Below are 115,343 nucleotides of genomic sequence, written 5' to 3'. Positions count from 1 at the left end.
GCTGGCGTAAGTATGTCAAACTCTACCGCATATTTGGGGTATACGGTCGCCATTGCCACATTCATACTGGCAATGATTGGTCCGCTGTTAGGAACGATTGCCGATTATGAAGGTTTAAAGAAAAAATTCTTCTTGTTCTTTTTCATGATGGGGACGGTAGCAACGGCTTCATTGGCGTTCGTTCCGGGCGATAACTGGCTATGGTTATTAATTATTTACACCATCACCGCCGTCGGTTTTCACGGGTCGAATATATTTTACGATGCATTTTTAGTAGACGTTACGCCGGAAGAACGAATGAACAAAGTATCTTCACGTGGTTTTGGACTCGGGTATATTGGGAGCACGATTCCGTTCATACTTAGTATTGCAATTATAATTCTGGCTCAACAAGAGCTAATCCCGCTGGCAACAGGCACGGCAAGTCGAATTGCTTTCGTTATTACGGCAATTTGGTGGGCTGTATTCACGATTCCTATGGTTAAAAATGTCCATCAAATTCACGGCATTAAACGTGAACCAAATCTAGTGGCGAGCGGTTTTAGGCGTCTTGGTGGCACATTCAAAGAAATACGCAAATACCGAACCGTTTTTTTATTTTTGTTGGCTTATTTCTTCTATATAGATGGGGTTGGGACGATTATTGCGATGTCGACGGCGTACGGAAGTGATTTGGGAATTAGTGCGACGAATCTGCTTATTATCCTGTTTGTCACACAAGTCGTTGCGGCGCCGTTTGCAATTCTCTACGGAAAACTGGCACAGAAATTCACCGGAAAAAAGATGTTATACGTAGGAATCTGTGTTTATATCATCGTATGTATTTATGCGTTTTTCATGAAAACAACGATGGATTTCTGGATATTGGCAATGCTCGTTGCGACTTCACAGGGCGGTATTCAAGCGCTAAGTCGTTCGTACTTTGCAAGGCTTGTTCCGAAAGAAAAATCCAACGAGTTTTTCGGCTTCTATAATATTTTCGGCAAGTTTGCATCAGTTATGGGGCCTTTACTTGTAGGGGTGACTGCGCAGCTAACTGGAAGTTCTGCATACGGAGTGTTCAGTCTTGTTATTCTGTTCATCATTGGTTTGGCAATTCTATCACGTGTTCCAGAACCGGATTTAAAAGCCGTATAAAATAAATGAAAAACGACGTTCACTTTATAGAATGTGAACGTCGTTTTAAAATAGTGTACTTAGTTGGCTTTTTCAATTTTATCGACTTGTAGAATTCGGAAGCCTTCTTTTTCAAGCTTTCCTTTTAACTTTTCGATTTCAGCATCCGTTTTGCCATTTTCAATCGTAATGACAACTCGTCTAGCAAGGACAGAGCCGTTATCTAGTGTAAACATGCCTTCAATCAGTTCACCACGTAGTGTTTTCGTGAGTTTTTCAATCATACCCTTCGCTTCTGTCGAAGAAATTGTAAGATTGATCCCCCCTGTTTTTAAACCGAAAGCATCACCGAGGACACTTTCCACTTTATTATGCGTTAAAATACCGACAAGTTTCCCGTGTTCAACAACACTTAGAAAAGGCAATGCTTTAATTTGAATGAGTGCGTTTAAGAAGGAAGAGCGTTCAGTTATGAATGTATCTTGGTGCTTCAGCAAGTGATTAATCTTTTCGCTTTTATCACCATTTTCTTCATATAGATATTCAATCAAGTGTACCTTATAAATCATACCTTTATAGTTGTCATCCTGGTCGACAACAGGGATGCATCTGTAGCCGCTTGCGTTAATCGCATCCAGTGCTTCCCCCACAGTTTGATTGATATTCACCGTAGATACTCCAAGTCTCTCCATCAGTAAGTCTCTAACGTGCATGTTTAATCCCCTCATTCTTTAGGTTTTTCTATTATCACAATTTTTAGTTTATGATAAATTTCATTATAATAGAGATATATAAAGTTGTACAATTAATTATACAGCAAAACCTATAGGGCATGATATACATTGACCACAAAAGCGGTATCAACCTACTTTACTAGACAAATCCGGTATAATAAAAGGAAGGAATCGTTATATGTGAATAAAGGGAGCTATGGAAATGGAGAAGTTAAGTCTTGGTGGACTACTAGATGTTATTGGTGAATTATTTTCTGATGAAATCTCGATTGCGGTGTCGAACACGGAAAAGTACCTGTACTATCTGCCCAGCAAACGAGTGGATTTAAAAATTAGACCGGGTGATCTATTGAAAGAAGGAACGATTGCATATAAGGCAATCTCTCTAAAACAGAAAGTATCTGAGTTTATCAACCGTGATGTGTTCGGCGTTCCTTATCATGGGATGGCTGTCCCGTTTTATAATGGTGAGGTGCTCGAAGGGTGTGTGACCGCAATTTATCCGGCTTACACGGACGGGAAATCTGTGGTTACGGTGAAAACGCATGATGGATGGATTCCTGTGCCTTTTACAGATGTGAAATACGTTGAAGTGAAAGATCGAAAAACGTATGTAGTGGCAGAAGGTTTTTTAGGCACTCATAAAAATACATTGCAAGAATTTGAATATTTATTGCCGCGTGATTCCTTTGTACGCTGTCATCGCTCATTTATCGTCAATGTCCATCATATTAGAGGGATTTACCCTGACATGCACTCAACTTTTGTATTAGAAATGGATAACGGCACCAAGATTCCAGTCAGTCAAACCTATTCCAGTTACTTCCGCAAACTATTAGGGTTTTAACAAGGAAGAATGAAGGTCAATTCAGTATCTTGACGCAAACACGCCGTGGCATGTTTGATTGATGCTGTTTCAGTCGAATATTTGAATGCCTTAACCAATTATTCTCTTTCCAAACCATAAATGCTCGCTCGTGTTGGCGTGTAAGCTAGAATTAACAAAAGGTTATGAAAAGGGGCAGTTGAAGATGGGCAGTCAGATGGATCGAATTAGGAATGTTCAATTGAGGGACGTTGTTGTCTCACCAGAAGAAGCAGCATCTTGGATTGAAGATGGTATGACCCTCGGATTGAGTGGTTTTACACGTGCGGGTGACGCCAAAGCAGTTCCGTTGGCATTGATCAAGCGTGCAGAAACAGAACAATTTAAAGTTAATATATATACAGGAGCTTCTTTGGGTTCGGATATTGATAAATTGCTTGCGGAATCAGGTATCGTCAATAAACGTGGACCATTCCAGGCAGACCCTGTAATGAGAAAAAAGATTAATGATGGTGAGCATTTGTTCGTAGATCATCATCTATCACATACAGCGGAACTCGTTCGCTCAGAAATAATAGGGCCAATTGACTTTGCGATTTTGGAAGCGGTTTCAATAACGGAGGACGGAATGATTATCCCAACGACATCTGTTGGAAACTCTTTATCGTTTGCAAACCATGCAAAATCAATCATTATCGAGATTAATACGGCGCACTCTTTACAGTTAGAAGGGTTACATGATTTATACGACCCCGGTATGCAGGACGAAAGGGCTCCAATTCAGTTAACGAAAGTCGATGACCGTATCGGTACAATGGGTATCCCAATTGACATGAGTAAAGTAAAAGGCATCGTATTCACGCATCAGCTGGACTTTCCTTCAACAATCGATGCACCTGATGATGAAACGGAAATTATGGCGGAGCATTTACTGACATTCTTGCGCAGTGAAGTTCAAGCAGGCCGTCTGACAGAACGTCTTGCGCCTTTACAATCAGGAATTGGATCGGTGGCAAATGCGGTTCTGCACGGCATGATTAACTCTGAATTTAAGGACTTAGTGGTGTATTCAGAAGTGTTGCAGGACGCAGTCTTCGAATTAATTGATGCGGGAAAAGTACGTTTTGCTTCTTGCGCCTCGATTACATTGTCTGAAGAAAAGATGAAGCATGTCTATAGTAACTTCGAACAGTATCGGGATAAATTGATCATGCGTCCACAGGAAATCTCCAATCACCCAGAAATTATCCGCCGTCTCGGCTTGATCTCTATTAATACTGCACTTGAATTGGATATATACGGGAACGTCAATTCAACGCATGTTTCGGGGACAAGGATGATGAACGGCATCGGTGGATCAGGTGATTTTGCCCGCAATGCACGCCTTGCTATTTTTGTTACGAAATCGGTGGCAAAAGGCGGCAAGATATCAAGTATCGTTCCGTTTGTATCGCACGTGGATCATACTGAACACGATGTTGATATTATTGTGACTGAACAAGGATATGCCGATTTACGCGGTCTTGCACCGAGGGAACGTGTCGGACTCATTATCGAAAATTGCGTACATCCACTGTATCGTGAACAGCTACGTGCGTATTATAGTGAAGCGCTTGAAAGAGGCGGACAAACGCCACATATTCTTGAAAAGGCATTCTCTTGGCATACGAATTTTGCGAAGAACGGCACAATGCTTGAGCTAGTTGAAGAGCTAGTTTAATGAAACAAAAAGAGGGTTACCCAATTAGGGGTAATCCTCTTTTTGTTTTTAGAGCGCGGTAGACTGGCCATGTAACAAGTGAACACGTGAACAAGTGAATGAGTGAGTAATCAAACAGTGGGGAGTTATAAGAGAAGTATTTGAAGAACGTGAAATGTTTCCAAGTTCTATAGTCTGAAATATAACCGTATACAAGATTCTGGTATACTGAAGGTGAAATGATGAAGGAATGAGTATTCTTTATAGTAATAAAAAAACTATCTAACAAAATGTTAATGAGGTGGTTGTGATGAAAATAGCACTATTTGGTGCCACAGGGCGTATAGGCGGAGATGTACTAAAACGCGCTCTTGCGGATGGTCATGATGTAGTGGCACTTGTTCGTTCGCCAGAGAAATTGGCATCGTCAGACCAGTTAACGGTCATTCAAGGGGATGTCTGTGATGCTGAAGCAGTGTCGCGTGCCGTTACAGGCGTCGACGTGGTATTTAGTTCTCTAGGTACGGATAGAACGACAACGTTGACTGAGGCGGTTCCACATATGATTAAAGCGATGGAAGAGAATGGCGTCAGTCGAATTGTCACAATCGGGACGGCGGGTATCTTACAAAGCAGAGACAATCCTGAAAAGTTACGCTATGAAGCGGGAGATTCGAATCGAAAACTGACTTTCGCTGCTCAAGAGCATCATAAAGTATATGACATGCTTCGGCAGTCTGGGCTAACGTGGACGATTGTTTGCCCTACTTATTTGCCGGATGGTGCCGAGGCGGGAAATTACAGAACTGAGCGCGATTTGTTGCCGTTGGAGGGTAAAAAGATTTCGGTTGGTGACGCGGCTGCTTTTGCCTACAATGAACTACTGGAGAATGAAAACAGCGGATTTCGTGTTGGGATTTCATATTGATTTGCAAAGTAGTACTGTCATTGGCGGTACTATTTTTGTACGGAAAATAATTTGAGGAGGTCTTGTATGACTAACTTTGGAAATATATTAATCGAAATTAACGAAATATTATAATTGTTGCAACTGTCTTATTGGTAGCGATTATCCATATCTCGTGAAAAGGGGGAAGATTGTAGTGGAGTATCAATTTCCGGAATTTGTTTTCTTTAGGCCTGTATTTACTGCTTTTATATTAATTCTATTTATTGTGTTGCTTGTCGTTATATTTCAGAAGGGAAGGTTGCTAAATCTCTTCTCTGTTGTGAGTATTTTACTAGTTTGTACGTACATTCCAGCAATGCTTCTAGTTGCTGAAGGGCATATTGTCGATGAGTACAACCTGGGTGGGGATGCTATTATTATGTATCAATTTTTGGGGATTGTAGGGCTTGCTACAATCACTATTTTTGTTTTCTTGGGTAGGAGGAAAAGGTAAATTAACTGGATAGAATCAGAGATCCTGTTAATACCGCTTTGCCGCTTTGTGGATGCCTCCCGCGATAAGCGAGGGCACTGAAAAAGTCCGATTTCCTCCAATCCTGTTGATTTCCGTTCCGAGCGGACGCTTTCCGCGGGCACGGCTTCAATCTCCTCGTCACTACGTTCCTGCGGGGCTTTCAGCTCGCGCTTTTCCCGCTGGAGTCGCCGCTCTTCACTACAATCAACTAGTTCTAACTATAAAAAAGAACTTTTTCAGTGCCCTCCGATAAACCGGAAAGAAGAGCAAGGAGGGATTGAACTACATCCCTCCATCAGTCTTATCGCTCCGGCTACCACGTAGACGCGCCTTCGCTGGATGGTCTCTTTTAGAAAGCAAATTTCGTTATTGGGAATTAGACTTGCAATCTATAGTGCGTTTTTCTTCAATGAAATTAGTATCAAATAGTAATCACATTATAATCTCAGTCCATTCATCTCAAAATCTCTCTCAACAATGGAAAACTCCAGCGCAAGCGCGGCAAAGGGGTAGCCGAAGCCGTGAGACTAGATGCGAAGCGTTAATCTAGGCTCGTGGCCAGAGGCATCCCCAGAGCGCCAAGCGGTCTAAAATCCACACTCCGAATCACAAATCTCCTGATAATGAACACACCAGCGCATTATTTAAATCTACTTTCGTCCAAGTTCAAAAGAAAAATCACACCTCAAACTCACTCATCAGTCCATGTGTATTACCTTCAGTATCGTTGAAAAATACCATCCAGGTCTCCATAGTGCCCATTTTTGCGATAAAATGTGGTTTATCAGTGAAAGGAACGCCTTTTTCACTAAGTTCTTTGTAGCTCGCATGAATGTCGTCTACTTGGAAATAAAGGACGGAACTTGCGTTTGTGAATTGTTCCGTTTCGGGCAGACTAAGGAGCAGTCTCACACCGTTACAATCAATAAAAGCCATCGTTTCGGTATTGAATAAGAGTGTTAACCCAAGTACATCTTGATAAAATGACACTGCACGATTGATATCTTTTACGGGTACTGCAATTTGGCCAATACTTTTTAAAATAGTTGTCAAGAGTAATCCCTCAATTCAGTCATTTTTCAATAATAGTATACCATATTGACATTTTAATCCAATTATAATGAAAGTGGAGGCGCTTAAAATATGGAGGTTCTTTATAGTGGTTTATTAAAAGATGGGCATCCTTTTTTCATACGTGCATTACATTTGGAAGACCTTAAGGCCATTTATCATGTACAAAAAGAAGTATTACAAGTACTTGATCATCCAGATTCATTATCTTCGCTGTCAGAAAAAGAGTATGAATATATTTTGACTGGCGGCGGTAAGATGGTAGGGGTGTTTGCGGATGGGTGGCTTGTCGCATTTCGTGCATTACTGGTACCGGGTGACGACGAAGAGCATCTTGGTTCTGATGTCGGTCTTGATCGAAACGAGTTAGAGTTCGTTATTTACCAGGAGATTTCGAATGTCTCACCGCGCTATCGCGGCTATCAATTACAAAAAATAATGGCAATTGTTTTGATGGAACAATTGAAAAAAGATGAATATAAATATGTCTGTGCAACCGTTGCACCGTTCAATATCGCTAGTCTAAAGGACAAGTTTTCGCAACAGATGGAAATTGCAGCGCTTAAGCAAAAGTATGGTGGGTTGTTGCGCTATGTTTTCGTGAAACACCTCCACGAAAAAGCTAGTGAATGGAAAGCGGAGCAAGACGTTCCGATGCAAGACACAAAAATGCAACAAAAACTTCTTGAGGAAGGATGGCGCGGCACGAATATTTCATGTGGTCCTGATGGATGGCTTGTCCGGTATTGCAAATAAAATACCTACATGCACGCATTGTATAAACTACTAAATGTACTGGAGGTGAAGAGGGGTTGACAAAGAGCCAGACATTAAAATTAATAGGCCTTTTAGTTGTGATTGTTACCGTTTTAACGCTATTTAACAGTAAGAGTGACAAAGGTACCGAGAACACTACTGTTGCCTTGGAAAATACCACAGCCCCCGTCGTTAAGGTTCATGAGTCTAATGGATTTCCGAAGCTGGATGAAATCCTGAATGATCCTCGGTTAAAAGGTGCGACAACTGGAATCAGTATCCGAAACGCATCGACGGGCGAAATTGTCTATTCTCATCTCGGTGATACACGGGTTCATCCTGCATCCGTCATGAAGTTACTGACCGGTGCAACAGCGCTTGATACACTCGGTGAAGATCACATATTCAAAACAGAACTATATACGGATGGACGGATTTCGAACGGTCTATTGTACGGGAATCTCTATTTAAAAGGGAAAGGTGATCCAACGCTGACAAAGGATGGTTTAAATAAGTTTGCATCTGAGTTAAAAGCAAAAGGGATTCGCTCCATCAAAGGGAATTTATATGCAGACGATACTTGGTTCGACACCGACCGCCTATCTCAAGACCTAAATTGGTCCGATGAACCGTACTATACAGGTTCACAAATATCGGCATTGACGCTATCCCCAAATAATGATTATGACGCCGGAACAGTGATTATCGAAGTAAATCCTACAACTAAGTCGGGACAAGCAGGAAAAGTGCGCATGGTTCCTGCAAATACTTATCTTACCGTCATTAACAATACGCAAACAGTGAAAAAAAGCGGTAAGAAAAACATCCGAGTTGAACGGCGGCATGGCACGAACACAATCGTCGTTTCAGGAACGATTCCAGTAGGAGCAAAAAAAACAAGAACCTGGTCATCCGTTTGGGAACCTTCAAACTATACTATTAACGTTTTTCAAACTGTACTTGAAGAACAAGGCATCACGTTCTCTGAAGCACCTAAACTGGATAGAAAAAAAGCTCCTGCGGGAGCCACTTTAGTAGCATCAAGACAATCAATACCACTGAAAGAGTTACTCATCCCCTTCTTGAAATTGAGTAATAACGGTCATGCTGAAGTACTGGTAAAAGAAATGGGTCGTGTGATTGGCGCCAAAGGTAGCTGGGAGAAAGGGCTTGCAGTCATGCACAGCACTCTTGCGGATATGGGAATCGATTCGAGTAATATGTTGCTTCGCGACGGTTCCGGCATGTCACATAAAAACCTCGTCACTGCAAATGAAGTATCCGAGCTTCTCCACACAGTACAATCCAAATCTTGGTATCCGACATTTCTGAACGCGCTTCCTGTAGCGGGGAATAAGGATCGTTTTATTGGCGGTACATTGCGAAACCGTATGATAGGAACAGCTGCAGAGGGCAATGTACGAGCAAAAACAGGTGCTTTGAATGGGGTTACAGCTTTATCGGGGTTTGTCACAGCGTCAGACGGAGAAAAGTTGGTTTTTTCAATTATGATAAATAACTATTTAAGCGAGAGTACTTACGAAGTTCTGGATGCAATTGCAGTCGCATTGTCAAACATTAAAATGAACTAACATGCACTCATTCCTTGTGATTACATCTCAATAGTGCTTATAACGAACTATTTTTGAATAGTTCGTTTTTTTGTAATATTTTATGTTTACCAGGGAAACAGTAGGGTAAGGGATATAGAGACTATAAATAAATACTGGTACACTACCAGGGAGATAAAAAGGGGAGATTTTATACTATGGGGAAGTTTAAATCACTATTTCTATTGATGACTGTGTTGGTTTTGATTTTAGCTGCATGTGCACCAAAAGAGGATGCAACAGATGAAGTGAGTGAAGGCGACGGAAGTTATGAACTTGTGAAAAAAGGGAGTTTGACCTTTGCGGCAAGTGGACTCTATAAGCCATTCAACTTTGAGGAAAAAGGTGAGCTGACAGGATTTGATATTGAAATTGGAAATGCAATATCGGAAAAGTTGGGCTTGAAGCCGAACCCGGTGACAAATCCATTTGAAACAATTCTGCAAGGTTTAATCGGCAATAAATACGACGCAATTATTGGATCAATGGCCTATACGAAAGAGCGCGCTAAACAGGCGAACTTTACTGAACCTTACTATTACTCGGGTGGAATGATTTTTGTATCCGCAGATAATACCGATATTAAATCTGGAGATGATTTGAAGGGCAAAAAGATTGGCGTCGTGGCTCAATCCACATATGAAAAACCCGCGCAAACCCTTTCGGACAATATTCAGTATTACAGTAGTGACGTAGTTGCATTGAAAGATTTGACGATACCGGGTCGCCTCGATGCGGTAATCACAGCTGATATTGTCGGCTTTGAAGCCATTAAAAATGATTTTAAAATTAAAGAAGTAGGGAAGCCGCTATGGGTAGAACAGCCATCCATCGCTGTGCGACCAGAAAATGATGCATTAAGAGAAGCAATTGATGAAGCACTTAAAGAAATAATTGAAGACGGCACATATGATGAAATCTCACAGAAATGGTTCGATCGAAACCTGTTAGACCTTGATCTGGAGGGCGTGGAGCTTTTAGAATGAATGATTCCACAAACTTAATCAAGGAAAGAGGGTATAACTAGTGCCAGAGGTATTTATAACAATCTATGAAGTATTCATGCGAACGTACCCGGGCTTTTTGAAAGCAGCCCTTATCACATTAGAAATTACAGCAATTGCCCTAGTACTGGGTACTGCGTTAGGTATTGTTTTTGCTTTAATGAAAATATCTAAGTCAAAAATTTTACAGACAATCGCAAACCTGTATATTACTTTAATACGAGGGACTCCGCTGATTGTTCAAATCATGTTTCTCTATTATGGAATCACAAACATCGTTGTACTCTCAAACTTCTGGGCTGGTGCAATCGCGCTGGGTATTCATAATGGTGCCTATATCGCGGAGATTTTCCGTGGCGCTATACAGGGCATTGACAGAGGGCAGGAGGAAGCCAGTCTCGCAGTCGGCATGAATCGTCGTCAAGCCATGCGCAGAATCATTTTTCCACAAGCGCTGCGCCGTGCCATTCCGCCACTCGGCAACCAATTTATCATTACGATGAAAGATTCATCACTTGTATATGTTATCGGTGTTTCAGAAATGTTTGGTCTGGCGAACAGAGAAGCGGCTGCATCATTCCAGCCATTCGAAACATTTATGGTTGTTGGATTGTACTATCTCGTACTCGTATTGATCTTCACTGCACTACTGAAATGGTATGAGAAAAAGCTGGATGTTGACATTATATGAGGAGGACATTAAATGATTAACACGAAAAACCTCCACAAGTCATTTGGCAATCTTGAAGTGCTGAAAGGAATTGACCTTGACGTGGAAGCCGGGGAAGTGGTCGTACTTATTGGAGTCAGCGGCTCTGGTAAAAGTACGTTGCTTCGCTGTTTGAACTTTCTTGAAATACCCAACGAAGGTGAAATTGCAATTGATGGGCGTCACGTCAATCTAAAGAAAGATGATTTATCAAACGTGCGTGCTGAAATAGGAATGGTATTCCAGCATTTTAATCTCTTTCCACATAAAACAGTGCTTGAAAACATTACGGAGGCACCAATCATTGTTAAAAAGATGAAGAAGGAACAGGCAGAAAAAAAGGCCCGTATCATATTAAAAAAAGTTGGATTGTTGGATAAAGCAGACGTCTATCCAAGCAAATTGTCAGGCGGTCAAAAGCAACGTGTAGCTATTGCACGAGCACTTGCAATGGAACCCAAAGCACTTTTGTTTGACGAACCGACTTCAGCACTTGACCCTGAACTCGTAGGAGAGGTTCTTCAAGTAATGAAAGACTTGGCAAACGAAGGGATGACAATGGTCGTAGTCACTCATGAAATGAAGTTTGCCAAGGAAGTGGCAGACCGCATTATTATGCTAGATGAAGGTTGTATCATTGAAAATGCTGATCCAGATACCTTTTTCAACCATTCCACCAACGAACGGACACGCCAGTTTTTAGAAATGGTTGACGTTTAAAGTTGTAGAGAAAAAGCTGTCCCTCGCCTAGGTATATCAGGCGGTGAACAGCTTTTTTTCACGTTATCTTTTCGGTTCGTAGTTCAGCATCTTAAACATTTCTGACAGTTCGTCCTCAGTCAAGTCACGCCAATGTCCATTCGGCAAGTCACCAAGGTGAATGTTCATAATGCGTGTCCGCTGTAACTTGCGTACATTGTATCCAAGTGCGGAACACATACGGCGGATTTGGCGATTCATTCCTTGCGTTAAAGTCATGTTGAATTTACGCGGACCCAGTTGCTTCACTTTACACGGTTTAGTAACCGTATCTAAAATGGCAACGCCTGACTGCATCTGGTGAATGAAGTCTTTCGTAATCGGTAGATCCACAGTGACGATATATTCTTTTTCATGGCCATTCTCTTCACGCAAGATTTCATTGACGATATCACCGTCATTAGTCAAAAGGAGAAGTCCATCTGAATCTTTATCGAGCCGTCCGATATGGAAAACACGGAGTGGATGATTGACGAAATCAACAACATTTCCTTTAATATGACGTTCTGTGGTACTTGTAATGCCGATGGGTTTGTTGAGTGCAAGATAGACGAGCTGTTGTTCCGTCTTCACAATTTTTCCGTCTGCCCGGACTTCATCGCTATCTCCGACTTTACTGCCGAGCTCGGCGAGTTGCCCGTTGATTGTGATACGCCCATCCTCTATCCATTTATCTGCGCCTCGTCGGGATACGATTCCCGCTTCACTCAAATATTTATTAATTCTCATTGGAATCACCTGCTTTGTTTATTAGAACTAGTATACCGCATTGGGAATCAAACAACTAAATGAACCATATCGTGAATAAAGAAATAGAATAGGACGTTTGTTGTTTAACTAAAATAACCAGTAAATAAGATTACACACTGGGCACTACTTGTATAGTTGCTATTGGATTGCTTTGAATCAAACAATTTCCATGCCATTATCGTGATGTCTTACTAAGTAGGGATGCGATTTCATCGCATCCCTACTTATTTTTTTCGATAATCGTATGGTAGTTGTTCATCCGTCGCTCTCCAAAGACATAGCCACAAGTAGTGCTGAAGCTTTTCTGAACGATAGAATAGCTCGCTTCTCGCATGGTGAGAAGCGGCCATAGATGAAATTTTGACCGCTTAAACCCTCTACCATAGTTTCTCTATTTTAATTTTAAGGAAGTGTCACTTTCTTATAAGTAATGCAGAGAACACTATCTACAACGTGCAAGAGTGCCCGAAATTACATCTTCGGGCACTTACATCCCTATAGAAGCTCATCTATTCTTTTCTTTCAAAGCAACAGCATTTTTCAATTGAGTATTGTAGGAACGCGACAGGTGATTATTCATAACAGGATTATCCCGAAGAGTATGGCAATAAGTGACGGAGTCACTTATTGCCATACTTGCCTATCGGTTAAAGTGTCATGATTAATCCGCCGAAAGCGGGCCGGAAATAGTCCAGTGAAAATACCGATTTTCAATCTTTTTTCTCTAGCGCTTTATGCCAATAATTTCTTAATCAACAAATCTAACAAAATATATTACTTTACTGAAAAGGTTGACAATTAGGTGAATCCATAATACGATTGGATTAACATTTTTTTTAAGAGACGGGCAGAAGGTTCCGATAGCGGTGCCGCCCACGACAGACGAGACGAGAATAGCTGAGAAATTGATGAATAAGAAGAGTAGCACGGGTACGCGATTATAGAGAGTCAGTGGGTGGTGAAAACTGATTCGCGGCCAGTGTGAATGGACTTATGAGAGCCTAGTTGAACCGCTTTTTCAACTAGGACGTGAGATCCCACGTTACGGGATGTGTCTATTAGACACGCTAAGTGGAAGTAGAAATACTTCAATTAGAGGTGGCAACGCGGTAAATTCCGTCCTCTGCAATCGGACTAATCTGTCCTTTTGCAGGGGACTTTTTTATTTTCAAAAAAGAGGAGAGATGAGTAGAGATGAGTAGAGAACAGACGAGTTTAAGGACAACAATGAAAACATTAAATGGGGATTCGTTAACGCCGATATCCATTTTCAGAAGAATGCAGGGGCAGCGGAAATTTTTACTGGAAAGCTCTTCGAAGCACGAGGGGTCCGGGCGCTATTCTTTTCTAGGGATGGATCCGCTGAAGTCTTATAGCGGAAGAGATGGCAAGCTGAACGAGCACGTTTACAAGACGGGTAAGAAATATGTGCACGAGGGTGATTTGTTTGTTCTGTTGAAACGATTGATGCCGAGAATTACGGATGATTTCGATTTCCCTTTCACGGGTGGCGCAGTTGGCTACGTTGGTTACGGTGCAGGTTCCGATAGTGCGACGCGTTCCCATGACGATATGGGATTCCCGGATGTCAATTTCAATATTTATGAAACGATTATTATCTTCGACCATGTATCGAATGAAGTGACATTGTTGCATACGGAAATTAATCCGGAACAAAGTGCCCCCGATTTGGACGCACTGGCGAACAGTATGTTGAAGGGTCCTGAAAAGGAAGAGTCTACCTTTTCAATATCCGACTATAACTGTAGCGTAACGCAGCAACAGTTTGAAGATATGGTACGCGACGCAAAAGGGTATATCGAAGCGGGCGAAGTGGAACAAGTTGTACTGTCAAGGCGATTAGTAGCTGATTTCAATGGCGATCCGTTTTCACTTTATCGAAAGCTTAGAAAGCGCAATCCTTCGCCTTATATGTATTACATGGAATTTGATGATCATGTCGTCGTGGGGACGTCACCGGAAAGTTTGGTTCGCGTGGCAAACGGTCAAGTAACGACAAATCCAATTGCCGGAACACGTCGACGCGGTGTAGATAAAGCAGAAGATAAGGCACTTGAAAAAGAATTGTTGGCGGATCCGAAAGAACTTGCAGAACACGATATGCTTGTCGAACTTGGAAAGAATGATTTGGAGAAAGTATGCCTAGCGGATTCTGTTAAAGTCACAAGTTATCAGGAAATCGTCCGTTACGAACATGTCATGCACATTGTATCGGAAGCGGAAGGGACATTGTCGCCGGTGCTTCATTCGCTGGATGCATTAACGGCTTGTCTTCCAGCGGGTACAGTAACGGGTACACCGAAAAAAAGGGCGATGGAATTGATTGATGAATTGGAGAAGATGGACCGGGGCATTTACGGTGGGGCAATCGGCTACATTGGATTTAATGGAAATATGGACTTTGCATTGACGATTCGAACGATGGTGGTCAAGGATGGAAAAGCATATGTCCAGGCGGGCGCAGGAATTGTGCAAGCATCAGAACCGACAACTGAATTTATGGAAACAGCCAATAAAGCCAAATCATTATTAGATGTCGTAAAATAGGCCGCTAGTGAATTGTGTGTGAGAAAGAGCTTAGCAGAGTAGAGGAGAGATTGAGATGAGAAGTTTTGTTAAAAGAGTAGAAATGGGCGAGCATTTGATGTACGAAGAAATGCTAGAGGCTTCGAAGTTGATGTTTAATGAGCAAACGGATTCACAGGACGTCATTGATTTCCTTGTAGCATTGTCACTTAAAGAGGAAACAGCACATGAATTGGCGGCTCTTGCCGAGGTCATGAGTTCGTTCGCGCTTCAAGTAAATGTTCCACGGGAAACATTTATGGATAACTGCGGAACTGGCGGAGATGGCTCAAACAGTTTCAATATCAGTACAGCATCTGCCTTTGTACTAGCGGGCGCAGGCGTTTCAATCGCCAAACATGGCAATCGGAAAATTTCAAGTGCGGCAGGAAGCTCTGATGTATTGGAAGCACTTGGCGTTCATACGAAATTTAGCATAGATGAGACCATTGAATTGCTTCGACAAGAAAGAATTACGTTCTTATATGCACCAAACGTTCATCCGAAAATGAAACGAATCGGTGAAATTCGACAAAAAATAGGCAAGCCGACCATCTTCAATCTTGTAGGGCCTCTGACAAATCCAATCCCGTTGAAAACACAGTTCACGGGCATTAACAGACCGGACTTCACGATGGAATATGCATCCGTTTTGCGCATGCTGGGCAGAGAGCGGTCCATCGTTGTATCGGGAGCGGGCGGCATGGACGAAGCATCACTTGCGGGGCAAAATACGTTTGTACTGCTCGATAAAGGCGACCTAATTCCATTTTCACTGACAGCGGAGGATGTGGGTCTCACCCCTGCACCGATTTCCGCAATACGCGGAGGGGATGCAAAGGAAAATGCAGCAACGATTCGAGCGATATTCAATGGACGACGCGGTCCTCACTTCGATACGGTCGTGTTCAACGCTGGCATCGGATTATTCGCAAACGGGCAAGCAGAAACAATTCAAGAGGGCGTTAACCAGGCGACGGATAGTATTTTATCCGGAAAGGCACTGGAGAAACTAGAGGCTGTTGTAACATTTAGCGAAAAAATAGGCGCAAAGGCGGTGGCGAGATGACAATTCTGGACACGATTCTACTCGAGAAAAGGCGTGAAGTGCTAAGCATGTTAGCAGAGCAAGAGGTGGTGCAAGAAGCGCGACCATCACGACCTTCGTTATTCGATAAGTTATATAAATCTGAGCATCTGCAGATTATGGCAGAGATGAAACGAGCTTCTCCATCGAAAGGGCTTATCGCGGAAGGTGCAGATCCCGTTGCACAAGCAATTGCCTATTACAATGCAGGTGCAGCATGCATTTCAGTTTTGACAGATAGTCACTTTTTCAAAGGTTCGTTTGAAGACTTAACAGCAGTCGCGGACAATGTTCCTATTCCCTTGTTATGCAAGGATTTCATCGTAGATCCGGTGCAGATTGACCGTGCAAAAAATGCCGGAGCATCTGTTATCCTGCTAATTGTTGCGGCCCTTACTAACGAAGAACTTACTAACTTCCATGCTTATGCGCTGGCATCTGGCTTGGAAGTACTGGTAGAAGTACATGATGAAGCGGAGTTGAAACGTGCGCTTGCGGTAAATGCAAAACTGATAGGCGTTAATAATAGAGATCTCCGAACATTTACTGTAGATCTCAAGAGAACGGAAGAAATTGCAGCTATTTTTCCTTTTGAAGAAGAGCGTGTCTTAATCAGCGAAAGCGGGATTTGGGAACCGGAAGATGCACTTTTCGTTGCGGGAACTGGTGCAAGTGCAGTTCTCGTTGGTGAGTCGCTTATGCGTAGCGGTGAAGTTGCTGTAGCTCTGAAGTCACTTCAAGTGGCATTGCCAAAGGTAGTCAGATGACAAAAGTTAAGATTTGCGGATTAATGGAACAAGTACATGTAAAGACAGCGGTTGACGCTGGAGCAGATGCAATCGGCTTTGTCTTTGCACCCAGTAGCCGTCAAGTGACAATCGAAAAAGCGCAAGAGTTGGCAAAGGATATTCCGCCAGGGGTATTGAAAATTGGCGTGTTCGTCAATGCATCTCGAGAAGAAGTTGAACGAACATACAGGGAAGTACCGCTAGATTATGTACAGTTTCATGGAAATGAAGACACTGCATTTATAGATTCGGTTCGACTTCCTTCCATTAAAGTATTAGCAGTCCACAGTAGTGAAGACGTGAAGCAAAGTGGACAGTATGACACGGACTATTTTTTGTTTGATACACCTGGCACTGATTTTAAAGGCGGCAGCGGAATAACGTTCGACTGGCAACTTATGAAAGACGTAGGTGTACCGCAGGATAAAGTTATACTGGCTGGGGGATTGAACGTAGACAATGTTGCACAAGCGATTGAATTGGTGAAGCCATATATGGTGGACGTTTCGAGCGGGGTAGAAAGTGCAGGCAGAAAAGATGAGAACTTGATTCGCGCATTCATTAAAGCGGTTAAATAGAGGAGAGATGAACAATGGTAAAAGAAATGGATACAGCACAAACCGAAAACGCGGGGCGGTATGGCAGGTTCGGCGGGCAGTTCGTCCCCGAAACACTAATGACAGCATTAATTGAGTTGGAAAAAGCCTATGATGAAGCAGTTGCAGATCCTGCTTTCGCCAACGAAGTAAATTATTACTTAAAAGACTTCGTGGGACGCGAGACGCCGCTCTATTTTGCAGAGAGGCTCACAAAAGTGGCAGGCGGCGCGAAGATTTATCTCAAACGCGAAGATTTAAACCATACAGGAGCACATAAAATTAATAATTCAGTTGGGCAGGCACTTCTCGCAATGCGCATGGGTAAAAAGAAGATTGTAGCAGAAACTGGGGCAGGTCAACACGGAGTAGCCACGGCGACAGTATGCGCTTTGTTTGGTCTAGAATGTATTATTTTCATGGGAAAAGAAGATATCAGAAGGCAGGAGTTAAATGTCTTTCGCATGGAATTACTTGGAGCAACAGTTGTATCGGTCGATCAAGGATCAGGTACACTGAAAGATGCGGTTAACGAGGCGCTTCGTTATTGGGTAGCGAACGTAGAGGATACGCATTACATTTTAGGTTCAGCTCTAGGTCCACATCCTTTCCCGAGAATTGTTCGTGATTTCCAGCGTGTTATTGGAGTGGAGACGAGGCAACAAATTGTGGAGAAAGAAGGGCGACTACCAGACGCAATTGTTGCATGCATCGGCGGTGGGAGCAATTCAATTGGCATATTCCATCCATTTATTGACGATGAAGAAGTTGCTTTGTACGGAGTAGAAGCGGCGGGAAGCGGTATAGAAACGGGACTTCACGCGGCTGCAATTGCGGATGGAAAAGAAGGCGTGCTACACGGAGCATATATGTATGTGTTGCAAGATGATGATGGAATTATCCAGGAAGCGCATTCCATTTCAGCGGGTCTCGATTATCCAGCTGTTGGTCCGGAACATAGCCATTTACACGATATTGGACGCGTAACTTACACATCCGTGACAGACGCAGGTGCACTGGAAGGGTTACAGCTATTGGCGAAAGTGGAAGGTATTATTCCGGCGCTTGAAAGTGCACATGCGGTTCAATACGCAGTTGAGCTAGCGGGCAGTATGAGCGGAGAAGAGATACTTGTCGTTTGTCTTTCAGGCCGTGGCGATAAAGACGTCCAAACGGTACGCGATGTTTTAGGAGGTGGCCTGAATGACTAAGCACGATTTAACAAATGCGATTACTGATTGTATAAGTCACGGCGATAAAGCGTTCGTACCCTACATCATGGCGGGCGACGACGGGCTTGAAACACTAAAGAAAACGATTTTATTTCTACAAGAAACGGGCGTGACCGCAATTGAACTTGGTATTCCATTTTCAGATCCTGTCGCAGATGGCCCCGTCATACAAGAAGCGGGTAAACGTGCCCTTGCTAAAGGGGTAACGCTTCGTAAGGTATTGAAAGAACTTCTTTCATTCAAAGATGAGGTTACAGTACCACTCGTTTTTATGACTTATTTGAACCCGGTTTTAAGCTATGGCGTTGCTCAATTTGCGAAGGATTGCCGAGATAGCGGCATCAGTGGACTTATTATACCTGACTTACCTTATGAGGAAAGTGGGTTGTTGCGCCAAGAACTGACAGATTGTGAAATTGCACTCGTTCCACTCGTTTCATTAACGAGTCCGCCTGAACGCATTCAAAAAATAACAGCGGTTGCTGAAGGTTTCGTTTATGCAGTGACGATAAATGGAACTACAGGGGTACGCAATGGATTTAGTGAAGACCTTGCGATGCATATAGAACAATTGAAAGCAGTAAGTCCAGTACCTGTACTTGCAGGTTTCGGTATTTCAACACCTGAACAAGTTCAAAAAATTGGTGCATTGGCCGATGGCGTTATTGTCGGAAGCGCTATTGTGGATGCAATGCATCGCAATGATTTTGCAGCAGTGGAGGCGTTGGTGAAAGCGTCGAAAAAAGAAATATTTAGCTGAAAAAATGCCCTTCTCAACGCGGAGTACTGCGTAGAGAAGGGCATTTATGACTATTAAAATTTGCTCTTTTATACGCATACCCCTCCGGACTTTCTTCTATCTGTTACCCATTCAGTCCCGAAATCGATGAGTGGTTTCATGTTGATGATTTTGCAAGAGGCTTGCCCTAAATATCCGTCTAGCACGGCATCGGGATTCATCTCCTCAAATGCACGACCCAATTCAGGGAAAAGGTCGGAATCGACATCCGCCATATCGAAAGTTGCCCAAATTCGTTCTCCATTTTGAATGATGGCAGCGCCTTGTGGGAAAGCTGTAAGGCCGGGAGCCAAATACTCGGACAGGTGAAGAGCTGTACAAGATTCGTAACTTACACCAATCATGACGACTTTTACATCTGTGTCCAGCATAGTGCCGAGGGGAGAACTCATCCCGAATGAATCACCAATCGGGTGTTCATTCATCCATTCCATTGCGTTTTTCCCCCATGCTATGAACGAATGAGCGGGATGAGGGCTACGGATAGTTTCCGGATGACGATGTAAGCAGTCTGCAATTTTCCCCATTTCACGCAAAGGAGTTAGATGCTTGTCGAAAGCGGGAATGGATTGACGAATGGGCTCGTGCCAGGCTTGAGGAACAGGAGGCAGCATCCAGTAAGACGGATCGGAATTATCGCCTGACTGTGCGGGCATGACAATCGTTCCGGAACGAGTTACAGTTTCTATCAGTGCCTCAACCACAGCTTGTGCACCTCCCGCAATCCAACCCATCGATTTTAGTGATGAGTGGACTATGAGGTGATCACCTGATATGATGCCTAAGGCGTTGAGTTGCACTTTTAATGATTCTTTTGATTGGAATGAATGTGTTTGTTGAATAGCTTCGAACTCTGCCATTGATACCACCCGATTCTATAGATATTAAAAAAAGCATAGCAACTTGTAATGGATTTGCCAAGTTTTGTGAAACCTTTCGGAGGGACAAGCGTACATATATAAAAGGAGATGTGTTTAATGGATGCGTTTGTGATTAGAGAAGAAGTCGAAACGACATATGAAAAAGTGAAGTCGTTGGCAGGTTGGACGGTGGATAAAAACGTCGTACTGACAATTACATCGTATTACGTTACATCTGAGAGGGAATTTGATGCCGCAAGTTTAAGCCGTGTGATGGATACACTTAAGAGTAGAGCCGGCTGGCTATCACCGCTGCGTGGCAATCTCCTTCCGATGATGGCCGCATTTCTGGATCAGCCTGGTGCAGATATCGATAAAGAAGCCGATCGGTTATTTGCGAAACAGCAAGCCTTAAAAGGCCTAGGTTTTCGCAATACGATCCATTCTTATCTGGCTGCACTTCTTTTGACGGACAATCCTGAACTTTATGAAAATGAAGCTCGCCAAGCAAAACGACTTTATGATGCTATAAAAAAACAACATTTCTTTCTAACATCGGATGACGACTATGCGTATGCGGTCTTACTTGGAAAAAGGGGTGCTGATCCAACTGAGCACGCCAAGTCAATGCGCGTATATTATGATGCCTTGAAAACGGAAGGTTTCCGTTCTGGGAATGAACTGCAATGGCTATCCCAGGTTATGACATATATACAAATTGAATACGATCCAAAACTGGTAGCCAGAGCTGCGGAAGTACTCTCACTTTTTAAACGGAATACGAAAGTGCGGCCAGTTCATTATCCGATGATTGGTTTCCTGACAGTCTTTGAGGTGGATGATCCCGAATTGATGAATATCGTCGAACTGACGCATACATTAGAGGAATCAAAACCGTTCAAATGGAATCGAGAGATGGCACTATCCATCGCTATTGGATATGGTATGCATAAGTTAACTGAGAGTGCAGAAGAAGCATGTATTAGGCTTGCAACATCTGTCGAATTGATAATACAGGCACAGCAAGCAGTGATGGCTGCTACGATTGCGGCAATGGTTGCATCTACTGCGTCCAATTCAACAAACAGTTGAATTGGAAACGATTAGAAGAATGGAAGACCACTATTTATATAGTAGGAACTTGAATTTGCGACATTTATTATTATTGTAAAATGTGTATATATATAAGTATTTATCCGCAATCGACATAAAAAGCATAGTACTCTTCTAGGGGATAAATGAATAATTACTTGATGAAATATTATTCTCAAATGAATAAATTATGCGTGAACTAGTGAGTTCTGCTAGAGAGAATTGTCGATTGTTGGGATGCCTCCCGCGCTAAGCCGGAAAGAAGAGCAGGGACGGATTGAACTGCATCCCTCCATCAGTCTTATCGCTTCGGCTACCACGAAGTCGTACCTGCGCTGGAGAGTCTATTTTTAGTTTAAGGAAGTGTCACTTTCTTATAGATTAAAGCAGAGAATACAATGTACGACGTGCTTATGTGCCCGAAAATTCATCTTCTAGCACTTACAATCTCTATAGAAAGTCATCTATTCTTTACTTTCAGAGCAACTGCATTTTTCACTTGAATATTGTAGGAACGTGGCAGGTAATTATTTACCACACTTGCCCCTCGGTGAAAGTTCCGGTTTTCAAGCCCGACTGTCCAGCATTTTAGGCAAGCAAATGGTTGATCAATAGACATGCAAAATCACTAACACTATATGTTTACCAAAAAAGGATTTCACCCAAAAGGGATGGAATCCTTTTTGTATTTTAGACAGAAAAAGAATATAAATCCAAAAAAAACTTAAAAAGTATTTCGGACTTGGAAACGCTTTCATATCGGCGTTTGTAATATATTTGTCACATGTGAAATATTTCGTGTATTTAGTATTCTAATAAAATAGTATTGTCAACTAGATTTTTCTGTAGTATATTGGGGCAAGCAATTAAATATCAGAAAATTTACTATTCATTTTTCATTTTTCATAAGTTTACGTTATGTAAGGAGGAAGTTTTCTTGGGAAATCCAGTATTGGAAATTGAACATCTCCGCACCTCGTTTAAAATTAAGGGTGATTACTATGCAGCGGTTGATGATGTTTCCTTAACAGTCCATGAGAATGAAGTGGTCGCAATTGTAGGAGAGTCGGGTTGCGGAAAAAGTGCATTAGCCCTTTCCATTATGGGTCTTCATAATAAGAAAACGACGAAACTTGAGGGGCAAGTTAACTTCAAAGATCAGAATCTTTTGAATCTGACAGCGCGCAAGTTGAACAAAGTCCGAGGCAAAGACATAGGAATGATTTTCCAAGATCCGATGACTGCACTCAATCCGTTGGCGACAATTGGCAGACAGATTGAAGAACCTATGGATTATCACATGAATCTTTCGTCTGCGGCTAAAAAGAAACGTGTTCTTGATCTTCTGAACCGTGTAGGTATTAAGAATGAACAACGCGTTTATAAGCAATACCCACATGAATTGTCTGGTGGTATGAGACAACGTGTCGTCATTGCGATTGCGTTAGCTTGTGATCCAGTTGTTCTAATTGCGGATGAGCCTACGACTGCTTTGGACGTAACGATTCAAGCGCAAATCATGGATCTCATGAAGGAACTTCAAAACCAAATCAAATCAGGCATTATCCTAATTACGCATGACCTGGGTGTCGTAGCTGAAATGGCTGACCGTGTAGCGGTTATGTATGCCGGAGAAATAGTGGAAATTGCGGAGGTTCGTGAGCTATTCGCTAATCCGTTGCATCCCTATACACGCTCACTGCTAAATTCAATTCCTGCGAATATGGAAGCGAAGGCGAAACTTCACGTTATCGAAGGAATCGTGCCTTCTATACAAAATTTGGACCGTGAAGGTTGCAGGTTTGCCCCAAGAATTCAATGGGTGGCTAAGGAAGAGCATGAAGTGAATCCCAAACTAAATGAAGCACTGCCAGGACATTTCGTTCGTTGCAGTTGCTACAAAAACTTCCACTTCCCAGAGGAGAGATTAGGAGAAGTGAATTATGTCATTACTTAGAGTCAATAACTTAAAAGTACATTATCCAATTCGTGGTGGTTTTCTCCGTCGTGTCGTCGATCAAGTAAGAGCAGTTGACGGTGTAAGTTTTGACTTGCAACCAGGTGAAACATACGGTCTTGTGGGTGAGTCTGGTTGTGGTAAGACGACAACTGGACGAGCAATTATAGGACTAAATAATGCAACAAGCGGGGAAATTTTGTTCGAAGGAAATGACCTTGCAAAACTGAGACGTTCAGAAAAAAGAATACATACAAAAGATATTCAAATGATTTTCCAGGATCCGTATTCATCACTGAATGGACGGAAGAATGTCTTGAGTATAATTGCTGAACCGCTACGGAATTATGAACGCATGTCACCTGGTGAAGAATTGAAAAAGGTTCAAGCGCTAATTGAACGAGTTGGATTGAATCCGGAGTCGATTTACAAATACCCCCACCAATTTTCCGGTGGGCAAAGGCAGCGTATTGGTATCGCGCGAGCACTGACATTGAATCCGAAATTGATTATTGCAGATGAACCTGTTTCAGCACTGGATGTATCGGTTCAGGCACAGGTTTTGAACTTCATGCAGGAAATCCAAAAAGAATTTAATCTGACGTACTTGTTCATATCGCATGACTTGGGCATCATACAGCATATGTGTGACCGTATCGGAATCATGTATAAAGGTCGTTTTGTTGAAGAAGGTACGGCGGCTGATGTCTACAATAATCCTCAGCACTTATACACGAAAAGACTAATTGCAGCAATTCCGGAAATGAACCCGGAAAAGCGATTTGAGAAAACGAATCTTCGTAAGTCCATTAACGAAGAATACCGGGCAAACTATGATAGTTATTTCGATAAAGATGGACGGATGTTCGATCTGAAGAGGGTTTCCGATACGCATTCCGTTGCATTGCAGTAAAGGAGATTATGAAAAGATGCTGACATTTATTCTTAGAAGAACGTTAATCATGATTCCGCAACTAATCCTTCTCAGCTTAATAATCTTTTTGCTTGCAAAAGCAATGCCGGGCGATGCGGTAACGAGTGCCTTTCAGGGCAACCCGGATGCAACGCCAGAACAAATAGAGAAGATTCGTGAAAAACTTGGTCTTAATGATCCTTGGTATGTTCAATATGGAACATGGATTGGAAATGCGGTTCAGGGTGACCTAGGTCAGTCATATACGCACAAACAACCGGTCACGACATTACTTGCCGGGAGAGTTGCCAATACACTGCTGTTAGCAATAGGTACATTAATTGTCACGTATATAATTGCTATTCCACTTGGCATTATTGCTGGGAGATGGACAGATACGTGGGCGGATAAAATCATTGTCACGTATAATTACTTCGCATTTGCAACACCGCTATTCGTTTTTGCGTTATTAATGCTGTTTTTATTCAGCTTCATATTAGGTTGGTTTCCAATCGGTGGCAGTGTCGACATACGGGCTGAGGCAGGATCGTGGGAATATATCGTCAGTAAAGTGGAGCACCTCGTTTTACCCGTCATGTCAGGTGCATTACTTATGACGTTCGGGACCATCCAATACTTACGTAACGATATTATCGATACAAAGTTGAAAGATTTCGTCAAGACTGCCCGTGCTAAAGGGGTTCCGGAAGGTAAAGTGTATACGCGTCATATCTTACGCAACTCTTTGCTACCGATTGCGGCATTTCTGGGCTATGAAATTACTGGTCTTATTGCCGGTTCAATCTTCATCGAAATGATTTTCAGTTATCCCGGACTCGGAAAACTTTTCATAGAGTCGGTCTTGGGACGTGACTTTACGGTGGTTACAGCTCTTGTCATGATTTCAGGCGCAGCTGCAATTGTCGGGACGATGCTATCGGATATTATCCTCAGCATTGTCGATCCACGTATCCGTATTGACTGATGAAAATGAAGAGAAAAGATGAGGAGGGGAAACGAGTGGTAGTCTTAAATGAAAAAGAACTAATGGCAAAAGAAAAATTGAATAATCCTTCATTTTTGAAAACAATCTGGCGTGAAATAAAGAACGACAAGATGGCCTTGGGTTCACTAATCTTACTAACGATCATTCTGTTGGCCGCCTATACATCTCCATTATTCATTGACCAAGTAGCGATGACTCGCGTTAACTTCTTTAACAACTGGAAAGCACCATCTGCAGCCAATTGGCTTGGGACGGATGATGGCGGACGAGATGTGCTCAGCCAGCTACTGCTAGGGACAAGGAACTCTTTTACAATTGGTTTAAGTGTAACTTTAATAGCAGGTGTTTTTGGATTGACGGTTGGTCTGATTTCAGGCTTCTACGGAGGGCTCGTCGACAATATCATTATGCGTATCATTGACTTCCTAATGGTATTGCCGTCACTTATGATCATCATTGTTTTCGTAGTTATTGTTCCAAAATATACGATTTTCAATTTCATCTTAATCATGAGCGCATTCGCTTGGTTTGGTAAAGCACGTCTAATTCGCTCTAGAGGACTTGCTGAAAGGGAACTTGATTATATCAATGCTTCTAAGACATTAGGTACCCCGAGTTGGAGAATTATGTTTTTCGAGCTTTTTCCCAACCTGAGTTCACTTGTCATAGTTAATATGACACTGACACTTGCGGGGAATATCGGATTAGAGACAGGTCTTACATTCCTAGGATTTGGACTGCCGGCAGGAACGCCTTCTCTCGGCTCTCTAATCAGCTATGCGGTAAATCCGGATGTTGTGCAAAATAAGTGGTGGATATGGTTACCCGCAGCATTACTGATTTTAGTAATGATGCTGTGTATAAATTATGTTGGGCAAGCGGTTAAACGTGCGTCCGACGCAAGGCAAAGATTAGCTTAAAAAAAGGGGAGGTAATACAATTGGTAAAAAAGAAACTTATGCTACTCGTTGGTCTGATGCTTGTTCTCAGCATGTTTTTAGCTGCATGTGCAGGTGAAAAAAGCACAGATGGCGACAAAGGTAAAGACGAAGGCAAAGAAGGAACAAAAACAGAGGACGGAAAAGAAGAAGAGCCTGCTGATGAAAGCGGAGAACTCGTATTCCCACTTGATGTTTCAAACACTGGGACAGTTGTAGAAGACGGTGAAGTAACATTTGGTCTTGTATCCGATACGCCATTTGAAGGTACATTGAACCGCGTATTCTACTCTGGAGCTCCAGACTTTGATATAATCGAATTCTTTGACGAAGATCTTTTAGACGTTGACGGTGACTATTTGATCACGAACAACGGTGCAGCAGACTATACAATCTCTGATGACAACAAAACAATTACCGTTACTATCAAAGATGGCGTTAAATGGCATGATGGTGAGCCTGTAAAAGCAGATGACCTTCTATACTCATATGAACTTCTTGGTCATCCTGATTACACAGGAGAACGCTACACGTTCATGATTGAAAACGTAGCAGGTATGCCTGAGTATCATGAAGGTAAAACTGACAAAATTTCTGGTATTGAAGTAAAAGACGATAAAACAATTGCGGTTACATTCACAGAAGCTACACCATCACTTCTCTCAGGTTTCTGGTCTTCGCCAACACCTAGACACTATCTAGGCGATATCGCTTCACTTGACGAAATCGTAGCATCTGAAAAAATCCGAACGAAGCCGATTGGTTTCGGACCATACAAAGTTACAAAAGTTATTCCGGGCGAATCAGTTCTTTTCGAACGCTATGATGAGTACTGGAGAGGTAAACCAGCACTAAAATCAATCGATCTTAAAGTAGTAAGCTCTGCATCAGTAATTGAGTCACTTAAAAAAGGTGAAATCGATTATGCAGAGATTCCGGTTGATCAATACGAGGTGGCAAAAGGACTCGATAACATCGAACTTCTTGCAAAAGTTGACACTGCATACACATATATCGGTTTCAAACTTGGTAAATGGGATGCAGCTAAGAAAGAAAACATCACTGATCCTAACGCAAAACTATCTAACAAACTAGTACGTCAAGCAATGTGGCATGCAATGGATAACGAAACAATTGGTAAAGAACTTTACCACGGTCTTCGTTTCCCTGCAACAAGCCTGATTATACCTGTATTCGCAAGCTTCCACGATGCGAGCATCGAAGGACGCTCATATGATCCTGAAAAAGCAAAAGCACTTCTTGACGAAGCTGGATACGTTGACACTGACAGCGACGGTTTCCGTGAAGATCCAGAAGGTAAAGAATTCGTTCTTAACTTCGCTTCAATGGAAGGCGGAGAAACGGCAGAACCAATTGCACAATTCTATATTCAAAACTGGGGTGACGTAGGTATTAAGGTACAACTTCTAGACGGTCGTCTACATGAATTCAACTCATTCTACGATATGGTAGAACTTGATGATCCTAAAATTGATATTTATCAAGCTGCATGGGGAACTGGAACAGATCCGGATCCTGAAGGTCTATACGGCAGAACTGCAGCGTTCAACTACACGCGTTATACGAGCGAAAAGAACGACGAGCTTCTTGCAGCTGGTACATCAGAAAAGTCATTTGACACTGAGTTCCGTAAAGACATCTACAATCAATGGCAAGCGCTTATGGTTGAAGACGTTCCTGTAGCACCAACTGTTTACCGTTACTCTCTAATGGGTGTTAACAAGCGCATTGTTAACTACTCTATCGATCCGGCATCTGAAATTCGCCTGTTCGAAATGGGTGTAAGCGAATAATTGCAAATCAAAAACCGTTACCTGGATTATTCCAGGTAGCGGTTTTTATTTTGGAGAGTTATTGCAATTAAACCAAAAAATGTTACAATTACAGGTAACTAATTAATAGAATATTTAGATTTGATAGATAAGTAGGGTGGGGGGATAACGCATGGCGGTGTACATAGTAAAACGCTTCTTCATGATGATTGCTACGATACTTATCATTGCAACATTGACCTTTTTCCTCATGCATGCGATACCTGGATCGCCATTCGATGAAGAAAGGACGTCGAATCCAACAATCCAGGAAAATCTTGAAAAATTCTATAAGCTTGATCAGCCAGTTGGCGTTCAATATGTGTATTATTTAAAGTCAATTGCGACATTTGATTTTGGGCCGTCCATAAAGAAACCGAATGAGTCCGTTAACAGCTTACTAGCAAGGGGATTCCCAATATCATTTGAGCTTGGGATGATCACCATTTTGGTCGCGGTTGTATCGGGCATCATTCTTGGTACATTTGCTGCTCTGCGGCATAACGGGTTTATTGATTATATGGCTATGACGTTTGCTGTTATAGGAATATCCGTTCCGAACTTCGTACTTGCTACACTATTAATCCAGCAAGTCGCCGTCACATGGCAATTGTTGCCGCCGGCGACGTGGAGTAGCCCTCTTCATATGATATTGCCAACATTGGCACTGGCAACAGGCCCGACTGCAATCATCGCAAGGCTAACTAGGGCAAGCATGCTAGAAGTTCTGACGCAAGACTATATGAAGATGGCACGCGCGAAGGGACTTTCAACGTTTCGCATCGTTGTGCGTCACGCACTGCGTAATGCACTTTTACCAGTTGTCACGATAATGGGAACGATGCTTGCAGGTATATTAACAGGGACATTTGTCATTGAGAAAATTTTTGCGATACCGGGAATGGGTAAATATTTCGTTGAAAGTATTAATAATCGAGATTACCCAGTTATTATGGGATCTACCGTTTTCTACAGCGCATTTCTCGTCTTTATGCTGTTCCTCGTTGACATCGTTTACGGCTTCCTAGATCCGCGCATTAAACTTCACAGGAAGGATGGTGATGTGTAATGGTGCAGCGAGAAGAAAGGGTAGTCGTTCCGGATGAGTGGTTCAGACCAAAGGAGAAGGACGCGGGTAAACAAGAATCAGTCATAAGACCATCATTATCCTATTGGAAAGATGCCTGGCACCGCTTGCGAAAAAACAAACTAGCGATGGCGGGACTTATTTTTCTTATCGTCTTAACGTTGTGTGCACTATTTGGGCCGTTACTCTCACCACATTCTGTGACGGGAACAGATTATCCGAATCAGAATAAAGCACCTTCTGCTGAACATTGGTTTGGAACAGATGAAGCGGGGCGTGATGTCTTTACCCGTACATGGTATGGCGCACGTATTTCGCTATTCGTAGGAGTCATGGCAGCCTTAATCGATTTCTTCATAGGCATTATCTATGGAGGCATTAGTGGGTATAAAGGCGGGCGAACCGACACACTTATGATGCGCATTATTGAAATACTTTATGGGTTGCCGCATTTGCTTGTTGTTATCTTATTGATGGTTGTGATGGGTGCGAGTTTGACGACAATCATCATTGCACTAACCATCACAGGCTGGGTCGGAATGGCCCGTATCGTGAGGGGACAAGTCCTCCAAATTAAAAATTATGAATTTGTTACTGCTTCGAAATCGTTTGGGGCGAAGACTCCGAGGATCATTCGGAAAAATTTATTGCCAAATACAATGGGTCCAATTATCGTCCAGATGACACTTACTGTACCAAGTGCCATATTTGCGGAGGCTTTCCTAAGCTTCCTCGGACTCGGCATTCAAGTTCCATTTGCAAGTTGGGGCGTCATGGCGAACGATGCACTTCCAGTTATTTTGTCGGGTCACTGGTGGCGTTTGTTCTTCCCGGCATTTTTCATTTCAATGACGATGTTTGCATTTAACGTCCTAGGTGACGGTATGCAAGACGCGCTCGATCCGAAGTTGAGGGGGTGATGGGTTTTGAATGAACATCAATTGGATAATGCGAAAGCACTGGTCTGTAATAGGCAGGAGGACGTGCTCCTTTTTGACAGGCAAGTAGATTCTGAGAAACAGCATGGCAAAAAAAGAAGGCGTAAAGCAGTTTCAACTGAAAAAGTGCTTTCTGTGGAAAATATACACGTATCTTTCAAAACGTTTGGTGGAGAAGTCCAGGCGCTACGTGGCGTGTCGTTCGAACTGTACAAAGGGGAGATGCTCGCAATTGTAGGAGAATCAGGATGCGGGAAGAGTGTCACAGCAAATACAATCATGGGGTTAATCCCACAGCCGCCAGGGCGAATAAAGGATGGCAAGGTCTTATTCAAAGGGAAAGACCTGACCAAACTGAACAAAGCAGGCCTTCGGAAGATTCAAGGCGTTGATATTTCTATGATTTTTCAAGATCCGATGACAGCGCTTAATCCGACACTCCAAATTGGCGAACAGTTAACTGAAGGCTATCGGACGCATCACAAAGTAAGTAAAGGAGATGCACGGAAGAAAGCGATTGAAATGCTGGAACTCGTCGGTATTCCAAATCCACAAGAGCGGCTGAAACAATACCCGCATCAGTTTTCAGGAGGAATGAGGCAACGTATTGTCATTGCGATTGCACTTATCTGTGAACCGGAGCTGTTAATTGCAGATGAGCCGACAACCGCGCTTGACGTTACAATTCAAGCACAAATTCTTGAGTTATTCGATGAAATCCAAGAGAAGACGGGTGTCTCAATCATTCTGATTACGCATGATCTCGGTGTCGTTGCCAAGATCGCAGACCGCATCGCAGTCATGTATGCAGGAAGAGTAATTGAAATTGGGGAGAAACGAGAAATTTTCTACACACCAAAACACCCGTATACACAAGGACTGCTGAAATCTGTACCGAGGCTTGACTTGAAAGAGGAAGAGTTACAACCGATTGAGGGAACACCGCCGGATTTATTCTCACCGCCGAAAGGATGTCCATTTACGGCAAGATGTCCGTTCGCGATGGATGTCTGCGACCGCGTTTATCCAGAAACAACACAACTCTCTAAAGACCATGCAGTGGATTGTTGGCTGCAGGATGAACGCGCGAAACAGGTTTTCGCTTAAACGTTGGGTACACGCACGAAAGTGCTTCCATATTCATGACAAACAAAGGGGGATTTTGAATGAAGAAGTGGTTAACGTTTCTAATGGTAGCGTTGCTCGCGCTAGTGCTTGCAGCTTGTACAGCTACAGAAGATGCAGGAAAAGAACCAGAGAAAGAGAAGGATGACGGTAAAAAAGAGGAACCGGTCGCAGCGGAAAAGATCCTTTACTTGAACAATGGTGAGGAACCAACATCATTCGATCCATCTGTCGGGTTCAATGCGGTTTCATGGGGTGCATTGAACAACTTGATGGAAGGATTGACGCGTCTGTCAGAAGATCACCTCGCTGTAGAGGCGACAGCAGAAAAGATTGATGTTTCTGAAGATGGCCTGACATATACATTTTCCATCCGTGATACTGCGAAATGGTCAAATGGGGATCCTGTTGTAGCGGGGGACTTTGTCTATGCTTGGCGCCATATGCTTAACCCAGAGACAGCTTCACCTGCTTCGTTCCTGGCGTATTTCATCGAAGGAGCGGAAGCCTATAATACTGGGGAAGGTGCTGCTGAGGATGTAGCGGTAGAAGCACCAGACGAGAAAACATTTGTCGTAACATTAACGGCTCCAAATGAGGCGTTCTTAAATATTATTACAAATCCAAGTTTCTTCCCAATTAATGAAAAAGTGGCGACTGCTGATTCAAAATGGTTTACAGAAGCGGCATCGTTTGTTGGGAATGGTCCATTCAAATTAGCTTCATGGGACCATGATGTGAGTTTCATATTCGAGAAGAATGAAAATTATTGGGATGCAGACGCTGTCAAGCTCGATAAAGTGAATTGGGCTATGGTCAATGATCCAACAACTGAATATCAAATGTACGAATCGAATGAGCTGGACCAATCAGGTGTACCGCCTGAACTAGCGGAAAAGTTGAAAGATAGTGATGAACTACGCATTGACGACCAAGCGGGACTTTACTTCTACCGTTTTAATACGTCAATGGAACCTTTCACAAATAAGAAAATTCGAAAAGCATTCGGACTCGCAGTTAATCAGGAAGAAATCGTTGAGTATGTAACAAAAAATGGAGAGAAACCTGCGCACGGTTTCGTCACATACGGATTCATCGGTCCGGATGGCAAAGAATTCCGTGATTCTGTCGGTAAACTAGTTGAATTCAATAAGGATGAGGCGAAAAAGCTTCTAGAAGAAGGTATGAAAGAAGAGGGCTATACAGAATTACCAGCGGTGGACTTAACGTATTCAACGAGTCCATCTCATCAAAATATCGCGGTAGCGCTACAAGCGACGTTCAAGGAAGTTCTTGGCGTTGACGTAGGATTGAAAACCGTTGAGAGCGCAGTTTTTGCTTCTGAACAAAAGGAGTTTAAATACCAGCTGTCCCGCTCATCTTTCTTGCATGACTATGCGGATCCAGTAAACGCACTTGAAAGTTTTATCACGGACTCTTCCATGAACCGAACAACATGGTCGAATGCAGAATATGATAAGCTTATTACGGACGTTAAAAATGAAACAGATGCAAATAAGCGCTGGGAATTGTTAAAACAGGCGGACCAGCTTCTAATGGAAGAAATGCCTGTCTTCCCGATTTATTATTACAACCAGACAACGCTTGAGAAGCCTGGCGTTACTGGGATCCTGCGTCATCCTGTTGGCTATATCGACTTGAAGTATGCGGATAAGAACTAATTGAAAGTCTCGGCGTCCGTTGTGGCGCCGTTTTTTTTTCTCCTAAGGAAATACGACAACGTACTTTAACGCCCAAAAGTGTTATGAATGAAAGGAAGTTTTACTTATGAAAATACGACCACAACGCCTACAAAAAGGGGACACAATTGGTATCATCGCCCCGTCAAGCCCACCCAATCAGGAAAGTTTGGAAAAGTCACTTGCGTTTCTTGAACAACTCGGATTGAAATGGAAGTTTGGAAAAAATATGAACAATGTCAACGGCTATCTTGCAGGAACAGACGACGAACGGCTTAATGACTTACACGACATGTTTGCAGATTCGGAAGTGAAAGGAATCATTTGTGCAGGCGGCGGATTTGGTTCGGCCCGCTATGCCGATAAAATCGATTTACAGTTGATGAAAGAGAAGCCTAAAATATTTTGGGGTTTCAGTGACATTACATTCCTGCACACGGCGATGGGTCTGTATTCTAATCTCGTCACTTTTCACGGTCCTATGCTTGCGTCTTGTGTCGGAAAAGACACGTTTCACGAATTATCAGCGAAAATGTTCCAACAGTTATTTGAACCAATGGAACTTCATTATACGGAAGCGATTTCACCACTTGAAACCATTACAGCTGGAGCAGCCCAGGGAGAACTCGTTGGCGGGAATTTATCCTTGCTTGCCAGTGGAATTGGGACTAAGTTCGAAGTGGATACAAAAGGAAAGTTACTATTTATCGAAGATGTCGGTGAAGAGCCTTACAAAGTTGACGGGCTCCTCAATCAGTTGCGCCTTTCGGGTAAATTGAAGGAAGCTGCAGGAATTATCATCGGTGATTTCTCAAAAGCTGAACCGAAAAAACGGAAAGAATCGCTGACGCTTGATGAAGTGTTCGATCATTACACAGCGAATCTCGGCATACCTGTCGTGAAGGGATTTAAAATCGGACACTGCGAACCTCATTTCGCGATACCACTCGGCATCGGCGCAAAACTCGACGCGGATAACAAGACACTGACGATATTGCCTGGAGTGGAATAATCGATTTTGAATGCAATGCCCGGCTGATGAAGTAAAACCAGTTTGGCACATGCCTGAAATTGACCTTGAATTCGAATGACTGTGACACCTACGAAAAGGAGTGGTTTGGTCGATGGGTACGAACTTGAACACGTGGTATTGTTCCGTTTCAGTTGCAACCGTGTGGACATCACCGGAATCTGCCAGGGAAATTGACGAGCCAGGAATTGTAAACCCAGTCAGGTTAACGAAATGGCTCGAAAACTTAGCTTTCGAAGAGCGCCTCGATTTATGTAATGGGAACCGGATTCAGACCCAGTTGCTTTACGGTGAACCGGTCATCGTGGAAGAGGTACAAGATGCGTGGGCGAAAGTGATTGCTGTCTGGCAGCCTTCAACTAAAGACGAGCGCGGTTATCCTGGATGGGTCCCACTCGCGCAACTAAAAGAAGCGGAACCGATTCACGCGATTGGATTTAGTAGAGTGACTGCTGGGAAAGCACAATTGTGGAACGCGGGCGGTACTCCGTCAATTGTCATTCCATTTAATTCAATACTGCCCTATATTGGTGAATCAGGTGACTATTTACGAGTATGCACTCCGGATGGAGAAGCATTGTTATTGAAGGAGAACGTAGAACTTGCGCCTTCCGTCCATCAATTTGAGAAAAATCCTGTTTCAGATGCTGTCGACAAAGGTCTTGCGTTTCTTGACTTACCTTACTTATGGGGAGGTATGTCAACGTATGGCTACGATTGTTCTGGTTTTACATACAGTATGCTGAAAGCCTGCGGACACTCCATTCCGCGGGACGGCGGAGATCAGGCACGCGGTGGTAAAGAAATTCCAATAGATAATCAATCGCTCTGGGCAAAAGGGGACCTCCTCTTCTTTGCTGATAATGAAGGAAAAGCAAGTGTCCGTCACGTCGGGTTTTATTTTGGAGAGGGCATGCTTCTCCATTCCCATTCAACAGGAAAGTCAATTGAAGTGATGAAACTTGCAGGTACAAAACTAGCGCGTGAGCTATGCGCCGTCCGACGTTATGGCATTATAGAAGGAGGCGTACGAGCATGACAAATCGGGTTTTATTGTCCGTAAAAGATTTGAAACGTTATTTTGACGTGGGGCGCGGAGAGAAGTTAAAAGCGGTCGACGGAATTAGTTTCGATATTTACAAAGGGGAAACGTTTGGGCTTGTTGGAGAGTCCGGTTGCGGTAAATCAACGGCAGGCCGTACGATTCTTGGATTGTACAATAAAACAGACGGCGAAGTGCTGTATAACGGGCAAAGCATTCACGATATGACGACTAAAGAAAGGGAACGTTTCCTAAAGAAAATGCAAATGATCTTTCAAGACCCCTATGCGTCGTTGAATCCGCGTTCTACGGTCTATGAAATCATTGCTGAGCCAATGCAAGTGCATGGGTTGTACAAGTCAAAGGCGGAAATGCGTAATCGGGTTTTTGAGTTATTGGAGGACGTCGGGCTAAGTCGGGATCATGCAAATCGCTATCCACATGAATTTTCCGGCGGGCAGCGTCAGCGAATCGGCATTGCCCGCTCACTCGCACTCGATCCAGAATTCATCATTGCGGATGAACCCATTTCGGCACTTGATGTTTCTGTACAAGCACAAGTTGTTAAGTTATTACAGCGACTACAGCGTGAAAAAGGCTTAACGTACCTGTTTATCGCCCATGATTTGTCGATGGTGAAATACATTTCTGACCGCATAGGCGTCATGTACCTCGGTCATATGGTGGAATTGACGACAAGTGTACAACTGTACGATAAACCTCTCCATCCATATACGGAAGCACTGTTATCAGCCATTCCGATTCCGGATCCGGACATCGAAGAATCGCGCGAACGCATTTTACTGCAAGGCGAACTGCCAAGCCCCATCAATCCGCCGTCAGGTTGCGTCTTCCGTACACGGTGTCCCTATGCAATGGACGTCTGTGCAGCACTAAAGCCAAAGTGGCTTGAGAAGGAATCAGATCACTTCGTCGCCTGTCACTTGTACGATGAACAAGTAATGGCACGACCTGATGCAGTTGCAGTACTCGAGCTATCCCGCTAAACTGGGACAGCTTTTTTCATTTTCATTTGAACGAAGTATTAACTCTTGCGAAAGACCTGGTATTACTACTTCGCTCAGCGTGATGCTATCTAGCTCTGAAAGGCACGAGTAGCTTAAACCACGAGAAGTAGAATATACTAGAGTGAGGAAAATCAATTATGAAAGTTATTTGATGGAGGACATTATGTTAAATAAGAAGCTAAAGATTTTACTCGTTTTTTCCCTGCTGGTACTCGTTGCCTCCGGTTGTGCGAAAAAAGCGGATACTGATACTAAACCAAAAGAAAATCGCCTCGTATACGCTTCCGAGTCCGAATTTGAAGGACTAAATCCGATTCTTGAAGAGACAAACCTAGATTCATTACTATTCCGGGGTCTAATGAGGTTCGATGAAAAGAATGAGGCTATTACAGACATTGCAAAATCATATACTATTTCTCCAGACTACTTAACGTATACATTCATTTTAGAAGAGGGCATCAAGTTCCATGATGGCAAAGCCCTGACGGCTGAAGATGTCATTTTCACAATTGAAAGCATCTTGGATGATAAAAATGCTTCCTTTTTAAAAGCAGATTTCACTGAAGTTGATTCTTTGACGAAAGTGGACGAGCTATCATTTGAATTGAAGTTAAAACATCCATTTGTACCGATACTCGATAAATTGACAGTACCAATCTTGCCAAAGCATGCATTTGAAAATGTCGAAATGCGTACGGCTGAGTTCAATAGCCACCCCATCGGTGCAGGCCCTTATATGTTTGATGAATGGGATCGGGGAAACAATTTGACATTGAAAGCATACAACGATTTTCATGGCACAACTCCATCTATCGAAAAAGTGATTTTTAAATTCATCCCAGATAGTAATGTCCGGGCGCTGCAATTAAAATCAGGTGAAGTCGATATTGCGTTACTTGACCCGGTGCAGGCGATAAGTTTGAAAGGTGAAAAGAATATTGACATACATGATATAGAATCAGCAGATTATCGCGGTATTCTTTATAATATGAACAAAGAATTATGGACTGATGTCAATGTGAGACGTGCTTTTAACTACGCAACGGATCGTACAGCAATCGTCAAAGGCATTTTAAAAGGGTACGGAACGGAAGCGTATTCGCCGCTTCAAAAACACGCCTTTAACAATGCTGAAGTTGAGAAATATGAGTATGACGTTAAAAAAGCGCAAACACTTCTGGATGAAGCGGGTTGGAAAGAAGGAAAAGAGGGCTTCCGTTATAAAAACGGTGAAAGATTAGCATTTACGATTACAGTTCCTGCAACCGATACAGTTCGTGTGAATATAGCAAACTTCACGGCTGAAGGTTTTAAAGCAATCGGTGCTTATGTAAAAGTAGCTGCACTCGACTGGAGTGCAATTACCATTGAAGATACTGATGCGTTCGTAATCGCTTGGGGAAGCCCATACGACGCGGATCATCACACGCACATTTTGTTCAGAACAGATCAATCGAGTAGAACAAGTTCAGGATACAACTTCGGTGATTACTCTAATGCAGAAGTGGATACTTTGCTAGAGAAAGGCCGTTTATTAACAGATACAGATGAGAGAAAAGCAGTCTATATGGAGTTTCAGAAGGAACTAGCACTGGATCCGCCGTATGATTTTATTGCCTATGCAAATGCAATTTATGGCATCAATAAAAATCTGGAAGGTGTAAAAGAGCGAACACTCGGTCATCATGGATCTGGTTTTCTTTGGAACGTCGAGGAGTGGAAGTGGAATGAACGTTAAATGGATTGTGAAGCGAATGATGGCGGGAGTAAGTGTCCTTTTTATCATTAGCTTCCTCTCTTTTTTCATCATGCACTTGGCTCCCGGGGATCCGGCGACGGCTTTCTATGGAGGCAATGCACAAACATTAAACGCGGCTGAAAAAGAACGAATCAGCCGTGCTTTTTCGCTTGATCGTCCTGTGATCGTGCAATATGGCACATGGCTAAAGGAAACAATGCAAGGGAATTTAGGTTATTCGTCTAGGGAAGGCCGTCCTGTTAATACCATTCTTCTAGAACGTTTGCCAAATACGTTATTACTTTCAAGTGTAACCTTACTATTCATTATTATTGGTTCGCAATGGATTGGTACCGTCGCAGGTATGAAAGCCGGCTCATTGTGGGATAAAGGGCTATCGACAATTAGTATTGCGACATCTTCCATACCATCATTTTGGCTAGGGATTTTATTCATCTCATTCTTTTCGGTGAAACTCGGAATTCTTCCGTCCTCGGGTACGGGGGATATCGGAGGTGATGGAGGTCTCTTAGACAAACTTCGCCATCTCATTTTGCCAGCAGCCGTTATTATTCTAACCCATATAGGTATCTATGCGCGCTTCCTTCAAGAAAGTATAAAAGCAGAAAGCAGTAAATATTATGTAATGGTTGCGAGGGCAAATGGAGTTGTGGAAAGTGAAATCAGAAAAGGGATTTTGCGCAACGCATCCATTCCGTATTTGAATTACATCGGTATGACAATCCCTTCGTTTTTTGGTGGATCAATTATCGTTGAATCTCTATTTTCGTGGGCAGGGCTCGGACAGCTAATGGTAAAAGCGGTGATGATGAAAGACTTCCCGCTGATTATGGGTGGCATCCTTTTTATCGGGCTGCTCGTTGTCTTAAGTTTATTCGTCATCGACCTCATCATGTATGCAGTGGATCCCAAATTACGGAAGGGGGCATACAGTAGATGAAACTTCGAAAAACAATTCTATTCTGGTCTATGGTCCTTGGGGTGATTGTCATCATGACGGTTTTCGCGGGACTTTTTTCAACACATCCGCCAAACGAAATGGATATGGATGAAATATATGTACCACCAGGAGAAGGCCATTTGCTAGGAACGGATCATCTTGGGCGCGACGTGTTTTCCCGTCTACTGGAAGGCGGAAAAGTAACGCTCACTGTTGCGGGTACTTCTGTAATTCTATCCCTCATTATCGGTGTACTTTACGGCGGAATTAGCGGCTACGTGGGGGGCTATGTAGATGCGGTAATGATGCGGTTTCTCGAAGCGCTAATTACAATCCCATCTCTAATCCTGATTTTGGCGTTTCAAGCATTTATGCAAGGCGGCATGTGGAGTATGGCGCTAGTCATCGGAGTTACTGGATGGCTAGTTACTGCACGTATCGTTAGATCGGAATTCATTCGCCTTAGAGAAACTGAATTTGTGAAAATGGCTAAAATGTTCGGGACACCACTGTGGCAAATCATTTTTGGCCATTTGCTACGTAATAGTGTGCCTGCTATTTTTGTTGTTACATTGTTCAACTTTGCGGGTGCGGTGTTCATCGAAGTATCGCTTAGTTTTCTCGGCATCGGTGTACCGCCGGCGATACCTTCATGGGGAAATATGTTGTACTACGCACAAAATGATATTTTGATTGGTGCATGGTGGATTGGTTTATTCCCAGGAATCATGATTTTCATAACGATTCTATCCGTTAACTTTATAGGTGAAGCATTGAAAAATTCAAAACGGAGGCGGTCAAATGCTTAAGGTAGACGGATTATCAATAGTTGTCGATGAACAGTACATTGTAGAGAATAATTCGTTTTCGATTCCACGCGGGAAGATTACGTCAATTATCGGTGAAAGCGGCAGTGGGAAAAGTATGACCGTCGCAGCATTGCTCGGGATCTTGCCAGTGGGTATGAAGGCGACTGGACAGGCCTTGTTTAATGGCAGGAACTTAATTAACAGCTCAACCGAGGAAATTATGGAAATTAGGAAATCACATATCTTCACGATTTTCCAGGATGCAGCAAACAGTTTTAATCCGTCTGTGAAAATGAAGTATCAACTTTATGCCTTTTCCGGAGAACGGATAGGGGATACTGTTGAACAGTTTTGTGTGAAAATGGCCGGTGCTTTAAGTAGTCTCGGTCTTTCGAATGAAGTTTTCCATCAGTATCCGTTCGAACTATCAGGTGGAATGTTACAGCGTTGTATGATTGCATGTGCCTTGTACGTGAAGCCGGAACTCTTAATTGCAGATGAACCTACAACCGCACTTGATAGAGTGTTGCAGCGGGACTTTATTGCTTTACTAAAAAAGTTGAATGAAGAGCAAGGGACGACGATTTTATTAATCACGCATGACTTGGATGTCGTAGCTGATGCGGCACATGAAATGGTCGTCATGCAAGCTGGTAAAGTGATTGAGACGGGAAGTGTTAAAGAACTATTTAGACGGCCAGAGCATTCCTATACAAAACGACTTCTGGAAAGTCGGTTTTAACAGGGAGAAATTAAGTTCCATTTCTCCCTGTTAAAGCCTCCGGCGGATGTCACAGATTTTGAAAGGTGTTAAGAGGAAGGCAGTCTAAGTTCGCGACGTCCTGTCGCAACAAGGAAGGATTGAACTACATCCTTCCCCACTGCATGACCCACAAGGAAGGATGCAGTTCAATCCTTCCCCCCTGTAGGCCTCAAGCTCAATTCAAAATCTTGACGCAATCACGCCGAGGCGTGATTGATGTGTTGGAAAGGTTGGAAAGAGCATGCTATTAACTGTGGAGAATATATCGAAAAGTTACCGCAAAGAGAAGAAAGTACTTCGTGGAATTGATATGGCTATTGGGGAAGGTGAAATCGTAGGTCTTGTTGGAGAAAGTGGTAGTGGGAAAAGTACTTTGTCACGTCTAATTATGCAGCTTGAAACCCCCGAAACGGGTGTTGTTTCCTTTCATGGAGCACCCATAACGAGGAATACGAAAAAAGTATTCTACAAAAAATGCCAGCTGATTTTTCAAAATGCATCGGCGGCTCTTAATCCAACTTGGACTGTCAAAGAAATTCTGAGGGAACCGTTACGCAATAGAAGTGGTGACCGAGATACGTATATTCGTCATATGCTCGGGAATGTAAAACTGACCGAAGCGCATTTGAATCGACGTCCATCTGAATTGAGCGGTGGTGAAAGGCAACGTGTCAACTTACTGAGGTCCATCCTCATTCAGCCGGAATTGTTAGTATGCGACGAAATTGTCTCTAGTCTCGATCGATTAATACAAAAAGAGATTATAGACTTACTCATCAAACTGAATCGGGAGACCGGTATGGCGATTCTTTTTATTTCTCATGATTTACAGGTTGTCGAATATATGTGCAACCGTATTTATGTTATGAAAGAGGGAGAGATTGTCGATAAAAGTGTTAAACAGGAAGGGGAATTCAAGTTTTCCCATCTCTATTCGAAAAAGTTATTTGGCGAAAAATGAAGAGCGTTTTACTTACTTGTTCGAACTTTTCCTATTCCGCAGATTTATTAAAAAAGCCATAAACCAGACATAAAAGAACATGGAACCAACCAGTACAATAGCTACATAAATATACTGAAAAATACCAGGAATGTTATATTCCTTAATGAAACCTGCCGAAAATAGCATAATGGCCGTAAGCGCAGCAATGAGTAAAATCATTCCGATTGCATAAATGATCATCGCGCTGATAGGGGTATTTCGAAGGGTTTTACGGATGGCATCCCGGGACTTAACAGCTCTAACAAGTAGGTATGAAAACAAAATAAGTGATAAATAGTCTTTAGCTGTAAAGATTATGAAGAATCCAAGTAATACGATCAACCAAGTGATCTTTTGATAATGTGTATCAATAAAATTCAGCATGAATAGACCCCCAATATGTGTATACTCTATATACGGAAGATATAGGGGAAAGGTTCCCTTAATTCATAAAAGCGAAGGAGAGATTTTCATGGTACAAAAAAGACCAATGAGCCATTCACGTACCATTCAATCCAAAATTGTCTTGCCGCCAGACACGAATCATTTACAAACAATTTTTGGCGGTCGTGTCCTGGCATACATAGATGAAATCGCTGCAATCGCAGCGATGAAGCATTCTCATTGTTCGGTTGTCACGGCATCTATCGATTCAGTCGATTTCCTCTCATCCGCACGCGTTGGTGACGTACTGGAACTCGAAGCAATCGTCACTTTTACCGGACGCACGTCAATGGAGGTGTTCGTATCGGTCCATTCCATGAACCTTTTGACTGGAGTAACGAAGCTGACGACTGAATCATTCCTCACAATGGTGGCCATGGATGAAAACAACAAACCCATTCCTGTACCCGGGGTATACCCGGAAACGGATGTGGAGAAGAGGTTGTATGAGACAGGTCCAGGACGCCAGGCCCACCGAAAATTACGGAGTGAGATGAAACACTGAATAAGTCCCGATACAATGGATAGAGTTGGAAATCCCGCTAATACCGCTTCTGCGCTTTGTGGATGCCTCCCGCGATAAGTCGGAAAGAAGAGCAAGGAGGGATTGAACTGCATCCCTCCATCAGTCTTATCGCTCCGGCTACCACGAAGACGCGCCTTCGCTGGATGGTCTCTTTAAGAAAGCACATTTCGTTATTGGGGATTAGACTTGCAATCTATAGTGCGTCTTTCTTCAATGAAATTAGTATTAAATAGTAATCACATTATAATCTCAGTCTATACATCTCAAAATCACTATCAATAATGTACACTCCGGCGCAGGTGCGGCAAAGGGGTAGCCGAAGCCGTGAGACTGGATGCGAAGCGCTAATCCAGGCTCAGGGCGAGAGGCATCCCCAGAGCACCTAGTGGTCTACGATGTACACTCTGAATTAAATACTCTCTCAATAATGTACACTCCAGCGCAAGTGCGGCAAAGGGGTAGCCGAAGCCATGAGACTGGATGCGAAGCGCTAATCCCAGTACGTATAGGCATCGGTGGACCGGTTGGATCGGGCAAAACGTCGCTCGTTGACCAACTGACACGTGCAATGCATAAAGATTATAATATGGCTGTCATTACGAACGATATTTACACACGTGAAGATGCACAGTTTTTAATTAAAAGCGGAGTACTTGAAGAAGACCGTATTTTGGGCGTTGAAACAGGAGGTTGCCCACATACGGCAATCCGTGAAGATGCTTATATGAACTTTGCGGCAATCGATGAGTTGAAAACTCGTTTTGATGATCTTGATATTATTTTTGTGGAAAGTGGCGGCGATAACCTATCTGCTACTTTTAGTCCGGAACTTGTCGACGGCTATATCTATGTAATTGACGTCGCAGAAGGCCAGGATATTCCGAGAAAAGGCGGACCTGCTTTGACGCGTTCTGATCTTTTGTTGATCAATAAAACGGATCTTGCTCCGTACGTCGGTGTCGATCTTGACCTGATGGATAGCGATACGAAAAAAATGCGCAACGGACGTCCATATATTTTCACGGATGTAAGAACACAGAAAAATGTAGACAAGGTTATTGCTTGGATTAAGCACAATATGCTGTTGGAAGGCGCGGAATCTGCTGGTTCAAATGCATAATCCGTCCCGCTCCATCCATCACGGAAAACTAAATCTAGAGTTCGAATTTAGAAGGGGCTATACACGGATGCCTCATGTTTACCAGCAGCCCCCTTTGAAGGCAAGCCGCGAACTATACGAAGGGAAAGACCCGACAGCGACGGTTTACATAATGGAATCGTCTGGTGGGATGGTTGCAGGGGATCGAAATGACATTACAGTGAAAATTGCACCAGACAGCAGCGCGAGGCTGATTCAGCAGTCAGCTTTGAAAATCTATCCGTCCCATACAGGAGATACTTGTGTGTTGACAATCGATGTCTGGCTCGCCGAACGAGCGCGTCTGGAATGGATGCCTGTAGTCATTATTCCATTCGCTGATGCGAAGTTCCAAGTCGACACGACACTTAGGCTAGCCGCTGATTCAACGGTATTATGGGGAGAAATCCTCGCCCCGGGTCGCGAAAAGCGCGGTGAAATTTTTGACTATGAATCATTGAAATCAAACTTTAAGATTTTCGTTGAAGACGAACTGATCGCCTTCGATTCACTGCATTTTTCACCGAAAGAAGTTGACTTAACTGGTATTGGTTTACTGGGAGACGCAATGTATGTCGGTTCGATCTGGCTAGTATCTCCTAAAGCTAAGGACATCGATATCCGTTCATTACAGGAAACACTACGGGTAGAAGAAGGCTTGAAAGCCGGTATGACAAGGCTCGAAGGAAATGCAATCCATTGCAGATGGCTCGCGGTTGATCAGTGGATGATGCAAGAAGAGATGAAACGGGTTTATGCGCTTTTGGCGTCAATGGTTTGAGGGGACACTCCGGTTGGGAGGTATCCAATTGGACTGTGGGTTTCATTGAAGAATTGTGCGAGGCAGGGAAAGAGTTGCCCAGTTTTCTGTTAGTGTTGTCAATTTTCACATTTACGTAGATTACTCACAATTTCCTTCAAAGAAAGCCGGAAATACCGGTCATCGATCTCTGAAAGGGATATATTTACCATATACTTATACATTGTAAATGGAAGTGTAGGAAAAAAGGCTCATTTACCAGTCCCACACAATACAATCGAAACTGGTATTGCCGCCGCATACAAATACATCTACGGCTGTTCCGAAAATATATCCTGAAACAGAAGATGAAAAGAGCCTATCTGAAACAGGTCCCGCACGCCGTGAACACCGGAAATTACGGAGTGAGATTCAACACTGAATAATAATTGTAGAATTAGTTTAAAAGGTGAATCCTTATTTAATGGGGTTCATCTTTTTTTGGTTTGTCCGACATGCGGTGATATAGGGTGTGACACCTGAGCGGTAGATCTCTAATTTAAGGAACATAACCACATAGAAGGCAAGTTGAGTAGGTTTTCCGAACATAATGAGGTCCAATTTTGCCGAAGGTTGTATGTAATAAATGAAGTAGCTAGGCGGGAAGGGAATGATTACTCTCTTGCGGGGGAGGTTCGATTGATACACAAAGTCCAATTGGTTACCCAATATAAGTAGTTATTTAGTGGTGTTTTTGATAAAATTCTTAATACGCCCAATTTGGAATTGACTAACTATTATTATTGTCTTACAATAATACATACAAGCAAAAAGTAATAGATTACCATTTTTAAAAAGGGAGGTATTGATTCAGTAGTGCAGTGGAAATTTTTAAAGCTTTATGCATAAAGTGTAAGCGGTTTCATCGAGCTGGCTATCTGTAGTTAGATTATTTAGTTGAATAACTTTTCTTCCTTTATAAAAGTGAAGCCCTATTTTATTTGTATATGGATGTTAAGGGTGGTTTGAAGATAGGGTTATCAGTGGTTTCAAGTCTAACGATAAAATATGAATTTAGGGGAAGTGAGCACATGGTAAGCGTTCAAGAGAAGGTTCAAGAAAAGGTTCAAGGGGAAGCTCCAAATATGTCAATTAACAATAACGAAATTAAGCCACCGATTATTAATAAACAAAAAAAGACAAACGTTCGTTGGTTTACGGTTATGATACTCTTTTTAGTCACAGCTATAAATTATGCGGATCGAGCTACCTTGTCTATTGCAGGAACAGATATGTCGCGAGACCTGGGACTAAATTCAGTTATGATGGGTTTAATATTTTCAGCATTTGCGTGGTCATATGTGGCTGGTCAAATTCCAGGAGGGTGGCTGCTTGACCGCTTTGGATCGAAGAAAGTATATTTCTGGAGTATTTTCTTATGGTCAGGATTTACATTGTTGCAAGGATTTCTTGGCACATTCGGATCCGCAGGTACCGCTGTCATTATTTTATTTGGACTACGTTTTTTAGTCGGGTTGGCAGAGGCACCTTCTTTTCCGGCCAACAGCCGAATTGTTGCTTCCTGGTTTCCAAGTCATGAACGTGGAACCGCTGCTGCCACATTCAATTCAGCGCAATATTTTGCAACTGTCCTTTTTGCCCCGATAATGGGCTACATTACGTACACATTTGGCTGGGAATATGTTTTCTACTTTATGGGGGCACTGGGTATTCTCGCCGCCTTCGGATGGTTGAAGGTATTTTATAATCCGAAAGATCATCCGCGAGTTAATCAAGCCGAGCTTGATTATATCGAACAGGGCGGCGGTTTAACTAGTATGGATCAACAAGTAACGAAGAAAGAGAAAGTAAAAGGTGAAGGTTGGAATAATGTTAAGCAGCTTTTAGGTAACCGTATGTTACTTGGTATATATCTCGGACAGTATTGTATTACAACTTTGACCTACTTTTTCCTAACTTGGTTTCCTATTTATCTGGTACAAGAAAGAGGCATGACAATCCTTCAAGTTGGTTTTGTCGCTTCGCTTCCGGCAATTTGCGGTTTTATTGGCGGTTTGTTAGGAGGGATTTTCTCGGATTTCTTGCTGAAAAAAGGATTCTCGCTAACGGTTGCCCGTAAAACACCTATAATTTTAGGGATGATTATGTCAATGAGCTTAATAGCAGCAAATTTTGTGGATGCACAATGGGTAGTTATTTTCGTCATGTCTCTTGCATTTTTCGGTAAAGGATTTGGAGCACTTGGCTGGGCGGTCATGGCAGACACATCACCAAAAGAGATGTCGGGCATAAGCGGTGGCTTATTCAACACATTTGGAAATGTTGCTGGAATTACGACACCTATTATTATCGGTATAATTATTGCTACAACTGGATCATTTAATGGAGCACTTCTATTTGTTGCTGCCAATGCACTTGTTGCAATACTTAGCTATCTATTCCTTGTAGGTGAAATCAAGCGCGTAGAATTGAAGGCATAAGCATTTAAACTATTGATCGAACGATTGAAGAAGTTGGTTGGGAAATTTTCAATGACATTCTTAAAGTTGCTAGCGGAACGAAAAAAACATGGGCAGATAAATGGGGAGTTCATAATGACTTGGCTTTGTTCAATCCTTCGCCAGTAACATAATCACTGTTTTCAGAACAAATAAAAATATCGTTTGACAGATTAGTTTAATTGTCTTACAATAAGACATATAGAAACTAATTAACTATTATTGAAGGGTGGAATTCACATGACAACAAAGAAGAGGCAAGCGCCGAAAGGGATTTTAGGATTCCCAGTCGCTCCAATGGATGCCGAAGGGAAATTGGATTTAAATGGATTAGGAAAGAATATCGAGTTTTTAATCGAAGGAGGTTTGTCTTCCATTTTTGTGGCATGCGGAGCAGGTGAATTTCATGCTATCAGTAACGAAGAATACAGATCGATGGTAGAAGTTGCCGTAGAAAAGACAAAAGGCAGAGTTCCACTATATACAGGTGTTGGTGGAAACATTACGCACGCGTTGGAGCAAGCGAAGATTTCTGAAGAGCTTGGCGCGGAAGGGTACTTGATTTTACCGCCGTATCTAATCGAGCCTTCACAGGATGGTATATACAATTATTTAAGCGAGATCATAGATAGCACGGAGTTGAATGCAATCGTTTATCAGCGTGATAATTGCATTTTTGAAGCCGAAACCCTTCAAAAGTTATGCAAACTGCCACAACTGGTAGGGTATAAAGATGGTATTGGAAATATGGAAAAGAATGTCGAGTTTACACATCTAATCGGGGACCGTCTTGAGTGGGTCAACGGTATGCCTCTAGCAGAAGTAACGATGGCTGCCTATGTGAACCTTGGATTCACTTCGTACTCATCAGCGATTTCAAACTATATTCCACATATTTCAGCGAAATATTATGAAGCGCTTCTAAGTGGAAACAAAGAAGTGTTGAATGAAATATATGAAAACGTGATATTCCCAATTCATCGTATCCGTAAACAGAAGAAAGGATACGCGGTTTCTTTAATCAAAGCAGGCATGCAAATTGTTGGTCTTCCTATTACAACGAATGTCAGGGCACCAATCGCTCCTGTTGAAGAAGGGCATTATGAAGAACTCAAAGTAATTATTGAAAATGCATTGAAGAAATATCCTGCTCATGCAGAGACAGTACAATAGGAGGCAATTATGACTACTACAACTGAAGTAACAACAAAAACGTATTTAAATTATATTAACGGCGAATGGGTCGCATCAGAAACAGGGAAGACAGGGGTGAGTAAAAATCCGGCTAGTAAGGATGAAGTTGTAGGATCTTATCAACTATCCTCAAGTAATGATTTCGACAATGCCGCGACTTCCGCACGGCAAGCTCAAAAAGCGTGGCGCAAACTTACTGGAAACGTTCGAGGCGACTACTTGTTGAAAGCTGCTTCTATTATGGAAGAGCGCATTGACGATATCGCGACTGCGATGACACAAGAAATGGGTAAGACATTCCCAGAAGCAAAAGGTGAGACTGCACGCGGCGTAGCCATTTTACGTTACTACGCCGGTGAAGGGATGAGACCGGTTGGTGACGTAATTCCATCGACAGACAGCGAAGCACTAATGTTTACAACGAGAGTACCGCTTGGCGTTGTTGGAGTGATTACTCCTTGGAACTTCCCGGTAGCAATCCCTCTTTGGAAAATGTCTCCGGCCTTAATTTATGGAAATGCAGTTGTTATTAAACCCGCGAGTGAAACGGCTATTACATGTGCAAAAGTGATTGAGTGTTTGCATGATGCAGGAATTCCTGCAGGGGTTGTCAATATGGTAACAGGTTCCGGTTCACTTCTCGGGCCAGAAATGGCAAGTAACAAAAACATTGACGCAATCACGTTTACAGGGTCAAATACGGTTGGGAAATCACTGGCTCAGACAGCTGTTGATAGAGGCATTAAATACCAACTGGAAATGGGTGGGAAAAACCCTGTAATCGTTGCCAACGATGCAGATCTTGATTTGGCAGTCGAAGCAACGATAAGTGGTGGATTAAAATCATCTGGCCAAAAATGTACAGCGACGAGCCGAGTCATCGTTCAGCAAGACGTCTATGAAACGTTTAAAGGGAAACTGCTTGAAAAAGTGGCTGAAATCACTGTCGGGGACGGCATGGATGCAGGAACATGGATGGGGCCTAGTGCAAGTCAAGGTCAGTTGGATACAGTTCTATCTGCGATTGAAAAAGGAAAAGCAGAAGGGGCTACATTGCTCCTAGGTGGAAACGAAGTTAAGAAAGATGGTTTGAATGGTTACTTTGTTGAGCCGACTGTATTCGAACATGTATCGCCTGACATGGCGCTTGCGCGAGAAGAAATTTTTGGCCCAGTTCTTGCACTTATGAAAGTAGAGACAATCGAAGACGCACTTGAATTGGCAAATGACTCGGAATATGGACTAAGTGCATCCATTTTCACGACGAAAATTAGTAATATGCTTTCATTCATCAATGAAATGGATGCTGGTCTAGTCCGCATCAACGCGGAAAGCGCAGGGGTTGAACTGCAAGCTCCTTTCGGCGGCATGAAGCAATCTAGCTCCCATTCACGTGAACAAGGGCAAGCAGCTAAAGAATTCTATACGTCTATCAAAACAGTATTTATAAAATAAGATGAATCAGGAGGAGTTATGCGATAAAAAGCTTAACTCCTTCCTTTTCAAAAGAAGGATTAGCATGAGGGGTAGGAAAAATAGTAGTCGGGGGGAATTATGAATGTTAATTGGTGAAAAAAAGGAAAGTACAGTTACTTTTAATGCGGATGGGGAAAAAGCAAGTACTCCGCGAGTTATGAAAATGACTGTCATTCCTGTTGCAGGCCACGACAGTATGTTGTTGAATCTGAGTGGAGCACATAGCCCATACTTTACAAGGAATATTGTCATTCTTGAAGATAATCATGGGAATAAAGGGATAGGAGAAGTACCAGGTGGAGAGGCGATTCGCCAGACGTTAGAAGATTCAAAGCCATTCGTAATTGGTGAATCCATCGGTATATATAACTCAACTTTAAATAAAGTTCGACAGCAATTCGCAGTTAGGGATGCAGGCGGACGCGGTTCGCAAACATTTGATCTGCGAACGACAATTCATGTTGTTACGGCTATTGAAGCAGCTTTACTAGATTTACTAGGGAAGTTCCTAGATGTACCTGTCGCTGAATTGCTTGGTGAGGGTCAGCAACGCGATAGTGTAGAAATACTTGGGTACCTTTTTTATCTAGGTGATCGAAACAAAACGGATTTACCTTATCTAAGTGATACGGAATCGAAAGATGATTGGTTTAGACTACGTCATGAAGAAGCTTTGACGCCTGAATCGATTGTTGCACTTGCGGAGGCGGCCTATGAACGCTATGGCTTTAATGACTTTAAACTAAAAGGCGGAGTGCTTTCCGGAGATGAAGAGATGGCAGCGGTGACAGCGCTTGCAAAACGTTTCCCTGAAGCAAGAATTACACTGGATCCAAACGGTGCCTGGTCTTTAGAGGAAGCAATTCGACTTTGTAAAAACCAACATGATGTACTTGCCTATGCTGAAGATCCATGTGGAGCGGAGGCTGGTTATTCGGCTCGTGAAGCAATGGCTGAGTTCCGCCGTGCTACAGGACTTCCAACAGCTACCAATATGATTGCAACGGACTGGAGACAGATGGGCCACGCAATTCAGCTTAATGCTGTTGATATTCCATTAGCAGATCCACATTTCTGGACGATGCAAGGTTCAGTTCGAGTCGCGCAAATGTGTAATGACTGGGGATTGACGTGGGGCTCGCACTCAAATAACCATTTCGATATCTCTCTTGCAATGTTCACACATGTTGCAGCAGCTGCACCTGGAAAAATCACGGCGATTGATACGCATTGGATTTGGCAAGATGGTCAACATTTAACGAAGGAACCGCTTCAAATTAAAAATGGGAAAATTGAAGTTCCCTCTGCGCCTGGCTTAGGTGTTGAAATTGATATGGAACAGATTGAAAAGGCGAATAAACTCTATATCGATCAAAAACTTGGAGCTCGTGATGATTCTATAGGTATGCAGTATTTAATTCCAGAATGGCAATTCGATAATAAACGACCTTGCTTAGTAAGGTGATTTCAAATCGACAGAGTTTTACTATATAAAAAAATGTAGGATAGACCAGCGGAAAACGTTGGTCTCTATTCTCGTTTGAGGGGGATAAACATGCATTTTATTGACGAGCAAGAAATTAGAAGTCTTATCTCGATGAAAGAGATAATCGATACTATCGAAGACTATTATGTGAATGACGGGGAGAAGAAATCATTTGTTCCAGAACGATTATTCATCAATGATGCCGAGAACTCGGCTCTATTGATGCCTTCCTTTTACGAAGATTATTACGGGGCGAAGCTGATTGGTATTGCTCCAGGCAATGCTGCAATCGGTGAAGCAACGTTGAGGGGTATCTTCCTGTTGAATGAAAGGAAGACGATGAAACCACTTGTGATCATGGATGCACGAACGATAACTGCTATGCGGACTGGTGCTGTAAGTGGATTGGGTATGAAATACTTGGCATCCAATGAAACGGAGACCATTGGTATTATAGGTACTGGCGATCAAGGGTGGAGTCATTTGCAGGCGGCTTGTGCTGTAAGGTTAGTACAGAGGGTTTTAGTGTATAATCGTAGTAAGGAAAGACTCGATAACTTTATAGAGAAAGCGAAGAAGGAATTTCCAACTATTCGATTTGATAGTTCAGATCCTGCGACCATTGTAAAAGAGGCGCAAATTATTATTACAACGACAACATCAACAAGTCCGGTTATTCCTTACGATGCGCAAATTGATTTAACTGGAAAGCATTTCGCAGGTTCAGGTGCATTCAAATCATTCATGCAAGAGATTCCCGACTCAATTATCAAAGAAGCAGATCATCTATTTGTAGATACGCACGCAGCGTTTTCCGAATGCGGTGAAATGATTAACGCAAGAAAGTTTGGCCATAGCGAAGAGACAATCCCTGAACTGGGGACCTTGGTTCAACAAGGTGAAAATGAAGAGACGAAGCAAAAAGTAACCGTTTTTAAATCGGTAGGTGTATCTATTTTTGACATCCTAACAGCAAAACTAATCTACGAGAGATATCAAAGTCGGGTTGAAGTATAAAGTGTACTTGAAAACCTGAGAAAAGGAGGGATGAAATGAAAGAATATAAAGTGGACAATGTCCGTAGAAGCACCCTCTCGCAACAGGTGTTAGAACAAATTGTTCAGCTATTAATGAGCGGACAGCTAAACCCGGGTGATAAATTGCCATCGGAAATGAATTTGATGGAACAATTTGATGTTAGCCGACCTGTTCTGCGGGAAGCGCTTAGTTCTTTGGAGACCTTGGAAATCATTACAAGAAGGCCGCGCGGAGGTACGTTTGTAAATGATAGGGTCGGAAGTAATCCGTTTAAGGTAATGCTCGCCTTATCTATTAACAATGTTCCTGCAATCATCGAAGCGCGCATGGCGTTAGAGTTGGGGCTCGTTACGATTGCTGCCGAAAAGATATCGGATGAGCAACTTGAAAAGATCAAAGAAACAATTGATAGTATTCAAGAAAATACAGATAGTAATTATGGTCGTTTGGATAAGGAATTCCACAGATTGATTGCACAAAGCGCCGATAATCCAGTTGTCGAAGGAATGATAGATTCACTGCTCATCACGCACGAGAAAACAGATAGCTTAATCACCTATCGAGAGCCTGATATTACGATTGAGCATCACTTAGCAATCTATGAAGCGTTGAAAAAAAGGGATCCTTTTGAGTCATTCAAGCAGATGTATACACATTTAAGTTATGTGAGAAAGAAAATAATGGCAGACTATGAGGGGAAACAGTAGCTAGGAAAAGTTGTACACCCTAGCTTTTTTGTTTGCCTAACTTGTCTAAGGAAAAAGACATAATTAAAATCTTTTGTATATTCTGTATTGACATTCTATTTAAAGGCCTGTATTGTACTGGTTAACAACTAAATACGTAACTTTCTTATCCAGAGAGGTGTAGGGACTGGCCCGATGATACCTCAGCAACAGACTTTTTAAGTACTGTGCTAATTCCAGAAGCGTAAGTGTAATGCTTACTGCTTGGAGATGAGAAGAGCAAATAGCGAATTCGCCAAAACCTCTTCTATAAATTTAGAAGGGGTTTTTTGTTCTTTCTGGAGACCAAAGTTACCTTCAAAAAATGAAGGGAGAATTATTATGTTTTTGAAAAATTCATCAATTAAATTGAGTTATCAACAAACTTAGATAAAGTGCCCTCAAAAGACTCAGTCGTTTTTAACATCGTTCCGAAGCCAGAAAAAGCATCCGGATTTCCAGTCCGCTCATACGCGCGACTGCCGAAAGAGAAGGGAAATAACCCGCTCATACGCGGTACTGTCGTTAGAAAATAAATAAAGCCCGCTCATACGCGGAACTGTCGTAAGAAAAGGAAAATAACCCGCTCATACGCGATACTGCCGTAAGAAAAGAAAAAAGAGCCCGCTCATACGCGATACTGCCGAAAGAATAGAAAAAGAGTTCGCCCATTCGCGTCCTGTTCGGATAAAATCAAAATCCACTAAAAAACAGAAAGAAGGAATTTACTATGACAAATCAAGCGACAACACTAACGAAAGCACCATTCAGAGCGGACCACGTTGGAAGTTTACTACGACCGGATAACTTGCATAAAGCGCGCAAAGACTTTAAAGAAGGCACAGTTACTGCACAACAATTACGAGAAGTAGAAACACAGGAAATTAAACGGGTGGTTGATAAGCAAATTGAAGTTGGTTTGGAACTTGTAACAGATGGTGAATTTAGACGTACATGGTGGCATTTGGACTTCTTGGAGCATTTGAATGGAATTGAAGGATATGTGCCTGAGAAAGGTTACACATTTGACGGGATTGAAACTGAAAAATACGACGTTCGAAACACGGGTAAGATTTCATTTAACCCTAATCATCCATTCATTCAAGACTTTGTTGAATTCAATGAAATCGTTGGCGGACGTGCCGTTGCGAAACAAACAATCCCGAGCCCAAATCAACTCTTTAATATTGGAATCCGTGATGAAACGATTTACCCTGACATTGAAGAATTTGCAAACGATGTTATTCAAGCATACAAAGATGCTTTGAAAGCATTTTACGAAGCCGGTGTACGTTACTTGCAGTTGGATGATGTCTATATTGCCGGGCTATCTGCACCAAATATCCCGTTCAGTGACGGAGCTTATTCAAGAGAACAATTAATCGACTTGGCACTACGCGTCATTAATGGTGTGCTGGAAGATAAACCGGAAGATTTAGTCGTAACAACACACTTATGTCGTGGGAACTACCAATCGACGTGGGCATTTGAAGGAAGCTACGCACTGATTGCGCCAACGCTCCTTGCAAAAGAAAAAGTAGATGGCTTCTTCTTGGAATATGATGATGAACGTTCAGGAGACTTTAAACCATTGGATCATGTTCCAAATGGTGGAGCAAAAGTCGTGCTTGGTGTTGTTACATCGAAAAATGGACAAGTAGAAGACAAAGATGCGGTTATCGCGCGCATTCAAGAAGCGGCGCAATACGTGCCACTCGAACAGCTATGCTTGAGCCCGCAATGCGGATTTGCTTCAACGCATCACGGCAACAAATTGACAGAAGAACAGCAATGGGAGAAATTGAAATTCATTGTAGACGTAGCGAAGGAAGTCTGGAACTAAATTAAGTAAACCTGAACAAAGCTCATTTGCTTTGTTCAGGTTTTTTTTCATTCCACAGTAAATGGTACAGAAACAGATAACTCGTACAACGGCTCACCAAGCGGTAAAAATGTTTTCACAAGACGGTATTCGCCTGGAATCAGTGTCGCGCCGAGCGCGTCGACCGAAAAGTCTGGCGTGCTTTACTGCCGGCTGACAATACATTTCCATAGTCTTTGGAGGACGGATCCTTTAAGAACACAGCATCTGAATACTTAATGATAAATCAATGACCATCTTTATTTTTCTATATGTCAAAACTCACCCAATTGATAGTCGGATGAACTGGTATTTTGTACGACTGTCTTGATAATAGATGGTGATCCCAGGAAAGCATCTTCTTCAAGCGTAAGTGATAACCCTTCTTCGGATGCATGCATCTCTTGGTCAGGAACTGGGTAAGACAATGTAGAAATGGTAGATTCATTTCCGCAGGCGGTGAGAAGAGATATAAGGATAAGTACAATTGTTAGTTGTTTTTTCATAAAAGGGTACACCTCCACTTCTATCAAATCCCTTTGATTGTGGATAAACATTGATTGAAATCAAGTACTTGGTTGTGGATAAGTTGTAATAGTGAAAAAATACTATTTATGCACATGTGGATAGTTTATTACGTGAGAATGAAACTTCCCCCTCAGATTTCCGTATAACAAAGAAATGGGTGGTTTTGGTGAGAACAGATCTACGTGAACGGCAATTGGAACTGGCAATGAGACGGACGCAACGCAATCGGATCAAACGGCGGTTGGAAGGGGCTGAGTTGCAATTACCAGAAGCAATTGGAATGCGTGATAAATTCCACAAACAGCTGACAAAAGAACAACAGGATGTTGTGAAACTCGGAAAGTTTTCTTTCATGAATAAGATTAGTGAGTGGACGGGCACATGGGATGAAAAAATGGACAAGGAAATTTCAGAAGCTGCTGAGGCTGAATTGCAATACAATGAGGCTGAAAAAGTAGTGATAGATTTAGAGGCGGAAGCCAAACAACTGCGTGAAGACATGAAAAATCCAACTTTCTCTTATATAGATGAAGACTGGGCAGATTTTATGAAGGAAAAGGAGACATGGATTCGGCACAATGATTCCGTTGCACACAGTACACTGCAAAAAATTGCAGATGACCGGGTAAGGGTGCGTTCGCTGTGCCGCGAAATCAACGAAGCAAGCGACGCTGGTCAAAAAGCTAGCCTTGCACTTGATGCAGCACTGGATAAGCTTGGATCGGCGGAAGGTATGTCGGTTTGGGACACGTTTCTTGGCGGCGGTTTGATTGTATCAGCGCTCAAGTATTCCGAAATTAACAGTTCCGACGACCTCGTCCACCGCGCGCAACGTGCACTTCGCCATTATGAAACAGAATTGATGGACGTTCAGAATGCTGCGACTGAATCATTCATAGTAAATAAAAAGGATATTTTCACATTCACCGATCTGTTTTTTGATAATATATTTTCGGACTGGATGGTTCATTCACGCATTACGGATGCGAAAAGTAAGTTGAATGATGTGCTTCAAGAAGTGCGCAAAGTACAGGATCGGCTTGCGAGAAAATATGATGAATTGAATCATGAATTGGAACGATTGGATGTGCAGGAAACAGAAATTATCGAAGCTTGATAGATAATCCATGGTTGTTGAGGTAATTCGACAGACAATCATGGCAAACAAAAAATCCGTGAGAAAATCTCCTGATTCTTGAAGCAACGGGATGCAGGTAATGCATCCCACCACATAATGGAGCAAAATTCGAACACTCAATAGGTTTCATTCAAATGCCAAAAATTCAAGCCGATTGCCAAAAGGATCATGTGTGAAAAAGCGAGAACGGTCTTCGATTGGGGGCTCTTCGTTAATGATGTAACTAGCTTCTTCCAATCGCGATTTTAACTGATCAAGTGCATTCACTGTAAAACCGGGGTGCGCTTTTTTGGCTGGGATGAAGTCCTGCTGAATGCCGATGTGCACTTCGTGTGAACCAAACTGGAACCAGCAACCGCCGCGTGCCTTTAAGTTTTCCGGTTTTGGGATTTCCTGCATGCCAAGAAGGTGCCCATAAAACGTCCGAGCTGCATCCTCAGAACCGGGTGGCGCTGCAATTTGGATATGATCAATGCCTGTTAGAAACGAACTCATGATTCATCACTCCTTTGAACGTTGTACCTTCAGTATAGCCCTCATTCAACCGCGGCGCCATTCCTCATTTTGGACTACCAAGCATAAGTAATTCCTATTGACTTTATTGAAACCATTCAATTTTTCTTATCAGGATTAATTTCATAATTGCTTATTTACATTAAACACCGGTGACTAGGGCTTGAAAATCGTCATTTTCACTGGACTAATTTCGGCACTCTTTTCGGTTTCCTGTTGTGATTAATCGCCTGTCGCGTTCTTACACTATTCGAGTGAAAAAAGCAGTAGCTTTGAAAGAGAAGAATAGATGAGCTTCTATATAGAGTGTGAGTCCCCGAAGATGCAATTTCGGGCGCTCTAGCAAGATCATATTGAATTCGCTGCTTTACTCTATAAGAAAGTGACACTTCCTTAAAGTTAAAATAGAGACTTAATAATAGAAGTTTGAGCGGCCAAAATTGTATCTTTGGCCGCTACTCTCCAGGTAAGAAGCGATCTATTCTTTCGTACCGAAAAGCTTCAGCACTTCTTGTATCCGTGCCTTTGGAGAGCGACGGATGAACAAACACCATACGATTACCGAAAATAGTAATTAGGGATGCGACAAAGTCGCATCCCTAATTATCAAGACATTTCGATAATAGTGTAGAAGTTGTTCAATCCAAAGCGATCCAAAAGCATTTCTATAAATAGTGCCCAGTATTTGTTCAAGTTATTTACTGGTTATTTTTAGTTAATCAATAGACGTGATAAAATTTTTGATTATCAAATTATCTCATTAATCAAACGAATATCTTTACACCATATTGCATATAGTGTACTATGTAACTAATACACCGATACATTAAGGAGGAAAGCTTATGAAGCAGTGGAATGGGTTAGTGAAAAAAGAGTGGATAACGATGAAGTGGGCGTTACTCGTTAGTGCATTGTTCGGAACCCTTGTCATGTCCTTTTTTCCGTTATTGATAACCAGATTTTTGGGATTAGAAGTACATATTTTTGAAGTTGCGCTTGTTATCTGTTTTCTATGGGCGATTACAAGTGCGTTAGCTCCGGTAACTGCATTGTTAACGATGCTGGAAAGGGACATGAAGCGTCCGGATGTATGGCTTCATTCGACAGCATCTATTTATAAACTGGTTGGAGCAAAAGCATTGTTGGCATCCTTTATTGGGGCAGTAGGACTGCTAATTCCTACAGTCGTTCTTGCTATACAATACGCATTATTCAAATCTGCAACAATTACATTCAACGATTTGTTTTTCTTCGGAAGTATTTTCATCGTACTGGTTTTTGTGGTTTCAATCATTTTCATGAGTGTCGGATTTTTCTTCTGGGTCATTGATCGTCTGATGAAACCTTTCTTAAAGGGATATTCAATAGTGGCTACTATCATTTTGTTCTTCGTTTCAACCCGAATCTATAGTCTAATCACCCTTTCGGAATTTTATCAGAAGCTGGTGTCGATTGGACCTATTGATGTCATGAAACTCAAAAATCCGTCACTTAATGTGGAGTTCATTTACATTGAGCATATGGAGACACTATTTTACTCAGGTGAAATTCTATTCAATGTTTTCTGTACAGTCGCTTTGTTCATCGTAGCAGCTGTTCTGTTCGAGAAGAAAGTGAGGTTGTAAAGCTTATGAAAAGATGGAGAGGGTTAGTGCAAAAAGAATGGGCACAGATGAAATGGAGACTTGTTTTCTATATTTTTATCAATAGTCTAATCCTATTTTGGGGAGTAGATCACCTGGTTTTTGGATTGCCAGAGGACCTTTTCGCTTCTCTCCAACCGATGATTGGACTTTGTTTCATCCTCCACTTGGTTATGGCGGTAACTTTGCTGTTTGATAGTCTTGGAAAGGAAATGGGACATCTGGCTATTTGGCTTCATTCTCCGGCATCGATATGGCAGCTGGTGGGTGCAAAGTTTTTACTGATTAGCTTGACGGTAGGCTGTTCGCTCGTACTATGCGGAATGATTGCTGGAATTACTTATTACGCGGACGGCGGAACAGTGTCCGTTGTAGACAATCTGCTTTTATCGCTTAGTGTGGGCGCTGTCATTATGTTGAACGCCATCTATGGCATGGCACTCGTGTTTTTCTTCTGGTCGATTTACCAGGTGTTTCGTTCACGGATAGGCTTGTTCTCGATTGTTGTCATCATTATCTTGGTCAACATTTGGATTATTGGATGGGGATTTGTCTGGTTCACGGAGGCGTTCCAAACGGTCAAGAATATGGGGCCAATGTATGGCTCGATTCAGGAGATGAATCTACTAATGTTTAACAATTACATTGTCCCAAGTGGAACGATTTTAACAATCGGCAGTATTGTATTATACGTTTTGCTGACGGTATTCTATTTCGTTTTCGGGTCCATGTTATTCGAAAAGAAAGTGAGGTTGTAACAATGGGCATTAATTTTCTTCCAGACAAACCGATTTACCAACAGCTCATCGACCTGATTACGGGAGATATCATCCGAAGAACGTTGAAGCCAGGGGAGAAATTGCCGTCTGTTCGTGAGTATGCCATTGAAGCCGGTGTGAATGCCAATACGATGCAGCGCGTCTATAAGGAGCTGGAGCAAATGGAAATCACGGAAACGAAGAGAGGGCAAGGATCTTTCGTCACGGAAGATGAAGTGAAAATAGCCATGCTTCGTAATGAAATGAAGGAACAGCTTGTGGCGTCATTCATTCAAAATGTTGAAGCACTTGGTTTTACGACTTCAGAAATGCTGCAGCACCTACAGGAAAGGGGTGGAAAAGATGATTGAGCTTAGAAATATATCGAAAAAGTATGGCAGACGAAAAGCGCTTGACGGTCTTACACTTTCCCTGCCGCAAGGAAAAATAATCGGGCTTGTTGGAGAGAATGGAAGCGGCAAAACAACGCTGTTGAAACTGATTGCCGGATTAGTGACACCTGATTCTGGAAGTGCTGTGTTAAACGGAAGTCACATTAAGCGAAGGATGGCATCGACTATCGCTTATATGCCGGACACGGACCTGTTCTATCCGTATTTCACTGTGGGTCAACTCATCGAATATTACGAGTCGCAGTTTACCGATTTTAACTTGGTGAAAGCGAAGGAGATTGCGCAATTTTTAAATCTTTCACTCGATTCTAAAATAAAACATTTGTCCAAAGGGAACCGGGGACGTGTCAAAATTGCGGTGACGCTTGGACGTGAAGCGGATTACTATTTGTTGGATGAACCCTTCTCCGGCCTCGATCCGATGGTGCGTGATGACATCGCGAAAGGCCTGATCCGTTTCACTGATACTGAGCGCCAAACCATTTTAATGTCGACACATGAAATAAAAGAAGTGGAACCATTGCTCGATGAAATCGTAGTACTAAGAGGGGGACGTATAATCGCGCATGAAGCGGTTGACGAAATCCGGAATACTTACGGGAAAGATGCCACCTCATGGATGGTGTCACTGTTCAAAAAGAAAGGGTGATGTGGGGATGAAACCAGTAGTAGAATTAAAGAATTTATCGAAAACAATCGGTAGAAAAAAGATTATCGACAACTTGAGTCTATCGTTGTATCCTGGACAAATTACAGGGTTCCTCGGACCAAACGGAGCTGGGAAAACGACGACAATTCGTATGATGGTTGGTCTCATGAAGCCATCGGGCGGGGATATCGTCATTGACGGTAAATTACTAGCCGATGATTTTGAAGAAGGCCTATCGAAGGTCGGAGTCATCGTAGAGAATCCGGAAATGTACAAATTCATGTCGGGTTACAAAAACTTAGTGCACTTTGCGCGTATGCATGACGGTGTGACAAAAGAGCGGATTAATGAAGTCGTTAATAAGGTAGGTATGCAAAATCGAATTCATGAAAAAGTATCAACCTATTCACTTGGAATGAGGCAGCGACTCGGATTGGCACAGGCACTTTTACACAATCCGAAGTTTCTGATTCTTGATGAGCCGACAAATGGACTCGATCCCGCAGGAATTCGCGAGTTCCGGACGCATCTAAAAGTAATTGCGGAAACAGAAGGCGTTTCTGTTTTTGTTTCAAGCCATATGCTATCGGAAATCGAACTTATGTGTGATCGGATTGCAGTCATTCAGAACGGGAAACTGGTTGATATCCGAGATGTGTCGAATGAGCAGGAATCTCATTACTATATTGAAGCGTACCCGGCAGAGACGGCAGAAGCCTTGCTAATTGCGGGCGGATTTACGATTGAACCACTGAATGAAGGATTTATCATTAGTGCCGAAAAGACGCAGATACCAGGACTGATCAAGCAGATGATGGCGCAGGAAATCCAATTGTTTGCAGTCCAGCCGCACCGTAAAACACTGGAAGACCAATTCCTAGAAATGACTGGAGGTGGCCAGATTGCTGAAGCTCATACAAAATGAATGGATGAAATTATGGAGTAAAAAAGCGACTTGGATGATGACTGGCCTACTTGTGTTGGCGATTTTGGGTATGTTCGGTCTGACGAAATGGATCGATTCGGTGAATGATTACGAGGAGCAAGATTGGAAAACAAATGCGCAGAGCGAACTAACCTATGCAGAACAAGATCTAAGCAGTCCGGGTCTTTCAGAAAGCGACCGGAAGCGAATTGAAAAGAATAAGAAGGTTCTTGAATACCGCTTGGCAAATTCAATCGAACCGCTAGACGTCAATAGTCGAGAAAGTATGATTATGAATTCAAGTACTATCGTCGGAGCCATAGTTGTTTTACTGACGGTTATTGTTGCAGCAGGAATTGTTGCATCTGAATTTACGCAAGGAACGATTAAAATGCTGTTATCTCGTCCCGTCAAAAGATGGAAAATCTTAACGTCCAAATACATGACGGTCATATTATTCGGCATTTTTCTAATGCTACTCGGATTTATCATTTCCATACTTGGCGCGTTTCTCTTATACCAATCAGGAAATGGTGCGGAACTTGTCTGGAATGGGAAGGAAGTTGTAGAAGTATCAGTTTGGGGTAAAGGGCTTTATATGTTGTTACTATCATTCGGGAATGTTTTCGTAACGGCAACATTTGCGTTCATGATTGGTAGCGTATTCCGTTCTAGCTCACTCGCAATCGGACTATCGCTGTTCATCTACTTCATGGGCTCGACATTAGTCGTACTTTTAGCAAAATATGAAGTCGTGAAATACATCGTCTTCACACATATGGATTTGACGATTCATGAAACAGACTTTCAAATTGTAGAAGGCATTACGATGCAATTTTCACTCGCCGTTCTTGCGGTGTATGTTGTAATATTCCTGTTTATCAGCTATACGACGTTCATTAAACGGGATATCACAGCTTAATCGCTCTTCTTTTAACGAGATAGTCAGAGACTTGCCCGAATGTTCTTTCGTGGAAATGCTAAATTACCAAACAGAAAGCCCTCCATCATCGGAGGGCTTTTGCATGTAATTAATTATGGTTGCTGAATGTACGAACGAGACCAGCGATATTCCCTACGATTACAAATGTAAACAGTGCGATTAGAATGTATACGAAAAACATTGGCTATCACTCCTTTTATACAATAAATCCTACCTCTATTATACCACTGGGTTGATGGGTGGGCAATGATATCCCAATTGAACTGCTACTAATTGTGACGAGGTTGTTGAGCAAGAGGGATTGAATCAGAAGTTCTTATTGTCTTGTGACAATGAAAAGTCCACAAATTTACTAAATTACCAATGAAAACATTACCATTCCGTAGAGTATTCGATATAATCAGATAGTAAAGGGGGAATGGGAATATGATCAAGCAGTCAACGATTGAAAATGTGTTAGAAGCCGCACTTTCTACAGGCGGCGACTTTTCGGAAGTGTTCATAGAAGACAAATTGTCCAATGTAATGGAGTTGCAGGGAGGAAAGATAGAAAAAAGTATATCTGGCCGAGACTTCGGTATTGGAATTCGTATCTTTTCAGGTCTGCAGAGCATCTATACGTACACGACCGATTTCTCAGAAGAAGGATTAATTAATGCTGCGAAACGGGCAGCACTTGCCATTAAAGGTGGGGGCAGTGGAACAATTCACCCGCTTCAGAAAGAGACGTTTGAAGCGATCCATAAAATTGCCCAAATGCCGCAAACAGTGGAGCATGCACGGAAAGCGGCGGTCATGAAAAAAGCCAATGAAATTGCTAGAAATTACGATGAACGCATTAAGCAGGTAGAACTTCGATATATTGACGAGCAACAGAACGTTCTCATTGCAAACTCGGAAGGGAAATTTGTTGAAGACACACGTGTCTATAGCAGGCTTGCTATTCAGGCAACTGCATCAGACGGTATTGAATTGCAAACTGGTTTCTACGGGCCGGGTGCACATGCCGGTTTTGACTTTATCGAAAACCTTGACCTTACTCATTACGCGGGTGAAGCTGCGCGCATTGCGGTGACGATGCTTGAAGCGGATGAATGTCCGAGCGGAAAGTTTCCTGTCATCATTGACAATGAATTCGGCGGGGTCATTTTTCACGAAGCATGTGGGCATGGACTTGAAGCGACAGCCGTTGCGAAAAACAATTCCGTTTTTGCAAATCGAATTGGTGAAAAAGTCGCTCCGGATATCGTAACGTACATCGATGACGGAACACTGCCAAATGAGTGGGGGTCGCTCAATATTGACGATGAGGGTGAAAAGACACAAAAGAATGTCTTAATTGAAGACGGTATTCTCAAAGGCTATCTCGTCGATAAATTCAATGCGCATCGCATGAATACCGAAGCAACAGGTTCTTCACGTCGTCAATCATACCGCTTTAGTCCGACATCCCGTATGACGAATACCTATATTGCTTCAGGTAAATCGACTCCCGAAGAAATTATAGCATCGACCGAACACGGTATTTATGCAAAATATATGGGCGGTGGCCAAGTGAACCCAGCTACTGGTGACTATAATTTTGCCGTGGCCGAGGCTTATCTAGTGAAGAATGGAAAAATTGACCGACCAGTACGTGGCGCAACATTAATTGGAAACGGCGCAAAAACACTGCAGCTCGTTGACATGGTTGGTAATAATCTTGCACATGGCGCAGGAATGTGTGGGTCGATAAGTGGAAGTTTGCCGGTCAACGTTGGCCAGCCCATGATTCGTATCAGTGAAATTACCGTCGGCGGGACAAAGGGGGAGTAATTGATGACGATTAACGAATTTCAAAAGAAACTGTTAGCTGAAGCTATGAACGCAGGTTTTAAAGAAGCTGAAGTTTATTACGAGAAGTCCGAGTCGTTTCAGGTCATGATTTTCAAAGGGGAAATTGACAGTTACGAGACGTCTGAAGAAGGCGGCCTTGGTTTACGTGGACTCTATAATGGTAAAATGGGATACGCTTATACAGAAAAAATTGAAGAAGCGTCAATCGGATTTTTGATAAACAGCGCCAAAGCCAATGCGGATGTTCTTGATGAAGACGACGGAACAGACATATTCGAAGGCAGTGAAACGTATGCAGCGCATGATTTCTATAGTGAAGCGCTCGCACAGGTTCCTACCCTTGAAAAGATTGAACTCATCAAGTCAATCGAAAAGAAAGTTTTTGCATTTGATTCACGAATTGTCACGCTCAACTACTGTGCGTTGCAAGAGTTTTCGGCGGAGCGCGTAATGGCGAACAACAAAGGCCTAATGTTGAATGAAAAGCAGAATGGACTCATTATCTTCATTTCCGCAGTCGTTAAAGAAGGGGAAGAAATGAAAACGGGAAGCTTTAGTAAAATGACGCGTGATTTCAATGAACTTGACGCCGACGCAATTGCGAAAGAAGTGGCGGAAGAAGCACTATCAAATCTGGGTGAACAATCAATTCCAGCCAAGAAGTACAAGGTTATCCTGCGCCACGATGCATCTGCATCGCTACTCGCCGCGTTCACACCAATCTTTTCGGCTGAGAACACACAGATGGGTCAGTCATTATTAAACGGGAAAGTTGGGGAACAGATTGCGTCTGCTCATTTCACTTTACTAGATGATCCAACACATCCAGACGCGATTGCCGGTTCGAACTTTGACGGAGAAGGCGTTGCGACTAAAAAACGTGCAATCGTCACGAATGGGACACTAGAAACATTGCTTCATAACCGGAAAACGGCGAAAAAAGATGGTGTCGAAACGACCGGACATGCACGTAAATCATCCTACAAAAGTACACTGACAGTCGCTCCACAAAATTTGTATATTGCACCAGGTACGAAGAGCAAGGAAGAAATGATTGCATCTACACAAGAAGGCGTTATGATTACAGGCTTGTCAGGCCTTCATTCCGGAGCGAGTACAGTCTCAGGCGACTTCTCCCTCGCTGCAACAGGCTTCTATATTAAAGATGGGCATATTGCATCCGCTGTTAAACAGATGACAATTGCCGGAAACTTCTTCGATTATATGAAAGACATCGAAGAGACAGGTTCAGACTTGGAATTCAAGCCAGGCGGCTACGGTTCGCCATCTGTAGTGGTCAACAGTCTTTCCGTTACGGTTGATTAAATCGAGTTGATGACAGATGTAGCAACTAAGCTACTTATCTCGGAATCAAAAAAGGGGCAATCCCATCGTTCGGATTGCCCTCTTTTTAGTTGAATATTAAAGTGTTTTTCCTTCTTTTAGCAAGTCACGAATTTCCTCTAGAAGTGCTTCTTTAGTGTCGATTGGTGCATCATTAACGATTGGCTCTTCTTTACGCTTGAATTTCATAAGTAAACGAATGACCATAAAGATTGCAAATGCAACAATAAGGAAATCAATGACGGTTTGAATGAACATTCCGTACATAATATTAGTATCGAGGAAAGTATAGCTTAATCCAGAGAAGTCAATGCCGCCTGAAATTAGTCCGATTACTGGTGTAATAATATGTTCTACGAGTGAGGATACGATTTTTCCGAATGCAGCACCAATTACAACTGCGATGGCAAGGTCGAACACATTGCCTTTAAATGCAAATTCTTTGAAGTCTTTTAACATTTCTTTCAATCCCTTGTCCCTTCTTAACTTTATTGTAGAGGTAAACTATTGTAATGACTTTACCCTCTGTCAATAGATTATAAACCGAGAGAATATGATTAACAACAGTCGCAATACATAGGGAATGGATTAGAAATCCTGCTAATACCGCTTTTACGCTTTGTGAATGCCTCCCGCGATAAGCCGGAAAGAAGAACGCTTTCCGTCTTATCGCTTCGGCTACCACGAAGTTGCACCTTCGTTAGATGGTCCATGTTAGAAATGGAGAGAATTAGAAGTTCTGCTAATACCGCTTCAGCGCTTTGTGGATGCCTCCCGCGATAAGCCGGAAAGGAGAGCGCTTTCCGTCTTATCGCTTCGGCTACCACGAAGTCGCGCCTTCGCTAGATAGTCTCTATGTAGGAAAGCACATTTCGTTATCAGGGATAAGACCTGTAGCCCGTAATGCGTCATTCTTCAATGAAATTAGTATCAAATAGTAATCACATTATAATCTAAGTGCATACATCTCAGAATTACTATCAATCATGGGATACTCCAGCGCAGGCGCGTCAAGGGGTAGCCGAAGCCATGAGACTGGATGCGAAGCGCCAATCCAGGCTCATGGCGAGAGGCATCCCCAAAGCGCCAAGCGATCTAAAATGTGCACTCTGAATTAAAACTCTATCGATATTGGACACACCGAACCGCACTCTCTCAATATTGCTATTCAGCCGTCCTCTGCGTCATCAGGAAACCAGCGGTAAACAGTCAAATCAACTTTACCGTCCGCACTAAATGTAATGCCTTCCATTTCAAGCAACTCGCGTTGGTGAAGACCCTTGCTTTCCACGTCGGCAGGTGCAGAAATACCGCCTTGTGCATTGATGATTCGGTGCCAAGGTAGCTCATACTTTGCACTCATCGAGTGGAGTACCCGGACAACTTGCCTTGCGCCACGCGGACTTCCGGCAGCCGCGGCAACTTGTCCATAAGTCATGACGTGCCCGACGGGGATACCTTGGATAATTCCTATGACTCGTTCGGTAAAAAAATTCATAAACAACACTCCCATTTTGCGTTACTTCCATTATATCAAAGCTTCATATGAAACTTTTAACGACTCAGTTCGTATAGTTAATAGAATAGTTTGGATAGGGAAAGGGTTGATGAAATGCAAGAGTTATTTGTCAGGCGCACACTCATCGGTTTTGTGTTGAAAGTCGTCGGATTGATTGCGATAAGTTGGGGTATTCTTCAAGGATTCCTCCTATTGGTTCAACTATCTTATTCCTTTCCAAATGGAATGGGGTTTATTAGTTTAGGAAGTGTGGTTGTACCCTCTGCTATTTACGGGGTGGTATTCATAGGACTTGGCGAAGTAATTGATTTGCTGCAAAAGATTCATGACCAGAATGACCCGAAAGTTCAAGCATTACAAGCAGTGGAAAAAGAGTTGCGTGCTTCAGCCATTGCACCAGTCCCTTTATATGCCGAAAAGGAAATAAAGGAATTCTATTCCAATCAAAACAGTTGGGTGGACCATATCCTACCTACGAAGGCGAAGGACATTTTTATTGTAATAGCGAATGGTCGTACAACGTATATTGAACTTGGCGGACTTGTACCAAAAACGCTCAGTGAGGATGAAGCACTGAAGCGCTTGTAATACATGGGCAAAGAATATTCACATACAAATCAAAACAAGAGCGTTTCCCATCACTCATCGACGCGAAAAACGCTTATTTTTTTCTCATGTTTGTGTTGGAAATAGGCATAAACTGAGATTGCGACTGTAACCCATAAAGCACTCGCCGCAATTCCGCCGACGACATCGCTTGGATAATGGACACCGAGATAGATTCGACTTATCCCAATCATACTAATCATGAAGGCGGCGAATAAGAACAGCAGCACACGAGTCCATGCGGTTTGCATATTGCGACTGATGCTATACGCAACGATCGCATAGGCACTAAATGCCATCATCGTATGCCCACTTGGAAAGCTGAAACCATTCGCGTCCATGATGCGGTAGATTTCAGGGCGCTCTCGTTTGAAATAAACTTTTAGTAGAAAATTCAAGATAGGTGTCAGAAAAATAACGACTATGAACAAGGTTGCTTGGTGTTTATGGTGTTTCACAAAGTAAAAATAGAAAAACGCAATGAGCGCAAGTGGCATGACGAAAAAAGCGGATCCGCCCCACGTGAACACGATCATGATCGTTGTCAGCCAAGGAGCTTCCAGTCCTTGAACGTATTCAATAATAGAAGTGTCGAAGTTTACTATCGATTTGTTGCTGATAGCGGTTGCGATATATCCAAAAGCGATACCGAAACCGATAACTAGGATGAATGCTGAAAATAATCGGAGTTGGAGTTCGCGCATTACATGCACTCCTTTCGTTTTCCCAATTATATACCATGCTGAAGTAGAAAATATAGCTAATCTCGTTTTGAAGACTATATCATTAATGGGGAAAGATGCTACACTAGAAAAAACTATCATTTCCAAAAAGGATGTATTATGACACTACTTCTTTTATTTGTTGGTTCATACTTGCTAGGCAATGTGTTGACAGGCTCCATCATAAGTCGTTTCCTTTATAAGAAAAACATTAGAACAGAAGGCAGTGGGAATCCCGGAGCTCGCAATGCAGGGCGGATTTTAGGTAAGAAAGCTTTCATTGCGACCTTTATTGGAGATGCATTAAAAGGTGCACTGGCTGTTATCGTTGCTAAATCGCTCGGTTTTGATGCGTTCATAGCACTACTAGTGCTTTTCGCCGTAACTTTAGGGCATGTGTTTCCAGTCATCCTTAAGTTTCGTGGCGGGATGGGCGTGTCTACTTACATTGGCGGTATGCTGGCCTTCGACGTGTTTCTATTTTCGGCTTTCGTGGGAATTTTCTTTGTCTTGTATCCTTTATTGAAAAGCTTCACACTTGCAGGAATGGGTGGAGTCTTACTCATGCCTGTTTTAGTGCTATTATTTCCATATACAATGCCTGTTTTCATCGCCGCCTGTTTGCTGTCCACACTTCTTTTATTCACACATCGGGATGACTTGAAACAGAAACTTATGCCGGAAAAGAGTTGAGAGAATGACTTTCATCTACAAAGTTGCGGAAACACATTCGGAATTTGAACAGATTCACGATTTGAATTATCGGACATTTGCAGAGGAAATCCCTCAGCATGAACGAAATGAAAAACATCAACTGATTGATAAGTTTCATGATGAGAATACATATATTATTTGTAAGAAAAAAACACAAGTTATCGGGATGATTGCGGTGCGCAGTAAGCGGCCTTTCTCGCTTGACGGAAAAATCGGGATAGTGGAAGATCATTTACCGTTTGAAGCAAATAATCCTGTTGAAATCAGACTTCTTGCGATTGAGCGTAACTATCGGAATGGTCGAGCTTTCCTTGGTCTTACGCAAGCGCTTGTTCAATATTGCCTTAAAGCAGGTTATGACGCCGCACTTATATCGGGGACAGTGCGGGAACAGAAGCTCTATGGTCAACTAGGGTTTTTGCCGTTTGCTCAATTGACAGGGACAAGGGAAGCTGCTTTTCAGCCGATGTACTTAACAAAAGAAACATTCGACGCTGGGATTGCAGGAAGAATTTTGAAACCGCTCATCAATTTACTACCAGGTCCAGCGACCATTTCTGAAGATGTGAGAAAAGCAATGATGACTGAACCCTTTTCGCATCGTTCTACGGCGTTTGAAATGATATTGAACCGCGTGAAAGAGAGACTGACAACTTTGACAGGCGCAAAGTATGTCCAGCTCTTTCAAGGAACAGGTACACTTGCGAATGATGTAGTGGCGGCACAGTTAAGTATGCACGACGGTAAGGGCCTTATACTGGTTAATGGAGAGTTTGGCTCAAGGTTATCAGATCATGCAAAGCGCTTTGGTATGGCGTTTGACACAATCGAAACCGAGTGGGGCTGTTCTTTTGATGGGGATGAAATCGACCATGCATTGCAATCCGGTCAATACAGTTGGTTATGGCTTGTGCATTGTGAAACGTCCACGGGTGTGCTGAACGATTTGGATTTAATGAAAAAATATTGTTCACTTTACAACATCACACTTGCAGTCGACTGTGTGAGTTCAATTGGGACAACACCTGTCGATTTATCAGGAGTCACATATGCAACAGGTGTCAGCGGAAAAGGACTATTGAGTTATACGGGTCTGTCGTTCGTTTTCCATAACGAGATAATCATCAAGAGGGATAGCTTGCCGCGTTACCTTGATTTGGGCGCATACGCAGATGCATCTGGAATTCCTTATTCCCAGTCATCTAATCTGGTCTCCGCACTGGATGTAGCTTTACGGAAATTTCAGCTCCCGGAGGAAGTTTTCACGGCAATTTCAAACCGTGCACAAAAAGTTAGAAGAGCGGTTGAAGGAGCTGGATTCACAATCCTGTCGTCGGAGGAATCTGCAGCTGCTGCAATTGTTACGATTGTATTGCCGAAAGGTTTATCGGCAATACGGCTTGGAGATAATCTGTTTTTGAACGGCTTTAACGTGCATTATGAAAGTGAATATTTACGCCAACGAAATTGGCTTCAGATTTCATGTATGAACGACGTGAAGGAAAAAGAGCTCGACAGATTACTTCACTTGCTCCCGTTCTTAACATTTGCAGACGAACAAGTGTTTAAGGTAGACTCCATAGGGAAAACAAATGATAGAGAAGGAGTGGTTAGTCATGAAGGAATTAACAACAGTAGGTGAGTGGAACGACGTATTGGAACAATCAAAAGAAGGGCCTTTACTCGTTTTAAAACACAGTACGACATGTCCAATCAGTGCTGCTGCCTACAGTCAGTTTGAAACTGTTACAACAGACGCACCGAAATACTTTCTGAAAGTTAGTGAAAGTCGTCCTGTTTCCAATGAAATTGAAAGTAATCTCGGAGTGGCACACGCATCGCCGCAACTGTTTCTGCTGAAAGACGGAGAAGCAGTCTGGCAAGCGACCCATCATTCAATTCAAGGAACAGCCATTGAAAAAGCAGTGGAAGATCTCGTAAATAAATAAGCTGAAACAGGTATTCCAATTGAGGATACCTGTTTTTTGTTAGAAAAAATTCGTGCTGTCCAATAACTATGTTAAAATTGGAACAATGGAAATAATCAATCATAATTTAAATGAGGGTAGGTCAAATGTATGCGATTACGAGATAAAATTGTTGTCATAACAGGCGGTGCGAATGGAATTGGAGCTGTTGCCGCTTCACTTTTCGGCAAACACGGAGCGCAGATTGCCATCGTTGATTTTGATAAAGAGGCTGGAGAATTAAAAGCGCAACAGCTGCACGGCGAAGGAATCGAAGCTGCATTCTTTCAGGCGGATGTTGCCAATAGTGAAAAAGTGAAGGAGATGGCAGCAAAAGTCATTGAGCAGTTCGGTAAAGTAGACATCCTTATTAATAACGCGGGTATTACTAGAGATGCCATGATGCTAAAGCTTGAAGCGGCAGACTTTCAGAAGGTAATTGACGTAAATTTAACAGGTGTATTTAATTGTACGCAAGCCTTTCTTCCAACAATGCTTGAGCAGGGTAAAGGAAAAATCATTAATACATCTTCTATTGCAGGGACAGGTGGAAATGTTGGCCAGACGAACTATTCTGCCGCAAAAGCGGGTATTATCGGCATGACAAGAACGTGGGCAAAGGAATTTGGTCGAAAAGGGATTAATGTCAACGCGGTGGCTCCCGGTTTCATCGAAACGGATATGGTTGATACAATTCCGACGAAAGTGATGGAACAAATTAAAATGATGACCCCTTATAACAGAATGGGAACGCCAATGGATGTGGCGAATGCCTATCTTTTTTTAGCTTCTGACAAATCTGATTTCATCAATGGAACTGTTTTGGAAGTGGATGGTGGCATGTTGAAGTGACAGTGAAGGGCAACGAGTAAAGAGATTGGAAAGCAAAAATGCGGATAGTTTACGATTTGTGTCAATGAGCACTGGCCCGTAAAAACGTGATTGCGAATTCTGGTAGTAGGGTAGTGTATAACCTTATTAAATAGTGAGCACCTGAATTAGACGCACTTGAAAAAGTGTGCTTAAATGAGGTGCTTTTAGTATTTAACGCGATAAATACAGCCTTTTAAACTGATGAAATACATATAAACCTAACTGGGGCATCAGAAAGATTTAACCAATAGTGAGGATTACTTGCCTCGATAATGATAGAGTCATTTTTGTTCAATTGATATTCTTCCTCATTAATTTGAACAGTGAGAATACCGTCTAAAACATAGAGAAATTCATTTCCGAAATGTGATAACGGGCTACCTTTGTTTTCGCCCGGATTCAGAATAACTAAAATCGGATTGAACCCTAGATTGGATCGATTACCTGATAGGTCCTTATAGAAAAATTGATTGACCGTCAATTGTTCATTACTGTCAATCCCACGAATCACTTTAGGGCTTGGCTGCTGATCCGTATCGTTTGAGAAAAAGTAGCTTGGATTTACTTGTAATACTTCCGATATTTTTTTTAGTGATTCGAGTGTTAATGATGATTTCATTCGTTCAACTTGGGAAAGGAAACTGATGGAAAGACCGGTTTTATCTGCAATACTTTTTAGTGTTAGCCTTTTATCTTTTCGTAATGACTTTATTTTTTCACCGATTGTTTTATCCAATGTGACGCCTCTTTTCTATTGAGTAAGATGACTAAATGGATAGTTGACAGAATATTAAAACTAACCTAAACTAAATCTAACGTTATTGAAGTGTGAATTCAATTTTATTGTGTCAATACTTCAATATAAATCTTTAATAGAGATGAGGAGATTAATTTATGATTATCAATCAGATGTATTCAACTGTTGATGTCCATGTTGCAGGCGAGCCTTTGCGAATCATTACAGATGGACTTCCGGAAATTAAAGGAAGCACTCAGCTCGAAAGACGTGCCTATTGCATGGAGCATCTCGATTATATCAGAGAAGTGCTGATGCTAGAACCGAGAGGGCATCATGGGATGTATGGATGCATCATTACACCTCCGGCAAGTCCTCATGCCGATTTCGGTGTCTTGTTTATGCATAATGAAGGTTGGAGTACGATGTGCGGCCATGGAATCGTTGGCGTTATAACGATGGGAATTGAAACGGGTAGATTCAAGGTGACTGAAGAGAATCAGAAGTTTGTAATCGATAGTCCAGCAGGAGAAATCATAGCTTATGCGAAGTGTAAAGATTCGATTGTGGAATCGGTTTCCTTTGAAAACGTTCCATCCTTTGTCCTGAAAAAAGATATGCCAGTGAACATCGACGGTTATGATTTTACTGTCGACGTCGCATTTGGTGGCGCTTTCTATGCGGTTGTACAAAGTAAAGATATGAACTTAAAAGTGAGCAAAAAAGATTTGCCAGCGCTTCAAAAGTGGGGAACAAAAATCAAACACTACATTGAAGAGAAGATGGAAGTTGTCCATCCACTTGAAGGTGGTCTGCATGGGATCTATGGTGTTATTTTTTCAGATGATCCCGTCAGTAAAGATGCAGATTTACGTAATGTCACGATCTTTGCAGATGAGCAAGTCGATCGATCGCCCTGTGGAACGGGTACTTGTGCAAGGCTTGCAACACTTTATGAGAATGGTACATTAGGCGGGAATGGGAGGTTTGTCCATGAAAGTATTACGGACGGGCAATTCATTGGCGAAATTTTGTCAATAAGTGAAGTAAGTGGACATAAGGCAGTTATTCCGAAAGTAACTGGAGATGCCTTCTTGACAGGGTTCCACCAATTTTTAGTGGATCCACGTGATACATTACCAAAAGGGTTTTTACTGGAAGAAATTTGATTGCTCAATATAGTAATTTCATATTTTCAACTGTGAGTAATAATGGAGGTAAAATACATGTTGATTTTAAGTGCGGATGACCAGAAGGAATTAGTAGACATGGGCGAAGTAATGGAATGTGCTGCGCTTGCTTTGAAAGAGTTTTCAGCCGGCAATACGGAAACACCGATACGTTTATCCCTACCTTTTGGAACAGAAAACACAGGCCTAGTTATGCCGTCCGTTGCAGAAGGATTAAAGACAATGGGCCTTAAATATGTGACGGTTGTTCCAAATAATAAGCAAAGTGGAAAAACGATACAAGGGGTTGTTCTGCTTTCCGATATTGAAACAGGAGAAACGCTCGCATTGCTTGAAGGTTCGTATTTGACTCTAATTCGGACGGGAGCATTATCTGGAGTGGCGACTAAATACTTTGCCCGTGAAGATGCTAAAACACTAGGTATTATCGGGACGGGAGAGCAAGCAAAGGGACTTTGCGAAGCAGTTACGGCGGCTAGGGACATTGAAGAAGTCTTTATTTTTAATCGTAGTGAAAGAAAGGCAAAAGAGTTTGCAAAGTTCATTCTGGACAAGTTTAATCTTAAAGTAACGGTCTGCAATGATTCGAATGAAGTCGTTCGTAATGCGGATGTCTTAGTAACTGCTACGAGCTCGACAACGCCGGTCTTTTCGGAAGCATTAAAGCCGGGAACGCATGTAAATGCGGTTGGGTCATTCCGCCCTTCTATGCAGGAATTGCCATCGCACGCAATCAGCACAGCGACAAAAGTCATCGTCGAAGCAGAAGATGCTGCTTTGGAGGAAACGGGTGACTTGCTAGTGCCTATCCAAGAAGGCGTATTTTCTGAATCAGGCATTCATTCGGAACTGGGTAAAGTGGTTAGCGGTGAACGTCCGGGTAGGGAAAATAATGAGGAAATTACTGTATTCAAATCAGTAGGTCTTGCGATTGCTGATATCGTCGTTGCGAAATACTTATATGATAAGGCAATGGCAAACAACGCTGGGGTCAAAGTTCAATTATGACAGGTGTAAAAATAGCTGCTGTGGAAGTCAGTATTAAGGCTTCCACAGCAGCTATTTTTAATTGCATATCTGGTCAGCTATGCACTACGTGCTCTTCCCAATACTGAAGAAGTTTTTGTTTTCCTTCTTTGACCGAAGGGTGAAATTGAATGAAAGCATTGTCTCGTGCGTCTTCAATCATTTTGATAGACTCTTCCAGTTCAGATTCCTGTTTGCCGCCGCTTATGTTATTGGCAATCGCCAGCCCAGCAGTAGTTCCTTGCCTTATCGCCACTTTAGCCCCTTCAACACCAGTGATGTTTCCTGCAACGTATAGCCCGTCGAGTGTAGTTTCCAATCGATCGTTATGAAGTGGAACGTAACCGCCCAATTCTTCAATGAGATAGAATGGACAACCCGCAACTGCCGCCAACTCTGCCAAAGGGTACAACCCACCAGCAATACATACGAAATCTGCACTAATGTTTTCTTCGGTCCCGGGAATGACTTCACCCGATGCGTTAATCGTAGCAATCGTTACGCCTTCTACAGCACCATTACCGTAAATTTGGATGACTGCTTTTCGAAGCATAATAGGGATATCCCACATTTTTACGCCTTTTTTTGGAAAGAAAGTGATCCCCATTTTTTTCATGAACTCATTTTTCATAAGCTTACTTCCGAATTTGATGAAAGCAGACGGTGCCATATGGGAAACGTGCAACAGTGAATTCATGACGTCCATTGGGTTACCAGATTCTTTCGTCACTTGATTCATTTTCGGTAATGTGATGCATGCAACGTCGATATCGGCGAGTTTAAGTTCCATTGCGATTGCGGATGACAGGACATTTACGCCAACAATGACACCGCAATCTCCGGGTTTAACCCTATGTACATTCGTCATGACCTGGGCAGCCCCGACAGACATGACTCCCGGCAGTGTCCAGCCTGGTATTGGCAATGGTACTTCAGCCGCTCCGGTTGCAAGCAATAAATGAGAAGTATAATACGTTTCCTCGTCTGTATAAATGACCCATTCCCCATCCAGTTTTTCAATGTTAGATACTGGAGTGCCTAAGCGAATTTGAACGCCAAGCGCAATAGCTTTGTCATGCAGGTTCTTGGATTCCTTTATGCCATTCCACCACTTGCCATTTGACTCTTCATAAAGTTGACCTAACAAGCGTCCACCAGCCAGCATATACTCATCAAGAATCAGAACTTCAGAGCCATTTTCTGCGATGGCTATTGCGGCGGATAAGCCTGCAGGACCTGCACCGATAATAATAACTTTACTCATTTTCCGACCTCCAGTCCCTAACCGACGTCAGGAGTTTTTCTCCGCTTGATACAGTCATGCCCTCCTGAATAGGCGTTAGACAGGCTCTTATACCTTGCTGTCCGTTGACAGTTACACGGCATTCGAAGCAGTGCCCGATATTGCAGTAAATTCCGCGCGGAGTGCCATTTTCTTCGTGAAGACGCAGTGTACGGATACCATTTACTAAAAGGGCTGCAGCTAATGATTCGTTTCTCAACCCCTGAAGGACGGTGTTGTTGAAAGTGAAGGAAACAACATCGGTGTCGTCTACTTTATCCAGTACCGGATGGTTTATAATTCTTCTCGTCATTTTGTAATATCCCCCAAACTGCCGAAACTTACTGGTCTGATAGGTGGCTGGTATTTCAATGTGATTTGCGCAACATCTCTTTCAGTAGAAGAATGTGCGATGCTGTCGACCATTGTGCGGCACGTTCTTCCACCGCAGTAGCCCATGCCGGCACGGGTCCGAAGTTTCAGTTCCCTCGCAGAACAATTATAGTTTTCAGCTGTTTCCTTTAATTCACCATAGGTTACTTCTTCGCATCTGCAAATGATCATTTCATTTTCCGACAAGTAAATCACCCCATACTTAAACTTTTTATATATGCATATATCTATATGCAAGAATGTAGCCAAGTTTGGAGAGTCATAATTTAATGCCTAACTTATTCATCCGGTTATAGAGAGTTGCTCGAGTGATTTCTAAGTTTTTAGCGCAAAGGAGTTTATTTCCATCGGCTTTACTCAGTTCCTTGAGGATAATTTCTTTTTCGTACATCTGTAATTGTTCCTGTAAAGAAAATCCTTCAGTATTGGTTAGCTGGTGGACTTGCGGTACATCATTATCCGTAATTGTAGATTGTGGAATTCGTTCCATTTCAACTGGAAGGTCATCTATTCTTATTTCTCCGTTTTCAGAAAACGCAACGAGCCGTTCAATGACGTTCTTCAGCTCACGGATGTTACCCGGCCATGAGTGTTGAAGCAATGACTGCATGACGGCTTGCGAAATACCGTGGATGGGCCGGTTATACTTTACGGATAATTCATAGAGGAAATAATGGGTCAACTCAATAATATCTTCAAGACGTTCGCGCAATGGCGGGACTTTGAAATTGACGACATTTAAACGGTAATAAAGGTCTTCCCTGAATTTCCCTTCATTAATAAGCTCTTTCAAGTCGCGATTGGTTGCTGCAACAACACGGAAATCCACTTCGAGTTCTTTCGTGCCGCCGACAGTGTAAAACTTCTTTTCTTGAAGAAGCCTAAGAATCTTCACTTGCATGTCCATGGGCATTTCTCCGATTTCATCTAAAAACAATGTACCGTTCTTCGCAAGTTCCACTTTCCCTTTTTTTCCTTTTTGATTTGCTCCTGAGAAAGCGCCCTTTTCGTACCCGAAGATTTCACTTTCAAATAGTCCGCTTGGGATGGCGCCGCAATTGATGGCGACGAATGGTGCACTTTCAGTCTCGCGTAAGTTGTGGATTGCTTTCGCAAACAGTTCTTTACCGACACCGCTTTCCCCGTAAATAAGGACGCCAGCATTTGTGGTAGCTGCTTTTCTAGCGATTTCCAACGTCTGTTTCAGTGCAGGGCTGTTGCCTTTTATGAAGGAAAAAGGATTGATGGTAGGCGATGTCTTTCTAACTTCTTCCTCCAGACTGAATAACTTTTCAGAAGTCATGTAAAGCTCATTATTCAATAAAATCTGACTGGTTATATCCGTTTCAGAAACAACCGCCCCAATGATCTCTTCATTGAAATAGACAGGATTGGAATTAATCATGACGACTAGATCCTTACGGGCATGGTGCTGGCTGTGGTATAGAGAATTTCCGTCCTTTAAGGTATTTAGAATTTCCAATCTCTCGGGACTGAAAAAATCGGTAATGGGTTGACCGATGATGTCCTCTTCTTTTACAGAAAATATTTTTTCTGCTCCTTTTGTCCAAAAAAGGACATTGGCTTCGTCATCTATCACTGTGCAAGACTCATCGATGGTTTGTAAGATAGTGTTTAAATAGGCTTCGGCCCGCCGGTATTCGTTCAATAAGTGTTTAGAAAATACCTCATATGTCAGAAATCCTAGATATTCACCAGACTCATTACAGATAAGTGCGATGTCGTTAGCCCCAAGCTCTTTAAAGACTTCTTGCGATGAGCTGTTTAACGATAAAGCTTTGCAAGGGGTATATATTATTTCTTTTTTAAATTCACTAAGTTTGACACATTGCGGACCATCCTCCGTTAAAAGGAATACCGTTTTAGGCATTTCTTCTGCAATCCGCTTCGCCAATGAATCTTCGTCTTTCATTGATTCCACTAGTGTGAACTCTTTTTCTAGCAACTTACCAAGTAGTTTTTGAGAAAATTTCATTTTCTTAGCCACCTCTACTGTCAAAATATTTGAACTGTATAGATAAGTTTACACTAACTATTAGAATATTCAATGGAGAATGATTAAATAGAGGGATTTTACTGTTTGGCATGCAACTTGCATTAGATATAAGTGAACGAGCAAGTGAGAGGGGGGTTATTGTGATAAATACTCAACATCGAGATGTTGTCGTCATCGGAGGCGGAATCATGGGCGCAGCTATTGCCTATTACGGTTCGAAAGCCGGCTTGGATATCACCGTCCTTGAAAAGAAGGAGTTGGCGAGCGGTACCTCCTCCAGGTGCGATGGAAATATACTGGCGATTGACAAAGATCCCGGTTTTGATAGTCAGATGTCTGTGAAAAGTCAACAACTCGTGCATGAGTTGGATAAAGAACTTGAGGTTTCATTTGAATACCGCAACCCTGGGAGTATTTTAGTGTGTGAGAACGATGCTGAAATGGAAGCTGCGAGTCAGTGGGTCAGAAGACAGCAAGAAGCTGGATTAGATTTCAAGATGCTGGATCGTCAAGACTTGCGCAATGAGTCCAACTACTTTGCAGACGATTTGTATGGTGGACTGGAATGTAAAACAGATTCAACCGTCAATCCGTACATGATGACGTATTCAATGTTTCATAGTGCTGAGAAAAAAGGTGCGAAAATACATACAAATACAGAAGTGAAAAATGTGACGCGAAATGAAGCGGGTCAGTTTTTCATCGAAACGGATAATGGTATGTATACCGCCAATAAAGTGGTCAATGCCGGGGGTGTTTGGGCACCGAAACTCGGTGAGATGATGGGCTTGGATATTCCGATCATTCCAAGGAAAGGTCAACTGATTGTTGCTTCACGGCAACAACCTGTTGGGTTAAGAAAAGTGATGGAGTTTGGCTACCTAATTTCAAAATTTGGCGGTGAAAGAACGGTAGATCCAATGACGGAGAAGTATGGCGTTGCGCTTGTATTCGAGCCAACTGAAAGTCAAAACTTTTTAATCGGTAGTAGCCGGCAATTTACCGGTTTTGACACACGTGTCGATCATGAAGTGACAAAATACATTGCCAAGCGTGCGATGCGCTTCTATCCGAAAATTGCGGATATGACCGTCATCCGGACGTATGCCGGTTTGCGGCCGTGGACGGAAGATCACTTACCAATCATTTCGCGCGTAGAGCATATCCCGGGGTATTTCATCGCTGCGGGTCACGAGGGAGATGGGATTAGTCTTGCTGCCGTGACAGGAAAACTGATAGAAGAAATGATTAACGAAAAAGAAACGTGTATTCCAATAGAGCCATTGCAACTCAGTCGTTTTAAAGAGAGGGTGACCATCGGATGAATTACCAGCGACTGTTCACAACAATCGATACGCACACGGGTGGAAATCCAACAAGGACAGTGATAAGTGGATTGCCACCTTTGAAAGGAAATACAATGTCTGAAAAAATGTTGTATATGGAGGAGGAATTTGACTGGATTCGAAAATTCCTAATGAATGAACCACGGGGACACGGTGTTATGTCAGGCGCTTTACTGACGGAACCTTGCCATCCGGATGCTGATGTAGGTGTTATTTATATCGAAACAGGCGGTTATTTGCCAATGTGTGGGCACGATACAATCGGATTCTGTACAGCCCTCGTTGAAGCAGGACTGATTGAAGTTCATGAGCCTGTTACAAATCTAAAAGTGGATACACCTGCAGGGCTTATCGACGTGAAAATCAAGGTCGTCAACGGAAAAGCCGAAGAAGTGACGTTCGACAATGTGCCGGCATTTTTACTGAAATCCATTGAAATTAATGTAGAAGGAATCGGCAATGTGGAGTGTGACATCGCGTATGGTGGTAATTTCTATGGAATTATCGATGCACGTAAACTTAATCTGCCATTGGTGGAGAAAAATGCAACAACTATCATCAATAAGGCAATCGATATTCGCAATGCCATCAATGCAACTGAAGAAGTAATTCATCCTGAGTTTCCGTTCATCGCGGGTTTGACGCATGTTGAATTCTTTACGGACCCGGTTCATCCAGATGCACATGTTAAAAATACGGTTATTGTTCCGCCAGGAGGGATTGATAGATCTCCATGCGGAACAGGCACATCCGCGAAACTGGCGACGCTGTACAAGAAAAAACAAATCGGGATGAATGAACTTTTCGTTCATGAAAGTATCGTTGGTACGTTATTCAAAGCAAAGGTGCTGGAAGAAACAAAAGTGAAAGACCTGGATGCGGTGATTACGGAAGTGACGGGCTCTGCTTGGATTATGGGGATGCATCGTTTCTTCTACAATGAAAAAGATCCACTGCGCGAAGGATTCCTGCTTATTCCGCCGATGGAACATGTTCCAGTGAAAGAGGGTGTCTAAATGAACTTCGAAAAAATGTACAGCACAATCGATACGCATGTAGCGGGAGAGGCATTCAGAATCGTTATCCAATCACCCATTAGGCTTCACGGGGGTGACGTACAAACCAATCAAGATGCGTTGGAAAATAACTTTATGAATGAAAAGAACTTATTGCTGAACGAACCGCGAGGACACCGCGGGATGCATGGATGCGTAGTTGCTTCATCCAAAGTCGCGGACTTTTCATTGTTATTCTTCAATCATGCAGATGTCAGTAACTTCAAATATGAAGGCCTGCTCGCGACGGTAACGGCGTTGATTGAAACCGGAAATTTGAATAAATCAGTAGATGAGTTTTACAAAGTAGAAACAGTGAATGGGATTTATACAGTGAAAGCGGTTGTTGAAAACCAAGAAGTGACTTCCGTTTCCATTGAAAGTGAAGCTTGTTCAGAAATTAATTCCAATCCGGAATACGTTTCAATAAGTGTTGACAATGCGCGAAATTACTTGATTTACACGTTGCCAGATACCATCCAAAGCATCGAATTGGAACATCTGGCAGCATTGAACCGCTGGGGTTTGCAGCAGACGACGAAATTGACGAACGATAACGTCGACTACGCAGGGGTTGTAGTCATTGAATCAGTACCATCTTCACCTGATAAAATCCGATCGGTAACGTTTGAAAAAGACGGATACATCCTACGTTCACCAGGGATTGATAGTACGTTTGCCATTCTTACAACACTGGCAAATAAAGAAACAGGTCTAACCAAAATTGAAAATGAAAGTATTTTTGGAAGTTCATTGACCGCGAAAAAACTTTCGGTGGATGAACATCGATATTCCGTCGCAACAGAAGCGTTTGTAACGGGAGCACATGAATTCATTTTTGATCAGGACGATCCATTGAAAGATGGCTTCTTATTGGCATGATGTATTTTGAAGAAAATTAACTGGCTAAAGATGCATTAGAAAGCTGGAATTAAACAGGTAACTAAAAAAACATAAAACTTAGGAGGAATTTATTATGGTAAAACTTGAAGGGGTATTCCCAGTACTAGTAACACCAATGATCAACGAAAAGGAAATCGATTGGGACGGATTCAGAAACAACATTGAGCATTTCATCAATGCAGGTGTGGCAGGTCTTGCGATAAATGGCAGTACAGGTGAGTTCGTCAGCTTGACAAGGGAAGAGCGCTATAAAGCAGTTGAAGTAGCAGTTGCACAAATCAACAAGCGAATTCCACTAGTAGTAGGGACGGCGGCTGAAACGACGGCAGATGCAATTGAATTTACACAGCAGGCTGAACAGGCTGGGGCGGACGCTTCATTGCTGATCAATTCGTATTATTCACATCCGAAAGAAAACGAAATCTATGAACACTTCAAGGCTGTTGCAGAATCGGTTAAATTCCCGGTGATGATCTACAATAACCCATTCACATCAGGCGTCGACATCAGTACGGAAACGATTCTAAAAGTTGGACGCGACGTTGAAAACATTACACATATTAAAGAATCGAGCGGAGGCATCGGTAAAGCGCGTGATATCGCTCGTCAAGGTGCTGGGTTCATTAAAGTATTCTGCGGTTCTGAGGACCTTGCGATCGAATCATTGCTTGTCGGCGCGACGGGCTGGATTTCCGTCTCTGGGAACATCGCACCGCGTCAGGTAACGGAATTGTACAACCTTGTTCAAAACAATGAAATGGACAAGGCTTGGGCACTTTATGACAGACTTCTACCGCTTTGCGAATTCCTTGAAGGGTCAGGAAAATACGTCCAAATCGTCAAGAGAGCAATGGACCTACAAGGTTTAGCAGGCGGACCATGCCGCAGACCAAGACTTCCGCTTAGTGAAGAGGAAGATGCGAAATTGATTGAACTACTACAAAGCCTGGAAACAGTCACTAACTAAGAAATGGAGGCGAAAAACGAATGAAAGCAACAGACTATAAATTAAAACCAAAAGTGCAGGAATTTTTGCAAGGTGTCAAAGGGCTTTACATTGAAGGGGAGTACGTACCGTCAATTGGTGGGGAAACATTCGATGTTATTAATCCGGCAACTGAAGAAGTGATTGCGCAAGTAAGTGAGGCGCAAGCGGAAGATATCGATGCTGCGGTTGCTGCCGCAAGAAAAGCATTTGATGAAGGCGAATGGACGAAGATGGAGACAGCAGAACGTTCTCATCTCATCTATAAGTTCGCAGATCTATTGGAAGAAAACCGTGAAGAGCTTGCACAACTGGAAGCACTGGATAATGGCAAACCGTATGAAGTTGCATTGGCAGATGATGTGGATGGCACGGTTCAGCATTTCAGATACTACGCGGGCTGGGCAACGAAAATGGTCGGACAAACAATCCCAGTTTCAAAGGATTACTTAAATTACACTGTTCATGAAGCAGTAGGTGTCGTTGGACAAATTATTCCTTGGAACTTCCCGCTTGCGATGGCTGCTTGGAAGCTCGGTTCGGCACTCGCAGTCGGCTGTACGGTTGTCATCAAGCCTGCAAGTGAAACGCCGCTGTCCCTGCTATACGTGGCAAAACTATTCAAAGATGCCGGTTTCCCTGACGGTGTCGTCAATGTTGTGCCTGGCGCCGGTCGAGTTGCTGGAGATGCGATTGTCGGACATAAGGATGTCGATAAAGTTGCATTTACGGGTTCAACGGCTGTCGGAAAAGGCATTATGCGTAAAGCGGCTGATCAGCTCAAAGGCATTACGCTTGAGCTTGGCGGTAAATCACCAAGCATCATCCTGGAAGATGCTAACCTTGAAGAAGCAATTGAAGGGGCATTTAACGGCACGATGTATAACCATGGTCAAAACTGTAGCGCTTGTACGCGCGTATTCGTTCACCGGACGCATTATGACCGCGTCGTGAGTGAGTTAGTCGAGCGTGCAAATGCACTGAAACTCGGACCTGGTATGGATTCGGAAACGGAAATGGGACCACTCGTTTCAGCGAAACAGCAACAAACGGTTCTTGACTATATCGAAAAAGGAAAAGCGGAAGGTGCACGCCTTGTCGCAGGCGGCAGCAAAGCTTTTGATAAAGGGTACTATGTGCAACCGACGATTTTTGCAGATGTAGAAGACGATATGATGATTGCGCGTGAGGAAATCTTTGGGCCAGTCCTATCCATTTTTGTATTTGATACGGTGGAAGAAGTGATCCGCCGTGCAAATGACAGTATCTATGGACTCGCTGCAAGTGTCTGGACAGAAAATATCAAAACGGGACATTACGTTGCGAAGAAGTTACAAGCAGGGACAGTCTGGATCAACGACTTCGGTATCGAAATCGAAACGATGCCGTTCGGTGGCTACAAACAATCCGGTATTGGCCGCGAAATGGGTGGAGAGTATGGCTTGGCGAACTACACCGAAGTGAAAAGTGTATTTGTGAATATTAAACAATAATTGACCTTAGAATCATGGATGAAAAAAAGACCCTGGATTTAACCCAGGGTCTTTTTTGTAACTGATAAATAAACATGATTTTTGAATAGTATGGCAATTGAGTTAGCACTTCGGATACAATAAGAGTATGCAAAACTTTCTGAAAAGGGGCTTAACTATGGGGGTATTTGAATTTATGGCACTGATGGTAAGCGCTATCATACTTACTTTACTATTCATGAAGATTGGTGAGAAAGTGATTTCGATGACTTTCCGGAATAACATAACACCGTTTATCAAAATAGTAGGTTCGCTTGTTTTTGCGCTAATCATTCTTTTATCGTTGATGTACGGTTTGGGGAAAACCACTGGAGTCTACGCATGTTTATTGAGTGGGGCAATTATCCTTTACAATAAATACTGGCTTGGCCACTTTTCAGCAGAAAAAGCATAGCAGTTTGAAATAAGAGGAGGAATGGAGATGATTGAACATCTCCATTCCTCCTCTTATTTGTGTAGGGCGCTTTTATACTTGAATATCCTTGCGTTTACTTGAAGGTGGGATTCGTAATTCTTCCCTGTATTTGCTGATTGTCCGTCTGGATATTGTAATTCCCTGTTCAGTATTGAAGTATTCGGCTATTTTTTGATCGGAATACGGTTTGAACTTGTTTTCTTGTGCAATGAAACTTTCCAGAAGTGTCTTCATCTTCGTTTGGGAAATGGTATTTCCGTCTGCCGTTTCTAGCTTTGAAGTGAATAGCAACCGCAAATCAAATGAACCGAATGGCGTCTGGATCACTTTGTTTGTCGTTGCCCGACTGACAGTCGATTCATGCATTTCAATTTCATCGGCGACCTCTTTGAGGGTGAGAGGTTTCAATGAATGGAACCCTTTTTTGAAAAAATCCTCCTGTCTTTCCAAAAGGACCTGTACAATTTTAATGATTGTATTTCTGCGCTGTTCAATGCTGCTAAGAAGCCATTGATAATTTTTATATTGCGTATTCATATATTTTGATGCGTCATTTTTTACGTTAAGATACTGTGAATAATCTTTATTTATATGAATCGCTGGTAAATACCCATCATTCAAATGAAAAGTGAATTCATCATCCTTCCACTCGACAATGATATCGGGTGTCAAATATTCCGTTGAAGAATCAGAAGTGAAGGAGCAAGGTCTAGGATTGAGTGTTTGTATAAAATCGAAAAGATCTTTCACTTCGTGCATTTCGATTTTCATTTTTGAAGCAATTTCGTTCCATTTACGGTCAGCAATCAGGTTCAAATGGTGCTCCACTAAACAAGCAGCTAAATTGTTTTCAGGGTAGCTATACGTGATTTGTAGTAGCAGACATTCTTTTAAATCCCTGGCACCTATCCCAATTGGACCAAGTTGTTGAAGGAGGTGGATTCCTTTTTCGATATCATCTTCTCCAAATGCCAAATAGTCATTCGAATGGGTATCGGTGATTTGTAAGTAGCCATTGTCATCAATATTGTAAAGGAGATACTTTATCAGTTTTTGCGTATGGATATCCGGATACATGAACTTTGCCTGTTCCAGTAATTCATCCCGCATATTTTTATCATTGCTTCGCACCGCATCCATGGGCATCTCGGAACTACCGAAGGAGGAGGATTGTCGATGCAAACGTTCTTCATGGACTGGCTTCTCTTCCTTTTCTTTAAGTTTGATAAGTGGATTTTCAAGCTCTTGCTCCCTAATATATTGTTCGAGTTCATAAGTGGAGTATTGTAATAGTTCAATAGCTTGCCTTAATTCAAAAGTCATTAATAGATTCAGTTCCTGCCGTTGCTGGAGCCCAAGTTCCATGACGATTCCTCCTTTTGTAGCTGATAAAGAATGAATACGCTTACATGATTGTAGTCTTAATTATAGCATAGGCAATTATAAAATTCGACATGAAATATGAATCTTCAGATTAGATAAAAATATTGTGGAGGTTGATTCAACAAAAGTAGTAAAAATATATTGACAGTCATTTGAAGAAGTTTTACACATTTGAATTAGTAGTTTAATTTTAGAGTTTTATTGCTTAATTAGGGATGTGACTTCGTCGCATCCCTAATTTTTTCAGTAATCATATGGTGTTAGTTCATCCGTCGCTCCCCAAAGACACTAGTACAAGAAGTGCAGAAGCTTTTGGCATGGAAATTGCAATAGAACTATGTATATAGGAGAGGTGTTGAGATATAAAGGTGCATTGGGTAATGGTAGTGCTCATTTTATAAATGAGAGCAATGCAAAAAAAAAATGAAAGCGATTTCGAAAGGGGACCTATATGGAGAATCTAGTGAATTGGTTAGTCGATCAGGTATGGAGTCTAGGATTGGTCATCTTTGTCCTGGGGGCAGGATTATTCTTTACAATTGTTACGCGTTTTGTTCAATTGAGATACTTTAAACAAATGATCAAATTAATATTTGAGGGTAAAAGTTCAGAGTCAGGAATATCTTCTTTTCAGGCTTTTTGTTTAGCTTTGGCAGGCCGTGTAGGGATCGGTAATATTGCTGGGGTGGCTACGGCTATAGCCTTCGGAGGTCCAGGAGCAATTTTCTGGATGTGGGTAATGGCAATATTAGGTGGAGCCAGTGCATTTATTGAATCGACACTTTCCCAAGTATACAAGAGTAAAATAGGAAATGAATATCGAGGAGGTACACCCTTCTTCATCGAAAAAGGGTTGAACATGAGGTGGTTTGCAGTAGTGATGGCTGTTGTTGTTACGCTATCCTACGGCATTTTAGTACCTGGAATACAAGCGAATAGTATTGCGATTGGATTTGAAAATGTACTTGGTTTGAATAAGAGTATTACTGGAATTCTAATGGTTGTATTGCTTGGGGTAATTATTTTTGGCGGCGTGAAGCGAATTGCCAGTGTCGCAGACAAAGTTGTTCCAATTATGGCAGTAGGTTATGTAATTGTTACGTTCATCGTGTTATTTGCAAATATGTCAGAAGTGCCTAAAATGTTCTCTCTGATTCTTTCAAGCGCATTTGGCATGAATGAGGCGTTCGGAGGAATTCTCGGCTCAGCAATTGCCTGGGGAGTCAGAAGAGCCATTTTCTCTAGTGTTGCGGGTGTTGGTGAAGCAACATACAGTTCAGCAGCGGCTGAAGTTACCCACCCTGCTAAGCAAGGCTTAGTACAAGCGTTTTCGATTTACATCGATACAATTGTGGTCTGTACGGCAACAGCTTTCATGATTCTCGTGACTGGCATGTACAGCGTTACACCAGAGGGCAAAGACCCAATTGTCGATACGATGAGGGGTGTTGAGGCCGGTCCTATCTACACGCAGGAAGCGGTAGAAACCGTTTTCCCGGGTTATGGTGCATTGTTTGTTGCCATCGCCATCTTCTTCTTCGCGTTTACTACTCTGATGGCCTATTACTATATCGCTGAAACAACAATTGTGTATCTTGACCGAAAACTAAAGGCGCAGTGGTTGAAAACGGTTTTGAAACTTGTTTTTCTAGCGATGGTATATGTCGGCAGCGTCAAATCCGCGTCATTTATGTGGGCTCTCGGAGATTTAGGGTTTGGAAGTATGGCTTGGCTAAATCTTATCGCGATATTACTTTTGACAAAGCCGACGCTAAAAGTTTTGAAGGATTTTGATGTTCAGATGAAGGCCGGAAAAGACCCTGTGTTTGATCCGATTAAAGTAGGAATCAAGGGTGCGGATTTCTGGGAAGACAGATGCAAAGAGATGGAATTAGATTCATCTATTGAATTGAGAGACAAAAAAGTACGAGTAGGGAAAGATGGACTTCGAGACGTACTTGAGCCGTGAATGAAGTAATAAAACAATTGTTTATAGGTACCCCTGCAGAGAATAGTTTTATTCAGACATGCTAGAAGTAAAAAAACCTTGCAAGTGAAGAGTGGCAACAATAGATTTGTTGCTGCTCTACATGCAAGGAAATTATGAACATGATCAAATTATAGAATTTGCAGTTGTTTCGGGAACGAAGACAATACTTCCGCTTTCCCGTCTTCATTGATATAGACAATGTCTTCGATACGAACACCGCCGACATTCGGAATATAAATACCGGGTTCAATTGTAAAGACAAGCCCCGCTTCCGCAATCTGCTCATTGTTTTCATGAATGGAAGGCTCTTCGTGCACTTCAATCCCCAATCCGTGCCCGACACGGTTATTGAAATACTCCCCGTAGCCACTAGTGGTGATGACATTTCTCGCTGCGATATCGAATGTTTTTACTGGTACCCCTGCTTTGACGGCATTGATGCCAGCTTCATTGGACCGCAGAACGATGTCGTAAATTTCTCTTTGTTTGTCTGAAGCTCCTCCAATAATGAAAGTCCTCGTAATATCAGAACAATACCCATCTTTGATGACGCCGAAATCAATCAGCAAATAGTCACCTTGTTGAATTTTACGTTCACCAGGAGAACCATGCGGCAATGCTGCTTTTTCACCGGTAAGCACGATAGTCGAGAAAGAAGGACCATCTGCACCGAATTTCCTCATCAAAAACTCTAATTCTGCCGTAAACTCGGATTCGGACATTCCGATTTCCACTTTCTTAATGCCTTCTTCCAAAACCTTTTCAATGATTTCAATAGCCGTCCGTAATTTTGCGATTTCTTCTTTAGATTTCTTCATTCTTTGTTTGTTAATGAAAGGCTGTACATCGACTACTTGCACACCCGGGAAAAACGACAGCAAACTAGTGTACCGATCATAACTCAGCGCTTTGGCTTCAATTCCAACTGTTTCCGAAAGCGTTCCAACCGATTCACGAACAACCTCGAAAGGGACTTGCTCGTCTGAAATCGCGATGATTGTCGTAACATCGGAGTCTAGCATAGCGGCATCCTTGTCCAAAGCCGGTACGAACAAATAGGTTTTATCAGCTTGCGTGTCAATAAACATAGACATGAATCTTTCATGGGGATCTGAGTTGAACCCGGTATAATAATAAACATTTGCAGGTGCAGTAATCATAATTGCACCGATATTGTTCTCAATGAGATGCGCTGTCAAAAGCGATCGTCTTTCTTCATATATAGTAGCCAATATGGAACCCTCCTAAAATTGTGTTATCTACTAATCATGCAAGAATGATGCCGTATTAGCAAATAGAGCGTAAAGGTTTTTTTATACCAACGAATAGGTAAACAACAAATTCAAAAGCATTGGCATGAGAATTGCATTAATAATTACTATTAGACAAAGAAAGGAGAGGGGTTAGACTGTACGTCTACATTGTATAATCGCATCCATGTTATAGGCGTACTATACTGTGGTGATTTGACGGAACAATTGATTAATTTCAATTCTGTAAGAGTATTTTTGGGGGGAGTGTAAATAGTATTTTACACTAATTGTGTTTTAGGTAGTCAATTCAAGAGAATTAGACAGTAGTTCCATGAAACGATGACTAGCTGTGGAAAAATGAACACATGCAAAATTGTCTACTATTGAATTCGCGATGATATTAACGAGGAGGCGACAACTTATGGTAAAGAAAACCACGTGGTTACTTACATTGATTTTTGCAAGTCTAGTTTTACTAGCTGGATGTTATGGCGGAGAGAAAGTTGAAGAAACCGATAAAAAGGACGATCCACAAGGTGAAACCAAGGAAGAAGAGAACGTTGAAAAGAGTGTTCTCCATTTGGCGGTAGCGGGAGAAATTCCGACACTTAAATCAAATGGCGCATTGGATGGATTATCGCAAACTATAATGCAGAACATTTTTGAGGGTCTTTTCAGAGTAGATGAAAATGACAATATTATTGAAGGAATCGTCGATACGTATGACGTAAGTGAGGATGGCAAACTATATACGTTCCACTTAAGGGAAGATGCTGTTTGGAGTAACGGTGATCCAACTACGGCACAAGACTTTATTTATGCTTGGAAAAAAGCATTACATCCGGAGTCTATCTCTCCACATGCTTATTTGATGGGCGCGGTGAAAGGTGCTGCAAATATCCAAAATCCTGATCATGAAATGTATGGAAAAGTGGATGAACTTGGCGTTACGGCACAGGATGAATTTACATTAGTAGTGGAAATGGAGAACACAGTGCCTTACTTTACAGAACTTTTGGCAAATCCTGTTTTTTATCCGCAAAACGAAAAGTTTTCGGAAGAACAAAAAGACCAATACGCACTTGAACCCGAAAATCTAGTTTTCAATGGTCCATTTACATTGGATTCATGGGAACATGACCAAAAATGGACGTTGAAAAAGAATCCGGAATACTGGAATGCAGACAATGTAAATGTGGATGAAATCAATTTCAAAGTCGCAAAAGACACTTCTACTGAAGTGAACCTTTATGAAACGGATACAATTGACGTCGCCAATTTGTCATCGGAATTTGTTGATGTTTACAAAGACCATGAAGAGTATACGACTTCATTGAAGTCTGAAATTTACTTTTTACGTATGAATCAGACTAACAAATACTTGAGCAATCCGAATATCCGCAAAGCGATTGACATGGGGTGGGATAAAGAGCAGGCGGCAGATGCCATCCTGAAAAATGGCTCAAAAGCTGCTTACTGGTTAGTTTTCCCTGATTTTGTACAGTCACCGGATGGAGAAGAGTTCAGGGAGCGTTTTGGCGATTTGAACAAGGGGACACCTGAAGAAGCGAAAGAGTTTTGGAATAAAGGTATTGCAGAACTTGGTGTAACAGAAATTAAACTAGATTTACTAAGCTATGACGACGGGCAAAGGAAGTCTGTAGCTGAGTATATGAAAAATCAATTGGAAAAAAATCTCCCGGGCTTACAAATTACGATAAATCAACAACCGAACAAACAAAAATTGGCATTGGAAGACGCATTGGATTATGACTTGTCACATTCAGGCTGGCGAAATGATGTGGCGGATCCGGTTGAGTTTCTATCCGTGTTCCTATCAGATGGCGCATATAACTGGCAAGCCTTTAAAAATGAACAATTTGACAAAAACGTGAAGAAGGCAATGGTTGATTTCTCTGACATTGACAAACGATTTGCCGAGTTGCAGGAAGCTGAAGAGATTCTGATCGGGCAGGAGGCTGCAATTTCACCAATGTATCAAGCGGGATCTGCGCGTCTAATCAAACCTAAAGTCAAAGGATTTACTGCACACGCAAACTCTACTTATTCTTATCAATGGGTAACTATCGATAACTGATTAACCATATAAAATCTGCAAATCATACCTCTCAAAGGAATGAAGTTCTCTTTTTAGAGGTATGGAAGATTTTTGTTCAATACATCACGATATAGGCGGTGGCTTGCGTGAGAAAGTATATTGCTAGCAGAATAGGATATATGTTATTTACCTTCTTTATAATCGTAACGTTCACATTTTTTCTAATGCAAACGCTACCAGGTTCGCCGTTTAATGATGAACGGTTATCATCGGCTCAAAAAGAAGTTTTAAACGAAAGATACGGCTTGAATGAACCATTATCCGTCCAGTATTTTAAATATTTGGTCAATACTACAAAAGGTGATTTTGGCGTATCCTTTCAATTTGATGGTAGATCCGTCACTAGTATTATAGGGGAAAGAATAGGTGTCTCGGCGATATTAGGAGCGCAGTCTTTAATTGTGGGGACGATAGTCGGGCTCTTTTTGGGAATTATTGCTGCATTGAGGCACAATACATTCATTGACTATGGGGCCATGGTTGTAGCGGTTCTGGGGCTATCGATACCAAACTTTGTATTGGCAGGACTTCTCCAGTACTGGGTAGGTGTACGTCTGCAATGGTTGCCCGTTGCGTTTTGGGAAGGGTTTGAGTATTCCATCCTTCCAACAATTGCACTTGCTGCTTTTGTAGTTGCTACTATGGCCCGCTTTATGCGAACTGAAATGCTTGATGTCCTGGGGAATGAATACATTACGACCGCTAGAGCGAAGGGAATCAGTGAATTAGCTGTGGTTATGAAACATGGTTTACGTAATGCCATGATACCTATTATAACGATTTTAGGTCCATTAACTGTCGCGTTAATGACTGGAACGTTGGTTGTTGAGAAAATATTTAGCGTACCCGGCTTAGGAGAGCAATTCGTCAAGTCTATATTGACCAATGATTATCCTGTCATCATGGGTGTGACATTATTTTATAGCTTGTTGTTCATTATCGTAATCCTCATTGTAGATCTGTTGTATGGCATCATTGATCCGAGAATCCGACTTTCAGGAGGTGGGCATCGTGAAGGTAAATGAAATTGAATTAGCCGATGACCTATTTGAAGAGGCGGGGCAAGGGTTCATAGAGAACAAAAGCGTAAATCGTCCGTCATCGACTTTTTGGAGGGATTCATGGCTACGGTTGCGAAAGAATAAAGGTGCGTTTACAGGGTTAATCCTCATCGTACTAATCATCTTTCTAGCTGCTTTTGGACCTTTTATGAATTCGCATGGATTTGATGAACAAGACTTAACGAGAACAAATATGCCGCCCAAAGTACCGGTATTGGAAAATATACCATTTTTAGGTTTAAGTGGAGTGGATATCCGAGGAACGGATCAATACACAGCAAAAGGTGTATCTGAGTACTACTGGTTCGGAACAGATGATTTGGGCCGGGATTTATGGACGCGTATCTGGGAAGGAACAAGAATCTCATTATTTATTGCTTTCTTGGCAGCGACATTGGATTTGGTGATTGGTGTAGCTTACGGCAGTATTTCCGCCTATTACGGTGGCCGAATCGACAACGTGATGCAACGTATCATTGAAGTTCTGATGGGTATTCCAAATCTGATTGTAGTCATTCTTCTAATCTTAGTTTTAAAGCCTGGAATTGTCTCGATAACCTTGGCTATGGTTATTACGGGATGGGTAAGTATGGCGAGGATTGTACGGGGGCAAGTTTTGAAATTGAAGGGACAGGAATTCGTTCTTGCTTCTAGAACGTTGGGAGCAAACGATAAGAGGCTCATCTGGGGACATCTGATTCCCAATTCATTGGGACCGATCATTATTACAACAATGTTTACGATTCCAACTGCGATATTTACCGAAGCTTTTCTTAGTTTTATCGGTTTAGGACTTCAACCGCCGATTGCTTCACTTGGGATGATTGTAAATGATGGTTTTAAGATGCTGAAAATATATCCACATATGCTCATGTTCTCTTCTATCATTATCAGTTTAATAATGATCAGTTTTAACTTGCTTGGTGATGGTCTTCGGGATTCATTTGATCCGAAAATGAAGAAATAGAGGTGAATAAAATGGGGAAGATCTTATCAGTAGATGATTTACATATCTCTTTTGACACATACGACGGAGAAGTACAAGCTGTTCGGGGCGTTACATTTGAATTATATAAAGGTGAAACGTTGGCCATCGTTGGTGAATCGGGATCGGGAAAGTCCGTTATGTCGAAAAGTATCATGGGATTGATACCCAAACCGGCAGGGCGAATTGTGAAAGGGCATATCTGGTACCAAGATCGGGACATTACGACCTTCACAAATAAGGAATTGATGGGCATCCGGGGATCTGATATATCCATTATATTTCAAGATCCGATGACGTCCCTGAATCCGACAATGACTGTCAGTAATCAAATTATTGAAGGGATTATGGCCCATCAAAAACTTTCGAAGAAAGAAGCTGAGAAAAAAGCAATTGATTTATTGGGTCTAGTTGGAATTACAAAAGCTGAAGAGCGAGTAACGCAATATCCACACCAATTTTCCGGTGGAATGCAGCAGCGTGTCGTCATCGCCATGGCGCTTGCCTGCAACCCGGGGATATTAATAGCGGATGAACCGACGACTGCACTAGACGTTACTGTCCAAGCTCAAGTACTCGAGTTGCTGAAAGATATTCAAAAGAAAATGGGGACATCCATTATTTTCATCACGCATGATTTAGGTGTTGTTGCAAATATTGCTGATCGAGTTGCTGTCATGTACGCAGGAAAAGTAGTCGAAATCGGGAAAACCGAAGAAGTTTTTTATAATCCACAACATCCTTATACTAAAGGGTTATTGGCTGCGATGCCAGATTTGACAATTGATCAAGAAGAATTGCAAACCATCCCAGGCTCACCACCTAATCTACTATATCCTCCAACTGGAGATGCATTTGCATTACGAAATGAATACGCATTAAAAGTAGATTTTCTGCATGATCCACCGATGTTCAAGGTATCTGAAACACATTCTGCAGCAACATGGTTATTGCATGAAAAGGCCTCAAAAGTAGCGAAGAAAGTGGAGACAAAGCAGCAAACAAAAATAATTAGTGAAATAGTGCCGGCCAGAGAAATTGGTCAGGAGAAGTTACTCGAAGTGAAAGGCTTGAAACAGCACTTTAAAGGCAGTAAAAACTCAGTCATTAAAGCTGTCGATGGAATTTCTTTTGATATTTATAAAGGCGAAACATTTGGCTTGGTTGGAGAATCAGGATGCGGGAAGTCAACAACAGGGAGGACACTGATTCGTTTGTACACCGCTACAGAAGGTGAAGTTCACTTTAAAGGTGTCGACATTCATAAGAAAAACAAATTGAACTTGAACAAAGACATTCAAATGATTTTTCAGGACCCGTATTCGTCACTAAATCCGAGGTGGACTGTGGCAGATATTATAGCCGAGGGAATGGATATTCATGGGCTGTATACCTCGAAAGCTGAGCGAATGGAAAAGGTTTATGAGTTATTGAAAACGGTCGGCCTGTCAGAAGAGCATGCCAATCGATACCCACATGAGTTCAGTGGAGGACAAAGACAGCGTATAGGTATTGCACGAGCTCTTGCTGTAGAACCGGAATTTATCATTGCGGATGAGCCAATCTCCGCATTGGACGTCTCCATTCAAGCACAAATTACAAATTTGCTGAAGAAACTTCAAAAAGAGAAGAACCTAACGTATTTGTTTATCGCTCATGATCTGTCGATGGTGAAGTATATTAGCGATCGGGTTGGTGTCATGTACCAAGGGAAGTTGGTTGAAGTGGCTGAGAGTAATGAACTGTATGACAATCCCTTACATCCTTACACCAAGTCATTATTATCTGCCATTCCTGTTCCGGACCCTGAAGTTGAGAAGAGAAGAAAAAGGGTGCATAAGGATGAATGGGCTATAAACGTTGAAGATTGCATACTGAGGGAGATTACAGAAGGACACTGGGTCGCGTGTACGGAGGACGAAGTTGAATCATATAAAAGGAAATCAGAAGCTACTGCTCTTTTAGTTTAATACATTTCCATAAAGGACTGTTTAAGATGAAAAAGAAATTAGTCATCACCTTTAGTGGTATTGGTTTGCTGGCGATGGCCTTTCTCATGCTGAATGTAAGTGTTGTTTTTTGGGATATTTTCTTTCTAATTGGCTTAGTGATCTTTATGCTGGGGGGCGTATTTTTATTGCTAGAAAAAGGGGTGTTTGACTTCTTCTTTTACAGTTTTAAAAAGTTTTTAAAAACCTCTTCGAAAGTGGAAGGATACGTAGCGGAAGTGAATGGTCAAGGTGAGTTTGCACTGTCAGTTGCTAAGACTGCAACGTTTTCAAGCTACTTTCTGCTCATTGGAATAACAATCATAGTTGTTACAACAATATTTTCTGTATATCTCTTTTAATAATACGAATCAGTTTCAACAATAATAATTTACATTGGGGGAGAAAAATGAATAGAATAGCGAAGCTTCAAGATCAGTTAAATGAATTAAATATTGAAGGATTGCTGATTAATGGGGATTGGAACCGACGCTACGTAACCGGATTTACAGGTAGTAATGGCATTGTACTCATCACAAAAAACGACGTTATCTTCATAACAGATTACCGCTATTTTGAACAAGCTAAAAGTCAGACAGGCTTAAACGTTGTGTTACATGCAGAGCATACGGGCCATAAACATAAGATTTATGATGAAGTAGCGAAGCAAATCAATAAGATGGGCATAAAACGAATTGGATTCGAACAACAGCACTTAAGTTTCGGGAACTATGCAAAACTGGATGCGCTCATCGATTGTGAAATGATCCCTACTTATGATGTCGTTGAAAATTTGCGTATGGTTAAGTCGCTCGAAGAAATCGAAAACATCCGCATATCTTCAAAAATTACGGATGATGCGTTTGTACATGTCTTAGACTTCATTCGTCCGGGATTGACGGAATTGGAAGTTGCCGGCGAATTAGAAAACTTCATCAAAAAGAACGGCGGAATCACCTCGACGTTCAGCCCGATTGTGGCATCGGGGAAACGGGCATCGCTTCCGCACGGCCGAGCAAGCGACAAGGTTATTGAACAAGGTGACATGATCACGATTGACTTTGGGACAAACTACAATGGCTATTGGTCCGATATTTCCCGTGTCGTGGCAATGGGTGAGCCAAATGAGAAGATGAAAGAAGTTCAGCAAGTAGTTCTCCGGGCATTCACCAACTGTGCTACTCATTTAAGACCGGGGTTGACGGATCGTGAAGTGGACGAGTACATGAGAGAGGTTCTAATCGAAACAGGCTACAATGAATTTTCTGGAACAGGAACGGGTCATGGAATCGGTCTAGAAGTACACGAGAAGCCGCTATTCTCCGTAGACTCGGAAAAGCTTTTATTGCCAAACATGGTCATTACAATTGAGCCGGGCATCTATTTACCGGAAATCGGCGGGGCGCGCATTGAAGACATGCTCCTCATTACAGAAGAGGGCTGCGAGGTATTGTCGCCGTCTACAAAGGAATTAATTATTCTATAACAGTAAAACGACTAGCTAGGGACTACCAAACAATCAAGAGGAGGATTGATATTGTTGGATAAATTGAATCAAGTTAGAAGATTATTTGAAGAGTTTGGCGTTGATGGACTACTTGTCACTAATGAATTGAATCGTCGCTATTTAACAGAATTCACGGGAAGTGCCGGCGTTGTTTTAATCACCCAAACTGAAGCTTTGTTCTTAACGGACTTCCGCTATGACAAGCAGGCAAAGGAACAAATTAAAGGCTATGGAATAAACATTCACCAATCATCCCGATTCCTGATGGACAACATTATTCAAAACGTAAACAAGTTGGGTATTAAAAACCTGGGGTTTGAAGCTGGAGATATGAATTTTAATTTCTATTCAGAATTAAAGAATGGAATCGATGTAAATCTTGTCCCCACAACAAAAGTTGTTGAAAAGCTTCGCTTAGTGAAAACTGAATCAGAAATTGAAAAGGTCAGGAAAGCTGCCAAGATTGGAGATGCCGCCTTTAATCATATTCAAAGCATTATTCGGCCTGGCGTAACGGAGTTGGATGTTGCCATTGAGTTGGAACACTTCATGAAAAAGCAGGGAGCAAGCGGAAATTCATCGCATTCTCTAATTGTCGCTTCCGGACATCGTGGTGCGCTCCCGCATGGTGTGGCGAGTGACAAAGTGATTGAATCAGGGGATATGGTGACACTTGATTATGGGGCATTGTACGAAGGTTACAGATCAGACATGACTAGAACGCTTGCTGTCGGAACGCCTGATACAAAACTGGTTGAAATATATACGATTGTTTATGATGCACTACAACTTACACTAGAGACAATCAAAGCAGGAATGACAGCAAATGAAATAGACGCTATCGCAAGGGAATATATAGATGGAAATGGCTATGGTCAATACTTTGGACACGGTCTTGGACATGGAATCGGACTCGATATTCATGAGGACCCTTTCTTCTCAAGTAATTCAACGGAAGAATTGCTGCCCGGTATGATTGTCACGATTGAACCAGGCATCTATATACCTGACCTTGGTGGTGTTCGAATCGAAGATGACATCTTGGTTAAAGAAAATAGTATTGAGATTTTGACACTGTCTCCTAAAGAATTGATTAGGTTGTGAATAGAGTATAAGTTACTATACACTTGAATTACATTATTCTAACTATTTAGACACCTATCTGATGAATAAAAGTTTGAGAGAAAGAATAACCTGAATATTTGTTTACACCCAAATCCTCACTGACATTAAGTCGCAGTGGGGATATTCTTTTGAGTACTGAAATAGTTTGATTAATGGCATGAAACTTGCAATGAAGTTATATAGATTAGCACCAAAAGAAAGCTGAAAACGGTGGGGTGGATATGAATGTCAACTTTGTTGGAAGTGAAAAGTCTAAAAACGCACTTTAAAAAGAATAAACGCGTCGTACGGGCAGTAGATGGAATTGACTTTGAGATAAAAAAAGGCGAGACTGTAGCACTTGTTGGGGAGTCTGGATGCGGTAAAAGTATGACTTCATTGTCAATTATGGGTCTTGTCCCGTCACCGGAGGGGAAGATAGTTGATGGTGAAATTCTGCTAGACGGCGTTAATCTAGTAGAATTGCCCGAAAAGAAAATGTATAAAGTTCGTGGGAAAGACATTGCGATGATTTTCCAGGAACCAATGACTTCTTTAAATCCAGTTCTAACAATTGGTGATCAATTGATGAGTGTTATTATCTATCATCTAAAACTTACAAAGAAACAAGCAGAAACAAAAGCGATAGAAATGCTGGATTTAGTCGGTTTTTCGGATCCTAAAAAGTTGCTTAAAGATTATCCGCATCGCTTATCCGGCGGAATGAGACAGCGGGTGATGATAGCGATGGCCATGTCTTGTAATCCTAAGTTACTGATAGCGGATGAACCGACAACTGCATTGGATGTTACGATTCAAGCGCAAGTACTCGAGCTGATGAAGAAGTTAAGCGTGCAATTTTCGACGTCTATTCTTTTGATCACGCATGATCTTGGTGTTGTTTCTGAACTGGCGGAAAGAGTCATTGTTATGTATGCAGGGCAGATTGTTGAAATCGCTTACATTGATGATTTGTTTGGAAATCCTCTTCATCCCTATACTGTAGGACTCATTGATTCGGTACCGAAAATAGACGGAGAAATTGAAAGACTTCGAGCTATTAAAGGAAATGTTCCCGCTCCCGGATCAATCATAACAGGCTGCAGGTTTGCGGCTAGATGCAGCAAAGTGTTTGACCGTTGCACCAAAGAAGTGCCAGCTTTAAAAAAAGTAGATGAATATAGATCTGTCAGGTGCTTTTTATATGATGAAGTGGGGGCGGAATGATGGGTTCGACCAATTTATTAGAACCAACTGTGCTTGGCAGTAGAGTAGATAGAGTAATAGAAGAAACCTTGTTGGAAGTACGGAATATAAAAATGCACTTCCCAGTGAAGGCCGGTATTATCCAACGTACAGTTGGCCATGTGAAAGCTGTCGACGATATTAGTTTTAATGTAAGGAAAGGAGAGACCCTTGGAATCGTCGGAGAATCAGGCTGTGGTAAATCCACGATGGGTAGGGCTCTCATTAGATTATACGAACCAACAGGCGGCAACGTACTGTTTGAAGGAATTGACATTACAAATTTGCCGGAAAAGGAATTAAGGCCATTAATCCGAAGAAAGATTCAAATGATTTTTCAAGACCCTTATGCTTCTTTAAATCCTAGAAAGTCATTGGGGAATCTGTTAAATGAACCGCTAAAAGCCCACGGACTATATAAAAATCAAAAAGAGCGGGATGAAAAAATAAAAGAGCTTCTAAACGTCGTCGGTTTACATTCCTCATCCATTAATTACTATCCACACGAATTCTCGGGGGGACAGCGTCAGAGGATTGGAATTGCTCGATCCTTGGTGTTAAACCCGGAATTGATTATTGCAGATGAGGCTGTTTCCGCATTAGATGTATCCATACAGGCGCAAATCATTAATCTTCTAGAGGATTTGCAGTCTGAATTTAATCTGACCTATATTTTCATATCACATGATTTAAGTGTGGTGAGGCATATTGCAGATCGAGTAGGCGTTATGTATCTAGGAAAACTCGTCGAGCTAGCCGATAAAAATGATTTATATGTTGAACCGCTCCATCCATATACACAGGCACTACTTTCTGCCGTACCTATTATTCGAAGTAGAGGTTCTGCTAGTAGGGAGAGAATTATTTTAAAAGGCGATATTCCGAGTTCAGTTAATCAGCCGACGGGATGTGTGTTCCATACAAGATGTCCGGCAAAAATGAAGGTTTGTGAAACGATGATTCCACAACTCAAAGAGCCACGTCCAAATCATTTCGTTGCCTGTCATTTATATGATGCAAGTCTATAAATGGGTAAATAGATTTTTATTCTACAGAGGGGGGAAAGGGATTATTTGTTGGTATTGCGGCTAAAAGGAAAATAAAGGGGGAAGAAAAGAATGTTGAAAAATAGATTTATATTGGGAGTTATCTTCGTATTAATGCTTATAGTTTCTGCATGTTCGGACGGAGAAGTTAAAGAAAAGAGTGACACAAAGGACGGTAAACAATCAGAATCAGAAACAGAAAAAGCGTCAGGTGGCAAATTAGTACTAGGTACGACAGCTGCACCGACATTATTCAACCCATATTACTCCACAGATACTTCAAGTTCAACGCTTGAAGGATTTATGTTTAGCGGATTAGTAACAGTTAACGAAGATTTTAACCCTGAGGGAGACCTGGCAGAAAGTTGGGAGTTCTCGGATGACGGGTTAACGTGGACTTTCCACTTAAGAGAAAATGTAAAATGGCATGATGGAGAAGACTTTACGGCTGATGACGTTGTATTTTCTTATGGCATTCCATTGGATGAAGGCTACATCGGACCACGTGGATTGGCATTTGAAATTATTGATGAAATAAATAAAATTGATGATTACACAGTAGAGTTTGTTCTTTCTGAACCGTACGCACCATTCATAACAATTACAGCTCAATTTGAAGTACTGCCAAAACACATTCTTGGAGATGTTCCTATTGCTGACCTTGGTAAGGACAAGTTCAATACAAAAGAACCGATTGGAACAGGTCCATTCAAATTTAAAGAATGGAAAGAGGGAGAGTATATTGAGCTCGAAGCAAACGATGACTATTTCCTAGGAGCACCTAAATTAGATGGTATCATTTACAAAATTGTTCCTGATATGAATACGCTAATGGCCCAGTTGGAAGTTGGCGATGTTAATTTGACGAGTATTTCTCCTCAGTATATTGAAACAGCAAACAAACTACAGGAAAAAGGGAAGATAGAAGTAAGCTCTGGACCTGCAAATGCATTTGAATACATTGGATATAACTTAAGAAATGAATTGTTCCAGGACAAAAAGGTGCGTCATGCATTAACGCATGCAATTGATAAAGTCTCAATCGTAGAAGCTTTATTGGATGGAGCTGGAGTTGTTGCAGATGGACCAGGTAGCCCTGCGAACTGGGCATTTAACCCGGATATGCCGAAGTTTGAATATGATCCCGAAGTTGCAAAGGAATTATTGAAAGAAGCTGGATGGGAACCAAATTCAGACGGTGTGTTAGAGAAAGACGGTAAGAAATTTGAATTTGTTTTGAAAACGACTTCAGCAAATGAAGTTCGTCAGCAAATCGCAGAAGTTGTTCAACAACAACTAAACGAAATCGGCATTAAAGTTTCGATAGAAGTACTAGAATGGAGTGCCTACGTAGAACAAACAAGTCCGCCACTATGGAACTTTGATGCTATTGTAGCGGGTTGGTCTATCGGTAGTGACCCGGATCCGACTTGGTTCTGGCATTCATCCGAAATTGAAAACGGCTTGAACTACAACGGCTATTCAAATAAGAAAGTTGACGAACTGCTATCTGAGAACACGAAAATTTCCGATCTAGACGAAAGAAAGAGAATCATTGCCGAAGCGGATGCAATTGTTGCTGAGGATCAGCCAAACACATTCCTATATTATGTAGCGGGTAGTTTAGCAAATGCACCTAATCTTAAGGGACCTAAATACAATGCAGCGAACACGTACTACAAAATACATGAATGGTACATCGAATAACTAAAAATGATTTCTTGTACTGATAGCGAACATCACCTGTGAAATAGACAGATGATGTTCGTACTATTAAAAAAACAAATCTAATGGGTGAATTCTTATCTTTACGTATGGGACCGATTTCCAGTGCAGTATTCTTTAGATATTCAGAAAGCCCCGGTTAACTAAATTTTAAATGAAGGAGCGGACTGGAAATGACTACATATATAGTAAGAAGAATTTTAATGGCTATTCCATTACTTTTTATTATTACTATCATTTCATTTGCCATGATGCAAATGGCACCCGGTGATCCCACGGCGTTAATGATGGATCCCATGATCAAGCAAGAAAACCTAGTGAAATATAAAGAAGCTTATGGGTTAAATGACAACGTAGTTGTGCAATATTTTAGATGGCTTGGTAACATGGCTCAAGGAAACTTTGGAGAATCCCTGATTCGGCAAGGCGTACCTGTTAAAGATTTGATTGTGGCAAGGCTCCCAAATACGTTGATTTTAATGCTTGTGTCAACAATCATTGCTTTTCTAATCTCAATCCCACTCGGGGTCTTCTCGGCTACCAAACGGAATTCATTGACAGATTATTCAATTACGTTTGTTTCTTTTTTTGGGATTGCAACACCTAACTTCTGGATTGGTCTTGTCCTAATCATGTTCATGTCAGTCCACATGGGATGGTTCCCGACAGGCGGCGTCTCTACTCTTGGAGAACCTTTTAGTATTTGGGATCGTATTCATCACTTAATATTGCCTGCATTTGTACTTGCAACAGCGGACATGGCAGGATTAACAAGATACTCGCGTTCCAGTATGTTAGAAGTGTTACGACAGGACTATATTCGTACAGCAAAAGCAAATGGTTTTCGAAATATGACAGTTATTTTCAAGCATGGACTTCGTAATGGACTTATACCGATTATTACAATTATTGGATTAATGTTGCCGTCATTTATAGGTGGATCTGTCATAATTGAGAGTATTTTTGCCTGGCCGGGAATTGGTTTGCTATTCGTTGAAGCCGCATTCCAAAGGGATTATCCGGTAATTATGGCGGTCGTTGTAATTGCAGCAACTTTGGTTGTAATCGGCAACTTACTAGCAGATATACTATACGCCATATTCGATCCGCGAATTGAGTATTAGGAGGGGAAAGAAGTGACACCACCAGGATTAAATCCACCAGTAAATGACCCATTGTTAGCAGACGGTATGCAGGATTATATACACGAATCTATTGGGAGAGTCATGTTACGTAAATTTATGAAGAATAAACTAGCTGTCGTAGGTGCAATTATGTTGATTATTATTATCACCTGCGCGATTTTTGCACCAGTGATAGCGCCACAAGATCCGAGTAAACAAGTTTTGATGGATAAACTGAGCCCTCCAGGTGAGAAGTATATTTTAGGTGCAGATAATCTGGGTCGTGACACGTTGAGCCGATTGCTATACGGAGCTAGAGTTTCTCTACTTGTAGGTTTTGTTTCAATAGTGGGTTCAATTTTCATCGGTACGGTAGTTGGTGCGGTGGCCGGATATTATGGAGGTAAGCTGGATGCGATTCTGATGCGGATTGTAGACGCCGTTATATCATTTCCGTCACTGTTTCTGCTAATCACACTTGTGACTATATTTGAACCGAGTGTGATGACACTCATTGGTGTATTTGCAATATTTGGATGGACGGGAACCGCCCGTTTAGTGCGTGGCGAATTCTTATCGCTTCGATCGGCTGAATTCGTATTGGCGGCAAGAACCTTGGGGATTAGAAATGTTAGGATTATTTTTTCGCACATTTTGCCTAATGCAATGGGGCCAATCATTGTTTCGGCAACACTCGGTATCGGGGGAGTCATTTTAGCGGAAGCGGGTCTTAGTTACCTTGGACTCGGTATTCAGCCGCCAATACCAAGTTGGGGGAATATGTTACAAAGCGCTCAAAATCCCCAAATCATGCTTGGGGCATGGTGGTACCCGCTGTTTCCAGGATTTATGATATTGATTACTGTTCTTTCTTTTAACTTTGTAGGTGACGGATTACGTGATGCGTTTGATCCTAAAATAAGTGAATGAAATAGGAAGTTAAACAGAACTGCCCTCAAAATGCAAGCCATTTTGAGGGCAGTTCTGTTTCTCCGTTTAACTTTTAGAAAACATGCCTAGGCCTTTATAAAGAAACGTAAAAATATCGGTATGTTCTTCGATAATTTTCACGGTCGGTTTACCAAGACCGTGTCCAGCGTCTTTTTCGATTCTAAGGAGAATAGGTGCTTCACCAACTTGAGATTCTTGCAAAGTTGCCGCATATTTTTTCGAATGGAGCGGGACAACACGGTCGTCTGTATCTGCAGTTGTGATTAGTGTTGCCGGGTATTTTTGATTGGGTAAAATATTATGAAGTGGAGAATAGGCATAGATTGTTTTAAAGTGTTCCGGATTTTTTTCCGCATTCCCAAATTCAGATGTCCAAAAGCGTCCCACAGTGAAATGTTGATACCTAAGCATGTCAGTTACAGGTACTTGGCAAATGACCGTGTTAAATAAATCAGGTCGCTGGTTCATGCATACTGAAACTAGCAAGCCACCATTACTACCACCCATTATCGCCAATTTAGCAGGATTCGTATAATCATTGCCGATTAACCATTCAGCTGCAGCGATGAAATCATCGAAGACTTGTTGTTTCCTTTCAAAAGTACCAGCTTGGTGCCAATCCTCACCGTACTCGCCACCACCTCTGATGTTAGCAACCGCATAGATGCCACCATCCTCGATAAACATCGCATTGGACGCAGAGTAGGCAGGCGTTATACTGATGTTGAAACCACCATACCCATATAATAGTACAGGGTTATCTCCCGTTAACTTAAGGTCTTTTTTATGCGTAATGAACATGGGGATATTCGTCCCGTCCGTCGAAGGATAAAAAATTTGTTTCGTTACATAAGCAGAACTGTCTAACGCAACTTGTGAGGAAAATATTGTTTCAAGCCGATTCGTTTCAAAATCAAACCTCACAACAGTAGTCGGGCTTAAATAGGAAGTGTAACTGATAAACATTTCTTTTTGTTTTTTATTTGTCGTAATATTCGTCACCGTAATTGTATCAGGGAGATCTAGTTTAGTGCTAAGCGCTCCAGAAAGATCATATAACTTGATCAAATCCTTGGCGTGGTGCAGATACGTTATTACTAATTGGTCATCTACTATTTTTGTAAAGGACATGACACCCTCTTGTTCAGGAATAATTTCTATCCAGTATTTTTCTTCCAAACGATTAATATCAATGGCAACTATTTTTCCGTTAGCTGCATCTTTATTTGTATAAATATAAAAAGTAGTGCCCTTATTTCCAATGAATGAATAATAGGCATCTCCGGTAGCGGCTAGAGGGATGAAATCCTCGCTACTATCGATAGGTCGATAATACAGCCGGCTTTTGTTTTCAGTCCCTTTCCATGACTCGAGTAAAAGATAGTTATAGTCATCTGAGACGATAGCGCCAAATGCCAGCTCCTTGTCATCGGGTCTTTCATGGATGAGTCTATCCTCAGATTCCGGAGTACCCACAACGTGGAAATAAAGTCGGTTATAGTTACTTTCATCGACAGCGTCCACATCACCAAGTTTCGGATAGCGGCTGTAATAGAAGCCTGTGCTGTTTTCAACCCAGGCAAGACTGCTGAATTTACAACGTGAAATCTTTTCGGGATACTCCACGCCATTTTCCATGTCACGGATACTTATTTCTTGCCAGTCGCTACCGTTATCTGAAAGAGCATAAGCCATTATTGTTCCTTCTTTATTGAAAGAGATGTGTGTTAAAGCTGTTGTTCCAGCCGGATTTAGTGCGTTTGGATCGATTACAACTTCGGGTGAGGAATCTAACAGTGACTTCGAACGATAAAATACAGGTTGATTTTGCAGGCCATCATTTTTTTGGTAGTAGTAATAGTCCCCTTCTTTTTGAGGAACAAAGTACTTTTCGTAATTCCAATGTCGGGATAGTCTTTCTTTTAGTTCTTTTCTTTCGGGAATTGTTTTGAAATAGGCTTGTGTGTTGGCTGTTTGTTGCTCATCAAAGTTTTTTGTTTCAATACTCTTATCGTCTTCCAACCATCTGAAAGGATCTTCGACAAGAGTGCCATGATGGTTATCTGTAACAATCTGTTTTTCGTTTCCAATTTTCATGTAGTTAACGCTCCTCTTTTTGTATTTATAGGTGAAAAAAATCTTTACACCTATAAATACATGCAAGTTTTGTGCCGATGATTCAGAAATAGGAAGGAAATCTATCCTTGTGAATTAATTCACAACAAGTGACACTTGTCATATCGATAATCATGACATCTATGCCTTCTGTAAAGTCGGATATTTCTTTATCATTAGATTCAAGATAGTGAATCAGAAAAAGTACATCAGATTGAAGGAGGATCACTCAACATGTCTAAAGAAAAAACAAAGCAGTTACACAAAGACGTTGCCCCTTTTGCGAAGTCAGATAAAAAGAAAAGTATTATACAACTTATCAATACAGTCCCACCATTGCTAATCCTATGGTTCTTGGCATACCAGAGTTTGTCGGTTTCGATCTGGCTAACACTTGGACTTTCTGTGATTGCATCAGGTTTCGTCATTCGGACGTTTATCATCTTCCATGATTGCACGCATGGTTCATTCTTCAAAAACAAAAAAACAAATGATATCGTCGGTACCATTACCGGCATCCTTACACTGTTTGCTTATGAAAAGTGGAAACGTGAACACTCAATCCATCATGCAACAAGCTCGAATCTCGACAAGCGCGGGACGGGTGACATTTGGGTCATGACAGTTGAAGAGTATGTAGAAGCGTCAAAATGGCATCGTTTTGGTTACCGGTTATACCGTAATCCAATCGTCATGTTCGGTTTTGGACCGCTTTTCCTTGTACTTATCTCAAGCCGTTTCAACCGCAAAGACGCACGTAGGAAAGAGCGTAACAATACGTATTTGACGAACGCAGCACTTGTTGTCATTTACACAGGCATGATTTTACTTGTTGGCTGGCAGGCATTCCTCCTTATTCAAGGAACAATTATGTTCGTCGCAGGAGCACTTGGAATCTGGTTGTTCTACATTCAACACACGTTTGAAGACTCGTATTTCGAAGAGGAATCTGAGTGGGATTATGTGAAAGCTGCTATCGACGGCAGTTCATACTACAAGTTGCCACGTGTGTTACAGTGGGCTACAGGAAATATTGGTTTCCATCACGTCCATCACTTGTCACCGCGTGTTCCCAATTACAACTTGGAAATGGCACATGAATCGACACCACCTCTTCATGTGGCAACAACGATTACAATCAAAGAAAGTATTTCGTCAATCCGATACCGGTTGTATGATCCTGAGAAGAAAAGATTTATCGCATTTAAAGACGTAAAGCATATGATTAAATCAGCAAGTCCTTCTATTGATCTGAAACCGAAACGCACAAGTTTCGACCAGAAATAATAGCGAAAGCAGTCATCTCTTTAGAGGATGGCTGTTTTTTTTATCCGGAAATTTGGTACAATGGTAAGTATAGACAGGACGGTGAACGAACGGTATGCAAAGTTGGTATAGTATCTTCCCGAAAAATCCATGGGTCAGTATTTACGCTTGGGTTGTATTTTGTTTTCTTCCGTTCTTTTTCATCTTTAGATCATCTTCTCCACTTGAAATAACGATTGGCATTTCGTTGTTATTATTATTTTTCCTGTCCTACATGTTTTCATTCAAATCGAAGAGCGGACTCGTTTATATGTGGATCAGTTTTGAAATTGTGATTAACGTTGCGATGACGCTGTTATTCGGTTATGTTTATTTGTCCATTTTCACTGCATTTTTCATTGGTAATATAAAAAATCCAATTGGCTTTTTTGTTATTTACGGGTTACATATTGCGATTACAATTTTTGCGATTGTCATAGGATTCTTCATCGAAATTGAATTGTTCATCTCGCAAATCCATTTCATCCTCATTTGCGTAATTGGTACAGTGTTGTTGCCATTTAATCTTTACAACCGCAATAAACGTGAAAATCTTGTTGATCAATTAGAAAATGCGAACGAACGCATTTCAGAGCTGATTATCCTGGAGGAGCGCGAACGAATTTCCCGTGATTTGCACGATACACTCGGTCAGAAGCTATCGCTGATTGGATTGAAAAGTGATTTGGCCGGAAAGCTGGTATCTCGTGATCCGAGAGCGGCTGAAAGAGAACTGCGGGATATCAGGCAGACTGCAAGTACAGCATTGAAAGAAGTCCGTGAGTTAGTGGCGGGCATGCGGTCGATGAAGCTTGAAGATGAAGTGATTCGCATTGAGCAGATGTTGAAGGCGGCCGAAATGGATTACACAATCGAGGGCAACCCCTCATTCACCAACATTCCTGCAATTGTTGAAAGTGTATTGAGCATGTGCTTGAAAGAAGCGGTGACCAATGTCGTGAAACATAGTTTCGGAAAGACGTGCTGTGTATCGTTTGAACAATTGCCAAATGAATTCGTTATCAATGTAGCAGACGATGGAATTGGCATCACGAGAGGCGGAGAAACCTCGCCTGGTAATGGTTTGACTGGAATGCGCGAACGACTTGAGTTTGTCAACGGAAGCCTTCGAGTGGAGGGTGGCGAAGGAACGAAATTATCGATTCGTGTTCCTGCAGTCATACAACATATTATGGAGAGTGATTGACGTGATACGTATTGTCATAGCGGAAGACCAAGGGATGATGCTTGGAGCGCTTGGATCCTTGTTGAATATGGAAGATGATATGGAAGTGGTCGGCAAAGCAAAAAACGGACAAGAAGCAGTTGCCCTCGTACGGGAGCACCAGCCAGATGTCTGTATTATGGACATTGAAATGCCTGTAATGACGGGACTCGACGCCGCCGAAGCTTTAAAAAGTGAGCCATGTAAAATCATTATCCTAACGACGTTTGCCAGAGCCGGCTATTTTGAACGTGCTCGAAAAGCGGGTGTGCGCGGCTATTTATTAAAGGATAGTCCGATTGAGGAGCTCGTCAATTCAATTCGGACAATCATGGACGGCAGACGGATTTACGCGCCGGAACTCGTCGACATCGCTTACGGCGATGGGGACGAAACTGAAAACCCGCTGACGGAACGTGAAACCCAAGTTCTTAAACTCATCGCAGACGGCAAGACAACGAAAGAAATCGCAGGGGATCTATTTTTAACGCCGGGTACAGTACGAAATTACATTTCTGCAATTTTGGATAAACTCGACGTCGGTAACCGGATAGAAGCCATTTCTCGATTTAAAGACAAGGGCTGGTTTAAGTAAGTGGATACATATGAAGAAGGAGGCCGGCAGCGATGTCGGTTTTTTTGTTTTTTATTGGAGACCGCCCAAAAACCGAAGTATACCGCCCGAACCCCACAGCAAACCGCCCAAACCCCCAACACTATCCCCTCATTACACACCCCACCCAATATGTTACACTTTCACTAATAACGGAAACTTCTCACAAGGGGGAAACGAACATGTTTGGAGTCGAATATGCACGGGGGCTTGACGATAAAGACGGTTTGGCTCATTACAAAAGTGAATTTTATTTACTCAAAAACACCATCTACATGGATGGTAATTCACTCGGTTTGTTGTCGAAAAGGGCGGAGCGCACGCTGCATGACTTACTGGATTCTTGGAGAAAGTTGGGCATCGATGGATGGACGGAAGGGGACAATCCTTGGTTTTATTTGTCTGAGTCGGTTGGGGAGAAAATGGCACCACTTGTAGGCGGATTGAGCAATGAAGTGATTGCAACCGGTTCTACAACGACAAATTTGCATCAGTTGGCTGCCACATTTTACAAACCTTCCGGAACGAGAACAAAAATTCTCGCGGATGAACTCAACTTCCCATCAGACATATATGCATTGAAAAGCCAACTCCTGCTTAAAGGATATGACCCTGCCGAACACCTTGTCCAAGTGAAGAGTGAGGATGGCAGATTTTTGCGTGAAGACGATATTATCGAAGCGATGACAGATGACATTGCACTCATTGTCCTACCGGCTGTCTTGTACAGAAGCGGACAAATCCTAGACATGGAAAAACTCGTAAAGGCGGCGAACGCAAGAGGCATCCCGATTGGTTTTGATTTATGCCATTCGATTGGTTCGGTTGAACATGAATTGCATGACTGGGGAGCGGATTTCGCATTTTGGTGTACGTATAAGCATTTGAATGGGGGACCTGGTTCGGTTGCAGGATTGTTCGTTCATGACAAGCACTTCGGTAAAGCGCCTGGATTAGCAGGATGGTTTGGTTCGAAAAAGGAATCGCAATTCGATATGAATCATACAATGGATCCAGCGATGGATGCCGCGACCTATCAAATCGGGACGCCGCATGTACTTAGTCTGGCGCCGGTTATTGGTGCGCTTGAACTGTTTGACGAAATAGGCATTAAACGTATCCGCGAAAAATCGCTTCAACTTACGGATTATATGCTGAAACTCATTCAACAAGAACTGTCTGCGCATGGTTTCGTCATTGGAAATCCAATTGACGATACGCGTGGGGGGCATATCTTATTGGAACACGCTGAGGCGGCGCGCATTTGTAAAGCGTTGAAAGAAGCCGGTGTTATTCCAGATTTCCGTGCGCCAAATGGCATTCGACTTGCGCCGGTCGCACTATACAATTCTTTCGAAGACGTTTGGCATACGATTCAAAAGTTAAAAGTGATTATGGATGAAAAACGCTATGAAAAGTTTGAGAACAAAAGGGGTGTTGTCGCATGACTGGGAAATGGATTGATATTTCACAACCATTGCATAATGAGATTGCCGAATGGCCGGGCGACACGCCGTTTTCTTACGAGGTCGAGTACTCAAAGAATGAAACAGGATCCGTCAATATTGGGAAACTATCTACCAGTACGCATATGGGAACACATATCGACGCGCCATTTCATTTTGACGATAATGGATTTAAAGTGCTTGATTTACCGATTGATTTATTCATCGGACGTGCACGTGTTGTGGATGTTTCAGGAAAAGAAAGCATTGGTCGTGCAGAACTGGAAGGCATTGATTTCGGCGGGGCTGAACGGATTTTATTGAAAACAGGAAGCCGTCCTGACCCGAACGTGTTCCCAGAGACTTTTACGTATTTACGGACAGATATTGGTCCGCTATTAAAAGAGCGAGGCGTTCGACTTATTGGTGTGGATACGCCATCTGTTGACCCGGAAACAAGCAAGACAGTCAGTGCGCATCATGCGCTTAATGACAACGGTGTCATGATTTTGGAAAACATTGACCTCAGTAAAGTGAATGCTGGCGATTATGATCTGATTGCCTTGCCACTTCCCATAAAAGAAGGTGACGGCAGTCCTGTTCGTGCTGTGCTGCGTGCAATCGAGGGGAGTCGACAACCGTTATGACGGAAAAAGGAATTCACACAGATTTCAAAGATACGATGACATATGGGGAGTATTTGAATCTGGATACATTGCTGTCGAGCCAGCAACGCTTGTCCGGCCATCATGATGAGATGCTGTTCATCGTTATCCACCAAGTGAGCGAACTGTGGATGAAGCTGATTTTGCATGAACTCAACACAGGTATTGAATTGATTGAAAAAGACGAACTGCCGGAAGCGTTTAAAATGCTGGCACGCGTATCAAAAATTCAGACGCAAATTATTCAGGCATGGGATGTATTGTCGACGTTGACGCCTGCTGAATACATGGAATTCCGGGACAGTTTGGGGCGTGCATCGGGTTTCCAGTCCTACCAGAATAGGCTTATCGAGTTTGCCCTCGGTTACAAACAATCGCATATTTTGAAGATTTACGAGAAAGATACTGAACTTGTGAGTCGCCTTGAGACGGCTTTCCGTGCGCCGGGTATTTATGATGTAGCGATACGTGCGCTTGCGAGAGCCGGCTTCGCCATTAATCCAGAACTACTCGATCGCGATTTCTCTGTTACGTACAAAGGGGATCCGTCGGTAGCTGCTGCGTGGCTTGAAGTCTATCGCAATGTAGATGATCACTGGGATTTATATCAGCTGGCGGAGAAGCTAGTCGATATCGAAGACAGCCATCAGCAGTGGCGTTTCCGTCATATGAAAACCGTTGAACGAATCATTGGTTTTAAAATGGGGACGGGCGGTTCGTCGGGTGTCAATTACTTAAAGGCTGTTCTCGACCACCAGTTCTTCCCAGAGCTATGGGATGTACGAACAAAGTTGTAAATGGGAAAACTCCGCCAACTATTTTTTGTCGGCGGAGTTTTTTTATAGGGTGGTCAATCAAACTAAGTAGATGTCACTCCAATCTTTCAAATGAAATTTTCTCATCGTCCACTCTTCATACACAGGTGTATCGGCAACAAACCCGTCGACATGATTACCCATCGACAGTAGGTACTCCTCCGCGAACCGCTATGGTTCATTGCCCCAACCTTGAAAAGCTTAAGTAGCGAACAATCCTTTAGATATCACATGTTTCTCTATAGGTGATTGTGCTACACGATCATGCCAATTGGTTGATAAATCCCAATCGTCCGTTCCATCGTGGTCATCAAAAATCTTATACGTAGGTACATTCGCAAGTAATCTTTGTGCCTGATGAAGCGCTCCGATTGTTTGGAGAAGGTCTCCGCTTTGCCTGCCGTTGACTTGCACGGATGATGTACTGAATGGTTTATCGGCAAGTCGGCTGTCCAGCTGTGTTAAATCTTCTTGTCTATTTAAGCTCCCTGCAACTGTCTGGATAACTGGGAACAAAGGATCTGCTACATCATCCGCATAGATTTGATCGCCGAGAAGGAACAGAGCGCTTGGTCGTTTCTCCAAGTCTTGCTGGGTATTCTTTATAAGTTCATCCCCTGCCGCAAGTGCATCTTCGCCTTTCCCGTGTAACTTTCTACATAATGCATAGAGGAAGTTCGAGGTTTTACCGGCGGGGATGAACAATGAGGGATAAGCAAGATCACCGTAAGTGATGGATTGCTCTTTATTGGCTGAAGTTAAACCGAGGCTTCCAAAGGTGTAAGAATCTATTCCATTATGGAAAAACAGGTCATACCCGAGCAACGTATCTACCGGGAAGTTTCCGTTTACTTGCACGAGGTAAATGAAAAGTTGTTGCCCAGCTCGAATGGAAGAGGTGCGCGTCTTTGTAGGAAGCTTAGCCTCAGCAGAGATAGCATAAACAGAAGCGTCAATATCAAAAGGCTGGCTTGTTGCGATCCAAATTGTAACCGAATCGGCTTCAACTCTTCGCAAAATAGGGCCTGCAAGTATCGTTGTTAGTTTCATTTGAAGCACCGCCATTACCTGAGTTGTTCTAGTAGCATATTCGCAACGGACGGGGGTGGTGTGTGCTGTTGAATCGACTCATTTAGGAAATAGAACTGTAAATGGAACATTCTTTTGAAGTGTAAAATGGTAGGATTAACGTATTGAGATAACCACTTAGAAAAGAGGGACTAGAAATGCGGTGGATACTACTAATTGTATTGGCAATCGCGTTAGAATTCTTTGTACGATTTTTAACGAAAAATATGGAAGATAAAAAGAAAAGGGAGAAACTACTTGCGCTAATTTGGTTTGGATTTGGTGCGGTTTTAGTTGTGGTATGGCTAATCGGTCGATTCCTATAGATGGCATGTATAGAGAAACTTAAGGAAATCTTCATAATCACGCTAAGAGAATCTTCATGATTAGGGTTCAATATTAAGGTAATGAAACCTATCGACTGAAAAGGCGGGAAAAGATGAAGAAATTATTTTTTATACTAGCGGTAATTATACTAAGCGTAACGGTTTTGTTACAAACGAAGGAAGCAACCCCTGAAATAGTAGAGTTAAATGTTGTTGCGAAAGCAATCATTCTAATGGATGCCGAAACGGGGAAAGTGATTTATGGTGAAAATAGTGCAGAATCGTTACCAATCGCAAGCATGTCCAAAATGATGACACAGTATCTTGTCCTAAACGCCGTCAATAGCGGCACGCTGTCATGGGATAGTACATACAATCCAAGTGAAGCAATTCAAAAAGTCATGGGGAAATCCGCAGCGGTCAAACTTGGGATGACTGAAGGCAATACGTATTCATTGAAAGAACTGTTTACTGCCATGACTGTAAACTCTGCGAACGATGCTGCGATGGCGCTAGCCGAAATGGTTAGTGGAACCGAAGAAGCGTTTGTTGAATTGATGAATGAACAAGCCAACAGTTTCAGATTGAAAGAGACAACGTTCTTCAATGCGAGCGGCCTGGATGGCGATTACATTGGCAAAGGACCTGAACAAACGAATCGTGCATCTGCCCGTGATGTTGCAGTCATTGCACAAAAGCTGATTGCCAAACATCCTGAGGTGCTTGATTTTACAAAGATGACGAGTTTTAAAACAAGTAACGGAACTACATTGTGGAGTACAAATTTAATGTTGGCGGGTATGCCACAAGCAATGCCAGGGATTGATGGATTGAAAACTGGTTACACAGATCAAGCTGGATCCTGCTTTGTCAGCACTGGCGTATTTGACGGGCGACGAATTATCTCGGTCGTCATGGATGTTGAAGCAGATGGTGAAGATACGACGACCCCAAGATTCGATCTAACAAGAGAACTTATTGAGAGATTTGTGGTGGAATAATGGGGAATGAGCCAGAGAACCCACCAATACCGCTTCGACGCTTTGTGGATGCCTCCCGCGATAAGCCGGAAAGAAAACCACTTTCAGTCTTATCGCTTCGGCTACCACGAAGACGCGCCTTCGCTGGATAGTCAATTTGAGAAGGTGCATTTCGTTATTGGGGATGAGATTTGCATATAGTGCGTCTTTCTTCAATGCAATTAGTATCAAATAGTAATCACTTTATAGCCTCAGTTCATACATCTCAAAATCACAACTCCCTCAATTATGGAAAACCCCAGCGCAGGCGCGGCAAAGGGGTAGCCGAAGCCTTGAGACTGGATGCGTAGCGCCAATCCAGGCTCATGGCCAGAGGCATCCCCAAAGCGCCAAGCGATCTACACTCCACACTCCACACTCCGAAACAATAAACAAGAGTAGCCCTACCGCCTATGGAAGGGCTATTTGTTTGGCGATTTTAACTGGCACATCATGATATACTGTTGTTACAAAATTGAAAAAAAGAGGCGATAAACATGATGGATAAAACACAAGTCAATGAATGGATAGCAAAATTACCGCTCATCGAGCAGATGGCGGCACGAGAAGAAGTATTGTGGCTCAATCCCTTAATCGAATCGTCAACAACAGGCCTTGTGAAAACAGGCGTGACAGCAGCAGACGTGAAAGACGCATCTGATCGTCTAAAGCGTTTTGCACCGTACATCGAGCTCGTTTTTCCGGAAACCAAAGCATCTGATGGCATTATTGAATCGCCGATTACCGCCATACCTAATATGAAAGATGCACTTTCCAATGCATACGGAACAACAATTATGGG

Annotated in this window: 107 protein-coding genes, 1 pseudogene, 1 riboswitch and 1 other annotated feature (2 of these 110 only partly in view); of the genes and pseudogenes, 89 read left to right on the top strand and 19 right to left on the bottom strand. The window is 42.3% G+C overall.

Translation table 11 applies throughout. The features are described from left to right. On the top strand, positions 1 to 1,137 hold the 3' portion of the coding sequence (locus tag AC1TO4_RS08260; RefSeq protein WP_482102652.1) for an MFS transporter. The gene continues 120 nt to the left of window position 1, outside the view; only the last 1,137 of its 1,257 coding nucleotides appear in the window; its start codon lies beyond the left edge, outside the window; the stop codon is at positions 1,135 to 1,137. A 59-nt stretch (positions 1,138 to 1,196) separates the two neighbouring features. On the opposite strand, the gene AC1TO4_RS08255 is transcribed toward AC1TO4_RS08260, so the two are convergent. Then, complete coding sequence (locus AC1TO4_RS08255; protein WP_482104921.1) at positions 1,197 to 1,829, bottom strand: CBS domain-containing protein; 633 nt, start codon at positions 1,827 to 1,829, stop codon at positions 1,197 to 1,199. Positions 1,830 to 2,052: 223 nt separating this feature from the next. Here AC1TO4_RS08255 and AC1TO4_RS08250 point away from each other — a divergent pair, with 223 nt between their 5' ends. The 4 genes from AC1TO4_RS08250 (at position 2,053) to AC1TO4_RS08235 (ending at position 5,778) form a co-directional block, all read left to right on the top strand. Next, on the top strand, positions 2,053 to 2,697 hold the full coding sequence (locus tag AC1TO4_RS08250) for a LytTR family DNA-binding domain-containing protein (protein ID WP_482104920.1): 645 nt from the start codon (positions 2,053 to 2,055) through the stop codon (positions 2,695 to 2,697). 184 nt (positions 2,698 to 2,881) lie between these two features. Then, positions 2,882 to 4,396, top strand: a complete 1,515-nt coding sequence (locus AC1TO4_RS08245) for an acetyl-CoA hydrolase/transferase family protein (protein WP_482104919.1) — start codon at positions 2,882 to 2,884, stop codon at positions 4,394 to 4,396. Between the two features lie 289 nt (positions 4,397 to 4,685). Beyond that, the gene (locus AC1TO4_RS08240) at positions 4,686 to 5,303 is read left to right on the top strand and encodes an NAD(P)-dependent oxidoreductase (protein WP_482104918.1); all 618 of its coding nucleotides are present in this window, start codon (positions 4,686 to 4,688) and stop codon (positions 5,301 to 5,303) included. A 175-nt stretch (positions 5,304 to 5,478) separates the two neighbouring features. Then, entirely contained in the window at positions 5,479 to 5,778 is a 300-nt protein-coding gene (locus AC1TO4_RS08235; protein ID WP_482104917.1) for a hypothetical protein, read from the top strand. A gap of 699 nt (positions 5,779 to 6,477) precedes the next feature. Here AC1TO4_RS08235 and AC1TO4_RS08230 read toward each other — a convergent pair. Continuing rightward, positions 6,478 to 6,852 (bottom strand): VOC family protein, encoded by a 375-nt coding sequence (locus AC1TO4_RS08230; RefSeq protein ID WP_482104916.1) that lies wholly within the window; start codon positions 6,850 to 6,852, stop codon positions 6,478 to 6,480. 90 nt (positions 6,853 to 6,942) lie between these two features. On the opposite strand from AC1TO4_RS08230, the gene AC1TO4_RS08225 reads away from it, so the two are divergent. The 5 genes from AC1TO4_RS08225 to AC1TO4_RS08205 all read left to right on the top strand — a co-directional run bounded on the left by AC1TO4_RS08225 (position 6,943) and on the right by AC1TO4_RS08205 (position 11,669). Beyond that, complete coding sequence (locus tag AC1TO4_RS08225; protein ID WP_482104915.1) at positions 6,943 to 7,626, top strand: GNAT family N-acetyltransferase; 684 nt, start codon at positions 6,943 to 6,945, stop codon at positions 7,624 to 7,626. 56 nt (positions 7,627 to 7,682) lie between these two features. Then, positions 7,683 to 9,218: a D-alanyl-D-alanine carboxypeptidase/D-alanyl-D-alanine endopeptidase gene (dacB, locus tag AC1TO4_RS08220; protein ID WP_482104914.1), complete on the top strand. Its 1,536-nt coding sequence runs from the start codon at positions 7,683 to 7,685 to the stop codon at positions 9,216 to 9,218. A gap of 176 nt (positions 9,219 to 9,394) precedes the next feature. Further along, on the top strand, positions 9,395 to 10,222 hold the full coding sequence (locus tag AC1TO4_RS08215; protein ID WP_482104913.1) for a transporter substrate-binding domain-containing protein: 828 nt from the start codon (positions 9,395 to 9,397) through the stop codon (positions 10,220 to 10,222). Between the two features lie 76 nt (positions 10,223 to 10,298). Beyond that, the gene (locus tag AC1TO4_RS08210) at positions 10,299 to 10,931 is read left to right on the top strand and encodes an amino acid ABC transporter permease (RefSeq protein ID WP_482104939.1); all 633 of its coding nucleotides are present in this window, start codon (positions 10,299 to 10,301) and stop codon (positions 10,929 to 10,931) included. Between the two features lie 12 nt (positions 10,932 to 10,943). Continuing rightward, positions 10,944 to 11,669, top strand: a complete 726-nt coding sequence (locus AC1TO4_RS08205) for an amino acid ABC transporter ATP-binding protein (RefSeq protein ID WP_482104912.1) — start codon at positions 10,944 to 10,946, stop codon at positions 11,667 to 11,669. A gap of 63 nt (positions 11,670 to 11,732) precedes the next feature. Here the strand turns inward: AC1TO4_RS08205 and rluF are convergent, their stop codons facing one another. Next, positions 11,733 to 12,437 (bottom strand): 23S rRNA pseudouridine(2604) synthase RluF, encoded by a 705-nt coding sequence (gene rluF / locus AC1TO4_RS08200; protein ID WP_482104911.1) that lies wholly within the window; start codon positions 12,435 to 12,437, stop codon positions 11,733 to 11,735. Between the two features lie 920 nt (positions 12,438 to 13,357). Further along, positions 13,358 to 13,585: a binding site (T-box leader), on the top strand. Between the two features lie 67 nt (positions 13,586 to 13,652). Between rluF and trpE the strand changes: the two genes are divergently transcribed. From trpE to trpA, 6 genes are read left to right on the top strand one after another with little or no spacing between them, the layout of a single operon-like run. After that, positions 13,653 to 15,026 (top strand): anthranilate synthase component I, encoded by a 1,374-nt coding sequence (trpE, locus tag AC1TO4_RS08195; protein ID WP_482104910.1) that lies wholly within the window; start codon positions 13,653 to 13,655, stop codon positions 15,024 to 15,026. Positions 15,027 to 15,081: 55 nt separating this feature from the next. Next, positions 15,082 to 16,113: an anthranilate phosphoribosyltransferase gene (gene trpD, locus AC1TO4_RS08190; RefSeq protein ID WP_482104909.1), complete on the top strand. Its 1,032-nt coding sequence runs from the start codon at positions 15,082 to 15,084 to the stop codon at positions 16,111 to 16,113. Next, complete coding sequence (gene trpC / locus AC1TO4_RS08185) at positions 16,110 to 16,898, top strand: indole-3-glycerol phosphate synthase TrpC (RefSeq protein ID WP_482104908.1); 789 nt, start codon at positions 16,110 to 16,112, stop codon at positions 16,896 to 16,898. The genes trpD and trpC overlap by 4 nt, the downstream gene beginning before the upstream one ends. Beyond that, positions 16,895 to 17,497 carry a phosphoribosylanthranilate isomerase gene (locus AC1TO4_RS08180; RefSeq protein ID WP_482104907.1) on the top strand — a complete coding sequence of 201 codons (603 nt, stop codon included), beginning with the start codon at positions 16,895 to 16,897 and terminating at the stop codon, positions 17,495 to 17,497. Before trpC ends, AC1TO4_RS08180 begins: the two co-directional genes overlap by 4 nt. A 14-nt stretch (positions 17,498 to 17,511) precedes the next feature. Then, positions 17,512 to 18,726: a tryptophan synthase subunit beta gene (gene trpB, locus AC1TO4_RS08175; protein WP_482104906.1), complete on the top strand. Its 1,215-nt coding sequence runs from the start codon at positions 17,512 to 17,514 to the stop codon at positions 18,724 to 18,726. Further along, on the top strand, positions 18,719 to 19,507 hold the full coding sequence (trpA, locus tag AC1TO4_RS08170) for a tryptophan synthase subunit alpha (RefSeq protein ID WP_482104905.1): 789 nt from the start codon (positions 18,719 to 18,721) through the stop codon (positions 19,505 to 19,507). Before trpB ends, trpA begins: the two co-directional genes overlap by 8 nt. Before the next feature lie 68 nt (positions 19,508 to 19,575). Here trpA and AC1TO4_RS08165 read toward each other — a convergent pair whose 3' ends face one another. Continuing rightward, on the bottom strand, positions 19,576 to 20,406 hold the full coding sequence (locus tag AC1TO4_RS08165) for an AAC(3) family N-acetyltransferase (protein ID WP_482104904.1): 831 nt from the start codon (positions 20,404 to 20,406) through the stop codon (positions 19,576 to 19,578). 117 nt (positions 20,407 to 20,523) lie between these two features. On the opposite strand from AC1TO4_RS08165, the gene AC1TO4_RS08160 reads away from it, so the two are divergent. From AC1TO4_RS08160 to AC1TO4_RS08075, 18 genes are all read left to right on the top strand, one after another. Continuing rightward, entirely contained in the window at positions 20,524 to 21,498 is a 975-nt protein-coding gene (locus AC1TO4_RS08160) for a DUF4003 family protein (protein WP_482102671.1), read from the top strand. Between the two features lie 937 nt (positions 21,499 to 22,435). Further along, positions 22,436 to 23,455, top strand: coding sequence for an ABC transporter ATP-binding protein (locus AC1TO4_RS08155; protein ID WP_482104903.1), 1,020 nt, complete (start codon positions 22,436 to 22,438; stop codon positions 23,453 to 23,455). Beyond that, entirely contained in the window at positions 23,442 to 24,368 is a 927-nt protein-coding gene (locus tag AC1TO4_RS08150; RefSeq protein WP_482104902.1) for an ABC transporter ATP-binding protein, read from the top strand. Before AC1TO4_RS08155 ends, AC1TO4_RS08150 begins: the two co-directional genes overlap by 14 nt. A gap of 16 nt (positions 24,369 to 24,384) precedes the next feature. Beyond that, positions 24,385 to 25,353, top strand: coding sequence for an oligopeptide ABC transporter permease (gene opp4B, locus AC1TO4_RS08145; RefSeq protein ID WP_482104901.1), 969 nt, complete (start codon positions 24,385 to 24,387; stop codon positions 25,351 to 25,353). Between the two features lie 62 nt (positions 25,354 to 25,415). Then, positions 25,416 to 26,294, top strand: a complete 879-nt coding sequence (locus tag AC1TO4_RS08140) for an ABC transporter permease (protein ID WP_482104938.1) — start codon at positions 25,416 to 25,418, stop codon at positions 26,292 to 26,294. Positions 26,295 to 26,314: 20 nt separating this feature from the next. Further along, positions 26,315 to 28,126 (top strand): oligopeptide ABC transporter substrate-binding protein, encoded by a 1,812-nt coding sequence (gene opp4A, locus AC1TO4_RS08135; RefSeq protein WP_482104900.1) that lies wholly within the window; start codon positions 26,315 to 26,317, stop codon positions 28,124 to 28,126. Positions 28,127 to 28,277: 151 nt separating this feature from the next. Then, entirely contained in the window at positions 28,278 to 29,213 is a 936-nt protein-coding gene (locus AC1TO4_RS08130; protein ID WP_482104899.1) for an ABC transporter permease, read from the top strand. After that, positions 29,213 to 30,151, top strand: coding sequence for an ABC transporter permease (locus tag AC1TO4_RS08125; protein ID WP_482104898.1), 939 nt, complete (start codon positions 29,213 to 29,215; stop codon positions 30,149 to 30,151). The genes AC1TO4_RS08130 and AC1TO4_RS08125 overlap by 1 nt, the downstream gene beginning before the upstream one ends. Positions 30,152 to 30,295: 144 nt before the next feature. Then, a complete protein-coding gene (locus AC1TO4_RS08120) occupies positions 30,296 to 31,276 on the top strand; it encodes an ABC transporter ATP-binding protein (protein ID WP_482104937.1) in 981 nt (326 codons plus the stop codon). 59 nt (positions 31,277 to 31,335) lie between these two features. After that, positions 31,336 to 32,976, top strand: a complete 1,641-nt coding sequence (locus AC1TO4_RS08115) for a peptide ABC transporter substrate-binding protein (RefSeq protein WP_482104897.1) — start codon at positions 31,336 to 31,338, stop codon at positions 32,974 to 32,976. A gap of 106 nt (positions 32,977 to 33,082) precedes the next feature. Next, positions 33,083 to 34,006, top strand: a complete 924-nt coding sequence (locus AC1TO4_RS08110; protein WP_482104896.1) for a S66 peptidase family protein — start codon at positions 33,083 to 33,085, stop codon at positions 34,004 to 34,006. Between the two features lie 112 nt (positions 34,007 to 34,118). Continuing rightward, positions 34,119 to 35,063 carry a C40 family peptidase gene (locus tag AC1TO4_RS08105; protein WP_482104895.1) on the top strand — a complete coding sequence of 315 codons (945 nt, stop codon included), beginning with the start codon at positions 34,119 to 34,121 and terminating at the stop codon, positions 35,061 to 35,063. After that, complete coding sequence (locus AC1TO4_RS08100) at positions 35,060 to 36,073, top strand: ABC transporter ATP-binding protein (protein ID WP_482104894.1); 1,014 nt, start codon at positions 35,060 to 35,062, stop codon at positions 36,071 to 36,073. Before AC1TO4_RS08105 ends, AC1TO4_RS08100 begins: the two co-directional genes overlap by 4 nt. A 184-nt stretch (positions 36,074 to 36,257) precedes the next feature. Continuing rightward, positions 36,258 to 37,832: an ABC transporter substrate-binding protein gene (locus tag AC1TO4_RS08095; RefSeq protein ID WP_482104893.1), complete on the top strand. Its 1,575-nt coding sequence runs from the start codon at positions 36,258 to 36,260 to the stop codon at positions 37,830 to 37,832. Beyond that, positions 37,822 to 38,793 (top strand): ABC transporter permease, encoded by a 972-nt coding sequence (locus tag AC1TO4_RS08090; RefSeq protein ID WP_482104892.1) that lies wholly within the window; start codon positions 37,822 to 37,824, stop codon positions 38,791 to 38,793. Before AC1TO4_RS08095 ends, AC1TO4_RS08090 begins: the two co-directional genes overlap by 11 nt. After that, the gene (locus AC1TO4_RS08085; protein WP_482104891.1) at positions 38,790 to 39,602 is read left to right on the top strand and encodes an ABC transporter permease; all 813 of its coding nucleotides are present in this window, start codon (positions 38,790 to 38,792) and stop codon (positions 39,600 to 39,602) included. Before AC1TO4_RS08090 ends, AC1TO4_RS08085 begins: the two co-directional genes overlap by 4 nt. Further along, positions 39,595 to 40,344: an ATP-binding cassette domain-containing protein gene (locus AC1TO4_RS08080; RefSeq protein WP_482104890.1), complete on the top strand. Its 750-nt coding sequence runs from the start codon at positions 39,595 to 39,597 to the stop codon at positions 40,342 to 40,344. The genes AC1TO4_RS08085 and AC1TO4_RS08080 overlap by 8 nt, the downstream gene beginning before the upstream one ends. 262 nt (positions 40,345 to 40,606) lie before the next feature. Then, a complete protein-coding gene (locus AC1TO4_RS08075) occupies positions 40,607 to 41,326 on the top strand; it encodes an ABC transporter ATP-binding protein (protein WP_482104889.1) in 720 nt (239 codons plus the stop codon). A gap of 12 nt (positions 41,327 to 41,338) precedes the next feature. Here the strand turns inward: AC1TO4_RS08075 and AC1TO4_RS08070 are convergent, their stop codons facing one another. Next, positions 41,339 to 41,731, bottom strand: a complete 393-nt coding sequence (locus AC1TO4_RS08070) for a hypothetical protein (RefSeq protein ID WP_482104888.1) — start codon at positions 41,729 to 41,731, stop codon at positions 41,339 to 41,341. 88 nt (positions 41,732 to 41,819) lie between these two features. Between AC1TO4_RS08070 and AC1TO4_RS08065 the strand changes: the two genes are divergently transcribed. The 11 genes and pseudogenes from AC1TO4_RS08065 (at position 41,820) to AC1TO4_RS08015 (ending at position 54,475) form a co-directional block, all read left to right on the top strand. Further along, complete coding sequence (locus tag AC1TO4_RS08065) at positions 41,820 to 42,296, top strand: acyl-CoA thioesterase (RefSeq protein WP_482104887.1); 477 nt, start codon at positions 41,820 to 41,822, stop codon at positions 42,294 to 42,296. Positions 42,297 to 42,810: 514 nt separating this feature from the next. Continuing rightward, complete coding sequence (gene ureG, locus AC1TO4_RS08060; RefSeq protein ID WP_482104936.1) at positions 42,811 to 43,437, top strand: urease accessory protein UreG; 627 nt, start codon at positions 42,811 to 42,813, stop codon at positions 43,435 to 43,437. 67 nt (positions 43,438 to 43,504) lie between these two features. After that, complete coding sequence (locus tag AC1TO4_RS08055) at positions 43,505 to 44,236, top strand: urease accessory protein UreD (protein WP_482104886.1); 732 nt, start codon at positions 43,505 to 43,507, stop codon at positions 44,234 to 44,236. Positions 44,237 to 45,339: 1,103 nt separating this feature from the next. Continuing rightward, positions 45,340 to 46,695 (top strand): MFS transporter, encoded by a 1,356-nt coding sequence (locus AC1TO4_RS08050; protein WP_482104935.1) that lies wholly within the window; start codon positions 45,340 to 45,342, stop codon positions 46,693 to 46,695. Between the two features lie 23 nt (positions 46,696 to 46,718). Further along, a pseudogene (locus AC1TO4_RS08045) lies at positions 46,719 to 46,847 on the top strand (hypothetical protein); the annotation flags it as partial. Positions 46,848 to 46,953: 106 nt separating this feature from the next. After that, positions 46,954 to 47,886, top strand: a complete 933-nt coding sequence (kdgD, locus tag AC1TO4_RS08040; RefSeq protein WP_482104885.1) for a 5-dehydro-4-deoxyglucarate dehydratase — start codon at positions 46,954 to 46,956, stop codon at positions 47,884 to 47,886. 9 nt (positions 47,887 to 47,895) lie between these two features. Continuing rightward, complete coding sequence (gucD, locus tag AC1TO4_RS08035; RefSeq protein WP_482104884.1) at positions 47,896 to 49,362, top strand: alpha-ketoglutaric semialdehyde dehydrogenase GucD; 1,467 nt, start codon at positions 47,896 to 47,898, stop codon at positions 49,360 to 49,362. Between the two features lie 103 nt (positions 49,363 to 49,465). Continuing rightward, the gene (gudD, locus tag AC1TO4_RS08030) at positions 49,466 to 50,848 is read left to right on the top strand and encodes a glucarate dehydratase (protein ID WP_482104883.1); all 1,383 of its coding nucleotides are present in this window, start codon (positions 49,466 to 49,468) and stop codon (positions 50,846 to 50,848) included. Between the two features lie 90 nt (positions 50,849 to 50,938). After that, positions 50,939 to 51,886, top strand: coding sequence for an ornithine cyclodeaminase family protein (locus AC1TO4_RS08025; RefSeq protein ID WP_482104882.1), 948 nt, complete (start codon positions 50,939 to 50,941; stop codon positions 51,884 to 51,886). A gap of 35 nt (positions 51,887 to 51,921) precedes the next feature. Continuing rightward, positions 51,922 to 52,614 carry a FadR/GntR family transcriptional regulator gene (locus AC1TO4_RS08020; RefSeq protein WP_482104881.1) on the top strand — a complete coding sequence of 231 codons (693 nt, stop codon included), beginning with the start codon at positions 51,922 to 51,924 and terminating at the stop codon, positions 52,612 to 52,614. Positions 52,615 to 52,756: 142 nt separating this feature from the next. Beyond that, positions 52,757 to 52,870, top strand: a riboswitch (SAM riboswitch). A gap of 492 nt (positions 52,871 to 53,362) precedes the next feature. Then, on the top strand, positions 53,363 to 54,475 hold the full coding sequence (locus AC1TO4_RS08015) for a 5-methyltetrahydropteroyltriglutamate--homocysteine S-methyltransferase (protein ID WP_482104880.1): 1,113 nt from the start codon (positions 53,363 to 53,365) through the stop codon (positions 54,473 to 54,475). A 293-nt stretch (positions 54,476 to 54,768) separates the two neighbouring features. Here AC1TO4_RS08015 and AC1TO4_RS08010 read toward each other — a convergent pair whose 3' ends face one another. Then, positions 54,769 to 54,999, bottom strand: coding sequence for a hypothetical protein (locus AC1TO4_RS08010; RefSeq protein ID WP_482104879.1), 231 nt, complete (start codon positions 54,997 to 54,999; stop codon positions 54,769 to 54,771). Positions 55,000 to 55,187: 188 nt separating this feature from the next. Between AC1TO4_RS08010 and AC1TO4_RS08005 the strand changes: the two genes are divergently transcribed. Next, a complete protein-coding gene (locus AC1TO4_RS08005; protein WP_482104878.1) occupies positions 55,188 to 56,138 on the top strand; it encodes a hypothetical protein in 951 nt (316 codons plus the stop codon). Positions 56,139 to 56,285: 147 nt separating this feature from the next. On the opposite strand, the gene AC1TO4_RS08000 is transcribed toward AC1TO4_RS08005, so the two are convergent. After that, positions 56,286 to 56,654, bottom strand: a complete 369-nt coding sequence (locus AC1TO4_RS08000) for a VOC family protein (RefSeq protein ID WP_482104877.1) — start codon at positions 56,652 to 56,654, stop codon at positions 56,286 to 56,288. Between the two features lie 860 nt (positions 56,655 to 57,514). Between AC1TO4_RS08000 and AC1TO4_RS07995 the strand changes: the two genes are divergently transcribed. The 8 genes from AC1TO4_RS07995 to AC1TO4_RS07960 all read left to right on the top strand — a co-directional run bounded on the left by AC1TO4_RS07995 (position 57,515) and on the right by AC1TO4_RS07960 (position 65,165). Further along, positions 57,515 to 58,297, top strand: a complete 783-nt coding sequence (locus tag AC1TO4_RS07995) for a hypothetical protein (protein WP_482104876.1) — start codon at positions 57,515 to 57,517, stop codon at positions 58,295 to 58,297. A 5-nt stretch (positions 58,298 to 58,302) separates the two neighbouring features. Beyond that, positions 58,303 to 59,073 carry a hypothetical protein gene (locus AC1TO4_RS07990; RefSeq protein ID WP_482104875.1) on the top strand — a complete coding sequence of 257 codons (771 nt, stop codon included), beginning with the start codon at positions 58,303 to 58,305 and terminating at the stop codon, positions 59,071 to 59,073. Positions 59,074 to 59,075: 2 nt separating this feature from the next. Next, positions 59,076 to 59,444 (top strand): GntR family transcriptional regulator, encoded by a 369-nt coding sequence (locus AC1TO4_RS07985; RefSeq protein ID WP_482104874.1) that lies wholly within the window; start codon positions 59,076 to 59,078, stop codon positions 59,442 to 59,444. Then, positions 59,437 to 60,135 carry an ABC transporter ATP-binding protein gene (locus AC1TO4_RS07980; RefSeq protein WP_482104873.1) on the top strand — a complete coding sequence of 233 codons (699 nt, stop codon included), beginning with the start codon at positions 59,437 to 59,439 and terminating at the stop codon, positions 60,133 to 60,135. The genes AC1TO4_RS07985 and AC1TO4_RS07980 overlap by 8 nt, the downstream gene beginning before the upstream one ends. A 7-nt stretch (positions 60,136 to 60,142) precedes the next feature. Beyond that, positions 60,143 to 61,060 (top strand): ABC transporter ATP-binding protein, encoded by a 918-nt coding sequence (locus AC1TO4_RS07975; RefSeq protein WP_482104872.1) that lies wholly within the window; start codon positions 60,143 to 60,145, stop codon positions 61,058 to 61,060. Next, positions 61,038 to 61,982: an ABC transporter permease gene (locus tag AC1TO4_RS07970; protein ID WP_482104871.1), complete on the top strand. Its 945-nt coding sequence runs from the start codon at positions 61,038 to 61,040 to the stop codon at positions 61,980 to 61,982. The genes AC1TO4_RS07975 and AC1TO4_RS07970 overlap by 23 nt, the downstream gene beginning before the upstream one ends. Positions 61,983 to 62,429: 447 nt before the next feature. After that, a complete protein-coding gene (locus AC1TO4_RS07965) occupies positions 62,430 to 63,818 on the top strand; it encodes a TldD/PmbA family protein (protein ID WP_482104870.1) in 1,389 nt (462 codons plus the stop codon). Positions 63,819 to 63,821: 3 nt separating this feature from the next. Continuing rightward, on the top strand, positions 63,822 to 65,165 hold the full coding sequence (locus AC1TO4_RS07960; RefSeq protein ID WP_482104869.1) for a TldD/PmbA family protein: 1,344 nt from the start codon (positions 63,822 to 63,824) through the stop codon (positions 65,163 to 65,165). Positions 65,166 to 65,261: 96 nt separating this feature from the next. On the opposite strand, the gene mscL is transcribed toward AC1TO4_RS07960, so the two are convergent. After that, positions 65,262 to 65,642 carry a large conductance mechanosensitive channel protein MscL gene (gene mscL / locus AC1TO4_RS07955; protein WP_482104934.1) on the bottom strand — a complete coding sequence of 127 codons (381 nt, stop codon included), beginning with the start codon at positions 65,640 to 65,642 and terminating at the stop codon, positions 65,262 to 65,264. Between the two features lie 709 nt (positions 65,643 to 66,351). Further along, positions 66,352 to 66,681: an MGMT family protein gene (locus AC1TO4_RS07950; protein WP_482104868.1), complete on the bottom strand. Its 330-nt coding sequence runs from the start codon at positions 66,679 to 66,681 to the stop codon at positions 66,352 to 66,354. 114 nt (positions 66,682 to 66,795) lie between these two features. On the opposite strand from AC1TO4_RS07950, the gene AC1TO4_RS07945 reads away from it, so the two are divergent. Continuing rightward, positions 66,796 to 67,290, top strand: coding sequence for a hypothetical protein (locus AC1TO4_RS07945; RefSeq protein ID WP_482104867.1), 495 nt, complete (start codon positions 66,796 to 66,798; stop codon positions 67,288 to 67,290). 50 nt (positions 67,291 to 67,340) lie between these two features. On the opposite strand, the gene AC1TO4_RS07940 is transcribed toward AC1TO4_RS07945, so the two are convergent. Continuing rightward, on the bottom strand, positions 67,341 to 68,012 hold the full coding sequence (locus AC1TO4_RS07940; protein WP_482104866.1) for a phosphatase PAP2 family protein: 672 nt from the start codon (positions 68,010 to 68,012) through the stop codon (positions 67,341 to 67,343). Between the two features lie 138 nt (positions 68,013 to 68,150). Here AC1TO4_RS07940 and AC1TO4_RS07935 point away from each other — a divergent pair, with 138 nt between their 5' ends. The 4 genes from AC1TO4_RS07935 (at position 68,151) to fabG (ending at position 71,563) form a co-directional block, all read left to right on the top strand. Continuing rightward, positions 68,151 to 68,723, top strand: coding sequence for a glycerol-3-phosphate acyltransferase (locus AC1TO4_RS07935; RefSeq protein ID WP_482104865.1), 573 nt, complete (start codon positions 68,151 to 68,153; stop codon positions 68,721 to 68,723). A 4-nt stretch (positions 68,724 to 68,727) separates the two neighbouring features. Beyond that, complete coding sequence (locus AC1TO4_RS07930; protein ID WP_482104864.1) at positions 68,728 to 70,386, top strand: aminotransferase class V-fold PLP-dependent enzyme; 1,659 nt, start codon at positions 68,728 to 68,730, stop codon at positions 70,384 to 70,386. Then, positions 70,361 to 70,693, top strand: coding sequence for a bacillithiol system redox-active protein YtxJ (gene ytxJ, locus AC1TO4_RS07925; RefSeq protein WP_482102714.1), 333 nt, complete (start codon positions 70,361 to 70,363; stop codon positions 70,691 to 70,693). The genes AC1TO4_RS07930 and ytxJ overlap by 26 nt, the downstream gene beginning before the upstream one ends. A 129-nt stretch (positions 70,694 to 70,822) precedes the next feature. Further along, entirely contained in the window at positions 70,823 to 71,563 is a 741-nt protein-coding gene (gene fabG / locus AC1TO4_RS07920) for a 3-oxoacyl-ACP reductase FabG (protein ID WP_482104863.1), read from the top strand. A 214-nt stretch (positions 71,564 to 71,777) separates the two neighbouring features. Here the strand turns inward: fabG and AC1TO4_RS07915 are convergent, their stop codons facing one another. Further along, complete coding sequence (locus AC1TO4_RS07915; protein ID WP_482104862.1) at positions 71,778 to 72,320, bottom strand: helix-turn-helix domain-containing protein; 543 nt, start codon at positions 72,318 to 72,320, stop codon at positions 71,778 to 71,780. A gap of 158 nt (positions 72,321 to 72,478) precedes the next feature. Here AC1TO4_RS07915 and AC1TO4_RS07910 point away from each other — a divergent pair, with 158 nt between their 5' ends. After that, positions 72,479 to 73,489 (top strand): proline racemase family protein, encoded by a 1,011-nt coding sequence (locus tag AC1TO4_RS07910; RefSeq protein WP_482104861.1) that lies wholly within the window; start codon positions 72,479 to 72,481, stop codon positions 73,487 to 73,489. A gap of 57 nt (positions 73,490 to 73,546) precedes the next feature. Further along, positions 73,547 to 74,518, top strand: coding sequence for an ornithine cyclodeaminase family protein (locus AC1TO4_RS07905; protein ID WP_482104860.1), 972 nt, complete (start codon positions 73,547 to 73,549; stop codon positions 74,516 to 74,518). 73 nt (positions 74,519 to 74,591) lie between these two features. Here AC1TO4_RS07905 and AC1TO4_RS07900 read toward each other — a convergent pair whose 3' ends face one another. The 4 genes from AC1TO4_RS07900 to AC1TO4_RS07885 form a co-directional block, all read right to left on the bottom strand. Further along, positions 74,592 to 75,800 (bottom strand): NAD(P)/FAD-dependent oxidoreductase, encoded by a 1,209-nt coding sequence (locus AC1TO4_RS07900; protein ID WP_482104859.1) that lies wholly within the window; start codon positions 75,798 to 75,800, stop codon positions 74,592 to 74,594. Further along, a complete protein-coding gene (locus tag AC1TO4_RS07895) occupies positions 75,793 to 76,131 on the bottom strand; it encodes a (2Fe-2S)-binding protein (RefSeq protein ID WP_482104858.1) in 339 nt (112 codons plus the stop codon). Before AC1TO4_RS07895 ends, AC1TO4_RS07900 begins: the two co-directional genes overlap by 8 nt. Then, positions 76,128 to 76,382 carry a (2Fe-2S)-binding protein gene (locus AC1TO4_RS07890; RefSeq protein WP_340796913.1) on the bottom strand — a complete coding sequence of 85 codons (255 nt, stop codon included), beginning with the start codon at positions 76,380 to 76,382 and terminating at the stop codon, positions 76,128 to 76,130. The genes AC1TO4_RS07895 and AC1TO4_RS07890 overlap by 4 nt, the downstream gene beginning before the upstream one ends. An 88-nt stretch (positions 76,383 to 76,470) precedes the next feature. Further along, on the bottom strand, positions 76,471 to 78,207 hold the full coding sequence (locus AC1TO4_RS07885; RefSeq protein WP_482104857.1) for a sigma-54 interaction domain-containing protein: 1,737 nt from the start codon (positions 78,205 to 78,207) through the stop codon (positions 76,471 to 76,473). A gap of 164 nt (positions 78,208 to 78,371) precedes the next feature. Between AC1TO4_RS07885 and AC1TO4_RS07880 the strand changes: the two genes are divergently transcribed. From AC1TO4_RS07880 to AC1TO4_RS07855, 6 genes are all read left to right on the top strand, one after another. Continuing rightward, positions 78,372 to 79,553, top strand: a complete 1,182-nt coding sequence (locus AC1TO4_RS07880; protein WP_482102732.1) for an NAD(P)/FAD-dependent oxidoreductase — start codon at positions 78,372 to 78,374, stop codon at positions 79,551 to 79,553. Beyond that, positions 79,550 to 80,590 carry a proline racemase family protein gene (locus tag AC1TO4_RS07875; protein WP_482104856.1) on the top strand — a complete coding sequence of 347 codons (1,041 nt, stop codon included), beginning with the start codon at positions 79,550 to 79,552 and terminating at the stop codon, positions 80,588 to 80,590. The genes AC1TO4_RS07880 and AC1TO4_RS07875 overlap by 4 nt, the downstream gene beginning before the upstream one ends. Next, the gene (locus AC1TO4_RS07870; protein ID WP_482104855.1) at positions 80,591 to 81,511 is read left to right on the top strand and encodes a proline racemase family protein; all 921 of its coding nucleotides are present in this window, start codon (positions 80,591 to 80,593) and stop codon (positions 81,509 to 81,511) included. Positions 81,512 to 81,605: 94 nt separating this feature from the next. Then, positions 81,606 to 82,499 carry a 4-hydroxy-tetrahydrodipicolinate synthase gene (gene dapA / locus AC1TO4_RS07865; RefSeq protein WP_482104854.1) on the top strand — a complete coding sequence of 298 codons (894 nt, stop codon included), beginning with the start codon at positions 81,606 to 81,608 and terminating at the stop codon, positions 82,497 to 82,499. A gap of 20 nt (positions 82,500 to 82,519) precedes the next feature. Continuing rightward, on the top strand, positions 82,520 to 84,010 hold the full coding sequence (locus tag AC1TO4_RS07860; protein WP_482104853.1) for an aldehyde dehydrogenase family protein: 1,491 nt from the start codon (positions 82,520 to 82,522) through the stop codon (positions 84,008 to 84,010). A 157-nt stretch (positions 84,011 to 84,167) separates the two neighbouring features. Next, the gene (locus AC1TO4_RS07855) at positions 84,168 to 84,443 is read left to right on the top strand and encodes a hypothetical protein (protein WP_482104852.1); all 276 of its coding nucleotides are present in this window, start codon (positions 84,168 to 84,170) and stop codon (positions 84,441 to 84,443) included. 72 nt (positions 84,444 to 84,515) lie between these two features. Here AC1TO4_RS07855 and rpoN read toward each other — a convergent pair whose 3' ends face one another. Beyond that, positions 84,516 to 85,829, bottom strand: a complete 1,314-nt coding sequence (rpoN, locus tag AC1TO4_RS07850; protein ID WP_482104851.1) for an RNA polymerase factor sigma-54 — start codon at positions 85,827 to 85,829, stop codon at positions 84,516 to 84,518. 469 nt (positions 85,830 to 86,298) lie between these two features. On the opposite strand from rpoN, the gene AC1TO4_RS07845 reads away from it, so the two are divergent. After that, positions 86,299 to 87,816, top strand: coding sequence for an alanine/glycine:cation symporter family protein (locus AC1TO4_RS07845; RefSeq protein WP_482101757.1), 1,518 nt, complete (start codon positions 86,299 to 86,301; stop codon positions 87,814 to 87,816). Between the two features lie 149 nt (positions 87,817 to 87,965). On the opposite strand, the gene AC1TO4_RS07840 is transcribed toward AC1TO4_RS07845, so the two are convergent. Continuing rightward, positions 87,966 to 89,069: a M24 family metallopeptidase gene (locus AC1TO4_RS07840; RefSeq protein ID WP_482104850.1), complete on the bottom strand. Its 1,104-nt coding sequence runs from the start codon at positions 89,067 to 89,069 to the stop codon at positions 87,966 to 87,968. 442 nt (positions 89,070 to 89,511) lie between these two features. Between AC1TO4_RS07840 and AC1TO4_RS07835 the strand changes: the two genes are divergently transcribed. The 12 genes from AC1TO4_RS07835 (at position 89,512) to opp4C (ending at position 103,924) form a co-directional block, all read left to right on the top strand. Next, on the top strand, positions 89,512 to 91,188 hold the full coding sequence (locus tag AC1TO4_RS07835; protein WP_482104849.1) for a peptide ABC transporter substrate-binding protein: 1,677 nt from the start codon (positions 89,512 to 89,514) through the stop codon (positions 91,186 to 91,188). A 107-nt stretch (positions 91,189 to 91,295) separates the two neighbouring features. Then, positions 91,296 to 92,234 (top strand): oligopeptide ABC transporter permease, encoded by a 939-nt coding sequence (gene opp3b, locus AC1TO4_RS07830; RefSeq protein WP_482104848.1) that lies wholly within the window; start codon positions 91,296 to 91,298, stop codon positions 92,232 to 92,234. Then, a complete protein-coding gene (opp3C, locus tag AC1TO4_RS07825) occupies positions 92,176 to 93,237 on the top strand; it encodes an oligopeptide ABC transporter permease (protein ID WP_482101753.1) in 1,062 nt (353 codons plus the stop codon). Before opp3b ends, opp3C begins: the two co-directional genes overlap by 59 nt. An 11-nt stretch (positions 93,238 to 93,248) precedes the next feature. After that, positions 93,249 to 95,225 (top strand): ABC transporter ATP-binding protein, encoded by a 1,977-nt coding sequence (locus AC1TO4_RS07820; RefSeq protein ID WP_482104847.1) that lies wholly within the window; start codon positions 93,249 to 93,251, stop codon positions 95,223 to 95,225. Between the two features lie 26 nt (positions 95,226 to 95,251). Further along, a complete protein-coding gene (locus AC1TO4_RS07815; RefSeq protein ID WP_482104846.1) occupies positions 95,252 to 95,605 on the top strand; it encodes a DUF3899 domain-containing protein in 354 nt (117 codons plus the stop codon). A gap of 47 nt (positions 95,606 to 95,652) precedes the next feature. After that, positions 95,653 to 96,729 carry a M24 family metallopeptidase gene (locus tag AC1TO4_RS07810; RefSeq protein WP_482104845.1) on the top strand — a complete coding sequence of 359 codons (1,077 nt, stop codon included), beginning with the start codon at positions 95,653 to 95,655 and terminating at the stop codon, positions 96,727 to 96,729. A gap of 54 nt (positions 96,730 to 96,783) precedes the next feature. After that, positions 96,784 to 97,854 carry a M24 family metallopeptidase gene (locus tag AC1TO4_RS07805; RefSeq protein WP_482104933.1) on the top strand — a complete coding sequence of 357 codons (1,071 nt, stop codon included), beginning with the start codon at positions 96,784 to 96,786 and terminating at the stop codon, positions 97,852 to 97,854. Between the two features lie 246 nt (positions 97,855 to 98,100). Further along, a complete protein-coding gene (locus AC1TO4_RS07800; protein WP_482101749.1) occupies positions 98,101 to 99,081 on the top strand; it encodes an ABC transporter ATP-binding protein in 981 nt (326 codons plus the stop codon). Then, positions 99,081 to 100,127 carry an ABC transporter ATP-binding protein gene (locus tag AC1TO4_RS07795; protein WP_482104844.1) on the top strand — a complete coding sequence of 349 codons (1,047 nt, stop codon included), beginning with the start codon at positions 99,081 to 99,083 and terminating at the stop codon, positions 100,125 to 100,127. The genes AC1TO4_RS07800 and AC1TO4_RS07795 overlap by 1 nt, the downstream gene beginning before the upstream one ends. Positions 100,128 to 100,217: 90 nt before the next feature. Further along, positions 100,218 to 101,852, top strand: a complete 1,635-nt coding sequence (locus AC1TO4_RS07790; protein WP_482104843.1) for a peptide-binding protein — start codon at positions 100,218 to 100,220, stop codon at positions 101,850 to 101,852. Between the two features lie 191 nt (positions 101,853 to 102,043). Next, positions 102,044 to 102,994, top strand: coding sequence for an ABC transporter permease (locus AC1TO4_RS07785; RefSeq protein WP_482104842.1), 951 nt, complete (start codon positions 102,044 to 102,046; stop codon positions 102,992 to 102,994). 66 nt (positions 102,995 to 103,060) lie between these two features. After that, positions 103,061 to 103,924 carry an oligopeptide ABC transporter permease gene (opp4C, locus tag AC1TO4_RS07780; protein WP_482104932.1) on the top strand — a complete coding sequence of 288 codons (864 nt, stop codon included), beginning with the start codon at positions 103,061 to 103,063 and terminating at the stop codon, positions 103,922 to 103,924. 66 nt (positions 103,925 to 103,990) lie between these two features. On the opposite strand, the gene AC1TO4_RS07775 is transcribed toward opp4C, so the two are convergent. Continuing rightward, positions 103,991 to 106,042, bottom strand: coding sequence for a prolyl oligopeptidase family serine peptidase (locus AC1TO4_RS07775; protein ID WP_482104841.1), 2,052 nt, complete (start codon positions 106,040 to 106,042; stop codon positions 103,991 to 103,993). A 252-nt stretch (positions 106,043 to 106,294) separates the two neighbouring features. Here AC1TO4_RS07775 and desA point away from each other — a divergent pair, with 252 nt between their 5' ends. From desA to kynA, 6 genes are all read left to right on the top strand, one after another. Next, positions 106,295 to 107,347: a Delta(5) desaturase DesA gene (gene desA / locus AC1TO4_RS07770; RefSeq protein WP_482104840.1), complete on the top strand. Its 1,053-nt coding sequence runs from the start codon at positions 106,295 to 106,297 to the stop codon at positions 107,345 to 107,347. Between the two features lie 94 nt (positions 107,348 to 107,441). Then, complete coding sequence (locus AC1TO4_RS07765; RefSeq protein WP_482104839.1) at positions 107,442 to 108,572, top strand: sensor histidine kinase; 1,131 nt, start codon at positions 107,442 to 107,444, stop codon at positions 108,570 to 108,572. Between the two features lies 1 nt (position 108,573). After that, complete coding sequence (locus AC1TO4_RS07760) at positions 108,574 to 109,185, top strand: response regulator transcription factor (RefSeq protein ID WP_482104838.1); 612 nt, start codon at positions 108,574 to 108,576, stop codon at positions 109,183 to 109,185. Positions 109,186 to 109,385: 200 nt separating this feature from the next. Beyond that, the gene (gene kynU, locus AC1TO4_RS07755; RefSeq protein ID WP_482104837.1) at positions 109,386 to 110,651 is read left to right on the top strand and encodes a kynureninase; all 1,266 of its coding nucleotides are present in this window, start codon (positions 109,386 to 109,388) and stop codon (positions 110,649 to 110,651) included. Next, positions 110,648 to 111,295 carry an arylformamidase gene (gene kynB, locus AC1TO4_RS07750; protein WP_482104836.1) on the top strand — a complete coding sequence of 216 codons (648 nt, stop codon included), beginning with the start codon at positions 110,648 to 110,650 and terminating at the stop codon, positions 111,293 to 111,295. The genes kynU and kynB overlap by 4 nt, the downstream gene beginning before the upstream one ends. Beyond that, positions 111,292 to 112,110 carry a tryptophan 2,3-dioxygenase gene (gene kynA, locus AC1TO4_RS07745; RefSeq protein WP_482104835.1) on the top strand — a complete coding sequence of 273 codons (819 nt, stop codon included), beginning with the start codon at positions 111,292 to 111,294 and terminating at the stop codon, positions 112,108 to 112,110. Before kynB ends, kynA begins: the two co-directional genes overlap by 4 nt. A 219-nt stretch (positions 112,111 to 112,329) precedes the next feature. On the opposite strand, the gene AC1TO4_RS07740 is transcribed toward kynA, so the two are convergent. Next, entirely contained in the window at positions 112,330 to 113,178 is an 849-nt protein-coding gene (locus tag AC1TO4_RS07740) for a hypothetical protein (RefSeq protein ID WP_482104834.1), read from the bottom strand. Positions 113,179 to 113,354: 176 nt separating this feature from the next. Here AC1TO4_RS07740 and AC1TO4_RS07735 point away from each other — a divergent pair, with 176 nt between their 5' ends. The 3 genes from AC1TO4_RS07735 to AC1TO4_RS07725 all read left to right on the top strand — a co-directional run. Then, positions 113,355 to 113,522 carry a hypothetical protein gene (locus tag AC1TO4_RS07735; RefSeq protein WP_482104833.1) on the top strand — a complete coding sequence of 56 codons (168 nt, stop codon included), beginning with the start codon at positions 113,355 to 113,357 and terminating at the stop codon, positions 113,520 to 113,522. 113 nt (positions 113,523 to 113,635) lie between these two features. Next, complete coding sequence (locus tag AC1TO4_RS07730; RefSeq protein WP_482104832.1) at positions 113,636 to 114,523, top strand: D-alanyl-D-alanine carboxypeptidase family protein; 888 nt, start codon at positions 113,636 to 113,638, stop codon at positions 114,521 to 114,523. Positions 114,524 to 115,038: 515 nt separating this feature from the next. Further along, positions 115,039 to 115,343, top strand: the start of a protein-coding gene (locus AC1TO4_RS07725; protein WP_482104831.1) for a D-serine ammonia-lyase. 1,018 nt of this gene lie beyond the right edge of the window; the window shows 305 of its 1,323 coding nt (coding positions 1-305); the start codon lies at positions 115,039 to 115,041; the stop codon falls past the right edge of the window.

Source organism: Sporosarcina sp. Y838 (genome assembly GCF_056786515.1).
The sequence above is the reverse complement of the archived record's forward strand: the minus strand, read 5'-3'. Positions and strand labels throughout refer to the sequence as shown.

Bases quoted from the DNA above. Each gene is read 5' to 3' on its own strand.
- AC1TO4_RS07990 (WP_482104875.1), top strand. From the start codon at position 58,303: ATGAAAAGATGGAGAGGGTTAGTGCAAAAAGAATGGGCACAGATGAAA.
- AC1TO4_RS08100 (WP_482104894.1), top strand. From the start codon at position 35,060: ATGACAAATCGGGTTTTATTGTCCGTAAAAGATTTGAAACGTTATTTT.
- AC1TO4_RS08010 (WP_482104879.1), bottom strand. From the start codon at position 54,999: ATGAAAAAACAACTAACAATTGTACTTATCCTTATATCTCTTCTCACC.
- AC1TO4_RS07810 (WP_482104845.1), top strand. From the start codon at position 95,653: ATGAATAGAATAGCGAAGCTTCAAGATCAGTTAAATGAATTAAATATT.
- AC1TO4_RS08255 (WP_482104921.1), bottom strand. From the start codon at position 1,829: ATGCACGTTAGAGACTTACTGATGGAGAGACTTGGAGTATCTACGGTG.
- AC1TO4_RS07975 (WP_482104872.1), top strand. From the start codon at position 60,143: ATGAAACCAGTAGTAGAATTAAAGAATTTATCGAAAACAATCGGTAGA.
- AC1TO4_RS08165 (WP_482104904.1), bottom strand. From the start codon at position 20,406: ATGGCAGAGTTCGAAGCTATTCAACAAACACATTCATTCCAATCAAAA.
- AC1TO4_RS07935 (WP_482104865.1), top strand. From the start codon at position 68,151: ATGACACTACTTCTTTTATTTGTTGGTTCATACTTGCTAGGCAATGTG.
- AC1TO4_RS08080 (WP_482104890.1), top strand. From the start codon at position 39,595: ATGCTTAAGGTAGACGGATTATCAATAGTTGTCGATGAACAGTACATT.
- AC1TO4_RS08050 (WP_482104935.1), top strand. From the start codon at position 45,340: ATGTCAATTAACAATAACGAAATTAAGCCACCGATTATTAATAAACAA.
- AC1TO4_RS07895 (WP_482104858.1), bottom strand. From the start codon at position 76,131: ATGACGAGAAGAATTATAAACCATCCGGTACTGGATAAAGTAGACGAC.
- AC1TO4_RS08205 (WP_482104912.1), top strand. From the start codon at position 10,944: ATGATTAACACGAAAAACCTCCACAAGTCATTTGGCAATCTTGAAGTG.
- AC1TO4_RS07960 (WP_482104869.1), top strand. From the start codon at position 63,822: ATGACGATTAACGAATTTCAAAAGAAACTGTTAGCTGAAGCTATGAAC.
- mscL (WP_482104934.1), bottom strand. From the start codon at position 65,642: ATGTTAAAAGACTTCAAAGAATTTGCATTTAAAGGCAATGTGTTCGAC.
- kynU (WP_482104837.1), top strand. From the start codon at position 109,386: ATGTTTGGAGTCGAATATGCACGGGGGCTTGACGATAAAGACGGTTTG.
- AC1TO4_RS07775 (WP_482104841.1), bottom strand. From the start codon at position 106,042: ATGAAAATTGGAAACGAAAAACAGATTGTTACAGATAACCATCATGGC.
- AC1TO4_RS08000 (WP_482104877.1), bottom strand. From the start codon at position 56,654: ATGAGTTCGTTTCTAACAGGCATTGATCATATCCAAATTGCAGCGCCA.
- AC1TO4_RS08210 (WP_482104939.1), top strand. From the start codon at position 10,299: ATGCGAACGTACCCGGGCTTTTTGAAAGCAGCCCTTATCACATTAGAA.
- AC1TO4_RS08130 (WP_482104899.1), top strand. From the start codon at position 28,278: ATGGCGGTGTACATAGTAAAACGCTTCTTCATGATGATTGCTACGATA.
- AC1TO4_RS07900 (WP_482104859.1), bottom strand. From the start codon at position 75,800: ATGAGTAAAGTTATTATTATCGGTGCAGGTCCTGCAGGCTTATCCGCC.
- AC1TO4_RS07995 (WP_482104876.1), top strand. From the start codon at position 57,515: ATGAAGCAGTGGAATGGGTTAGTGAAAAAAGAGTGGATAACGATGAAG.
- AC1TO4_RS07870 (WP_482104855.1), top strand. From the start codon at position 80,591: ATGAACTTCGAAAAAATGTACAGCACAATCGATACGCATGTAGCGGGA.
- trpD (WP_482104909.1), top strand. From the start codon at position 15,082: ATGAGAAGTTTTGTTAAAAGAGTAGAAATGGGCGAGCATTTGATGTAC.
- gucD (WP_482104884.1), top strand. From the start codon at position 47,896: ATGACTACTACAACTGAAGTAACAACAAAAACGTATTTAAATTATATT.
- AC1TO4_RS07885 (WP_482104857.1), bottom strand. From the start codon at position 78,207: ATGAAATTTTCTCAAAAACTACTTGGTAAGTTGCTAGAAAAAGAGTTC.
- opp4B (WP_482104901.1), top strand. From the start codon at position 24,385: ATGCTGACATTTATTCTTAGAAGAACGTTAATCATGATTCCGCAACTA.
- AC1TO4_RS08070 (WP_482104888.1), bottom strand. From the start codon at position 41,731: ATGCTGAATTTTATTGATACACATTATCAAAAGATCACTTGGTTGATC.
- dapA (WP_482104854.1), top strand. From the start codon at position 81,606: ATGGTAAAACTTGAAGGGGTATTCCCAGTACTAGTAACACCAATGATC.
- AC1TO4_RS08025 (WP_482104882.1), top strand. From the start codon at position 50,939: ATGCATTTTATTGACGAGCAAGAAATTAGAAGTCTTATCTCGATGAAA.
- AC1TO4_RS07835 (WP_482104849.1), top strand. From the start codon at position 89,512: ATGGTAAAGAAAACCACGTGGTTACTTACATTGATTTTTGCAAGTCTA.
- fabG (WP_482104863.1), top strand. From the start codon at position 70,823: ATGCGATTACGAGATAAAATTGTTGTCATAACAGGCGGTGCGAATGGA.
- rluF (WP_482104911.1), bottom strand. From the start codon at position 12,437: ATGAGAATTAATAAATATTTGAGTGAAGCGGGAATCGTATCCCGACGA.
- desA (WP_482104840.1), top strand. From the start codon at position 106,295: ATGTCTAAAGAAAAAACAAAGCAGTTACACAAAGACGTTGCCCCTTTT.
- AC1TO4_RS08240 (WP_482104918.1), top strand. From the start codon at position 4,686: ATGAAAATAGCACTATTTGGTGCCACAGGGCGTATAGGCGGAGATGTA.
- AC1TO4_RS08075 (WP_482104889.1), top strand. From the start codon at position 40,607: ATGCTATTAACTGTGGAGAATATATCGAAAAGTTACCGCAAAGAGAAG.
- AC1TO4_RS07735 (WP_482104833.1), top strand. From the start codon at position 113,355: ATGCGGTGGATACTACTAATTGTATTGGCAATCGCGTTAGAATTCTTT.
- AC1TO4_RS07940 (WP_482104866.1), bottom strand. From the start codon at position 68,012: ATGCGCGAACTCCAACTCCGATTATTTTCAGCATTCATCCTAGTTATC.
- AC1TO4_RS07795 (WP_482104844.1), top strand. From the start codon at position 99,081: ATGGGTTCGACCAATTTATTAGAACCAACTGTGCTTGGCAGTAGAGTA.
- ytxJ (WP_482102714.1), top strand. From the start codon at position 70,361: ATGAAGGAATTAACAACAGTAGGTGAGTGGAACGACGTATTGGAACAA.
- AC1TO4_RS08150 (WP_482104902.1), top strand. From the start codon at position 23,442: ATGTCATTACTTAGAGTCAATAACTTAAAAGTACATTATCCAATTCGT.
- AC1TO4_RS08090 (WP_482104892.1), top strand. From the start codon at position 37,822: ATGAACGTTAAATGGATTGTGAAGCGAATGATGGCGGGAGTAAGTGTC.
- AC1TO4_RS07855 (WP_482104852.1), top strand. From the start codon at position 84,168: ATGGGGGTATTTGAATTTATGGCACTGATGGTAAGCGCTATCATACTT.
- AC1TO4_RS08055 (WP_482104886.1), top strand. From the start codon at position 43,505: ATGCCTCATGTTTACCAGCAGCCCCCTTTGAAGGCAAGCCGCGAACTA.
- AC1TO4_RS07800 (WP_482101749.1), top strand. From the start codon at position 98,101: ATGTCAACTTTGTTGGAAGTGAAAAGTCTAAAAACGCACTTTAAAAAG.
- kynA (WP_482104835.1), top strand. From the start codon at position 111,292: ATGACGGAAAAAGGAATTCACACAGATTTCAAAGATACGATGACATAT.
- AC1TO4_RS07875 (WP_482104856.1), top strand. From the start codon at position 79,550: ATGAATTACCAGCGACTGTTCACAACAATCGATACGCACACGGGTGGA.
- trpC (WP_482104908.1), top strand. From the start codon at position 16,110: ATGACAATTCTGGACACGATTCTACTCGAGAAAAGGCGTGAAGTGCTA.
- AC1TO4_RS07930 (WP_482104864.1), top strand. From the start codon at position 68,728: ATGACTTTCATCTACAAAGTTGCGGAAACACATTCGGAATTTGAACAG.
- AC1TO4_RS08225 (WP_482104915.1), top strand. From the start codon at position 6,943: ATGGAGGTTCTTTATAGTGGTTTATTAAAAGATGGGCATCCTTTTTTC.
- AC1TO4_RS08180 (WP_482104907.1), top strand. From the start codon at position 16,895: ATGACAAAAGTTAAGATTTGCGGATTAATGGAACAAGTACATGTAAAG.
- AC1TO4_RS08015 (WP_482104880.1), top strand. From the start codon at position 53,363: ATGACAAATCAAGCGACAACACTAACGAAAGCACCATTCAGAGCGGAC.
- AC1TO4_RS08245 (WP_482104919.1), top strand. From the start codon at position 2,882: ATGGGCAGTCAGATGGATCGAATTAGGAATGTTCAATTGAGGGACGTT.
- AC1TO4_RS08125 (WP_482104898.1), top strand. From the start codon at position 29,213: ATGGTGCAGCGAGAAGAAAGGGTAGTCGTTCCGGATGAGTGGTTCAGA.
- AC1TO4_RS07845 (WP_482101757.1), top strand. From the start codon at position 86,299: ATGGAGAATCTAGTGAATTGGTTAGTCGATCAGGTATGGAGTCTAGGA.
- opp4C (WP_482104932.1), top strand. From the start codon at position 103,061: ATGCAGGATTATATACACGAATCTATTGGGAGAGTCATGTTACGTAAA.
- trpB (WP_482104906.1), top strand. From the start codon at position 17,512: ATGGTAAAAGAAATGGATACAGCACAAACCGAAAACGCGGGGCGGTAT.
- AC1TO4_RS08065 (WP_482104887.1), top strand. From the start codon at position 41,820: ATGGTACAAAAAAGACCAATGAGCCATTCACGTACCATTCAATCCAAA.
- AC1TO4_RS07790 (WP_482104843.1), top strand. From the start codon at position 100,218: ATGTTGAAAAATAGATTTATATTGGGAGTTATCTTCGTATTAATGCTT.
- AC1TO4_RS07740 (WP_482104834.1), bottom strand. From the start codon at position 113,178: ATGAAACTAACAACGATACTTGCAGGCCCTATTTTGCGAAGAGTTGAA.
- kynB (WP_482104836.1), top strand. From the start codon at position 110,648: ATGACTGGGAAATGGATTGATATTTCACAACCATTGCATAATGAGATT.
- AC1TO4_RS08085 (WP_482104891.1), top strand. From the start codon at position 38,790: ATGAAACTTCGAAAAACAATTCTATTCTGGTCTATGGTCCTTGGGGTG.
- rpoN (WP_482104851.1), bottom strand. From the start codon at position 85,829: ATGGAACTTGGGCTCCAGCAACGGCAGGAACTGAATCTATTAATGACT.
- AC1TO4_RS08160 (WP_482102671.1), top strand. From the start codon at position 20,524: ATGGATGCGTTTGTGATTAGAGAAGAAGTCGAAACGACATATGAAAAA.
- AC1TO4_RS07950 (WP_482104868.1), bottom strand. From the start codon at position 66,681: ATGAATTTTTTTACCGAACGAGTCATAGGAATTATCCAAGGTATCCCC.
- AC1TO4_RS07785 (WP_482104842.1), top strand. From the start codon at position 102,044: ATGACTACATATATAGTAAGAAGAATTTTAATGGCTATTCCATTACTT.
- AC1TO4_RS07945 (WP_482104867.1), top strand. From the start codon at position 66,796: ATGCAAGAGTTATTTGTCAGGCGCACACTCATCGGTTTTGTGTTGAAA.
- AC1TO4_RS08140 (WP_482104938.1), top strand. From the start codon at position 25,416: ATGGCAAAAGAAAAATTGAATAATCCTTCATTTTTGAAAACAATCTGG.
- gudD (WP_482104883.1), top strand. From the start codon at position 49,466: ATGTTAATTGGTGAAAAAAAGGAAAGTACAGTTACTTTTAATGCGGAT.
- AC1TO4_RS08020 (WP_482104881.1), top strand. From the start codon at position 51,922: ATGAAAGAATATAAAGTGGACAATGTCCGTAGAAGCACCCTCTCGCAA.
- AC1TO4_RS08095 (WP_482104893.1), top strand. From the start codon at position 36,258: ATGTTAAATAAGAAGCTAAAGATTTTACTCGTTTTTTCCCTGCTGGTA.
- AC1TO4_RS07890 (WP_340796913.1), bottom strand. From the start codon at position 76,382: ATGATCATTTGCAGATGCGAAGAAGTAACCTATGGTGAATTAAAGGAA.
- AC1TO4_RS08110 (WP_482104896.1), top strand. From the start codon at position 33,083: ATGAAAATACGACCACAACGCCTACAAAAAGGGGACACAATTGGTATC.
- AC1TO4_RS08215 (WP_482104913.1), top strand. From the start codon at position 9,395: ATGGGGAAGTTTAAATCACTATTTCTATTGATGACTGTGTTGGTTTTG.
- trpE (WP_482104910.1), top strand. From the start codon at position 13,653: ATGAGTAGAGAACAGACGAGTTTAAGGACAACAATGAAAACATTAAAT.
- AC1TO4_RS07765 (WP_482104839.1), top strand. From the start codon at position 107,442: ATGCAAAGTTGGTATAGTATCTTCCCGAAAAATCCATGGGTCAGTATT.
- AC1TO4_RS07980 (WP_482104873.1), top strand. From the start codon at position 59,437: ATGATTGAGCTTAGAAATATATCGAAAAAGTATGGCAGACGAAAAGCG.
- AC1TO4_RS08105 (WP_482104895.1), top strand. From the start codon at position 34,119: ATGGGTACGAACTTGAACACGTGGTATTGTTCCGTTTCAGTTGCAACC.
- AC1TO4_RS07820 (WP_482104847.1), top strand. From the start codon at position 93,249: ATGGGGAAGATCTTATCAGTAGATGATTTACATATCTCTTTTGACACA.
- kdgD (WP_482104885.1), top strand. From the start codon at position 46,954: ATGACAACAAAGAAGAGGCAAGCGCCGAAAGGGATTTTAGGATTCCCA.
- AC1TO4_RS07815 (WP_482104846.1), top strand. From the start codon at position 95,252: ATGAAAAAGAAATTAGTCATCACCTTTAGTGGTATTGGTTTGCTGGCG.
- opp3C (WP_482101753.1), top strand. From the start codon at position 92,176: ATGGCATCATTGATCCGAGAATCCGACTTTCAGGAGGTGGGCATCGTG.
- AC1TO4_RS08115 (WP_482104897.1), top strand. From the start codon at position 31,336: ATGAAGAAGTGGTTAACGTTTCTAATGGTAGCGTTGCTCGCGCTAGTG.
- trpA (WP_482104905.1), top strand. From the start codon at position 18,719: ATGACTAAGCACGATTTAACAAATGCGATTACTGATTGTATAAGTCAC.
- AC1TO4_RS07905 (WP_482104860.1), top strand. From the start codon at position 73,547: ATGTTGATTTTAAGTGCGGATGACCAGAAGGAATTAGTAGACATGGGC.
- AC1TO4_RS07860 (WP_482104853.1), top strand. From the start codon at position 82,520: ATGAAAGCAACAGACTATAAATTAAAACCAAAAGTGCAGGAATTTTTG.
- AC1TO4_RS07985 (WP_482104874.1), top strand. From the start codon at position 59,076: ATGGGCATTAATTTTCTTCCAGACAAACCGATTTACCAACAGCTCATC.
- AC1TO4_RS07965 (WP_482104870.1), top strand. From the start codon at position 62,430: ATGATCAAGCAGTCAACGATTGAAAATGTGTTAGAAGCCGCACTTTCT.
- AC1TO4_RS08250 (WP_482104920.1), top strand. From the start codon at position 2,053: ATGGAGAAGTTAAGTCTTGGTGGACTACTAGATGTTATTGGTGAATTA.
- AC1TO4_RS07910 (WP_482104861.1), top strand. From the start codon at position 72,479: ATGATTATCAATCAGATGTATTCAACTGTTGATGTCCATGTTGCAGGC.
- AC1TO4_RS07730 (WP_482104832.1), top strand. From the start codon at position 113,636: ATGAAGAAATTATTTTTTATACTAGCGGTAATTATACTAAGCGTAACG.